Consider the following 83,535-nt stretch of genomic DNA (forward strand, 5'->3'; position numbering starts at 1 on the left):
ATAGAAAAAACCCTGGCAAACAACAAACAACCAGCATATAACTGCTGTATCATCCGTTAAAATTTGCCAATCAAATATTGGCATCAACAAACAGACACGCTATTGAGATATCAAGCAACACGCGCACTCGGTGCTCCAAGCCGCTAGGCTCTTTGCTCCGGGGCAACCCTTATAACTTAGGGGTTCCGGTTCTCCTTGTCAACTCGGTGCGATGTGACTCGCGCCGCGCCGGATTTCGGAGAGATCCGTTGTGCCTGCTCGGACCGGGTTTCGCGTTCCAACCTCTCGGCTGTCCCGCTGTCCCGTTCGGCTGGGCACGAGGAAGAACATTACGCAGATCGCCAGGTGCCGTCAAGCCAGAACGGCCTTCGCGGCGGTGGTCTGCGCCACACTGGCCGGTAACTTACAAAGACGCTGGTCAGAGGCTTGATCGGTCGGCAGGTGGGTTCCCGAGCCCGGGTCACCGAGCGCGAAGTGCCCGATCAGGAGTGACGCACGACGCCCCGGTGCAGCGCGACGATGCCTCCGGTGAGGTTCCGGTACTGCGCCCGCTCGAGGCCGCTCTCGAGGAACCAACCCCTCAGCTCCTCCTGGTCCGGCCACTCCAGGATCGACTCGGCGAGGTAGTCATACGCGTCACCGCTGGTGGTCAGCCGCCGCGCGACCGTGGGAAGCGCGCGCAGCAGGTACCTCTCGTACGCCGTGCGGAAGACACGGGAGCTCGGGGTCGAGAACTCGCACACCACGACCGTGCCTCCCCCGCGCACCACGCGCACCATCTCCGCGAGCGCGGCGCGCGGGTGCTGGACGTTGCGCAGGCCGAAGGAGATCACCGCCGCGTCGAACGCGTCGGTCGCGAACGGGAGGCGCTGGGCGTCGGCCCCGACGAAGGGCACGGGCTCCCCCCGGCGCCGCCCCTCGCGCATCATCCCCAAGGAGAAGTCGGCCGCGACCACGCGCGCACCGGACCGTGCGATCGCCGAGGACGAGGTCCCGGTGCCCGCCGCGAGGTCGAGCACGGTGCCGCCCTGAGGGATCTCGAGCGCGTCGACCATCGCTTCGCGCCACATCCGCACCTGCCCGAGTCCCACCACGTCGTTGATGAGGTCGTAGCGCTTGGCGATGCTGTCGAACATCCCCGCGACGTCGTACGGCTGCTTCTCCAGATCGGCACGGCTCATGATCCGATCCTGCCATGTACCCGGACGGGACAGGGCGTGGTGCGTCGATACCCGGGACCGGGCGCGGGGGCCGGACGACCGGGCCGGGCGCGGAGAGTCCAGTCGCAGAGCGCACCGGCACAGCAGGGATCCGCGCCGGCGCGGACCGGTCTCGGCCGACGCCCGCGCCCCTGGCAGGATGGTCCCGCCCGCCGGGTCCCCGGCGGCACCGGCCCACCCATCTCGAGGAGCAGCTGATGTCCGATGCCCGCACCCTCCGTGCCGAGACCATCCGCGGTCTGTCCATCCCCCGGGAGTTCCTGCCCGCCGATGGTCGCTTCGGCTCCGGTCCCTCCCGGATCCGGGACGAGCAGGTCGATGTGCTGCGTTCCGTCTCCCGCGAGGTGCTGGGCACCTCGCACCGCCAGGCACCGGTCAAGCAGCTCGTCGGGCGTATCCGCGCCGGCCTGCGCGAGCTCTTCTCCCTCCCCGAGGGGTATGAGGTGGTCCTCGGGAACGGGGGCTCCACAGCGTTCTGGGACATCGCGGCCTTCGGGCTGATCGAGTCCCGCTCCCAGCACCTGGTGCTGGGCGAGTTCTCCCAGAAGTTCGCCTCCGAGGTCGCCGGCGCCCCCCACCTGGCCGAGCCCGAGCTGATCCGCGCCGACCCCGGTGCCCTGCCGGAAGCGGCGGCTCGCGACGATGTCGATGCCTACGCGTGGCCCCACAACGAGACGTCGACCGGAGTGATGGCTCCCGTGCGCCGCCCGGCCGGCGCCGGAGCGGACCAGCTCGTGATGATCGATGCGACGTCGGCCGCCGGCGGGGTGATGGTCGACATCGCCGAGACCGACGCCTACTACTTCGCGCCGCAGAAGGCCTTCGCCTCCGACGGCGGGCTGTGGCTCGCGCTGCTCTCCCCCGCGGCGCTCGAGCGGGCCCAGCGCCTCGAGGCCGATGCCAACCGCTGGATCCCGTCGTTCCTCTCACTGACGGCAGCCATCGACAACTCTCGCAAGGACCAGACCCTCAACACGCCGGCCGTGGCCACCCTCGTGATGCTCGCCGAGCAGATCGACTGGCTCCTGGCCAAGGGCGGCCTGGCCTGGGCCGATGAGCGGACCCGGACCACCAGCGGGATGCTGCACGACTGGGCGGCGCGCCGCGGTGAGATCACACCGTTCGTCGGTGAGGCACATGCACGGTCGCAGGTGGTGACCACTCTGGACGTGGACGAGGCGATCGATGCCACGGCGATCACCGCCGTGCTGAGGGCCCACGGGGTCGTGGACATCGAGCCGTACCGCAAGCTGGGCCGCAACCAGCTGCGCATCGCCACGTTCCCGGCGGTGGCACCGGATGATGTGGCCTCGCTGATCTCCGTGCTGGATCACGTGCTGGGTCGCTCCGCCTGACGCGGCGCCGGATCCCGGAGCGGTCAGTCCCGACGTTCGATGAGGGTCCGGCGCAGCAGCTCGGCCGCCTCGCGCAACGTGTCCCGCTCCTCGGGGCCGGCCTCCTGGATGCGGGAGCGGAGCCACTCGTCGCGTTCGGCGCGGCCGCGCAGGACCACCTGCTCGCCGGCGTCGGTGAGCGTCACGCGTACCTGGCGTCCATCCCCGGGGTGGGCAGCTCTGGTCACCATCCCCGCTTCCTCGAGCCGACCGAGGATCCTGGTCATCACCGGCGGCGTGACGTGCTCGAAGTCTGCGAGCGCCCCGGGCGTCGACTGCCCGGTGCGCTGGAGATAGGCCAGGACCGAGTACTGCGAAGCGGAGACGTCCTCGGAGGCGGTGTGCGAGCGGAGGATGCGGGAGGAGACCAGGAGGACGCGTCGCAGTTCGGCGGCCAGCTCCGCGACGTCGCCGCCAGAAACATCGCCGACAGAGCCCTCGCCGCCAGAAACGTCGCCCGTAGCGCCATCCGCCCGCCCCGCGCCGTCAGCGCCCACGGCACCGTCGACGCCCTCCGGCCCGTCCGCGCCCGCTGGAGGGCGGCCCGGTCCGGTCGGATCCTGGTCGTCGTCGGCCATCACAGCAGCAGGCTCTCGATCGCTCCGCGGAGGAAGTACACGACGAAGAGCACAGCGATGAGGTACATGAGCCAGTGCACCTCGCGTCCCTTGCCCCGCACCACGCGGATCAGGACGTACATGATGAAGCCCGCGCCCATGCCGACGGTGATCGAATAGGCGAAGGGCATCAGGATGATGGTCAGGAACGCCGGCAGCGCGATCTCGACGTCGGTGAAGTCGATGTCGGTGATCTGGGTCATCATCAGGAAGCCGACCGTGACCAGAGCCGGGGTGGCTGCCTCGTACGGCACCAGGGCGACCAGGGGCGACAGGAACGTCGTCAGCAGGAAGGCGATCCCGACGACCACGGCGCTGAGACCCGTCCGGGCGCCCTCGGCCACGCCGGAGGTCGACTCCACGAAGCTCGTGTTCGAGGAGACGCCCCCGACGCCGCCGGCGATCGCCCCGACGGAGTCGACCACCAGGATGCGCTGGGAGCGCGGGATGTCGCCGCGTTCGTCGACCAGGTCCGCCCCGGAGGCGACGCCCACCATCGTGCCCATGGTGTCGAAGAAGTCCGCCAGCAGCAGGGAGAAGACGATGACGAGGGCGCCGATGCCGCCCGCGGCGGTGATGCCACCGATGGGGTCGACCGTGAACAGGGTCGCGAAATCCGGAGCCTGGATCGGGAAGTCGGTCAGGGTGGGCACGTTCATCGCCCAGCCGCCGGGGTTGCCGTTGCCGGATTCATCGGCCGGAGCCCACGCGCCGAGACCCAGCACCTGTTCGATGAGGATCGCCAGCACGGTCGCGGAGACGATCGCGATCAGGATGGCACCGGGGACCTTGCGGACCCACAGGATCAGCATGAGCAGCAGACCGGCGACGAACACGAAGGTCGGCCAACCGGTGAGGGAGCCGTCGTTGCCGAGCTGGACCGGGGTGCTGGCCGCCGTGGTCACGAACTTGGCGTTGAACAGGCCCAGGAACGCGATGAACAGCCCGATGCCGACAGCGATCGCGGTCTTGAGGAAGGGTGGCACCGCGTCGAAGACGGCCTTGCGGAAGCCCGTGAGGACCAGGATCAGGATCACCACGCCCTCGAGCAGGACGAGGCCCATCGCGCCGCCCCAGGTCATTCCGGGCAGCGGCGCCACGGAGTAGGCGATGTAGGCGTTCAGGCCGAGCCCTGTCGCCAGGGCCAGGGGGAACTTCGCCCAGGCGCCCATGAAGATGCTCAGCAACCCGGCGATGAGCGCGGTGCCGGCGGCGACGGCGGGCAGATTCGGCTCCGTCCCCCCGCCGAGATACTGGCCGGTCGAGTCCGGCACCGTGCCGATGATCAGCGGGTTCAGCACCACGATGTAGCACATCGAGAAGAAGGTGACCAACCCGCCGCGGATCTCGCGGGGCACGGTCGAGCCGCGCTCGGAGATCTGGAAAAACCGGTCGAGACCGGAGCGCGGCGCCACGGCCGTCGAGGAGGGGGACGAGGAGGGGTCAGCCTGCTGCATGCAGTGATCGTATCCGGCCGCACACAGCCCCGTCGTGCGCAGCCGGTCCGCTCAGCTGTGACGTCGGTCGGACCCCGCGGCGGAGTGCTCACTCTCCAGCGCGCGGGCATACCGGTAGTAGTCGGCCAGCTCCAGGCGCGAGGCTGCGGCTTCGTCCACGACGACGACCACATCCGGGTGCAGCTGCAGGCAGGTCGCCGGCCACCGGGCGCTGATCGCGCCCTCGGCGAGCTGTGCGACGGCTTCGGCCTTGCCCTCGCCGGTGGCGCTCAGCACGATGCGGCGTGCCTCGCGGATGGTGCCGAGCCCCTGGCTGAGGGCGCGCACGGGGACGTCCTGGACGTCGTCGAAGAACCGGGCGTTGTCGGAGATCGTCCGGCGTGTCAGTCCGATCACGCGGGTGCGGGAGGCCAGGGAGCTGCCGGGCTCGTTGAACGCGATGTGCCCGTTGGATCCGATCCCGAGGATCTGCAGGTCCACGCCGCCGGCCTCGGCGATGCGCCGGTCGTACTGCGCTGCTTCGGCGACGGGGTCGGCGGCGGAGCCATCGGGAGAATGCACGGCGGCGTCGTCGATGTCGATGTGGGAGGTGAAGTTCTCCCGGATGAACCGGTGATAGCTCTGCTCGTGGTCCGGGGGCAGTCCGACGTACTCGTCGAGCAGGAACGCGCGGGTGCCGGCGAAGGAGAGTCCCTCCTCGCGGTGGCGGCGGATCAGCTCGGTGTACGCCGGGACCGGCGTGGAACCGGTCGCGAGGCCGAGCACGGCGCCGGTCCGCCCCGGAGAGGCCGGGGCAGTGCCCTCCCCCGGCCGCGGTACGGGATACTGCGCGTCCCGGGCTCCGCGCACCGTCTGTTCGAAGACGTCGGCGACGACCTGCGCGCCCGCCTCGGCGTCCGCCACGATGTGGATATCCATCGGGATCTTCCCTCCTGCTCGTCGAGCGCCCGGCCTGCCACGCCGTTCCGCATGGCCGTTCACGCTCACTTCGTGATGTAAATGAGCATACTCGGTCACCGGAGTGATGGCTGTGGGTGGGCGCGGCTCGCCCGCAACGTCACACGATGCCGACATACGACAAGGCACCGCCGCGCTGTGCGCGACGGTGCCTCGTCATGGGTGGGAGAACGCGATGCTCAGGCGGCGTCCCCTGGTCGGCTCACTTCTTCTTGCCGGTGTTCGCGGCGTACTCGAACGCCGCGCGCGGGGTCGAGGTCTGCGGAATGCCGACGATGTCGCGACGGGAGAGCAGGTTGGTCGCCCAGCCCGCGACGACGGCCGCCTTCCGGCCCATGGTCGGCATCGCGTAGAGGTGGTAGGAGCGAGCCAGGGCCCAGGCCGGCAGGCCACGGACGTCCAGCTCCTTGTCCGCCAGGTTGAGCCGGCAGACTCCCTTGTACATACCGAGGGTCGCCATGACGCCGAGGTTCTTGTGGTAGTAGTCCACCAGCGGCCGCCCCTGCACGGAGCGCGCGATGTTGTCGGCCACACGCTTGCCCTGACGGGTGGCGTGCTGCGCGTTGGGCGGGCAGAACTTGCCCTCGCCGGAGGCCAGATCCGGCACGGCCGCGCAGTCGCCGGCGGAGAACACATTGTCCAGCGGACCGTCGGTGCCGTTGACGCGGAGATCGGCGAGGGCCTCGAGCTTGCCCATCATGGGGCCGCGCTCGGTGATGACAGGCAGATCCGAGACGTCCGAATCGGACAGCACCGGGGCCGGCTTGACGCCGGCGTTCCACACCAGCAGGTCGGACTCGAACTCGTCGCCGTCGCTGGTCTTGATCACGCCGTCCTCGGCGGAGTTCAAGAAGGTCTCCAGCTTGACCTCGATGCCGCGCTCGCGCAGCTGGTTCAGCACGTAGGCGCGCTGATCCTCGGAGAGCTCGGGGAAGACGAACGGAGCGGCGTCGATCAGCACGAAGCGGATGTCCGAGGCGTGGAGGTCGGGGTAGTAGCGCAGGGCGTCGCGGACCATGTCCTCGGTCTCGGCGATCGCCTCGCCGCCGGCGAATCCGCCACCGATGAAGGTGAAGGTCAGCAGCCGCTTGCGGATCTTGGGATCCTTGGTCGACGCCGCCTCGGCGAGGTTGGCGAGGATCCGGTCGCGCACCGCGACGGCCTCCTCGATCCACTTGAAGCCGATGGCGTTCTCCGCCAGGCCCGGGATGGGCAGCAGGCGCGGGACGGCGCCGAGGCCGACGACCAGGTAGTCGTAGGTGATCTCGAGCTGCACGTCCTCCTCGGTGTTGACCACCACCGTGCTCTCCGCGCTGCGGATGCTGGTCACCGAACCGGTGACGACCTTCGTCCCCGGGAGCATCTTGCGCAGGGGCGCGAGAGCGTTGCGGGGATCGATGCTGCCGGCACCGACCTCGGGGAGGAAGGGCGCGTAGGTCATGTACGGGCGCGGGTCGACGACGGTGATCGCGACCTCGGAGCCGAGGGTCTTGCGCAGCTCGGACGCGGTCGTCTGGCCGACGGACCCGCCGCCGAGGATCAGGACATGGGGCTTGCCGCCGAAAGTGGTGTTCATGGGCACAGCCTATGACCGTCGCGGCCGTCACACAAAAACGGTCCGCCCCGCGTGACGCGGCGGTGGACTCAGCGGGCGCGGTCGAGCAGGTCCAGCGCCATGCCGTCGAGGATGTCGTGCTCGCTGGTGCGGGTCTCGGTGACGCCCGAGGCGTCGGCCACGCGGCGCATGATCCGCGACCAGATCAGCGCTCCGGCGCCGATCACGTCGATGCGTCCGGGGTGGATCGTGGTGTGCCGGGAACGCTGCGCGCGGCTCTGGGAAAGCAGGTCGCGGCAGATCCGCTCGACGTCCGGGATCTGCAGGGTCGCACCGTGGGTGACGTCGGGCCGGTATTCCGTCAGTCCCTCGGCGACGGCGGTGAGGGTGGTGATCGTGCCGGCGACGCCGACGAGGGCGGCCGCGCGGTCCAGGGGCACCTCTCGCGCCGCGTCCTCGAGGAGGAGGTCGATGTCCGCGGTGGCGGCCGCGATCTCCGCCTCGGTGGGCGGGTCGGTGGCGAGGTGACGTTCGGTCAGGCGCACGGAGCCGATGTCCATGCTGATGCGATGGGTCGGGGTCTCGGTGCCCAGCACCAGCTCGGTGGACCCGCCGCCGATGTCCACCACCAGCCGTGGCCCCTCGGGCAGGGCCTCGACCGTGCTGACGGCGCCGCGGAAGGAGAGCGCGGCCTCCTCGTCGCCCGTGATCACCTCGGGGCTCACCCCGAGGATCGCGCGGATGCCGTCGATGAACACGTCACGGTTGGAGGCGTCCCGGGTGGCCGATGTCGCCACGAAGCGCACGTTCTCGGGGGCGACTCCGTGGTGCTCGATCAGCTGCTGGTACCGCGTCGCGGCGTCCAGCGTGCGCTCGACGGCCACGGGGTCGAGGCTGCCGGTCCGGTCCACGCCGAGTCCGAGTCGCACCATCGCGAGCCGGCGCTCGACGTCCACGAGGCCGGGGCCGTCGTTCTCGCGCCGCGCGATGAGCAGACGGATGGAATTGGTGCCGCAGTCGATGGCGGCGACGGGGACGGTCATCGCTGCTCCTGGGAGTCGTGTGGGTCGGGATCATGCGGGTCGGGGTCCTGCGCGTCGAGGTCGTGCGCGCACCGGCACATCAGCTCGGGAGCCGCACCGCGGATCCGTCCGAGTGCCTCGTCGGCGACGGGATTGACCCCGGTGCCCTCTGCGAGGGCCTGCGCGGCCAGGGCGTGAAGGCACTTCACCCGGGTGGGCATGCCCCCGGCGCTGACGTGGCGGACCTCCTCGGCCTCGCCCAATTCCTGGCGTCGGGCGAGATAGCGCTCGTGGGCCAGTCGATAGCCCTCCGCGAGCGACTCGTCGGTGGCGAGCCGGTCGGTCAGCTCGGCCATCACCCCGGTCGATTCGAGGCGGGAGAGTTCGAGCGTGAGCCACGGCAGGGTGAGGTACAGGGAGGTGGGGAACGGGGTGCCGTCCTCCAGCCGGGGCGCTGTGCGGACCACTGCAGGACGCCCGCAGCCGCAGCGTCTGGCGATGGAGACCACACCTCGCATCTCCCGTCCCAGCTGGTCCCGCATCACCTCGAGGTCATGGGCGGTGGCCGGGGACTCGAAGGGCAGGGGCGGAAGGGATGTCACTGGTCGGGGTCCTCGGGGGGCTCGTCGGCGGCGTCCTCGTCGGTGGAGCCGGGTTCGTCGGGGATGTCCTCGGCAGTGACGCGGCTGGATCCCTCCACGCTCTCCCAGAGCGTGGAGAACCATTCGCCCTCCCGGGCCTTCTCGGCCGCCTGCTCGGCCTCGGTCAGCGGGACGTCCCGGCCGGAGGTGTCGGTGAGCAGGTACTGCGTCTCGCCGGGCATCGCGAACAGCAGGCGTTCGCGGGCGCGCGCGGCGACGTAGGCAGGATCCTCCCAGCGGTCGACCTGGGTGCGCAGGTCCTCGACCTCCTCCTCCTGCCGCTGGACCTGTGCCCGCAGCTCGGAGAGCTGCTGACGCTGGGCGACGTAGGAGTTCACGGTGGGCACGAGCGCTGCGAGGGCGATGACGACCAGCGCGACCAGCGCGAGGGTGCGGCGGGTGATGACGACCCCGGGACCGTCCTCCTCCGGGCCGCGCGGAGCGGTGCTGCGGGGACGGGAGGCCGCGGCAGGGCCGCGGTTGCGGGAGCCGGGGGCACCCTTCGCGGCGGGGCGCCCGGTCGTCCGCGTCGTGGGGCGACGGGCCCCGGACGCAGAGACCGGGCGCCGCGCTGATCGCGGGGCGCCCGGTCGTCTGTTGCTCATGCGCACGAGGTTACAACCTCGAGAGGGATCTCAGATCGAGAAACGCGGGAAGGCGGAGGCACCCGCGTAGCGCGCGGCCTCGTCCAGCTCCTCCTCGATGCGCAGCAGCTGGTTGTACTTCGCCACGCGCTCCCCGCGGGCGGGGGCACCGGACTTGATCTGGCCGCAGTTGGTGGCCACGGCGAGATCGGCGATGGTGGTGTCCTCGGTCTCACCGGAGCGGTGGGACATCATGGCCTTGAAGCCCGCGCGGTGGGCGAGGTCCACGGCGTCGAGGGTCTCCGAGAGGGAGCCGATCTGGTTGACCTTGACCAGCAGGGCGTTGGCGGAGCCCTCCTCGATGCCGCGGCCGAGTCGCTCGGGGTTGGTGACGAAGAGGTCGTCGCCCACGAGCTGGACCTTGGCGCCGACGCGGTCGGTCATGGCCTTCCAGCCCTCCCAGTCGTCCTCGTCCAGCGGGTCCTCGATGGAGACCAGCGGGTAGGACTCGACGAGCTCGGCGTAGTAGTCGATCAGCTCGGTGGAGGACTTCGAGGTGCCCTCGAAGGTGTAGGAGCCGTCGGCGAAGAACTCGGAGGCGGCGACGTCCAGCGCCAGGGCCACGTCCTTGCCGGCCTCGTAGCCGGCCTTGCCGATCGCTTCGACGATCAGATCCAGCGCGGCGCGGTTGGAGTCGAGGTTCGGGGCGAAGCCGCCCTCGTCGCCGAGACCGGTGGCCAGCCCGCGGTCCTTGAGCACGGACTTCAGGGCGTGGTACACCTCGGCGCCGACCCGGAGGGCCTCGGAGAAGCTCTCCGCGCCGATGGGGGCGATCATGAACTCCTGGATGTCGACGTTCGAATCCGCGTGGGATCCGCCGTTGAGGATGTTCATCATCGGCACCGGCAGGATGTGGGCGTTCGCACCGCCGACGTACTGGTACAGCGGCACCCCGGCGGAGTCCGCGGCGGCGCGCGCCACGGCCAGGGACACGCCGAGGATGGCATTGGCTCCCAGGGCGCCCTTGTTGTCCGTGCCGTCGGTCTCGTTCATCACGGCGTCGATCGCACGCTGCTCCTGGACGTCCATGCCCAGGATCTTGGGCTGGATGTCGGCGATGACGGCCGCGACGGCCTGCTCGACGCCCTTGCCCAGGTAGCGGTCCTTGTCGCCGTCACGGCGCTCGACGGCCTCGAAGGCACCGGTCGACGCGCCGGAGGGCACCTCGGCGCGGGCGAAGGTGCCGTCGTCGAGGAGGATCTCCACCTCGACGGTGGGGTTTCCTCGGGAATCGAGGATCTCGCGGGCGTGAACGGCATCGATCAGAGCTGCCATGGGCTGTTCCTTCCTTCGGGTGAAGATCCGTCACGGCCGGTCGGCGCTGACCGTCCTCGGACAGTCTAGGCCGTGTGGTGCGCGCCGCCCGCCGCGGGGTCCTGGCGCGTGGGCTCACCGGCTGCGGCCATGCGGGTCAGCAGCGCCCGCAGCGCGGTCTCGGGGTCGTCATCGCGCGCCTCAGCGGTGACCACGAGGTCCAGCAGGGAGCGCCCGAGGTTCCCTCCCCACTGCCCGGAGTCCTCGGCCGCCGCCGCACCGTCGGCAGCCTCGAGCAGCTCGTCCAGCCGCCCGGCCGAGCGTGCCCGATGGACCACTTTGGCGGCGCTCTGCAGTGCGGGCAGCTGGGCGGGGATGCCCTCGAACCAGCCCTTCTCGCCCTGACCGGAGGCCCGTCGCTCCGCGGCTTTGGCGGCATGCCACTGGGCGATGATCTCCTCGACGTCGCCGGGGTCCTCGAGCGTCTCGGTGCGGTTCTCACCGAAGACGTGCGGGTTGCGCCGCTCCATCTTGGCGACGAAGGCACGTGCCACGTCATCGATGTCCCAGGCCGGGTCGGACTCCTGCCCCACACGGGCGTGGAAGAGGATCTGGAACAGCAGGTCGCCGAGCTCGTCGGCCAGCGCGCCGGGTCCATGGGCCGACGGGTCGTCGATCACCTCGAGGACCTCGTAGGTCTCCTCCAGCAGGTATCGCGCGAGCGACGCGTGGGTCTGCTGGTGCGTCCAGGCATCCCCGTCGGCCGCGCGGAGGGCCTCCATCACCTCGACCGCTCGCAGCAGCTCACTGCCGCGAGCGGGAGCAGGGTCCGCCTCACGTGGGTCGTTCACGAGGGCGAGGCTACCGGGGCGGGCACGAGCGTGCCCAGCACCTCGCGCGCCCAGTCCAGCAGCTCGTGGTCACGCAGCTCCGTCCCCCCGAAGCGGGAGGTGGTGGGCCGCGGCACCAGCACCTGGCGGGTGGTGGGTTTCAGCAGCGTGCCCGGGTAGAGGCGCTTCATGCGCATCGCCGCGGAGTCCGGCACCTCGAGGTGGGCGAAGCGGATCATCTTGCCCTGGGCCTGGACCTCGTCGATGCCGGCGGCGCGCGCATCGATGCGGAAGCGCGCGACGTCCAGCAGCACCTCGACCGGCGCCGGCGGGGGGCCGTAGCGGTCGGTGAGCTCGGAACGGATCTGCTCGATCTCGGAGAGCTCCCGCACCGCGGAGAGCTTCGAGTACGCCTCCAGCCGGAGCCGCTCGGAGCCGATGTAGTCGTGCGGGACGTGCGCGTCCAGCGGCAGCTCGACGCGGATCTCCTTCTCCGGCGCAGCCCCTTCCCCGCGGAAGGCCGCGACCGCCTCACCCACCATCCGCACGTACAGGTCGAACCCGACGCCGGCGATGTGGCCGGACTGCTCGCCGCCCAGCAGGTTGCCGGCGCCGCGGATCTCGAGGTCCTTCATCGCCACCTGCATGCCGGCCCCGAGGTCGGTGTTGGTCGCCAGGGTGGTCAGCCGGTCATGGGCGGTCTCGGTCAGGGGCTTCGCGCCGTTGTAGAGGAAGTAGGAGTAGGCGCGCTCGCTGGAGCGGCCCACACGCCCGCGCAGCTGATGGAGCTGGGAGAGACCGAACTTGTCGGCGTTCTCCACGATCAGGGTGTTGGCGTTGGAGATGTCCAGGCCGGTCTCGACGATGGTGGTGCACACCAGCACGTCGAAGTCGCGCTCCCAGAAGTCGATGATGACGCGCTCCAGCTGGGCCTCGTTCATCTTGCCGTGGGCCACCTGGACCCGGGCGTCGGGCACCAGCTCGCGCAGATGGTTCGCGACCCGATCGATGTCCTCGACCCGGTTGTGGACGTAGAAGACCTGGCCCTCGCGCAGCAGCTCGCGGCGGATTGCCGCCGTGAGCTGCTTGTCGTCCTGGACCCCGACGTAGGTGAGCACCGGGTGGCGCTCCTCCGGCGGCGTGGCCAGGATCGACATCTCCCGGATCCCGGTCACGGCCATCTCCAGTGTGCGCGGGATCGGGGTGGCGGACATCGCCAGCACGTCCACGTTGGTGCGCAGCGCCTTCAGCGTCTCCTTGTGCTCGACCCCGAAGCGCTGCTCCTCGTCGACGATCAGCAGCCCCAGGTCCTTGAACCGGACGTTGCCGGTCAGCAGCCGGTGGGTGCCGATGACCACGTCCACGCTGCCGTCGGCGATGCCCTCGACGGTGCGCTCGGAATCCGCGGCGCTCTGGAAGCGCGAGAGGCCCCGCACGGTGACGGGGAAGCCGGCGTAGCGCTCGGTGAAGGTGTCCAGATGCTGCTGGGCCAGCAGCGTGGTGGGGGCGAGGACGGCGACCTGCTTGCCGTCCTGGACGGCCTTGAAGGCGGCGCGCACCGCGATCTCCGTCTTGCCGTAGCCGACGTCGCCGAGGATCAATCGGTCCATGGGGACCGGCTTCTCCATGTCCGCCTTGACGTCCTCGATGGTCGAGAGCTGGTCCGGGGTCTCGATGAACTCGAAGGAATCCTCGAGCTCGCGCTGCCACGGAGTGTCCGGCCCGAAGGCGTGGCCGGGCGCGGACTGCCGGGCCGAGTACAGCCGCACCAGCTCATCGGCGATCTCGCGGATGGCCTTGCGGGCACGGGACTTGGTCTTGGCCCAGTCCGAGCCGCCCATCTTGTTGACGGCCGGCTCCTCGCCGCCGACGTACTTGGTGACCTGGTCGATCTGGTCGCTGGGGACGTAGAGGCGGTCCCCGGGCTGGCCCTTCTTCGAGGCCGCGTACTCGATGACCAGGTACTCGCGGGTGGTGCGCTTGGCGCCGGTGCCGACGGTGCGGCTGGTCATCTCCACGAAGCGCCCGACGCCGTGGTGAGAGTGGACGACGTGGTCGCCGGGGCGCAGCTGCAGGGGGTCGACGACGTTGCGCCGGCGCGAGGGCATCCGGCGCTCCTCGGCGCGGCGGGCACCGGATTTGCCGGTCAGGTCCCGCTCGGAGGCGAGGATCACGCGGGCGTCCTCGTCGATCAGGCCCTCCGGGAACGGGCCGACGGTGACCACGGCCTCGCCCGGAGCCACGGGCCCCTCCAGCTCTGGCGTGAACACGGCGGGCATGCCCTCGCCGCGGAGGTTCTCGGTGACGTGCCGGGCACCACCGGCACCGACCATGGTGGCCAGCACCGACCAGCCGTCCTGGCGGCGCTTCTCCAGATCCTTCGCGGCGTCACCGGGTTTGCCCGAATAGCCCGGGTGGGTGCGTGAGGAGGTGGTGAGGTCGACGTCGGCATCCAGTCCGAAGGGAGCCAGGGTGAACCAGGGGCGGCCACCCTCGCGGGCATGCCGCTCGGCCTCGGCCAGCGGCACGAAGCTCGCCTCGCCCACGTCGATCGGCAGCCCGCCGCCGGCGGCGGCGCTGGACCAGGCGGCGGCGAGGAACTCATCGGTGGTGGCCACCAGCTCCTCCGCGCGGGCGCGGGACTTCTCCGGGTCCAGGACCAGGAAGCGTGAGCCCTCGGGGAGGGTGTCGGTGACCTGCTCCATCCCGTCGACCAGGACCGGGCTGAGGGATTCCATGCCGTCGGCGGCGATCCCGTCGGCGATCCGCAGCAGCAGGTCGCGTGCGCCGGGCAGCTCGTCGGCCATGGTCCGGGCGCGCTCTCGCACGGCAGGGGTCAGGGGGATCTCTCTGCAGGGCGGGGCGTCGAGCCCTCGCGGCGCCGGGTCGAGGGAGCGCTGGTCGGCGACCGAGAAGTAGCGCACCTCATCGACGTCGTCACCGAAGAGGTCCACGCGCACGGGATGCGGCTCGGTGGGCGGGAACACGTCGAGGATGCCGCCGCGCACTGCGAACTCGCCGCGCTTCTCCACCATGTCCACCCGGACGTAGGCGGCGTCGACCAGGTCCCGTTCGAGATCCTCGAGCGGGTACGTGTCGCCGACGGCCGCGCGCACCGGTGCCAGGTCGCCGAGCCCGGTGGCGATGGGCTGGAGCAGGGAGCGCACCGGCATCATCAGCACATGCACCGGATCCTCGGACTCCGGATGGGCGATGCGCCGCAGCGTCGCCAGCCGCTTGGCGACGGTGTCGGCTCGCGGGGAGAGCCGCTCGTGAGGGAGCGTCTCCCAGGCCGGGAGCTCGGCGAGGTGCTCGGTGCCGACCAGAGCCGACAGTGCCGAGCGGACATCCTCGGCGGCGCGGGTGGTGGGGGTCACCACGACCAGGGGGTGCTCGGCGCTCGCGCGGCGCGCGAGATCGGCGACGACGAAGGGGAACAGGGCGGTGGCCGCGACGATGCTGCCGCCCTCGCCGGTGCCCGATCCGTCCTCGACGAGGGTGCGGACCGCGGTGAGGTCTCGGCCCTCGGAGAGCTGGTCGAGCAGCGGAGACAGCGGTGCCCGGGTGGAGGTGGCGGGTGCGTGGGTGGTGGTGCTCATCGAGGTGTCACGCCTTCGGGGAGTGGAATCGCTGCTGGGCCGTGGTCAGGCCCTCGAGGACGACGGACTCGACCGCGTCGGCGGCGTCGGCGATCACGAGGTCGAGGCGCTTGCGCTCGGCGGCGGTGAAGGGCGCCAGCACATGGTCGGCGGTGTCGCGGGACCCGGTGGGGCGGCCGACGCCGACCCGGATACGCAGGTAGTCCTTGGTCCCGAGCGCCCTGGTGATGTCGCGCAGGCCGTTGTGGCCGCCCTCGCCGCCTCCGAGCTTGAGGCGGACGGCCTCGAACGGGATGTCGACCTCGTCGTGGACGACGACGATCCGCTCCGGCGGGATGTCGTAGTAGGAGGCGAGCGCCTTGACGGGCCCGCCGGAGACGTTCATGTAGGTGGTGGTCTTGGCGAGGATCGCGCGCTCGCCCGAGCCCGGCACACCGAGCCGGCCCTCGAGCACGACGGCCTGGGCCCGGCGAGCGGCGGCGAAGCGGCCACCGGCGGCACCGGCGATGTGGTCGAGGACCATGTGCCCGATGTTGTGGCGCGTCGCAGCGTATTTGGCGCCGGGGTTGCCGAGGCCGACCACCAGATGAGGTCCCACTCGACGATCGCTCACGGTCATGGACGGCTCCTCGATGCAGCGTCGGCGCCGTCCGGGCGCTGCTGCCCGGCACGGCCTGGGCCCCCGGCGTGGCGGGCGGCCCCGGATACCGTACCGGGGCGCCGCGCAGTGCGCGACGCCCCGGGGCGGTGCATGTGAGCAATCGAGCGGATAGCCGGTGACGAAGACCCGGCAGGGCCGCTCGGGGAGGTCACTCCTGCTCGGAAGACTCCTCGTCGCCTTCGGCCGGGTCCTCGCCGCTCTCGGCGTCGGCCTCGGTCTCCTCGTCCTCGGAGGCCTCGCCACGGGGCTCGGAGACGCTGAGCACGAGCAGCTCCGCGTCGGAGACCAGCTCGGCGCCCTCGGGCAGCGTGACGTCACCGGCGAAGAGCTGGTAACCGTCCTCGGTGCCGTCCACGTCGATGTCGATCTGCTCGGGGACGTTGAGCGCGTCGACCGAGAGGGTGATGGCCTGCAGATCGACGAAGGCGACCGCCGGGGAGACCGGCTCGCCGTGGACCACGACGGGGATGTCGACGTCGACCTTCTCGCCCTTGCGGACGGTGATCAGGTCCAGGTGGGTCAGCGTGCGCTTGAGCGGGTGGCGCTGGATCTCCTTGATCAGCGCCAGGTGCTGGGCGCCGTCCCCCAGGACGAGCTCGAGCAGCGCATTGGGGTTACGGGCGGCCAGCGCGGTCTCGTGGCCCGGCAGCGACAGGTGGATCGGTGCCTCGCCGTGTCCGTACAGGACAGCGGGGACGCGATCGGTGGCGCGGATGCGGCGGGCTGCGCCCTTGCCGAAGTCCTCGCGCAGTTCGACGTTCAGCTTCTCAGCCATGGGATGCTCCTCGTGGGTGCGGATGCGGGCGATGAGCGACGCCACGGGGCACGGGAGCACCGCTCCCGGACATCCGCACCGCGTCGATCACGGAGGGGGCAGCGCCCACTCCCTCGCCGAAGTGACGCGGTGAGATTAGCACGCCGCGGCCCCTGTGGCGCCGCCGGCGTGAGGAGCCTCGCGCCGCTCGGACTCGACCACTCCGTCCGATCTCCTACCGCTCGCAAGCTCGCAGTACGTCGATCAGACCCGACCACACCATCCGATCTCCTACCGCTCGCAAGCTCGCAGTACGTCGATCAGACTTCACCATCGAACAGGCTGGTGACGGAGCCGTCGTCGAAGACGGCCCGGATGGCCCGGGCGATCAGCGGCGCGATGGAGAGCTCCGTGAGCCGGTCGAACTTCTTGTCCGCCGGGATCGGGAGCGTGTTGGTGCACACCACCTCACGCACGGAGCTGGACTTGAGGCGTTCGGTGGCGGGGTCGGAGAGGATCGGGTGGGTGGTGGCGATGATCACCGAGGAGGCGCCGTTGGCCACCAGGGCGTCGGCCGCCTGCACGATCGTGCCCGCCGTGTCGACCATGTCGTCGACGAGGATGCAGGTCTTGCCGGTCACGTCACCGATCACGCGCTTGGCGACGGCCTGGTTGGGCCGGTTGGCATCGCGCGACTTGTGGATGAAGGCCAGGTTGACCCCGCCGAGCTTCTTGGCCCATTGCTCCGCGACGCGGATCCGGCCCGCATCCGGGGAGACCACGGCGATGTCCTCGTCGCCGTAGCTGCGCAGGATGTAGTCGGCCAGGATCGGCAGCGCCATCAGGTGGTCCAGCGGCCGGTTGAAGTAGCCCTGCACCTGCGGGGCGTGGAGATCCACGGAGATCATCCGGTCGATGCCGGCGGTCTCGTACATGTCCGCCACCAGGCGCGCGGAGATCGGCTCGCGGCCGCGGTGCTTCTTGTCCTGGCGGGCGTAGGGGAAGCTCGGGGCGATGGCCGTGATCCGCTTGGCCGACGCCCGCTTGAGGGCGTCGATCATGATCAGGTGCTCCATCAGCCAGGTGTTGATGGGCGCGGGGTGGGACTGCAGCACGAACACGTCGGTCCCTCGAACGGACTCCCCGTAGCGCACATAGATCTCGCCGTTGGCGAAGTCCCAGGCGTCCATCGGGAGCACCTCGACGCCGAGCTCCTCGGAGACCTCCTGGGCGAGGACCGGGTGGGACCGGCCCGAGGCCAGCACCAGCCGCTTCTCCCCCGTGGTGACGATTCCGCTCATCGCTGCTCGTGCTCCTGGTTCTCCTCGGCGGCAGGTCCTGCAGGCGTCTCGGTGGCGGGGCTGTCCTCGGTCCCGAGCGCGGCCCGGGCCGCTGCCTCGGCCGCGGTCCCCGCACGGCGTCGCAGAGTCCATCCTTCCATGTTCCGCTGCGCGACGGCGTTGACGGCCAGAGCACCCGGCGGCACATCCTTGCGCACCGTGGTGCCCGCGCCGGTGGCTGCCCCGTCACCGATGGTCACCGGGGCGACCAGGATGTTGTCGGAGCCCACCCGGACGTGCTTGCCCACGGTGGTGCGGTTCTTGGTCACCCCGTCGTAGTTCGCGAAGATCGTGGCGGCCCCGATGTTGGTGCCCTCCCCGATCTCGGCGTCGCCCACGTAGCTGAGGTGGGGAACCTTGGCACCCTCGCCGATCTGGGCGTTCTTGGTCTCGACGAACCCGCCGATCTTCCCGTCGGCCCCGAGGACGGTGCCTGCCCGCAGATAGGAGAAGGGGCCGACGCTGGCGCCGGCCCCGATCTGGGCGAGGACGGCGTGGGAGCGCAGCACTTCGGCGCCGGAGCCGACCTCGGTGTCGCGCAGGGTGGTGTCCGGGCCGATCACGGCGTCCTCGCCGATGTCGGTGGCACCGTGCAGCTGCACTCCGGGCCGGATCACCGCGTCCTGCGCGATGGTGACATCCGCGTCGATCCAGGTGGTGGCGGGGTCGACGATGGTGACGCCGGCGCGCATGTGGCGCTCGAGGATGCGGCGGTTCATCTCGGCGCCGAGCTGTGCGAGCTGGACGCGGTCGTTGACGCCTTCGACCATCGTGACGTCCGCGGTGACCACGGCGCGGACCGCGCGGCCGTCAGCACGGGCGATGGCCAGCACATCGGTCAGGTACATCTCACCCTGGGCGTTGTCGGTGCCGAGGCGGCCCAGAGCATCGCGCAGCACGGCCAGGTCGAACGCGTAGATCCCGGAGTTGATCTCGTCGATCCCCCGCTGCGCGTCGGTGGCGTCCTTGTGCTCGACGATGCCCAGCACCTCGGTGCCGTCCTCGCTGCGCAGGATGCGACCGTAGCCGGTCGGGTCCGGCACCCGCGCGGTGAGCACGCTGACCGCGGCCCCGGCGTCCTCGTGCGCGGCGACGAGCTCCCGCAGGGCGGCCGGATCCAGCAGGGGGACGTCCCCGTAGGTGACCAGCACGGTGCCCTCGGTGGCCGCGACCTGGCCGAGACCGCACTGGACCGCGCGGCCCGTGCCCGGGATCTCGTCCTGGTCGGCGACCGTGACCTCGGGCGCATGCTCGGCGAGGTGCTCGGCGACGAGGTCGCGCTCGTGGCGCAGCACGGCGACCAGTTCCGAGGGGCTGGTGCCCTCGGCAGCGGTGAGCGCATGGACGAGGAGGGACCTGCCCCCGATCTCGTGGAGCACCTTCGGCGTCCGGGACTTCATGCGGGTCCCGGCGCCTGCGGCCAGAACGATGACAGCGGCGGGGGCAGGCGTCTCGGCTTTGTCCACGTCAGCGGCTCCTCGGATCGACGGGTGGTGTGGTGCGACAGCGCCGCAGCAGCAGCGGTGGGCGTTCCGCCATCAGGACTCGAACCTGAAACTTCAGAACCAAAATCTGAGGTGTTGCCGATTACACCATGGCGGAGCAGTCTCCGATGCCGCCGACCGCCCGGGGTCGAGGACCCGCGTGGCGGCGGGCGCAGCGGACTGCGGGCACGGGAGGCGGCGTCGCGGACGCGGGCCGATCCTATCGCCCGCGCGGCCGCGCGACGGACCACCGGGCCGCTGTGGAAGACTGCCCGCCATGGCGGAGAACGGTGCCCCGCGCGGGCGGCCCACCCGGATGACCGGCAGGCAGCGCCGTGAGCAGCTGCTCGCGGTCGGCCGGAGCGTTTTCGCCGAGCGCGGCTTCGACATGGCCAGCGTGGAGGAGATCGCCGCCCGGGCGAAGGTCTCCAAACCGATCGTGTACGAGCACTTCGGCGGCAAGGAGGGCCTGTACGCGGTGGTCGTCGATCGCGAGGTCAGTACGCTGCTCGCCGATCTGGAGCGCTCGCTGCGCGATCAGCGCGCCCACCCCCGCCTGCTGATGGAGCGGGCCGCGATGGCGTTCCTGTCCTACATCGACGAGAACGAGGACGGCTTCCGCATCCTGGTGCGCGACTCCCCCGTCAGCCAGGCCGGCGGGACCTTCTCCTCCCTGCTGACAGACGTGTCACAGCGCGTCGAGGAGATCCTGGCCGCCCAGCTGGCCCTGCACTCCTATCCCTCCCGGGACGCGACCATGTACGCCCAGATGCTGGTGGGGATGGTGGCCTACACGGGCCAGTGGTGGCTGGAGACCCGCGAGCCGGCCAAGGAGATCGTGGCCGCCCGCATGGTGAACCTCTCCTGGTTCGGACTGGCCGCCCTGCAGCGGGAGCCCGGCCTGCGTGGCGGCGACCGCCCCTGACCCGGTTCCGCGACCGTGGGCGCGTGCGTGACCGACGGGGGCCGGGGAGCAGCGGGACACGGGATCGGCGAGAGCGCGTGGATCGACGGGCGCGCGGCCGTGGGACGCGCCACCCGCGACGGTCCGGGCCCGCCCGGGCCGCGGGGCCGCCGCCTAGACTCGGCCCATGTCCACCTCGCCCTCCTCCCGTGGCGCCGCCACCGCGCACCATGACGAGGTCGACCGGATCGTCGAGGGCTGGCGGCAGGCGCGCGGAGACCTCGACATCGAGCCGCTGGCCGTCTTCTCCCGCATCTCACGCCTGGCCCGATACCTGGAGACCGCGCGCCGCGAGTCCTTCGCGGCCGCCGGTCTCGAAGGCTGGGAGTTCGACATGCTCTCGGCGCTGCGTCGCAGCGGGGACGATGCTCTGTCCCCCGGCGCGCTGATGCATCAGACGCTGGTCACCAGCGGCACGATGACCGCACGGATCGACAAGCTGGTCGCCCGCGGACTCGTCCGCAAGAACCGCAGCCCGCACGATGGCCGGGCGGTGGAGGTGCGTCTGCAGCCCGACGGGGTGGCCCGCGTGGACGCCGCCATGGAGTCCCTGCTGGCTGCCGAGCGCGAACTGCTGCGGCCCCTGACGGCCGACGGAAGATCCGCCCTCGCGGACACGCTGCGCTCGCTGCTGCTGACCTTCGAGGTGGACGACCCGCTGGAGGGCTGAATCCTCCGGGTCCTCCGGCCGCCGTGCCCGGCGCCGCTGCCCCGCCGTCATCTCCACTGCTCACGCGTTCCCGTCTTCGCAAAGGACCTCCCCTGCATGGCCCATCTCCTCGGCACCCAGTCCCTGCACGTCGCCCTGCCCGACCGCGTCCTGCTCGAGAACGTCACGGTCGGGATCGACGAGGGTGACCGCATCGGTGTGGTCGGTCGCAACGGTGACGGCAAGTCCACGCTGCTGCGACTGCTCGCACGGCTCCAGGAGCCGGACTCCGGCCGGGTCACCGTGCGCGGCGGCACCCGCGTGGGGGTGCTGAGCCAGCAGGACGAGGCGACGCTGGAGACCACCGTGCGCCACCGCGTGGTCGGCGACCGGCCCGAGTACGAATGGGCCTCCGATCCGCGGATCCGCGACGTCCTGGCCGGCCTGCTGGACGAGATCGACCTGGAGGCGCACCTGGCGGATCTCTCCGGCGGCCAGCTGCGGCGCGTGCACCTGGCCGAGCTGCTGGTCGGCGACTGGGATGTGCTGCTGCTGGATGAGCCGACCAACCACCTCGACGTCGAGGGCATCGCCTGGCTCGCCGAGCATCTGCGCCGTCGCTGGAGCGCCAAGGACGGCGGCCTCGTGGTCATCACCCACGACCGCTGGTTCCTCGACGCGGTCTGCACGCGCATGTGGGAGGTCCACGACGGCGTCGTCGATCCCTTCGAAGGCGGATACGCCGCCTACATCCTTCAGCGGGTCGAGCGCGACCGGCAGGCCGCGGCCATCGAGTCCAAGCGCCAGAACCTCATGCGCAAGGAGCTCGCCTGGCTGCAGCGGGGCGCCCCTGCCCGCACCTCGAAGCCGAAGTTCCGTGTCGACGCCGCCCACGAGCTGGTCGCCGATGAACCGCCGGTGCGCGACACCGTGGAGCTGACACAGCTGGCGACCTCCCGACTGGGCCGAGACATCATCGACCTGATCGACGTCGACGCCGGCTACGGGGACGTGCGTGTGCTGCACGACGTCACCCTGCACATCGGCCCGGCGGACCGGATCGGCGTGCTGGGCCCCAACGGCGCCGGCAAGTCGACCCTGCTGAAGCTCATCACGGGTGACCTCGAGCCGCAGGCGGGTCGCGTCAAGCGCGGCAAGACGGTCACGGTGCGCCAGGTCTCCCAGCGGATCGAGGGGCTCCAGGAGGACCAGGACTCGCGGATCAGCGACGTGGTGGGCCGCTACCGCAGCTCGTACCGCACCGGGAAGGACGAGGTCTCCCCCGGCCAGCTGCTGGAGCGGCTCGGGTTCACCGCGGCCCACCAGAAGGTTCGCGTCGGCGCCCTCTCCGGCGGTCAGCAGCGTCGCTTGAACCTGCTGCTGACGCTGCTGGAGGAGCCGAACGTCCTGGTGCTCGACGAGCCCACCAACGACATGGACACCGACATGCTGACGGCGATGGAGGATCTGCTGGACACCTGGCCGGGTCCGTTGATCGTGGTCTCGCACGACCGGTACCTGCTCGAGCGCGTCACCGAGATGCAGTACGCGGTCCTGGACGGTCAGGTCCGGCACGTGCCCGGCGGGGTCGATCAGTACATCCAGCTGCGCACGGCAGCGGAGCAGGCGGGCGCGGCGAGCGCCGGTGGCAGCGGCAGGAACGCCGGAGCGGGTACGCCCGCGGGAACTGCCCGGAGCTCGACGGAGGGCAGGGGCACGGGCGTCTCCGCGCCGCGCTCTGCCGCGGTCTCGGGAGCCGAGGCGCACGCGGCCCAGAAGGAGCTCGCGTCCGTGGAGCGCCGGATGGAGAAGCTCACCGGTCAGACCCAGAGGCTGCACGAGCGCCTGGCGGCTCACGATCAGTCGGACTACGTCGGGCTGCAGTCGATCGCCGAGGAGCTGCGCATGGTCGAGGCCGAGCTGGAGACGCTCGAGGAACGCTGGCTGGAGCTCTCCGAGCTGGTGGGCTGACCCTCTTTCTCAGCTCCCCGCGAGCACGCTCGGCTCAGCTCTCCTCGAGCACGCTCGCTCCGGGCGCCGAGCCTCTGGCCACCAGGCATGACTCGACCACCCCGTCGGCGGTGAGGAGCGAGGCCACCGAGTGCGCCTGATCCTCGTCCGCCACCAGCACGGCGACCGTCGGCCCGGAGCCGGAGACCAGGGCTCCCAGCGCGCCGGCCTGCTCCGCATGCTCGACCAGAGGCTCCAGCCCGGGATGCAGGGCGAACGCGGCAGGCTGCAGGTCGTTGTGCAGGGTCTGCCCCAGCAGCTGCGCGTCACCGCTGCTCAACGCCTGCAGCTGGCGCTCGTCGAGCTCCGGATGCTCCGCCAGGGCGCGGCCGCGCGCCAAGGCCAGCTCATCATGGCGACGGTAGACCTCCGGTGTCGAGAGGTGCCCGCCCGGGACCGCCAGCAGCCAGGTCCAGTCGCCATGGGTGAGGACCGTCGTGAGGTCGCCTCCGTTCCCGCGGCCCAGCGCGGTGTGACCGAGCATGGCGAACGGCACGTCGGCACCCAGCCGCGAGCCGAGCTGCCGCAGCCGCTCGCTGCCGAGCCCGAGGCCCCACAGACGGTCCAGAGCCACCAGGACGGCGGCGGCGTCGGCCGATCCCCCGCCCATGCCGCCGGCGACGGGCACCTGCTTGCGGATGTGCAGCGCGGCTCCCTCGTCCAGGTCGTACTCGCTGCGCAGCAGCTCAGCGGCGCGGAGGGCGAGATTGCTCGAATCCAGCGGGACCTCCCCGGGAACCTCGGCGTCGACCTCGAGGCGCAGGTCGGGGCTGCGGGTGACGGTGACCGTCTCGTACAGATCGACGGCCTGGAACAGCGTCGCCAGACGGTGGTACCCACGGTCGTCGAGCGCTCCCACGGCGAGCGAGAGGTTGATCTTTCCCGGTGCGCGCACGACAACCCGATCCCATCCGGCACTCATCACGCCGCCTCCTCACTCGCGCGGGCGATCGCCCGGAACTCGTCGATGCCGAGGGTCTCGCCGCGCGCGCCGGGGTCGATGCCGGCGGCGCGCAGGATCTGTTCGGAGCGCGCCGGGCCGCCGGCCCAGCCGGCGAGCGCGGCGCGAAGGGTCTTGCGTCGCTGCGCGAACGCGGCATCGACGATGGCGAAGACCCGGTCCCGTTCGGCCGCGGTCCCCAGCGGATGGTCATGACGCACGAGCTCGACCAGCGCCGAATCGACGTTGGGCACCGGCCAGAAGACCTGCCGGGAGATCCTGCCGGCGTGCACGGCGCGGCCGTACCAGGCGGTCTTCACGCTCGGACCTCCGTAGACGCGTGAGCCCGGGCCGGCGGTGAGGCGGTCGACGACCTCGGACTGGACCATCACCAGTGCCGTGCGGAGGGAGTCGAAGCGCTCGAAGGCCGTGAGCAGGATGGGCGTGGCCACGTTGTAGGGCAGATTCGCGACCAGTGTGCTCGGCGTTCCGGTGCGCGGCAGGGAGGGCAGCTCCGTGACCCGCAGGGCGTCGGCGTGCACGAGCCGGTACCGCTCCTCGTCGACTCCTCGGGCTCGCAGCGTCAGCGGCAGCAGCTCGGCGAGGCCGCGATCGAGCTCGATGGCGACGACGTCGGCCCCGGACTCCAGCAGCCCCAGGGTCAGCGACCCCAGGCCCGGCCCCACCTCGAGCACGGCCTGCCCGGCTCCGGTGCCGGCGCGCGCGACGATGGTGCGGACCGTGTTGGGGTCCATCACGAAGTTCTGACCGCGCTGCTTGGACGGACGGATACCGGCCGCCTCGGCCAGCTCGCGGATGTCCCGACCGGTCAGCAGCAGGTCCCCGCCGGCGCCATTCGCGGGGGCGCCGTCGGCGGAGCGGGCGGCGTCGTCAGCGGCAACGGCACCGTCGGCCGGCTCGCCGACGGGCTCGTGCGCGCTGCGAGGCGCTCGGGTGCTCATGCCGCCGTGGCTTCCGGCCACCGGTAGACCTGCTCGGTGGTGGAGCGGATCGCGCGGCACGTCTGCTCCAGATCGGTCCCGGTGACCTCCGCGATGGTGCCCATCGTGAACGGGATCAGATAGGAGGAGTTCGGGCGGCCGCGGTACGGCACCGGCGTCAGGAAGGGCGCATCGGTCTCGACCATCACCCGGCCCAGCCCCACCTCGGCCAGGGCCTCCCGCAGGTCACCCGCATTCTTGAAGGTGACGTTGCCGGCGAAGGACAGGTAGTAGCCGCGGTCCACGCACGCGCGGGCGAACTCGGCATCGCCCGAGAAGCAGTGGAAGACGGTGCGCTCGGGGGCGCCGTCGGCCTCGAGGACCTCGAGCACATCGCGGTGGGCGTCGCGATCGTGGATCTGCAGGGGAAGGTCCAGCTCCTTGGCCAGGGCGATGTGGGCGCGGAAGGCCTCGATCTGGGCCGTGCGGGCGGCCTCGTCCGTGCGCGAGGTGCGGAACCAGTCCAGTCCCGTCTCCCCCACCACCACCATCCCGGGCCCGCGCAGCAGCTCGGCGACCTCGGCGATGGCCGCATCGAGCGAGATCGTCGGCTCCCCGTCGTGGTCGCGGCCGCGCGCGTGCAGAGCTGCTTCGTTGGGGTGGACGGCGACTCCGCCGCGCAGCGAGGCCGGGCAGGACTCGGAGGCCAGCAGGGCCGCCGTCCAGCGCACCGCCTCGAGATCGGAGCCGATCGTGATCTGGGCGTCGATGCCGGCGGCCGCGGCGCGCTGGACGTGGTCGGCCACCCTCAGCTCCTGGTCGCCGTCGGCGAAGTCGAGATGGCAGTGGTTGTCGATCACCGGGAACGGCAGCGGCTCCGGGGCGGGCGGCCAGGAGCGGTCGCGAGACCTTCCGCGCGGGTCGATCTGCTCCCGGCTGCGCACCGGTGCGGAGGCGCCCGGCTCAGCTGCGGCCGGCGCCGATGCGCCCGGTACGGCGGCGGCCCCTGAGCCGGAGGCTCGACCGGTCTCGTTCTCGTGCGGTGACGACATGGGACCATCGTAGGAGGATCTTCCACGGCACCGAGCCACTCCTGCAGTGCTCGTCCGCCGGCCGGTTCCGTCGTCATCCGGTTCCGTCTCCGTCGGCCGGTCCGCTCGTCGCACGATGGGCCCACCCGGACGTTCGCGGTGGGCAAGGTCACGACATCGGGTCAGCTCCGGGGGAGGCGCGAGAGCGGCCGATATGGCAAGATGGGCGGTCGTTGCGCGTCCTGTCGTGCACCCGAGCGCCCCGACTCATCTGGACCGGGTTCGGGTCGCTGCTCGGGAAGGATGCCAGCGCACGATCATCCTCCAGACCGTCAAGGAGCGTTCCCATGGCAGTGCCCAAGTTCAAGATGTCCCGCTCTCGTACGCGGTCCCGTCGCTCGCAGTGGAAGGCGCACAACGCCGACCTCGTGCAGGTGAACGTCCGCGGCCGCAGCGCCGCTGTGCCGCGCCGGCTGGCCAAGGCCTACCAGCGCGGTCTGCTCCAGATCGACGACTGATCCGGTCGGGCCCGTGGCCCGATCCATCCAGTCCGCACGAAGCCCCCGGTACCTGATGGTGCCGGGGGCTTCGTCGCGTCCGCAGGACCGCCAGGAGGCCAAGGACGTCCGAGAAGCAGTCAGCCCTTGCCGCGCGGCGCGTGAGTGTCCTTGCGTCGCAGCGCCTGGTCGTAGAGCTCGCTGGCCGTGATGCCCGGGGCGCTCCTGGCGGCGGCCTTCGCGGCATCCTTGAGCCGCTCCCCCGCCGCGGCCCGGGCCAGGACGTCCTCGACCAGATCCTCCGCGCTGGCCGCGACCGGCTCGGCCCCGGCCACCACGATCACGACCTCGCCGAGCACCTCGGTGGCCTCCGCCCAGGCGACCAGCTCGCCCAGGGTGCCGCGCTGGATCTCCTCGTAGGTCTTGGTCAGCTCCCGCGCGACGGCACCGCGGCGCTCGAGGCCGAACGCCTCCGCCATCGCGGCGAGCGTCACGGCGGTGCGACGTGGTGACTCGAAGAACACCATGGTCCGCTGCTCGGTGGCCAGAGGTTCCAGAGCGCTCGCGCGACGGCCCTCGCGACGCGGCGGGAATCCCTCGAAGGTGAACCGGTCCGGTGCGATCCCGGACGCCGCCAGCGCGGTCAGCACGGCCGACGGGCCCGGGATGACCGTGACCGTGTACCCGGCCTCGGTCGCGGCACGCACGGCACGGAATCCGGGATCGGAGACGACGGGCATGCCGGCGTCCGTGACGATCAGGACGCGCTCACCCTCGCCGAGGGACTCGAGCAGGACGTCGGTGCGCTCGGCCTCATTGTGCTCGTGGTACGAGAGGATGCGCCCCTGCGCGGTCACCTCCAGCGCGCTGAGGAGACGCGCCAGACGCCGCGTGTCCTCCGCCGCGATGACGTCGGCCTCCCCCAGCGCCCGCATCAGGCGCACGGACGCGTCCAGCGGATTGCCGATCGGCGTGGCGGCGAGGGTGAGGACTCCGGGTTCGAGCATCCGGCCATGCTAGCCAGCCGGCGCCCCGTGCGTCCCCGGGACGGGGCAGGGGCGATGACCTAGCATGTGCGGGTGCACACGGAGGAGGAGGCGACTCATCGCGCCGATGTCGATGAGGAGCCCGGTGCACTGCTGAGCTCCTACCGGCGCCGCCTGAAGACCTTCGACCTGCCGCTGTCCCGCCTCGCCTGGGCCGGTGCCATGGCGCTGTTCGGTCTGGCGCTCGTGCTGCGGCTATGGGGCCTCGGCTCGATCGGGGAGCTCATCTTCGACGAGACCTACTACGTCAAGGATGGCTACGCCCTCACCCACGAGGGCGTGGAGATGTCGTGGCCGGACGAGCACGACTCCGTGTTCGAGGCCGGTGATGTGGACACCTATGAGGACACCGGGTCGTACGTGGTCCACCCCCCGCTGGGCAAATGGCTGATCGGCGGCGGGATGACGCTGCTGGGCGCTGACAACGCCTGGGGCTGGAGGATCTCCTCCGCGATGCTGGGCGCAGTGGCCGTGCTGATGCTCGCCCGCATCGGGCGCCGGCTTTTCCGCTCGACCACCGTCGGCCTGATCGCGGGCCTGCTGCTCGCGGTGGACGGGATGCATCTGGTCCATTCGCGCACCAGCCTGCTGGACCCCTTCGTCATGTTCTTCGCCCTGGCCGCTTTCGGGGCGCTGCTGATCGACCGTGACCGCTTCCGCGAGCACCTGGCGCTGCAGGCCGTGAAGCTCCATGGCGCCGCCGAGGCCGAGCCGCGCCTCGGCGTCTCCGGCGGATGGCGGCCGTGGCGCCTGTTCGCCGGGGCACTGCTGGGCATGGCCTGTTCGGTGAAATGGTCCGGCATCTACTTCGTGGCCGTGTTCGGGATCATGACCGTGCTGTGGGACTGGTGGGCCCGCCGCAGCGTCGGCCAGCGCCGATGGCTGCTCGGCGGCCTCGTCAAGGACGCGATCCCGGCGTTCTTCGCGACCGTGGGCACGGCCCTGGTGGTCTACCTCGCCTCCTGGGCGGGCTGGTTCGCCTCCGCCATCGGGTACAACCGGCACCTCGCGGCGGAGCAGGGCGCGGCGACCGGGTTCGGGCCGCTCGATTCGCTGATCTCGCTGTGGCTCTATCACCGCCAGGCCTACGACTTCCACATCGGACTGGACTCCGAGCATCCCTATCAGGCCAACCCGTTGGGCTGGCCTCTGATGCTGCGGCCGACGAACTTCTACTACCGCTCCTACGAGTACAGGGAGAACGGCTGCGAGGTCGCCGAGTGCGCCTCGCACATCCTGGACGTGGGCAACCCGTTGATCTGGTGGCTGGGCAGTCTCGCAGTGCTGGTGACCCTGGTGATCGCGATCCTGCGACGCGACGGGCGTGCGTGGGCTGCTCTGGCCGGCATCGCGGCCGGCTACCTGCCGTGGCTGCTGTATCTAAACCGCACCATCTTCACCTTCTATGCGGTCGTCTTCGAACCCTGGCTGCTGCTGTGCCTGGCGTACGTGCTGGGCCTCGTCATCGGCCCGCCCGGCGCCGACGCGGAGAGACGCCTGGCCGGAGGTCTTTTCGCCGGCTCGCTGCTGGTGCTGATCGTGCTCGTCTCCGCCTTCTTCTGGCCCATCTGGACCGGTCAGGTGATCGATCTGGAGCAATGGCGCTACCGCATGTGGCTGCCTGGCTGGACCTGATCATCTCGGGACCGTCGAGGATGTGACCACGGTTACGATTGCCGCATGGCTCCGGACTCCTCAGCCCTGCGCGACCTCGCCCGCGATCTCGGTGTCGGCACCGACTACTCGGGCTGGGACGGCACTCGTCGAGCCGTCGCCGATTCCACCCTGCATGCCGTGCTGGCCGCCCTCGGGACACCCGTGGAGACCGAGGAGGACATCGCCCGCGTCCGGGCCGAGCGGGAGCTGGCCCCCTGGACCCGCACCCTTCCCCCGGTGACCGTGCTGCGGCAGGACCGCTCCACCACCGTCCCGGTCCACGTCGACCACGGCACGCCGGTCACCACGCACCTGCTGCTGGAGGACGGCGGCCGCCGCGACCTGGCACAGGTGGAGGACTTCACGGCTCCCGTGGAAGTCGACGGGCGCCTCCGAGGCCGGGCCGGCTTCTCCCTCCCGGAAGGTCTGCCTCTGGGCTGGCACCGTCTGGTCGCGGACACGGCGAGCGGCACCGAGGAGGCCGACGTCGTCGTGACGCCGGCACGGCTCACGACTCACGAGCAGTTCCTCTCCCGCCGCGGGTTCGGCCTCCAGGCCCAGCTGTACTCCGTGCGCTCGCCGCGGTCGTGGGGCATCGGCGATCTCGCGGACATGCGGGACCTGGCCGCCATCACCGGCGCCCGTCACAGCGCGGACTTCCTGCTGGTCAATCCGCTGCACGCCTCCTACCCGACGCCGCCGATGGAGCCCTCGCCGTATCTGCCGGTCACCCGCCGCTTCACCAGCGCGCTCTACCTGCGCCCGGAGGACGTGCCCGAGTACCGAGAGCTGACGGACATCGCGCGGCAGCGGCTGGCGGTGCTGAAGCGGGAGGTCGACGGATGGAACGCCCGCACGGACCGGCTCGAGCGCGACGACGTGCTCCGCGCGAAGCTGGACGCGCTCGAGGAGCTGTTCGCCGTTCCACTGACCCCGGCTCGCCGAGCCCTGCTGGAGGCCTACCGCGAGCGGGAGGGACAGGGCCTCGAGGACTTCGCCACCTGGATGGCGATCGCCGAACGGGCACGCACGTCCCCCGAGGGCGCCGGGTCGGATCTGCTGGAGCACCTCGACGAGGCCGCCATTCAGCAGTCGCGCCACGACCTGGCCGACCGCATCGAGTTCCACATCTGGACGCAGTGGCTGCTGGACGAGCAGATGCGCGGGGCCCAGGCCGCGGCGCGCGAGGCCGGCATGCGCATCGGGATCATGCACGACCTGGCCGTCGGTGTGGAGCAGGTCGGCGCCGACTCCTGGCGCCTGCGCGGGGTCCTCGCCGACGGCGTCACGGTCGGCGCTCCGGCGGACCAGTACAACCAGCAGGGGCAGAACTGGCACCAGCCGCCGTGGCACCCGCAGCGGCTCCGTGATGCCTCGTACCGGCCCTGGCGCGACATGCTGCGCACCCTGATGCGTCACGCCGGGGCGCTGCGCATCGACCATGTGCTGGGGCTGTTCCGGCTGTGGTGGATCCCCGAGGGCGTGGAGGCCGCCGAGGGCGCCTACGTCTCCTACGACCACGAGGCGATGATCGGGATCCTGGCCCTGGAGGCGGAGCGCTCCGGGACCGTGGTGGTCGGCGAGGACCTCGGCACCTTCGAGCCATGGGTGCGCGACTTCCTCGTCGGACGCGGAATCCTGGGCACCTCGATCGTCTGGTTCGAGTACGACGAGGAGGGGCGGCCGCTGCGGGCGGAGGATTACCGCACCCTGTGCATGGCCTCGGTGGGCACCCACGATCTGCCGCCGACGGCCGGGTACCTCGCCGGCGACCACGTCGAGCTGCGCCACCAGCTGGGACTGCTCGAGCGGGAGCTGGAGGCGGAGCAGCTCGAGGACGCCGCCGGGCGCGAGCAGGTCCTCGACGTGCTGCGGGCCGAAGGGCTGCTGGAGGAGACCGCCCCCGGTCAGGACGCGGTCGAGGACACCGTGATCGCCCTGCACCGGCACCTGGCGTCGACGCCGTCGGTTCTGCTCGGGGTGTCGTTGGTGGACTGCGTCGGTGAGCGGAGGATCCAGAACCAGCCGGGCACGGATGAGGAGTACCCCAATTGGCGGATCCCCCTGGCCGATGCCGCGGGGGAACCTGTGGGAGTCGACGACATCGCGACCGATGAGCGCAGCGCGCGCCTGCTGGCGGCGGTGCGCGAGGGCATCAGGCCGCGGTGACCTGGGCCCAGTTCGGGCGTTCGGCCAGGAAGTCCCGCGCAGCGCTCTGAGCGCCCTCGAGGGTGTGGTGGGCGCCCCAGCCGCACTGGACCTCGTTGGCGGCAGGCACCTCGTCGGCCTCGACGAGATCTCGCAGCGTCGCCTCGAGCAGCGGGGCGAAGTCCTCCGGGGTGTGGTCGCCGACCAGCAGCACGTAGAAGCCGGTGCGGCAGCCCATCGGCGAGACGTCCAGGACGTCACGGGAGTGGTTGCGCATGTGCTCGGCCATCATGTGCTCGAGGGAGTGGACGGTCTCCGAGTCGAGGTGGGCGACGTTGGGCTGGGTGAAGCGCACGTCGAACTTGGTCAGCACGTCGCCGGCGGGCAGCTCCTTGCGATCCGCGATCCGGATGTAGGGGGCCGCGACGGTGCGATGGTCGAGGTTGAAGCTCTCGACGTTCATCCGAGGCTGCTGAGGCTGCTGGGTCTGCGGGCTCTGGGGGGTCTGGTCCGTCATCGGGACTCCTTCGCGGGGTGCGGGTCGATGGCCGCGTCAGCGGCCGGGTCGGGTGGTGCGGTTCGACCGGGCGGGGCGCCCGGACCGGGAGCTGCCGGCGGCGCGCGCGCCGCTGGAGCGGCCACCGCCGCTGGACCGGCCGCGCTCGCCGGAGCGTTTGCCGTCGCCGGAGCTCTTGGGGTCGATGGAGCGTTTGCTGTCGGCGGCATCGCTGCCCCGACCGGAGCGCGGGGTGCGACCACGGACGACGCCGACGAACTCCTGACGCAGTTCGTCGTCGCGCGCCCGGGGCCAGACCAGAGCGATCCGGGTCGGTTCGGCGTCGGCCAGCGGGCGGTGGGCGGCGTCCTTGCGGTGGTGGAGCCGAGCCAGGGACAGGGGCATGCGGGTGTACCCGATGCCGGTGGCGACGACGGCGACGCGGTCTGCGGCGTCGTCGGGATCCTGCGGGAGGATCTCCGTCTCGTCGGCCAGGTCGGCTTCGTGGACCTCGTCCAGGAGGCTGAGGACGTTCTCGGTCCCGACGACGACCGCCGGGCGCTCCTCCCACAACGCGACGACGTGGAGATCGTCGGCCGGGATCGGCAGCCGGACGAAGCACATGTCGACCTCTCCGCCCTGCAGAGCCTCGTGCTGGCGGGAGAACGGGACCGGGGCGAGGTCGAGCCAGGCCTCGCGGCGCGCGGACTTCCACCGGCGCAGGAACCGGTCGGGCTCGACACCGGGCACGTAGCCGACGCGCAGGGTGCGGGTTTCCATGGGCCCAGCCTACGGCGCACCGGCGGCGAGCGGCACGATGTCACCGGCGCCGCGGAGATGGTCAGAGCGCGGCGGCCTCGGGAAGCGCGGTGCCCAGGAGATCGACCAAGGTATCGGCGCTGACCTCGCGCAGCGCCGTCGAACTCGTCTCGTCCTGCGGGGTGTCCATCACGAACACGGCGTCGGAGGTGGCCATGATCGAGACCTGGACCGAGTCCGGCCCTCGGTCGGCGGTCGTCAGGACGCTCAGCGCGCGCGTGTCCTGGAGGCGTCGCGCGATGTCGCTGTCGGTGCCCTCGAAGTCGGAGAGCGTGCCGTCGATCGGTTCGCCGTCCTCGTCACCGGCGACCGAGTTCTGGTCGACGTAACGGGCCAGCCGGGCAGGGAGCGCCTCCCGGGTGGGAACACTGAAGTGATGGAAGCCGTCGACGGTGACGAACTCCTCGAGCACCCCGTCGTGAGGGAACACGTAGACGATGATCTCCGTGGTCTGGTCGGCCACGCGACGCGTGAGATTGACCAGGGCCAGGGGCGCGGAACGCAATGTCAGGAGCCCGGCGAGCGTGCGATCGAGCTGTGCCGTGCGTTCGGCCGGCGCCTCGGTGGCGAGATCCTCCCCCTCGTTCTCCCGGCCCTCGTCGGTGAACTGGACGAGGCCGCGGGCGGTCAAGGACCTCAGCGCCACGGCGGCGGCCGGATCACGATCGAGCCCGGAGGCGTCCAGGAAGGGCGTCCCCGCGGGGTCGAGGGCCTGGTTCCCCCTGAGCGCGATCAGCTCCTCGTCGGTGAGCACGGCGAGGACCTCTGCCTTGCTGCTCGCGGCGGCGAGGATCTCGTATGCCCCGGCGGCATCGCGTTCGGTACGGAGGGTCTGCTGGGTCATGCTTCTCATCCTAAGGTCGCTGCGGCAGGGTCAGAGGCCCACCAGGCCACCGAGCGAGTCGAGACCGTCGCTGACCGTATCGCCGACGGCCTCGGCCGCATTGCCCACGGCGTCACTGACGGTCGAGGCCGTATTGCTGACCGTCTCTCCGACGGTCTCGGCGGCGTTGCCCACGGCATCGCTGACGGTTGATGCGGCGTTGCTGACCGCCCCGACCGTGGCCTCGGCGGCGTTGCCCACCGCGTTGGTGATCCCGTCCCAGTTCTCGTACACGGTCTTGCCGAGATCCATCCCGATCGAGACCACTCCGGCGGCCGCGCCGATCGCCCCCACCACGGGGGCGGCAGGGCCTGTCAGCGGGGCGATCGCCAGCAGCGTGCCTCCGGCCGCTCCGATCCCACCGCTGACCTGGTCGTACGTGTTGTCCGCCGTGAATGCCTGATGGATCCCGACGCCGATGTCGACGAACGGCAGGGCTTTGCCGAGCATCCTGCCGCCGGTCTTGAGGAACGGAGCGACATCATCGAGCTTGTTGAGGTACTTCCCCGGTTCGAAGTTCCCGATCGACGACGGCAGCCCCAGTTTGCCGAGCACGTTCTCGGCGGCCTTCTGCCACCCCTTGCCACTCGAGAACAGTTCATCGAGGTACGCGCCGCGCCACAGCTTCTGCAGGCCGCGTTGCGCCAGCTCCGCATATTCGCCGGCGGCGGACGGGATGCGACCCAGGAAATCCGAGAGCTGCTTGAGCTTGAGGTACATGGACTGACCGTCCTTGACCAGGTCCTTGATGAACCCGATCGGACTGAACCCGTCCTCTCCTCCCCCGCCGCCCGAGCCGGCGCCTGAGCCCCCGGCGCCGCCGGCACCCGAGGCAGCGTCCTGCTCCTCGGCGTGCGCCTCGAGGTCCCGCGCGCGCTGGGAGAGTTCGGTGTGGCGCAGGTCGAACAGCGTGGCCACGCTGCCGGTCCAGTTCTGGCGGAAGGCATCCGCGTCGGGCCCCTGCCAGATGCTCTCGTCGAGAACCATGGGCTCGAGCGTCTCGCGCAGCTCGCTCAGCCGCTGCGCCTGCTGTGTGACCCGTTGTGCGTGGTCGCGCAGTTGGCCGGTGTCGGCTCCGAAGAACCCACTCATTCGTCGCCTCCGTCGTCAGCTGGCCGGGCACGGTGCTCGGTCGCCCGGGTCATCATCATGGCCACGACGCTACCGCCCGCAGCGGCGGCTGCCCATGGGGAGGACTCCCCATGCCCGGACGCCGCGCCCCTACGATGAGTGCATGACACCGACCCGTGCCTCGATGAGCTACGCGACCGCCTTGAACCGGAACGAGCTGTTCGAGAGCCCGGGGCTGCGCCGCGATATCCCGGCCGTCCTGGCCCCCGACGAGGAGGTGCTGCTGGTGCTGCCGGGTGTGGGTGGGGATTTTCCGGATGTCATGATCGCCACGGATCGACGATTCCTGCTGGCATCGGTCGCGGGCCCGCTGAAGAAGGCCAAGGTCAAGCGCGAAGTTCCGGCCCGAGGCATCACCGGCGTCGAGTACCGTCCGGGAGTGTTCTCCCGCGTCCGCGTCCGGGTGGCCGATGGACGTGATGTGCGGATGATGCCCCACCGCAAGGCGGACGCCGAGCGGTTCGCGACAGAATTCGCCCACGTGATCCGCACCGGGCGCCTGCCGTCGTGAGTATGTCCCCGTCGGGAGGATCCCCGGGGCACGACGCCCTGCCCCGTCGGCACCGTCAGATCGAGCGTTCGGTGCGCGCCAGTATCCGTAGCAGATCGGGCGTGAACCGTTCAGAGCGGCCGAGGTTGACCAGGTGGGTGCCGTAGCCCAGCACCTCGAGCCGTCCCCGCGGGGCGGCGTCGGCGAAGGCACGTTCGTGCAGACGGAACTGGTCGACGCGAGGGTTCAGGATGGTCACCGGCACCGAGATGCTGCTCAGTGCCCCGAGCAGGTCCAGTGAGGCGACCGCGCTCATCGCCGGCGGCACCACGTCGGTGCCCGCCCTGCCACCTCGCACGTAGGCGCGGGCGCCCGCGCGGCCGAGGACCGCGGCCAGCGCCGGCGGCGGTCCTCCCGAGCCTCGCTCCCGAGTCCCCGGCAGAAGGTCGGTCGCCGTGATGGCCAGGCCGTACAGCCACGCTGTGCGCGCGGTGGGCTGGGCCGAGGCCCCGACGACGAGCGAGGCCAGCAGTTCGCGGTCCTCGATCTCAGCGGCGGCGTGGATCGCGAGCATTCCGCCGAGCGAGGAGCCGACAAGGTGCACTGATCGCCTCTCGGGCCCGGCCGCTGTCTCGATCGCCTCGGTGATGGCCGCGAGCGCGGTGGCCAGTGTGAAGGGCTCGCCGCAGCGGGTTCCATGGCCGGGCAGATCCGGCGTGATCACCCGGTGCCCGGCGGCGCGCAGCGACGGCACCTGCCGGTCCCACTGGCTGGCGGAGGTGCGGGCGCCGTGGACCAGGACGACCGGCCGGGGCGCAGCCCTCACGCCGACACCGTGTGCCCGGCGCAGCGACGCAGCACCTTCGCGAAGCGCTTGGGGCGCGAGAGGTTGGCGATGTGCCCGGCGTCGTGGAGGATCACCAGCTCGCCCTTCTGCGCTGCATCGAGGAAGAGTGCTTCGTGGCGGCGGAACGGGTCGTGCTCCCCGTTGACGAAGGTCAGGGGCACCTCGATCGCGGCGACGTCGGCGAGCAGGTCGAGGGAGCCGATGGCCCGCACCACGGTGCGCACCACCCCGCGGGCGCGGCCGCCCCCGTAGTACCGGCGCGCGGCCTTGCGGGTGTGGCGCCGGGCGAAGGATCTCTGCACCCGCGTGTCGGAATCCCCGGGCAGCCAGTCCTTCATCGACATCCACAGCCCGTACAGCCGCGCCATCGTGGGGCCGGGGACGATGGTGCAGTCCGCGGCGACCACACCGGCCAGCCGCCCGGGGTTCCGCGCCGCCCAATGCAGGGTGAGATAGCCGCCGAGGGAGAGCCCGACCAGCAGCGGTGGCTCCCCGCAGGCGCTGACCGCCTCCTCGATGGTCTCCATCGCGGCCTCGAGCGTGAACTTCTCGCCGTGACGGTCGCCGTGGCCGGGCAGGTCCGGAGCGAACACTTCGAACCCACGCTCGCGGAGGCGGCGGGTCTGGCCCTTCCACATGGTGCGGGAGGAGCGCACGGCATGGATCAGCACGATGCTGGTGGTCATCGTGGTCCCTCCTGTGCGCCGCGCGGCCTGCCGCTCCCCGACGGGAGACTACCCGGTCCGGCGGCCGTCGGGAGCGCGCTCCGTACCCACGGCTACCCTGGGCGCATGCCGAGCTACCGCATGCATCTGCCGATCGGTGAGCTGCTGCCCGGGGCCTCCCCCGGCGACGTCACGGAGCAGGCGAAGCTGGCGCTGGGCACGCTCCACGCGGTGGAGAAGACGGACGTCGAGGCTCCCCTGGTGGGTGGGCGACGGGTGGGTCGCGTGGTGCTGCGGTTCGCGGTCGATGCCAGCAGCAGGCCGGAGGAGGACGCAGCGGCCCGGCACGCCCTGACCGTGGTCATCGACCACCTCGAGCGCAGCGTCGGCCGCATCGCGCCGCAGAGCGCCATCGTGCTCACTCGCGGGGGCGCGGGTCGGTTCCCGGCGATCGGGCCGGGCTGAACCGGATCGGCAGCGTTCTCATCCCTCCGCGGCGTCGTGGCCCGGCGTCGCGTCACCTCGGATCGTCAGCTGCAGGAACACCAGGTCGAGCCAGCGGCCGAACTTGACGCCCACCTCCGGCATCCTGGCCACCTCGACGAAGCCGAGCTTCTCGTGCAGGCGGATGGATCCCGCGTTCCCGGCCTCGATCCCGGCGACCATGACGTGGATCCCCTGCTGCTGCGCCCTGTCCATCAGTTCCAGCATCAGCGACCTGCCCACGCCGTTGCCCTGCTGACCATCCCTGACGTAGACGGAGTTCTCGACCGTGTGGCGGAAGCCGTCGCGTGCCCGCCAGGTTCCATACGAGGCGTAGCCCAGGACCGAGCCATGCTCATCGACCGCGACCAGGACCGGGAAACCGGCCTGCCGCCGCTGGGTGAGCCAGGCGGCGCGGTCGGCGAGGTCGACGGGGTGGTCGTCCCACACCGCTGTCGTGTGCCGCACGGCGTCGTTGTGGATCTCGGTGATCGTCTCCAGGTGCGTGCTGTCCGCGTCTCGGATCTCCACTGCGGCGTCCTCTCCTCGGCTGCCGGTTCCGGTCCGTGTCGGCGATGGTGGTCGGAGGACGCTCATGACGGCGGCCGCCCGTCCGGGCCCGGACGCCACATGTCGAAGCGCAGATCCTCGTCGATCGCGAAGTACGTGCTGGGACCGCCGCCGCGCACCACCGGTTCGGCCTTCGCGGTCTGGTAGATGCCGCCTGCCAGCAGCGCCTCGGCGATGTGCACGCCGACCACCTCACCGAAGACCACCCGATTCTCGGTGGCGGCACCGCTGGCCGCCTGCAGGATGACGATCTGCGTGAGGCGGCACTCGAAAACCGTACGGGATTCGGCCACGTGGGGGACGCTGACCACGCGCGAGGGTGCGGGGGTGAGACCGGCGAGCTCGAACTCGTCGACCTCCGGCGGCGCGGGAGCCGAGGTCACGTTCATGGCCTCGGCGAGCTCCCGGCTGACCAGGTTCCAGCAGAACTCGCCGGTGGCCTCGATGTTCGTGAGCGTGTCCTTGGTCCCGCTGCTCGAGAAGCCGATGATCGGCGGGGTGTAGCAGAACGCGTTGAAGAAGCTGTATGGCGCGAGGTTGAGGACCCCGTCGGCCGAACGGCTCGAGATCCACCCGATCGGCCGCGGCGCGATGATGGCGTTGAACGGGGAATGCGGGAGCCCGGTCCCGGAGGCCGGCTCGTAGAAGTGCTGCTTCGGGGCGGCCGTGGGCGTCACCGGAGAGTCCCGGAATCTCGGCGCTGCTCCACGGCTGCTCCCTTCCTCGAGAAAGACACTGAGCCACGTCATCGACGATGGCGATGACGTGGCTCAGGGCATTCGGTGGAGCTAGGGGGATTCGAACCCCCGACCTTCTCATTGCGAACGAGACGCGCTACCAACTGCGCCATAGCCCCATGTCGCGTGGCGACCACGACAGATTAGCACTGAGCTGGCCGAGGCGCCGACTCGTCGCGGGACCCTTGACGAGGATCACAGATCCTCCGCCCCGACCATCGGACCTCACCGAGCGGCGAGGCGGGCGTCCTGGACCTGCTGCATCAGCTCGTCGAGCACGTCGATCCGCTCGGGCCCGGTGCACGCGACGTAGGTGGGCTGGAGGTGGTCCGGACGGGCCGCGTCGCCGGTGCCGGGCCAGGTGCGCACCGAGCCGCCTGCGCGGCGCAGGATGTGGAAGCCGGCTGCGATGTCCCAGGAGTTGATGGTGCCCAGCGCGGTGGCGTCGGCCCACCCCGCCGCGACGTAGGCCAGCTCGATCGCTGCCGAGCCGAGATGACGGACGGCCGAGACGTCGAGGGCCATGCGGACGTTCGCCTGCGCGGCCAGCTCCGGCAGTTCCTCGGTGACCCGGTGACCGGGGAACCCGGAGAGCACCAGGGCATCCGCTGCGGGGCGCGTGGAACGCGGCTGGATCGGGACCCCGTCGAGCAGGGCGGGCCCGTCGGCCGCGGAGAAGACCGTCCCGAGGATCGGCAGGTCGATGACGCCGGCGACGAGCTCGTCGTCCACGGCGACGCCGATCGAGATGCAGAACAGCGGCAGTCCGGCGGCGAAGTTGCTGGTGCCGTCGATGGGGTCGACGTAGAAGGTCACGACCGGCCCCTCCGCGGGAGCGTCCTCGACGGGCCGCTCTCCGCCCTCCTCGCCGACGATGCGGCAGGTCGGCAGCAGTCGCCGCAGCTCGGAGACGACGATGTCCTCGCTGGCGCGGTCGTGCACGGTGACGATGTCGTGGCTGGAGGTCTTGTACTCCCGCGCCAGGTGGTTGCGGTCCAGCGAGCGGATGTAATCGGCCGCGAGCGTCGCCGCGGAGCTGGCGATCTCCAGCAGCTGCGAGGGCGCGGGGACGGGCTCTGACGGGGTGCGGGGCGCGGAGGAGATGCTCATCGCGACCAGAATATGTCGCTCCGGACCCGGCGCGCCGCCCCCGTCAGGGGGTGGGACCGTCACGCTCGTCCGCGGCCCCGAGACGTGTGGGCCCGGGGTCGCGCCGGCCGGCGGCAGGAGTCGTATCGATGCGCGGGGCCTGCGAGGTCAGGCGCCGCGGCGCCGTGCGAGGACCTCGTCGAGGCGGAGGTCGAGCGCCGGTGCGAACTCCTCATCGGCCGCTTCGAGCTCCTCGACATCGGCATTCTCGAGCGGCACCGAAGTGGCCTGCATGCTCTGACGGTGAGCGGCATGCCGGGTGGCGAGATCCTCGACCTCGCCGTGCAGGGCGTAGGTGGGGCGCGGGACCGGGCGCGGCGTCCACTCCCCTGCGGCGGCGACATGGTGGGCGGCGCGCTCGGCCACGGCTTCGAGGGGTTCGCGCCGAGCCGGCGCGTCCTGGTCCGGCTGCGAGGTCTCCGGCTTCGTCGGCGAGCTCGTGCCGGCCTCGGCGGCGCGGCGGGCGTTCTCCTGCTCGGCCCGCTGCCGGCGGGCGAGGGTCGCGGCGCGGGTGAGGCGGGCCCTGCGCTCCAGCTCGGCGCGGCGGAGTCCGACCAGATAGGCGGCGAGGCCGATCACGGCGATGGCGGGCACCCACCACGGGGCGACCTGCACGGCCGCGAGAGCGGTCAGGGCCAGTGATCCCAGCAGCAGGACGGTCAGCACGGTCCGCTGGACGCGGCGCGAGCGCGCACGCTCCTCGAGGTGGTCGATGCGGATACCGGGCACGGCGTCGAACCGGGGACGGCTGGTGGGATCGGCAGGGCGCAGGAGCAGACGGTCCTGGGACATGGGGGCATTCACCTCACGGGACGAACGGCGGGAGTGGACGGCTGCGGACAGATCCCGCGCCTCCGAGGTCATCTCGGTGAGTTCAGCTGCGCGGGCGCGCCCCATCACGTCGCGACGGCTCGCGGTGCGCGGGAGGGCATAGGCCACCCACAGCAGCAGCAGCAGGCCGAAGAGCACGGCCCCGAGGTTGATGGACTCCACACCGACACAGTAATGACACCGATGTGATTTCCCTGGTCACGTGGCGGGCGTGTCGCGGGGGAACTCTCTGTGAAGTCGGGCGAGGACCCCACGGCCCTGATCGTCCGTGGCGACTTCATCGGCGGTGAGCGCGAAGACGAGGTGATCCCGCCAGGCCCCGTCGACGTGGATCGCGGAACGGCGCAGCCCTTCCGATCGCAGGTGGAGCTTCTCCACCACGCGCAGGCTCGCCGCGTTGTCGGGCCGCACCGTGACCTCGATACGGTGCAGACCCAGCTCGGCGAAGAGATGGTCGATCACCAGGGCGGCCGCGCGCGGGACCATCCCGTGGCCGGCCTGACCGCGGTCGATCCAATAGCCCAGCACTGCCGAGCGCAGGGCGCCGTACTGGATGGGGCCGGCCGTGATCTGCCCGGCCAGCCGGCCGCGGACGGTGATCGCCAGGGGCAGATGAACCCCCAGCCTGGCCTGCTGCTCGTTCCAGCGGCGCACCGTGGAGAACGGCAGCTGCCGGGCGTCGCGCTCGGGATCGGTGGCGTCCCAGGGGCGCAGCCAGTCGCTGTTGCGCTGACGCAGCCGCTCGAAATCGGAACGGTCGCGCCGCCGCAGGGGGCGCAGCGTCAGCTCCCCATCGCGCAGGGTCAGCGGCCAGACATGAACCATCGCGTCATCGTAGACGCGGCGATGCCTCCGTGCGCAGGTGGTTCACGGAGCCCGTGGAGTCCTGTGGGACTCTGGTGCCATGGGCGCGGACACGGACCCGGACGCGATCATCCGGCGCAAGCGCGAGCTGCGCAGCACGCTGCGAGCCCGCCGCTGGCAGCGCTATGGCGGTGACTCCGGTGCCCGGCGCCGGGAACAGGAGGCGGGACGGCTGCTCGAGCACGCCGCTCCCCTCGTCTCCCGTCTCGAGGCGCAGGCGGCCCACGGCGGCGCCCCACTGGTCGCCGCATACCACCCCACGCCGACCGAGGCCGACGTGATGCCGCTGGCGGGGGCACTCGCCGCCGCGGGCGCCGAGCTGATCTTCCCCGCGGCCGCCGGTCGCGAGCTCGAATGGGTGAGGTGGGACGGCCGCTCCGGCTTCGTCGACTCCCCCGGTCGCGGCTTCGGGAAGGAGCCCACCGGTGCCCGGCTCGGACCGGGGGCCCTGGCGGGCGCGGCCCTCGTGCTGCTCCCGGCCGTGGCGGTGGACCGATCCGGGACCCGGATCGGTCACGGCGCCGGGTACTACGACCGCGCGCTGACCGCCGTCCGCGAGGACACACCGGTGGTGGCCGTCGTCCACCCCGACGAGCTGCTGGAGGCCGGGACCCTGCCGCGCGCCGCCCACGACGTCCCTGTGCCCGCGGTGCTCACGGCCGACGGTCTCGTCTGGCTGGTCACGAACGACGCGTCCTGAGCACCTCGGGCACGTCGGCGGCCGTAGAATCATTCCGGCCGCGTCGCCCGCGGCCGCGTTGCGACGAACATCCCGGAGGATTCCGCGTGCCTACCTATGTCTACGCCTGCAAGAGCTGCGGGCATCGCTTCGAGAAGTACCAGAGCTTCAGCGAGTCCTCGCTGGTAACCTGCCCCGAGTGCACGCAGGATGCGCTGCGCAAGGTCTTCGACTCGGTGGGCATCGTCTTCAAGGGCTCCGGCTTCTACTCCACCGACTCCGCGAAGTCGGAGACGGCCTCGGTCGAGTCCGGCAAGGGCGGGTCCGCTTCCGGATCGGCGTCGACCGAGTCGGGCGCGAGCGGTTCCGGGGATTCCGGGGCCGGCAGCTCCGGCGACTCCGGCACCTCGGCCTCCACGCCGGCTGCCGCCTCGGCTGCGCCGGCATCCTGACGGTCTGGCGTGCTGACGTCCTGACGGGGCTCCGCCCCTCCGAAGGGGCCTCCATGCCCTGATGTGCTCGCGGACGGTTCGACGGCGCGCGATGGTTCCTCCCCAGCGCGCCGTCGTCCACCGTGAAAGGCCGGCCTCGGATCGGACTCCGGTTCCGGCCTAGCGTCGAGGCCATGCTCACACGGTTCCGCGCTCATCTGCCCGCTTGGCGACGTGCACTGCGCAGGCGCCGCCGCACCCTGATGGTGCTCGCCGTCGCTCTGCTGGCCGCCACCTCGGTGCCCACCCTGCTGCCGCCCGCCTCCCAGGGGACACCGGTGGTGATCGCCGGCGCGGACCTCCCCGCGGGCACGGTCCTGGAACCAGGACACCTGCGCACCGTGCGCGTCGCCGCCGAACTCGTCCCCGACGGAACCGCGCAGTCCCCCGCGGAGGTGCTCGGCCAGGAGACCGCTCTCGCCGTCCCCTCGGGGACTCCGATCCTGTCCGGGCTGCTGGACGGGGGCGCCGCGGCGATCCCGGAGGGTTCCTCCCTGCTGGCGGTTCCGGTTCCCGCTGTGCTGACGCCCCATCTCGGTCCTGGGTCCGAGATCGAGGTGCTCACCTCGTCTCCCGTGACCGCCGGCACGACAGCCACACCGGCCCGCGTCGTCGAGCTCTCCGAGGACGGGGAGGGAGAGGCTGCCGTGCTCGATGCGGGGTCAGCGGGGCAGGCGTACGTGCTCGTCGCCGTCGACCGGAGCCGAACCGCCGAGCTCGCGCGCGCGATCGGCGAGGGAGCGGTGACGATCTCGATCATCGGCTAGAGTCCCGATGAGTCCGCTCTGTCGACTCTCCCCGTCCCACTCCTCAGTAAGGATGACCCATGAAGGGCTTCAAGGACTTCATCATGCAGGGCAACGTCATCGATCTCGCGGTCGGTGTCGTGATCGGCGGTGCGTTCACCGCCCTGATCGGTGCGTTCGTGGAATACCTGATCCAGCCCGTGATCAACGTGTTCGGCGGCAGCGGGAACACCAACGGTCTCGCCTGGCAGATCACCAACGAGGCGACGGTGGTCAACTTCGGCGCCATCATCTCCGCGATCATCGCCTTCCTGATCACCGCAGCCGTGGTGTACTTCGTCTTCGTCCTGCCCATGACGCAGGCCCGCAAGTTCGACCGCAAGCGCCGCGGCCTCCCGGTGGAGGAGGAGACCACCGCGCCGGAGGACGTCCAGCTGCTGACCGAGATCCGCGACCTGCTCCAGGCCCAGGCCGGCGGCACCGCCCGGCCCGGCACCACCCCGCCCCAGATCTGAGGACCTCGCACCCCTGAGTAAGAACACCGGTGCTGCGGCACCACACTCCCGTGACGCGGGGCGGACCCGAGCGGCCCCGCCCCGCGTCGATCATGTGGATCCCCCCGCGCGGGGAACCGAGCCGGACTCCTCCTGCGAATCCCTGCCGGATCCCGCCATCGACATGGTGACCGGGTGGTTCAGCCGTGAGGGGCGCGACCTCCCGTGGCGCCACGAGCACGTCTCGGCGTGGGCCATCCTCGTCTCCGAGGTGATGCTCCAGCAGACCCCGGTGGTGCGTGTGCTCCCCCGCTGGCGCGACTGGATCGAGCAGTGGCCCACTCCGGCCGACCTCGCCGATGCGCCGACGGCCGAGGTGCTGCAGCGCTGGGACCGGCTCGGGTATCCGCGGCGAGCCCTGCGCCTGCAGGAATGCGCGCGGGCGATCGTGCGAGAGCACGGCGGAGAGGTCCCGCGCGGAGAGGATGCTCTGCGCGCACTGCCCGGCATCGGTGAGTACACCGCCGCCGCGATCACCGCCTTCGCCCATCATGAGCGGGCCGTGGTGGTCGATACCAACATCCGGCGGGTGCTGGCGCGCGCGGTCCAGGGCAAGGCTCTGCCGGCACCGTCGTACAGCGCTGCCGAACGCGCGCTCGCGACGCGCACCCTCCCCCTCGAGCGTCGACGGTCCGTGCAGTGGAACCGAGCGGTCATGGAACTCGGGGCGCTGGTGTGCACTGCCCGTTCCCCGCGCTGCGAGCAGTGTCCGCTGGCCGGGGCCGGATGCGCGTGGTTCGCCGCAGGCCGGCCCGCCACCGAGGACGGCGCGCGGCGCCGGCAGGCCTTCGAGGGCACCGACCGGCAGATGCGAGGCCAGATCATGGCCGTGCTGAGGCGAGACGGCGACGCGACACGGTCCACTTTGCTGGCTCTGGATACCGCCGACGCCGCACGGGTCGAACGCTGCGCGAACTCCCTGGTGGCCGACGGGCTCGCCGTGCGTCAGCAGGACGGGCTGCGCCTGCCCTGACGTGCAGCTGTCGGCATCTGCCCAGCCGACTACTCGGGCCTGGCCCGCCCGTCCAGCTGCTTGATCATGCGCGTATTGCCGAGCGTGTTCGGCTTGACCCGCGCGAGGTCCAGGAACTCGGCGATGCCTTCGTCGGGCGAGCGCAGGAGCTGGTTGTAGATCTCCGGGTCGACGTCCTCGGACATCACCTCGAAGCCGTGCCGGGAGAAGAACTCCACCTCGAAGGTCAGGCAGAACACGCGGCTCAGCCCCAGCTCCGTCGCCCGCTCCAGCAGTGCGAGCAGCATCCGATGGCCCAGCCCGGTGCCGCGCTGATCATCACGCACCGCGAGGGTGCGGACCTCGGCGAGGTCCTCCCACATGACGTGCAACGCGCCGCACCCGACGACATCGCCCTCCTCGTCGACGGCGACCAGGAACTCCTGGACCGCTTCGTAGTAGGAGACCAGGTCCTTGCCGAGCAGGATGCCCGTATGCGTCATCGGTTCGACGAGGCGGTTGATGCCCCGCACGTCCGCAGGAAGCGCGGGCCGGATACTGACGCTCACGACGGTCTGTCCTCTTCTCGGGCGGGAACTCTGGCGGGGTCCTCGGATCCCGGGGAGTCGCGGGAAGCTCCGGGGTCGCGCGGATCTGCGGAGCCGAGGGCATCCGGTGAGTCGCTGGGAGCTGCGTTGTCGCCGGGGTCCGGTGAGTCCGTGAGGGCTGGGGAGTCGCGGCGATCGGTGGCCTGCTCGGGATCGGTGTCCTCGTCCGTCCCCGCGGCGTCACCGGAGTCGTCGTCCTCCCCGACCCGGTCACGCACGGCATCACCGCGACGTTCCGCGCGTCGGTCCAGCACCCGGTGAACCGTGTTGATCGCTCGCTCCACGACCAGGGCGAGCACCCCGGCGGCCACCAGGGCCACGGTGATCGCCATCAGATGATTGTCCTCGAACCACGAGCCGGCCACCACGCCGATCGCACAGGAGTAGACCGCCCACACGAACGTGGACAGCAGTGAGCGCGGCCAGAACTTGCGGTGGGGGTAGTGCACCGCCCCGGCCACCAGGTTCACGGCGGTGCGGCCGAAGGGGATGTAGCGGGCGGTCATGAGGAACAGCAGAGCGCGCCGCTGCAGGCCGCGGTCGGCGGCGTCCACCGCGCGTCGGCCCTTGCCCTCGCGCAGGAACCTGAAGCGCTCCCAGCCGACCTTGTTCCCAAGCAGGTACCCCAGGTTGTCGCCGCTCCAGGCACCGAGCCAGGCGGCCAAGCCGATGAGGATGATCGAGGGCCTGCCCGAGCTCGCCCACAGCGAGGACAGCGTCACGATGGTCGATTCGCTGGGCACGGTCGGGAAGAACCCGTCGAGGGCGGCGAAGGCGTAGACGACCAGGTGGACCCACCACGCGTCCGCGACGGCGAGGATCCATTCCTCGATCTGCCCCGACAGGGACAGCAGCCAGTCGATGAATCCGCCCATGCGTCCTCTCCGTCCGCTGCCTCTGCTGGGGGCCCGGCGTCACCGCGCGGGCTCGTCGCCGCACGGGATGGGGCGAACCGCTCCCGATCGGCCGGAGATACGGCGGAGCGGGAGCGGTTCGTGAGCGGCCGGCCTCATGGAGGCCGGCCGACGTCGAGGGGCCGGCCCCGCCGCTGGGCGGGGCCGGCCCGATCAGGAGGCGCTGGCCTCCGCGTTGTCGTCCTCAGGGGCGCCCGCATTGTCGGGGCGGGCCAGATCCTCGGCCCTGGCCTGGGTCATCGACTCCACATCGATGTCCTCCGTGATCGGCTCCAGGGTGCCGTCGGCTCCGCGGCGGTTGAAGGTCAGCTCGCCGAGCAGCCCCTCGCCTTCGGAGTCGACCACGATCGTGTCGCCGACGTGGACCTGCCCGAAGAGGATCTTCTCCGAGAGGGCATCCTCGATGTCTCGCTGGATCGTCCGGCGCAGCGGCCGGGCACCGAGGACCGGGTCGTAGCCCTTGTCCGCGAGCAGCTTCTTGGCTCCCTCGGTGAGCTCGATCGTCATGTCCTTCTCGGCCAGGCGAGCCTCCAGCTTGGCGATCATCAGATCGACGATCTGGACGATCTCGTCCGGGGACAGCTGCGGGAAGACCACGACGTCGTCGACACGGTTGAGGAACTCCGGCTTGAAGTGCTGCTTGAGCTCCTCGTGGACCTTCGACTTCATCCGGTCGTAGTCGGTGTTCAGATCGCCGCCGGCGCTGAAGCCCATGGACACGCCCTTGGCGATGTCCCGGGTCCCGAGGTTGGTGGTCATGATGATCACGGTGTTCTTGAAGTCGACGATGCGACCCTGGGAATCCGTGAGGCGACCGTCCTCGAGGATCTGCAGCAGCGAGTTGAAGATGTCCACGTGGGCCTTCTCCACCTCGTCGAACAGCACCACGGAGAACGGCTTGCGGCGCACCTTCTCGGTGAGCTGACCGCCCTCGTCGTAGCCGACGTAGCCGGGGGGCGAGCCGAACAGGCGCGAGGCGGTGTGCTTCTCGCCGAACTCCGACATGTCCAGCTGGATGAGGGCGTCGTCGTCGCCGAAGAGGAACTCGGCGAGCGCCTTGGCCAGCTCCGTCTTGCCGACGCCCGTGGGGCCGGCGAAGATGAACGAGCCGCCGGGGCGCTTGGGATCCTTGAGCCCGGCACGGGTACGACGGATCGCCTGGGACATGGCCTTGATGGCCTCGTCCTGACCGATGACCCGCTTGTGCAGCTCGTCCTCCATGTGGAGCAGCCTGGAGGACTCCTCCTCGGTGAGCTTCACGATCGGGATGCCGGTCGCGGCCGCCAGCACCTCGGCGATGACCTCCTCGCCGACGGTGGTGACGACGTCGGACTCACCGTGGCGCCATGCCTGTTCCTTCTCGTCGCGCTCGGACTTCAGCTGCTGCTCGGTGTCCCGGAGGGAGGCGGCGAGCTCGAAGTCCTGCTCGTCGATCGCCTCCTCCTTCTTCTTACGGGTCTCCTCGATCTTCGCGTCGAACTCCTTGAGCTCGGGCGGCGCGGTCAGGCGACGGATCCGCAGGCGGGCACCGGCCTCGTCGATCAGGTCGATCGCCTTGTCCGGCAGGAACCGGTCGTTGACGTACCGGTCGGCGAGATTGGCGGCGGCCACCAGAGCGGCATCGGTGATCGTCACCTTGTGGTGTGCCTCGTAGCGGTCGCGCAGGCCCTTGAGGATCTCCACCGTGAGCGCGACCGAGGGCTGATCCACCTGGATCGGCTGGAAGCGGCGCTCGAGCGCGGCGTCCTTCTCGATGTGCTTGCGATACTCCTCCAGGGTGGTCGCCCCGATGGTCTGCAGCTCGCCACGGGCGAGCATGGGCTTGAGGATGCTGGCGGCGTCTATCGCGCCCTCGGCGGCACCTGCTCCCACGAGGGTGTGGATCTCGTCGATGAACAGGATGATGTCGCCGCGGGTGCGGATCTCCTTGAGCACCTTCTTCAGGCGCTCCTCGAAGTCACCGCGGTACCTCGAGCCCGCGACCAGCGAGCCGAGGTCGAGGGTGTAGAGCTGCTTGTCCTTGAGCGTCTCGGGGACGTCGCCGGCGACGATCGCCTCGGCCAGCCCCTCGACGACGGCGGTCTTGCCGACGCCGGGCTCGCCGATCAGCACGGGGTTGTTCTTGGTGCGGCGCGAGAGCACCTGCATGACCCGCTCGGCCTCCTTGTCCCGGCCGATGACCGGGTCGAGGTTGCCGTCGCGCGCGGCCTGGGTGAGGTTGCGGCCGAACTGGTCCAGCACGAGCGACCCGGAGGGCTGGCCCTCGGAGGGGCCGCCGGCGGTGGCCGGCTCCTTGCCCTGGTAGCCGGACAGGCGCTCGATGACCTCCTGGCGCACGGCCGACGGTTCGGCCTTGAGGCGGGAGAGCACCTTGACGGCGGTGCCCTCGCCCTCGCGCAGCAGGCCGAGCAGGATGTGCTCGGTGCCGATGTAGTTGTGGCCCAGCTGCAGCGCCTCGCGGAGGCTCAGCTCGAGCACCTTCTTCGCGCGGGGCGTGAAGGGGATGTGCCCGCTGGGGGTCTGGTTGCCTTCCCCGATGATGTCGCGAACCTGCTCGCGCACGGCATCGAGGGTCACGCCGAGGGCCTCGAGCGCCTTGGCGCCCACTCCCTCGGCTTCGTGGATGAGTCCCAGCAGGATGTGCTCGGTGCCGATGTAGTTGTGGTTCAGCAGCCGGGCCTCGTCCTGTGCCAGGACGACGACGCGACGGGCGCGATCGGTGAAGCGTTCGAACATGGTCCTCCCCCGTCCGGTGGTGGTGTTGCATCGAGACTACGCGCGTTCGCCGCGGATTCCCCGCCTGTTCGCCGCGGGCGTGATGCGGGAGGGGCCCGATCGCCTGCGGAGCGGGAACGGCACAGTCCGACCCCGTGGTCGGATGAGCCGTCCTGGGAGGATGCCGGCCCGTAGCATGATCATCCGACCTGTCCGTCCTCATCGTCAGGAGCACGCCATGGGAGCCATCGTCGGCGGAATCATCCTCTTCATCCTCGGCGCGATCGCGAGATTCGCTCTGGAGTTCGACCTGCCGGGCCTGGACTCGGCGATGCTCGGCACGATCCTCATGGTAGGCGGCGCCGTGCTGTTCGTCGTCGGCCTGCTGCTGATGCTGCGCTCGCGCAAGACCGTGGTCAACACCGAGAGCGGGCCGGGACGCACCGTCTCCGAGCGCCGGGATCCCCCGCCCACCGCCTGAGCCACCCTGAGGTGCTCCGCGCCGGCGACTGCTCCGCACTCGCGATCAGCGCCTCGGCTAGCATCAGGATCACCGTGACCGGCACGAACACCGACCGGTCCGAGCGAGGAGTGGAGCGCTATGGCGGCACCGCATGCCGTGACGGACCGGGCTATCGATGCGATCAAGCAGATGATCATCGAGGGCGAGCTGGGCCCGGCCGATCGCCTGCCGCCCGAGAAGGAGCTGGCCGAGCGGATCGGGGTGAGCCGCAACTCCCTGCGCGAGGCGGTGAAAGCCCTCTCGGTGATCCGGGTGCTGGACGTGCGTCAGGGCGACGGCACCTACGTCAGCTCGCTGGCCCCGAACCTGCTGGTCGAGTCGCTGGGTTTCGTCCTGGATCTGCACCAGGGCTCCGCGGAGGGCAAGATCCTCGAAGTGCGGCGCCTGCTGGAGCCGACTGCGGTGGAGCAGGCGTGCCCGCATCTCAGTGAGCACGACGTCGAACGGCTCGAACAGCTGATGGTCGACCTCTCCGAGCAGTCCTCGGTCCAGGAGCTCGTCCAGGCGGACATCGACTTCCATCAGCTCATCGCCAGCCGCTGCCCCAACGCTTACCTGTCCTCCATGCTGGAGGGGCTCGCGAGCGCCACCGCGCGGGCCCGGGTCTGGCGCGGCCTGACCGAGGATTCGGCCGTCGAGCGCACCCTCGCCGAGCATCGCCGGATCCTCGATGCGCTGAAGGCCGGCCGCGGAGATCTGGCACGCGTCCATGCCGCGGCCCACATCGCCGGGGTCGAGAGCTGGATCCTCAAAGGCGCAGCGCTCGACTGACTCGACGGGGACGCCCCGATCCACCGGAGCGCCGCCGGCCGCATCCCGGCAGGCCTGTTCGCGACGTCAGACGTCGTGACCAGGACGGATGCTCAGATCTCCCAGACCTCTCAGACCTCGCAGACCTTTCAGGGCCGTGCGTGCTCCAGCCGCCGGTAGACGCGAGCGGCGGTTCCGCTCCGGATCTCCTGGCGCTGGTCCGCTCCGAGCTCTGCGATCAGAGCCAGCAGGTCCGCCGTGCCCGATCCCAGGTCGAAGGCGGCCGGTGCGATCGGCCAGTCGCTGCCGAACATCAGTCGCTGCGGCCCGAACGCCTCCACGGCGGTCTCGACGGCCCAGCGCAGCTGCCGGGGCCGGCGCGATCCGGTCCCGCTGGTGGACAGTCCCGACAGCTTCGCCACGGCCGACGGGTGGGCGGCCAGATCGCGCAGGCCGCTTTCCCACTGCCCCATCGCCCGGTGGTCGCCGAGAGGAGGCTTGCCCAGGTGGTCGAGGACCACCGTCAGCCCGTCGACCTCCCCCACCACACGGGCGGCCTGGTCCAGGTGCCGCGGGAAGGCATCGGGGATGTCCAGCGGCAGCCCGCGCCCCGCGAGCAGAGCCAGGCTCTCGCGCACCTCGGGACGGTCGAGGAACCCGGGGTCGGGATCGTCATGGACCAGGTGCCGCACCCCGACGATCCGGTCCATCGCCTCCGCGTCGGCGAGCAGCTCCGCGGTCCGCGACGGATCCGCCAGCGGCAGCCAGGCCACGACGTCGGCCCGGACCACGGGACTGGGATCCTGCTCAATCCGGGCCGCTGCCCTCTGCAGGGCGCAGGTGTCGGCGAGGGTGTCGTCGGCCTGGACCAGGACGACACGGTCCACGCCGAGCCGGGCGTGCTGCGGGGCGGCCTCCTCCCAGCGGGCATCGCGGCGCAAGGGTTCCGGCGCGGTGTCCAGCCAGCCGTACCCTCCCCTCGAGAGGTCCCACAGGTGCAGGTGGGCATCGGTGATCCCCTCAGCCATCGATCGCCTGCCAGAGCTCCTCGGGGATCTCGCGCGCCATCCGCTCGAGGTTCTGCCGCACCTGGTCTCCGGTGCGCATCCCCAGGACGACAGAGCTGATCGCCGGGTGGCGCAGCGGATACCGCAGGGCGAGGTCGGGCAGTTCGACCCCGTGCCTCCGCGCCAGGGCGGCCAGCTGACGGGCTCGCTCGAGGAGCTCGACGGGGGCGCCGGCGTATTCGTACCGGGCATCCTCCGCCACCTGGGGCCGCGAGAGGATGCCCGAATTGAACACGGACACGGCGACCACCTCGACGCCGTGCTCGAGGCACGCGGGCAGCAGTTCGCGCGCGGCGGGCTGTTCGAGCAGGGTGTAGCGGCCGGACAGCATGATCACGTCGACCATGCCGGTGCGCACGGCACGCGTCAGCACATCGACGTCCTTCGAGCCGACGCCCACCTGAGTGACCAGTCCCTCCTCGCGCATGGCGACCAGGGTGGGCAGGGCGTCGGCGAAGGCCTGCTCGGTGGGACCTTCCTCGGGGTCATGGAGATAGAGGATGTCCACCGCGTCCAGGCCGAGTCGTTCCACGGAGTCGGCGTGGCTGCGCCGGATGCCGGTCTCGCTCATGTCCCAGCGGCGCACGTGGTGGTCGGGGACGGCGAACCCGTGGGCGCTGTCGTCCCCGGTGCCGGGCCCCGGCTCGAGCAGCCGCCCGACCTTCGTCGAGAGCAGGTATTCCTCGCGCGGGTACTCCGCGAGCAGCGCGCCCAGTCGCCGTTCCGAGGTGCCCAGGCCGTAGTGGGGCGCGGTGTCGAACAGGCGGATGCCGCCGTCCCACGCCGCCTGCACGGCACCGGCGGCTTCCTCGTCGCTGGTCTCCCGGTAGAGGTTGCCGAGCTGGGCGGCGCCGAAGCCGAGGGCGGGGAGCCGGGGCGCGCTCACGGCCGCGTCCCCGTGCCGGGCAGGGACCACACGTGCTCGATGCCCGTGTCGTCCCCCGCGTAGGAATCGGCGACCTCGAGGAACTGGTTGATGTGCTCCTGCCAGCGTTGGTTGGCGGGAGAGGCCGCCAGCATCTGGCGCATCGCGCGGTAGTCCTCCACCTCGACGAGGTGGAAGAGGTCGCGGCCGTCGCGCCAGATGCGCCAGGAGTGCACTCCGGCTCGGCGCAGCACCGGGTCGAGGTCCTCGGGGATCTCCTGATGCTCGCGGACGTAGTCCGCCTCGTGGCCGGGTGCGATACGGGTGTGCAGGGCGATGGTCTCCATCTCGCTCACTCCTTCGCGCTGTCCGCCCGGGCCGGCGACTCCTCGAGCCACAGCTCGACGACGGGCACCAGCACGTCGGGGCGCCGGATCGGCAGGGTCAGCGTCGCGACGTCCTCGCCGATCCCGCCGATCGTGGTGTTCCACGCGGCCTGGCCCGGGTCGATCGTGCTCACGGCCACCTCGGACCCGTCGTGCAGGAACCGTGCGAATCGCACCCGGCCGGCCAGCCCCCGCAGATGCACGTGCTGCATGGGCCACACGGCCAGATGGACGTAGAGTCGATCCCCGCGCTGGGTCAGGAACGCGCCCGGCGGCGCCTCGATCCCCTCGGCCGGGCCCGCGCCATGGATGGAGTCGGCATGCACGTCCATCCAGTCCGCCAGCCCCGCGAGGATCTCGCGGTCCGGCGGGGAGACGGCGCCGCGCCCGTCCGGGCCGACGTTCAACAGCAGATTGCCGCCCTTGGCGACGGAATCGACCAGCATCCGCACCAGCAGGTCCGGGCTCTTGTGATCGAGGTTGTCGCGGTCGTAGCCCCAGCTGCCGTTGGTGGTCTGGCAGGCCTCCCAGCGCACCGGGCTGCCGTCGGCCCCGGTCATCGGGGCGACCGGCTGATACTGCTCGGGGGTGACGAGGTCGCCGGGGATGCCGAGGCGGTCGTTGACCACGCACGTCGGCTGGAGCTCGCGGACCATCCCCAGCAGCGTGTCGGCGTCCCAGTCCTCGGGTCCCTTGCCGTGGGGGCCGGGGTCGGTGAAGTCGAAGAAGAGGTAGTCGATGGTCCCGTAGTTCGTCAGCAGCTCCCGGACCTGGGCGTGGAGGTACTCGCGATACCCAGCCATATTGCGCTCGGCATTCAGTGCGTCGACGTCGGGCCGATCCCGCAGCGGATGGTTGTGGTCGATGGTGAAGTCCGGGTGGGCCCAGTCCAGCAGCGAATAGTAGAAGCCGACGTGGAGGCCTTCGGCGCGCATCGCGTCGACGAACTCGCGCACCAGGTCGCGCCCGCAGACGGCCGGGGCGGAGTAGTCGGTGTGCTGGGAGTCGAACAGGCAGAATCCCTCGTGGTGCTTGGTGGTCAGGACCGCATACCGCATGCCTGCCTGCCGGGCGCGCCCGGCGAGCTCGGCCGCGTCGAACCGGTCGGGGTCGAAGACCTCCGCGTAGCGTCCGTAGTCCTCGAGGGTGCGCTTCTCGCGGGTCATCGACCATTCGTGGCGCGCGGGGACGGCATACAGCCCGAAGTGGACGAAGAGACCGAAGCGCGCCTGGTCGAACCAGCCGTGGGGGTCCGCGTCGGCCTGCGGCGAGGCGGATGGGTCAGGCGTGGGCGACATGGGCGGGATCCTTCCAGACGGGGCCGTCCGGGAACAGGTGCTCGCGGACGGAGGACTCGTGCATGCGGGCTCCGGAGCCGGCGGCGTCGGGGGCGCGATACGAGCCGTCCTCGATCCTGACCGGGTCCTCGAAATGTTCGTGCAGGTGGTGGACGTACTCGATGACGCGGTCCGGGCGCTCCCCCGCGACAGCCGCTGCGTCGAAGAAGGCGTAGTGCTGGACGAGCTCGCACAGGCCGACGCCACCGCCGTGCGGGCAGACGGGGACACCGAACTTCGCGGCCAGCAGCAGGATCGCCACGTTCTCGTTGACTCCTCCGACACGCGCGGCATCGAGCTGGAGGACATCGACAGCGCCCGCCTGCAGCAGCTGTTTGGCGATGATCCGGTTGTGCATCTGTTCGCCGGTGGCGACCTTCACAGGCGACACCGCCCGACGGATCGCGGCATGGGCCAGCACATCATCAGGGCTGGTGGGCTCCTCGATCCAGGCCGGTCCCTCCGGCGCCAGGCGCTGCAGCCAGGCCACCGCCTCCTCGACGTCCCAGCGCTGGTTGGCATCCAGGGCGATCGGATACCCCGGCCCCAGTTCCTCGCGAGCGATCCTGAGCCGGCGGGCATCGTCCTCCACGTCGCCGCCGACCTTCAGCTTGACCATGCCGAAGCCCTCAGCACGCGCCTCCCGCAGCAGGCGCACGAGCTTCTCGTCGCTGTAGCCGAGCCACCCCGGAGAGGTGGTGTACGCAGGGATGCCGACCGCCCGGAGAGCGGCGATCCGCGCGGTCTTGCCCGGCTGCGCGCGACGAAGCAGCTCCAGCGCCTCCTGGCGGGTCAGGGCATCGGAGAGGTAACGGAAGTCGACGAGATCCACGATCTCCTCCGGCGAGAGCTGCGCCAGCAGCAGCCACAGCGGTACGCCCTCGCGCCGGGCCCGCAGATCCCACGCAGCGTTGACCACGGCACCGATCGCCATGTGCATGACGCCCTTCTCCGGGCCGAGCCAGCGCAGCTGGGAGTCGCCGACGAGCTCGCGGGAGAAGCCGCCGAGGTCCGACAGGAGAGCCTCGACGTCGCGCCCGACGACATGATCCGCCAGGGCCCGGATAGCGGCGCACTGGACGTCGTTGCCGCGTCCGATCGTGAACACGAGGGCGTAGCCGGCATTCCCATCGCTGGTCACCAGCTCCAGGTATGCCGCCGAGTAGTCCGGGTCCGGGTTCATGGCGTCGGAGCCGTCGAGGTCGCGCGACGTGGGGAAGCGGACGTCGTGGACCTGCAGCTCGGTGATGGTGGGCATCGTCTACCTCGAATCACGCCGTGGGAAATTGACCCACTCCTCCGATGTTTGAGGCGACGGTACGGATTGCGGGCGCGATCCACAAGCCGGACACCTCGGTGGTGGACGCTTTTCTGCGTGCCGCCGTGCAGAGAACGCCCGACAGCCATCCGATCTCTCCACACCGTGTGGCCGCCCTCCACGCCTCCGGAGATCCGATGATCACGCGAACTCCTGGACCGACCCGTCCGGATGCGCACGGGCGTCGCCAGGCCCGTCAGCTCGACATCGCTCCGAGGCAGAGCACGCGGCTCCGCCGGTCCATCACGACCAAGAGATGAGCGGCGTGTCACACGGAGCGATAGCCTGCACCGCATGACCGTTTCCCGAACCCCGTCGGACCGTGCCGGGACCCCGGCCTGGGCCACGCGATTGATCGAGGCGATCGAGCGCATCTACCTGGTGCTGCGCGTGAACCTGGTGTGGATCGCCCTGAGCCTGGCCGGTCTCGTCGTCCTCGGTGTGGCCCCGGCCAGCGTGGCCGCCTCCGATGCCTTCATCGCCGCTCGCCACGGGGCGAAGGTCCGCGTCCTGGCCACGATGTGGCCGAGCTTCCGTGAGCATCTGGTCACCGCCAACGTGCGCATGCTTCCGCTGATGGTGGTCCAGGCCGGCTCGGTGGCGATGCTCTGGATCGTGGCCGGAGGTGCGGTGGAGACGCCGATGATGAGCGCCGGGCTCGGGAGTCTCGCCGCGGTCAGCGCCGCCTGGTCCACGGCGAGTGTCGCCACGATCATGTCCACGCCGCGGGTGCGCCGGCAGGATCCCTTCGTGGCGTGGCGGCTGGCGCTGCTGCTGCCCGGAGCGATGCCGGTGCGGGTAATCGGCCTGACCCTCGGCCTCATCGTCTGGATGGTGCTGTGCTCCCTGGTATGGCCGGTGGCCGTGCTACTGGGAGCCGCGGCGGCGATCGACCTTGCCACGAGCCTGCTGAGCCGGAAGGTCGAGCTGCTGCTCGAGGAGATCGAGAACAACCGCGCCGCCGCATCGTGACGTCTCCGCCCTCGAGGCGGAGCGCTGTGGATGCGTTCGCGTCCTACCCCGCCGCGCGGGATACCCTGGCGGTACGGCCGCCCGGTGTCGCGCGAGTGATCGCGCCGCACGCCGTCGGGCGGCCCCGTGCGAGCTGGAACGGAGAGACATGGCTGACCTGGATGTGACCCGTGCGGACGTGGTGCTGATCGGCGGTGGCGTCGCCAGTGCCACCCTCGCCGCGATGCTCACCGAGCTGGAGCCCGAGTGGGACCTCGTGGTCCTCGAGAAGCTGGACACCCTCGGGGCGGAGTCCAGCGACGCCTGGAACAACGCCGGCACCGGCCACAGTGCGCTCTGCGAGCTGAACTACACCCCGCAGGACGTGGACGGCTCGGTCAGCCCGGCCAAGGCGATCTCCATCAACGAGCAGTTCCAGGTCTCCCGCCAGTTCTGGGCCCACCTGGTCGAGAACGACCGTATCGGCGACCCGTCGGACTTCATCCACTCCGTGCCGCACATGAGCTTCGTGCACGGTCTCGACAATGTCGACTATCTCCGCCGCCGCCACGAGGCCCTGGTCGCCAGCCCCCTGTTCGACCGCATGGAGTTCACCACCGAGCACGCCCAGCTGGCCGAGTGGGCACCACTGGTCTCGCAGGGCCGCCCGGTCACCGAGACCATCGCCGCGACCTACTCCCCCGACGGCACCGACGTCGACTTCGGCGCCCTGAGCCGTCAGCTGCTGGACTTCGCCGGACGCGTCGGCACCACCGTCTCGACCGGTTCCGAGGTCATCGACCTGCGCCGGTTGGGTGAGGACTGGGGCGTCATGGTCCGCGATACGGCCGACGGGACGATCCGCGTGGTGCGCGCACCCCGCGTCTTCGTCGGCGCCGGCGGCAACGCGCTGCCGCTGCTGCAGAAGTCCGGGATCGACGAGATCCGCGGCTTCGGCGGGTTCCCCATCTCCGGGCAGTGGCTGCGCTGCACCGATCCCGAGATCATCGACCGTCACGAGGCCAAGGTGTACGGCAAGGCCGCCGTCGGCGCCCCGCCGATGAGCGTCCCCCACCTCGATACCCGGTACGTCGCAGGGCAGCGCTCACTGATGTTCGGTCCCTACGCCGGCTGGTCCCCGAAGTTCCTGAAGTCCGGCCGGTACACGGACCTGTTCGCGTCGATCAAGCCCTCCAACGTCACGCAGATGATGGCGGTGGCCCCGCCGAACCTGGATCTGATGATGTACCTCGCCTCCCAGCTCGTGGCCACCCGTCACCAGCGGTTCGAGGCGCTGCGGGAGTACATGCCCTCGGCGCGGGAGTCGGACTGGGAGGAGGTCACCGCCGGACAGCGGGTCCAGGTGATCGCACCGGACCGCGACAAGCACGGCGTCCTCCAGTTCGGCACTCAGCTGATCACCGCCGCCGACGGGTCCATCGGCGGCATGCTCGGCGCGTCCCCGGGGGCGTCGACCGCCACCAGCATCATGCTGAACGTCCTCGAGCGCATGTACCCCGACCGCATCGACGCCTGGCGCCCGACCATCACCCAGATGGTCCCGAGCTGGGGCACGAAACTCTCGGACGACCCCGAGACGGCGCACCGGACGTTGGAGCGCACGGCGGCCTCCCTGGGCCTCGAGCACCCCTGACAGCGGCGCCGGGGACCGGCCCGATGAACCCCGGGACGGCCGCCGGCACCGCAGATGCACGAACACGACGCACGAACCCACCATTCGAGAACCCACGAACTCCGAAGGCGCGAACCCGCGGTCCGACGGGCGCGAGACGACGAAGGAAGAAGGACGCCGGATGCGCATATCACTCATGACCACGTGCCTGGTGGATGTGATGACCCCCGACGTCGCCCGCTCCACCGTGCTCCTGCTCGAACGGCTGGGGCACGAGGTGGTCTTCGACAAGCGCCAGACCTGCTGCGGCCAGATGCACACCAACTCCGGGTACTACTCGGAGGCGGCGCCGGTGGTGCGCAGCTTCGTGGACACCTTCGAACCCGCCCTGGACTCCATCGACGCGATCGTGATGCCGTCCGGCTCCTGCGCGGGCTGCGTGCGCGAGCAGCACCAGCTGGTCGCCCAGCACGAGGAGGACGACGAGCTCGAACAGCGCGTCCAGGCCGTGGCGGCGAAGACCTATGAGCTCTCCCAGCTGCTGGTGGACGTGCTCAAGGTGACCGACGTCGGCGCCTACTTCCCCCACAGCGTCACCTACCACCCCACCTGCCACTCGATGCGCTTCCTCAAGGTGGGCCCGCGCCCGCTGAAGCTGCTGCGCGCGGTCGAGGGCATCGAGGTGAAGAACCTTCCCGAGTCCGACACCTGCTGCGGCTTCGGCGGCACCTTCTCGGTGAAGAACGACGCCACCTCCGACGCGATGGTCACCGACAAGGCCGCCAATGTCGTCTCCACGGGTGCGGAGTACGTCGTCGCGGGGGACGCCTCCTGCCTGATGAACATCGGCGGCAAGCTCCGCCGCACCGACGCCGCGCCACGGGCGATCCACCTCGCACAGATCCTCGCCTCCACCCGGGAGGATCCCTTCATCCCGTCCGAGACCATTCTGGGGAGGGCTTCATGAGCACCGTCGACCTGGGGATTCCGTCCGTCCGCCCGCAGCACGCCTCACCGTCCTCGAACCTGCGCGGTGATCGCTCCTTCCCTGCCGCGGCCCGGGACGACCTCGCCGATGAGACCCTGCGGGGGAACCTCCGCCACGCCACCTCCACCATCACCACCAAGCGCGCCGCGGCGGTGCGGGAGGTGCGCGACTGGCAGAAGCTGCGGGACGCCGGCAGCGCCCTGAAGTGGCAGGTCACCGACCATCTCCCGGAGCTTCTCGAGCAGCTCGAGGAGTCCGTGACCGCTGCGGGCGGGGTGGTCCATTGGGCCCGCGACGCCGACGAGGCCGGAGAGATCGTCACCTCTCTCGCCCTCGAGCGCGGCGCCGAGGAGGTGCTCAAGGTCAAGTCGATGGCCACCCAGGAGATCGGCCTGAATGAGACCCTCGAGCACGCCGGGATCCGCGCCATCGAATCCGATCTCGCCGAGCTCATCGTGCAGCTGGCCGGTGACACCCCCAGTCACATCCTGGTCCCGGCGATCCACCGCAACCGCGCACAGATCCGCGAGATCTTCCTCGAGGCGATGCCGGACCTGGAGGAGTCCATCACCGACGACCCGGCCGAGCTGGCCGAGGCATCCCGCCGCTTCCTGCGGGAGAAGTTCCTGGACATGCCCGGCTCGGTGGCGATCTCCGGCGCGAACTTCGCCGTCGCCGAGACCGGCACCATGGTCGTCGTCGAGTCCGAGGGCAACGGGCGCATGTGCCTGACCCTGCCCAAGACCCTCATCTCCGTGGTGGGCATCGAGAAGATCGTGCCCACCTTCGAGGACCTCGAGGTGTTCCTGCAGCTGCTGCCCCGATCCTCCACCGGGGAACGGATGAACCCGTACACGACCCTGTTCACCGGGGTCACCGAGGGGGACGGACCCGAGGAGTTCCACCTGGTGCTGCTGGACAACGGCCGCAGCGCCGTGCTCGAGGACCCGGAGGGCCGCAGCGCCCTGCACTGCATCCGCTGCTCCGCATGCTTGAACGTGTGCCCCGTCTACGCCCGCTCGGGCGGCCACGCCTACGGGTCGACGTACCCCGGTCCGATCGGGGCGATCCTCTCGCCGCAGATGACCGGGATGGGCGACGCGGACGATCCCAGCACCTCGCTCCCCTACGCCTCGAGCCTCTGCGGGGCCTGCTACGACGTGTGCCCCGTCAAGATCGACATCCCCAAGATCCTCGTGCATCTGCGGGCGGAGGACGTCGACCAGCGCCGCGATACGAAGGGCCAGTTCCGGGGCACCTGGGACGTGGCGATGAAGGGAGCCGGTGCCCTGATGTCCTCCCCGCGGGCGTACGACGCCGCCGTGCGCTCGGCCGGACCGCTGACCAAGCTGATGCCCGGCGCCAACATCGGCAAGCTGCCCGGCATCGTTCCCTTGATGCCGGGCTGGACCGATCACCGCGACCTGCCCAAGCCCGGGAAGTCCTTCCGCAGCTGGTGGGACGAGCACCAGAAGGAGACGGCGTCACGGACGGCCGATGGAGCTGCCGGCGACGGAGACGCCGAGGAACCCGGCGGAGCCGGGCAGACATCGCAGACCGGCACCGAGGGCGAGGAGCGAGCATGAACGCCTGGGCCGACGAGCGTCCCGTGCGCACGCGCGGGATGAGCGCCAAGGAGGAGATCCTGGCCCGGGTCCGCTCCGCCCTGGCGGTCCCCCGCCGGGACGAGGTCACCGATGCCGAGGACGTCCCTCGCGCGTATCAGCGCGCCGATGACAAGCAGGAGGTCTCCACCGACCCGGCCAAGATCCGCGACGTGCTGGTCCAGCGCCTCGAGGACTACACCGCGATCGTCCACCGCACGACGGCAGCCGGGGCGCCCGCCGTCATCGCCGAGGCCGTCGGCGAGGCCAGGCAGGTCATCGCACCGCCCGGGGTACCGGAGAGCTGGACCCGGGAGCTGGGCACTGCGGTCCTCCTCGACGACGGCAGCGCCTCGCCGCACGAGCTCGACGCGATCGACGCCGTGCTCACCGGTTGCCACACGGCGATCGCCCTGACCGGCACGATCGTGCTGCGCGCCGACGAGCTCGGCGGGCGCCGCGCGGTCACGCTGATCCCCGACCACCATGTCGTGGTGGTCGAGGCGGAGCAGGTGGTGCTCGGAGTGCCCAAGGGCATCGAACGCATGAACACCGATCCGCGTGCCGCCTGGACCATGGTCTCCGGCCCCAGTGCCACCAGCGACATCGAGCTGGACCGGGTCGAAGGCGTCCATGGCCCCCGCCGCCTCGAGGTCGTCCTCATCGAACCGGAACCAGAACCAGAGCCCGAGAACGAGACCGAGACCGAGTCCCGGAACGATCAGGAGAAGACAGCATGAGCGATCCCGTGGCCGAGACCACCGCCGGCACCGGCATCCCCCCGCAGAATGCGCCCCGCGACCGCGGCGACCTCTTCACCCTCAGCGCCGGCACCTACCAGGCGCAGGTCTCCACGGTGGGAGCGATCGTCGAGTCGCTGAGCATCGCGGGACGCGACCTCCTGGTGCGCAACCCCGAGCAGGGGCCGATGCAGCACTTCCGGGGCGGGATCGTCGCCCCCTGGCCGAACCGGATCGGGGACGGGAAGTACACCTGGGACGGCCAGGAGATCCAGGCCGCCCTCACCGAGCCCGAACGCGGCAACGCCCTGCACGGACTGATCGCCTTCCACCCCTTCACTGCCGCGACCGTCGCGGAGGACGAGGTCATCCTGCGCGGCGAGCTGTTCCCGTCCACGGGCTATCCGTTCCATCTGCTGCTGACCGTCCGCCACGCACTCGACGCCGAGACGGGACTGACCACCACCGTGACCGCACGCAACATCGGCCACGCCGATGCTCCGTACGGGGTATGCCCGCACCCCTATCTCGTCGCCGGCCCGGAGCCGCTGGATACGTGGTCGCTGCACTTCGAGGCGGCGACCGTTCTCACCGTCACCGAGGACCGGCTGCTGCCCACCGGTACGGCGCCCGTCGCCGACGGCAGCGAATTCGACTTCCGCGCTCCGCGGGTCATCGGCGACCTGTTCATCGACCATGCCTTCACCGACCTCGGCCGCGACGCCGACGGCCGGCTGCGCGTCAGCGTCTCCGCGCCCGGCGGAACCGGCGTCGAGCTGACGGCGGGCGAGGAGTGCGGTTGGCTGCAGGTGCACACCGCCGATCGTCCGGAACCGGAGAACAACCGGGTCGGGCTCGCGGTCGAGCCGATGACCTGCCCGCCCGACGCATTCCGCAGCGGCGTCGACGTGGTGCGTCTGAGTCCGGACCAGGAGTTCTCGGCCTCGTGGTCGATTCGGGGCTGGTGAGTACGCCCGGTCGGGACAGGCACATGCTGCGGCGAGCATGAGAAGGACCCGTCGCCCTGAGGGCGACGGGTCCTTCTCTCACCGGGCCCGAGTGACCCGGGCGGGTGCCGTATCAGTTGGCGTGGGCATCCTCGTACGCCTTGCGGATGGTGCCCGAGATGCGGCCGCGATCCGGGACCTCGTAGCCGGCCTCGCGGGCCCACTGGCGGATCCGCGAGGAATCGTTCGAGCTGCTGGAGCGGGAGGAGCTCGAACCGCCCCGGGTGCGACGGCCGCCGACGCGACGGGCCTTCTCGACCCAGGTGCCGAGCTCGTCGCGGAACGTGCGGGCGTTCTGCTCGGACAGGTCGATCTCGTAGGCGACGCCGTCGAGGGCGAAGCTCACCGTCTCGCTCGCGGTCGCTCCATCGACATCATCGACGAGCTCGACATAGGTCTTCCTTGCCATGGGGGTCTCCCTTGTTGGTCGGGTCTGCTTCATTTGCGACCTCGGGATGATGTCGCACGCTGGTTCCAGTATCCAGTCCGCGCGCCCATATATCAATCCGATCACGGAGATTTGTGGACAACGGTGACGCTATTCATCCCCGCGGTGGAGTTCGCGGTAATCCTGTTCCGCCCGGCGCTCGGCCTCGCGTTCGCGTCGATCGGCCCGCATAATCGCCCGCAGCGCGAACCAGAAGAGCAGCCCCGCACCGATCGGCGGCAGCAGCGAACCGGCTTCGTACCAGAATCCGCCGTCCATCTCAGGCCTCCGGTTTCACGAGCGGGAACAGGATGGTCTCCCGGATGCCGAGCCCCGTCAGGGCCATGAGCAGGCGATCGAGGCCCATACCCATTCCGCCCGTCGGCGGCAGCGCGTATTCCATCGCTTCCAGGAAGTCCTCGTCCAGGCGCATCGCCTCGTCGTCGCCCTGGGCGGCGAGCGCGGCCTGCTGGGCGAACCGTTCGCGCTGGATCACCGGGTCGACGAGCTCGGAGTACCCGGTGCCCAGCTCGAAGCCGCGCACGTACAGGTCCCACTTCTCGACCACGCCGGGCGTCGTGCGGTGCTCGCGCACCAGCGGGCTGGTCTCGACCGGGAAATCACGGACGAAGGTCGGCTCGTGGAGATGGTCGCCCACGCGGTGCTCGAAGAGTTCCTCGACCAGCTTGCCGTGCCCGAACTTGGGATGATCGAGATCGAGATCGAGGGACCGTGCGATCCCGCGGAGCCGTTCCGTGTCCGTCTCGGGGGTGATCTCCTCGCCGAGGGATTCCGAGAGCGAGCCGTACACGGTGATCTTCGCCCATTCTCCGGAGAAGTCGTACTCGGTGCCGTCGGCGAGAGTGACGACCTGAGAGCCGGTGGCTCGTTCAGCGGCTTCCTGGACAAGTGTCCGGGTGAGGTCCCCGATGGAGTCGTAATCCCCGTACGCCTGGTACGCCTCGAGCATCGCGAACTCGGGCGAATGGGTGGAATCTGCCCCTTCATTGCGGAAGTTGCGATTGATCTCGAAGACCCGCTCGAGGCCGCCGACGGCCGCGCGCTTGAGATACAGCTCCGGGGCGATCCGCAGATAGAGATCCAGATCGAACGCGTTCATGTGGGTGACGAACGGCCGCGCCGCGGCGCCGGAGGGGATCACCTGCAGCATGGGCGTCTCGATCTCCACGAAGTCGCGCTCGTGGAACGAGGTGCGCAGCGAGTGCATCACCTCGGCGCGGCGACGCACGGTGTCCCGTGCCTGCTGGCGCACGATGAGGTCGACGTAGCGCCGACGCACCCGCTGCTCCTCGGAGGGCTCCGCGTGCAGCACCGGCAGGGGCCGCACAGCCTTGGCCGCCATCTGCCAGCTGTCCGCGAACACGCTGAGCTCACCGCGGCGGGAGGCGCCCACCCGGCCGTGGAAGAAGACGTGGTCGCCGAGGTCCACGTCGGCCTTCAGATCGGCCAGACGCTGCTCGCCGAGCACCGCGAGGGAGGCCATGATCTGCAATCGCTGCCCGGCGCCGTCCTGGATGGTGACGAAGGCGAGCTTGCCGGTGTTGCGCTGGAACACGACGCGGCCGGCGACACCGACGACGTCCTCGGTCTCCTGTCCGGCCTCCAGATGGCCGTACTCCTCGCGGACGGCGGCGATCGTGGCGGTCACCGGCACTCCGACCGGGTAGGCGTCCTCCCCGCGCGCCAGCAGGCGCTCCCGCTTGGATTTGCGGACCGCTACCTGGTCGGAGTGGTCCGTCGCATCGAGGGCAGGGGGATTCTCGCTCATGAGGGCGATTCTCTCATCACTGCCCGAGGATGTGCCCGCCTCGTCAGGGTGCTGTCGCGACCACCACAGCGGCGTCCAGCAGCCGCGTGCCCTCGACCCGTGCGGCCACCACCACGAGGACGTCGCCGCGGTGGTCCGGGCCGATCTCCTCGAGCGTGGCGGGATCCAGGGCGAGCGCGTAGGCCCAGTCGACCTCTGCGCGAGCGAGGGCCTCCCCCAGCGCGCGGCGGATCCCCGCGACCGATCCGCCTGCCGCGTCCGCGGCGGCGACGGTGCGGGAGAGCGCCAGCGCCCGGTCGCGCCCGGCATCGGAGAGGTAGGCGTTGCGGCTGGAGCGGGCCAGTCCGGAGGGTTCCCGCTGGATCTCGACGGGCTCGATCCGCACCCGGAGGTCGAGATCGGCGACCAGGCGCTGGATGATCGCGAGCTGCTGGGCGTCCTTGCGGCCGAACACCGAGACGTGCGGGTCGGTCAGCTGCAGCAGCTTGGCGACGACGGTGACGACGCCGTCGAAGTGGCCGGGCCGGGCCGCGCCCTCGAGGATGGTGCCGGCGCGCCCCGCGGTCACCGAGACCGTCGGCGGCAGGACCGGGTACATCTCCTGCACGCTCGGGGCGAAGACGAGATCGACGAGCCCGTCCACGACGGCGAGGTCGGCGTCGAGATCCCGCGGGTAGGCCTCGTAGTCCTCCCCCGGGCCGAACTGGAGAGGGTTGACGAAGTCCGTGAGGATCACGTGGTCGGCGACCTCACGGGCACGGGAGACCAGGGCGAGATGGCCCTCGTGCAGCGCGCCCATGGTCAGCACCGCCGCGACCGTTCCCCCCATCGCCGCGCGTCGCGTACGGAGTTCGGCCTTGGTGGTGACCAGCGCCGTGGTGGGAGGTGTCTGCGAACTCATGCCGTCTCCTGTGTCATGCCGTGTGCTGTGTCCTGTCTCGAGCACGTGCCCGCCGTGCGCGGCGACATGCCCTCTCCTGCCTCGAGGGATCCCCCGATCTGCGGAGCCCTGGCCCCGTGGCGTCTCGGGACGCGTCGGGACCGCGGCTCACGCATCATCGGCGGGCCCGTGATCCTCGAGCAGCTCGCGCACCTGCTGCCGGGTCCGGCCCGGGAGCCCCGCCCGGGCCAGAGCCGCGACCGCGAGGGCGCGGTAGGTCGCTCCGACGTCACCACGCCGGCTCGTGACGCCCGAGGTGTCCGCCCCGCCGGAGGACCGGTCGACGTCGTCGAGCGCTCCCAGGTGCGCGGCCACCGTCCCGGTATCGCCCCGCATCACCGGGCCCGTCAGGGCCTTGGCGCCGCGGCGCAGGGATTCGTCGAGGGCGGCCTCCAGCAGCGGTCGCAGATAGGCGCCCGGGTTCTCGATCCCGAGGCCGGCGAGGATCTCCCGGGCCTGGTCGACGAGCACCACGAGATGGTTCGAGGCGTGGGCGAGGGAGGCGTGATAGAGCGGGCGATCGCCCTCCTTGAGCACCACGGCCTCTCCCCCGAGCTCGACCACGAGCGCCCCGGCCACCGGCAGGAACGTCGGCGCGGCGGTGATGGCCATGGGGCAGCCGACCAGTCGCGACAGATCCGCCGAGGTACCGGTGAAGGTCATGGCGGGGTGGATGGCCAGCGTGGCGCTGCCGGCGTCGGCCAGCGGGGCGAGGACGCCGGTGCCGTACCGACCGGAGGTGTGCACCACCAGCTGTCCGCCGGGCGCGAGACCGGTGGAGGCGATGCCGGCGGCGAGCGGGCCCAGCTGGTCGTCGGGGACGGCCAGCAGCAGCATCTCGCTGCGTTCGACGATGGCGGGAACGTCCAGCAGCGGCACGCCGGGCAGCAGGTCCTCGGCGCGCGTGCGGGAGGCGTCGGAGACGGCGTAGGCGCCCGTGATGGCGTGGCCCTCGGCACGCAGCGCGGCGCCCATCACGGCTCCCACCCGTCCGGCGCCGATCACGCCGATGCCGAGCCGGGGTGCGCTCATCGTTCCTCCTGAGGCAACGGGGACGACGCAGCGGACGGCGCCGAGGTCTCCGCCGACGGGACCGTCGAGCTCGCGGCGGCCATCCCGAGCGCCGGCCGGGGCCAGTGCTCGCGGTCGCGGTACCGGCGCAGGGTCGCGGCATCGCGGGCGAGCACGCTGTGCAGCGCGAGCGCGTCTCGGCGCGAGAGGGCGCCGAGGGTCAGGGTGCTGCCGGCGATGCCGACCTTGAGGTCGAGGACTCCGAGCCGGCGTCCGATCGGACCGTCGTGGAGGGAGAGCTCCTGGATCCGTTCGCGGGGCACGATCTCGAGCTTCTTGGTCAGGATGCCGCTGCGGTGGACGAGCGCCCCCGGCAGCAGCACGCTGACACTGGTGCGGCGGTCGATCCAGTACAGCCCGACCGGGGTGCGCATCCCCTCGATGCTCCGGGCCGGGGCCGTGAGCAGGCGCTCGAGGACGGCGAGATCGTCGGCGGTTCCCAGCGGCGCGGCCAGGTGGCCCAGGGTGGCCTGGAGCTCCTCGCGGGTGCCGACGGGCAGCGCGCTCTGGGCGCCGTTGACGTCGTCGTCCTCGATGCCGGCGACGGTCACGGACACAGCCGTCCAGTCGGGCCCGCGCCACAGCAGCGGCCGGCGCAGTTCGAATCGCTGGATCCGCCCGGAGGCGATGTTGTCCGTCCGCGTGTTCGCCAGGCCGCGCCGCATCCGCAGCCCGCGGTCGGTGATGCGGGAGACGAATCCCCAGCCGGATTCGATGCGGCCGAACACGTACCGGGGCACGGCGATGAAGGCCGGGGCCAGAGGGATGAGCACGGCCGGGGACACTCCTTCCTGCCAGATCACCATGATGGCCGCGAGGCTGACGCCGACGAGGGTCATCACGGCGCCGATGAGGAAGCCGAGGTCGCGCAGCAGGGAGCGCACCAGGCGCCCCGTGGGGATCTGCGCGATCAGCTCGCCGTCGGTGACACCGTCGTAGAGCACCCGCTGCAGCCGTCCCCCGGCCGCAGCGGCGTCACCGGTGGCTGTGCTGCCGTGCTCGCCGGTGCCGTCGCCGGATGCTGTTCCCACGGGCTCCCCGGCACCCTCGATCACGTCAGCGGGCGTCCCGGGCGCGCGATGGTCCCCGTCTCGGACCTCCTGCGCGGAGGCGCCCTCGACGGTCCCTGCCGTCCCGGCCGGCCCCGGCGCACCGGAGGCGACGCCCAGGATCCGTGTGCGCAGCTCCTCGGCATCGGCGGATCGCACGTATTCGATGTCGAGGTAGGACTCTCCCCCGCCGGCCACCTCGATGCGCACCTTGGCCAGTCCCAGCAGACGGGCCAGCAGCGGCCGCTCGACGGAGACCGACTCGATGCGGGCCCGTGGGGCGTACTCCCGCGAACGGCTGATCAGCCCCTTGTGCAGCGAGACACCGTCCTCGTCGACGGCGTAGGTGGTGAACCACCACACCAGGGCGGACAGGACGATCGAGATCACGATCACCCCGGCGAGCACGGCCAGGCCGATGAGGGCTCGGGTCAGGGTGAAGTCGTCGATGAGGCGGGCGACGTTCTGCGCCGAGACCACGGCGACCAGCCCGATGATGATCTTCCATCCGGTGACCAGAGGCGTGATCGGGTGGGTACGGCGACGCTCGGCGGCCGGTGCGGCGGCGTCGGGGGCGGTCGGCTCCGTCTCGCTCACAGCGCCGCCATGTTCTCGATGCCGCGGTCGGTCAGCAGCTCCCGCAGTCGCTCCGCCTCCTCCTTCGGCAGGCCGGGCAGCGTGACGCTGGAGGCCCCGGCCGCCGTGGTCACGGTCAGCTTGGCGAGGCCGTAGCGGCGGTCCACCGGGCCCTCGTCGATCTTCACCGACTGCACCCGGCCGTAGGGGATGGTCTGGACCGAGCGGAACATGACGCCCGCGGCGATGGTGAGGTCCTCCTCCGCGTCCAGGTATCCGATGGCCCGGACCCGGCGTGGAGTGAGAATCAGGCTCTGGAGGAGCAGGATCAGGGGCACGACTCCGAGGGCGGCGATCCACCACCAGCCCGTCAGCACCGTGCCGACGATCGCCGCGGCGATCATCAGCAGCCAGATGACGTAGCCGACGATGCCGGCGACGTAGCGCGCCCGGATCAGCTTCTCGGAGACAGGGCGCAGGGCCCCGGCCCCGAGCAGGCCGTCGGGCTCGTCGGGGATCGCCGGCCGGTCGGCACTCGCGGGGCCGGCGGGGATCGCGGGCTCGGCGGGGACGTCCGGCGACACGGCGTCACGGCCTCCGTGCGCTGCCGGGGCGGGTGATGCCGGAGCGGTGCCGGGCCCGGATTCCTCGGATGGGAAGGTCATGGGATCCATCGTGTCACCTCAGGGTCCTTTCGGCGCTCCGACGCGGGTGGGAGATCGGACCGTCGATGGTCGGGAGTCGTCCGGGTCGGACACCGTCCAGGGCGGGCCCTCGGCGCCGTCGGCATCACCCGGGGCCCGATGGGCTCAGTGTCCTGCTTCGGCGCCCGCCGCGCTGTCGCCGTCCTCCGGGGGCAGCTGGCCCCAGCGCTCGACGATCACTCCCAGCACGCCGAGCACGATCCCGGCCACGGCGGCCGCAGCGGTGGGCAGGATGGCTGCGAGCGGATCGCCCGTGCCGGTGATGATCAGGAAGAGCGCCTGACCGGTGAAGATCCCCCCGACCACGGCGCCGGTGTAGGCGCAGGCCCGGGCCAGGAGCACGGTGCGGAAGGCGGTGGGCAGGTCGATCTGGAATCGGCGTGGAGCCAGGGTGGGATGCAGCCGGCGCTCCTCGCTCTCGAGCATGTAGCGGCGCAGCGGGATCCCGTAGACCAGCAGCACGGTCGACAGCGCCACCAGGACCAGCGTGGTCAGCCAGCCGGCGATCGGGAGCGAGTGGCCGCGGCTGGCGAGGGTCTCCAGCATCTGGGCGCCGAAGCCTGCGCCGACGACGAAGATCAGCACCAGGACCGGGATGTTCAGCGGCCTCACGGACGATCGAATCCCGTCACGGCAGGGCCCGGCCGCAGACCGTCGCGGTCCCCGGCCCGGGCCAGGAGGTCCGCGATCCGGCCGTGGCCGGGCAGCTCGGCGGCGGGCCGGGCGGCGTGCCAGGGGGCGAGCACGAAGGCGCGCGCGTGGGCGCGCGGGTGCGGCAGGCTGAGCTCGGCGTCGTCGAGGCGATGGTCGCCATAGGTGATCAGGTCGACGTCCAGGGTGCGCGGACCCCACCGGACCGCCCGCTGGCGATGGGCGTCCTGCTCGGCCCGGCGTGCCGCTTCGAGCAGATCGAAGGGCCCCAGCACGGTGCTCACCCCGACAGCCGTGTTCAGGTAGGCGCCCTGGCCGTCGGGTCCGCCGACGGGGTCCGTCTCCAGCACGGGCCCGGTCCACTCCACCTCGATCCCCTCGGCCTCGGCGAGCACCGACAGGGCGCGCTCGAGATGAGCGGCCCGGTCGCCGAGGTTGGAACCCAGGGCGAGCACTGCCTCGATGGGCGCGGCGTCGCGCTCGATGCTCACGGCCACGTCGCCGACGGGCAGGCCGACGGGAGCCGAGGGCTTGTGCACGGTCACGGCCACCCGGCGCACCCACGGTGCCCCCTCGCCGGTGAGGATCCGATCGGCGATGCGCTCGGCGAGGGTCTCTATCAGCTTGTGGGCGCCGGTGCTGATCTCCTCATGGACGGCCAGGGCGATCCCCGCGTAGTTCACGGTGCGGGCGAGGTCGTCGGCGCGGCCTGCCGGGGCGGTGGAGAGATGGAGGGTCACATCCGCCACGAACTGCTGTCCGAGCTCCGTCTCCGCGGCGAGCACGCCGTGCCGCCCCCACGCTCGGATTCCCGTGACCTCGATGCGGTCCAGTCGTCCCGGCGCGCGCCGGGGCGCCCTCGTGACGTCCGGTGCACCGGGCGCGCGCGGCACGGGGGACTCGGGGGTCATCGGCCGGCGCTCCGGCGCAGACGGTCGCCGACGCGGACGGCGGCGAGGTTGGGCGGGACGTCGTGGACCCGGACGGCCCAGGCCCCGTGCTCCGCGCTGTAGGCGCTGATGGCGGCGGTGGCGGCGTCACGGTCGACGCCGAGGGAGCTGACGAATCGTTTGCGCGAGGCACCGATGAGCAGCGGCAGCCGGTGGGAGGCGATGTGCTCCCACCTCGCCAGCACCTCCCAGTTCTGCTCGCCCGTCTTGGCGAAGCCGAGGCCGGGATCGGCCACCAGGAACCGGTCCTCGACCCCCGCGGCCCGCAGTGCGTCCAGACGGTCCTCGAGCTCCGCGGCGCTGTCGCGGGCCACATCCTCGTACTCGGTCAGCTCGGTCATCACGTCGCTGTGCCCTCGCCAGTGCATGGCCACGAACACCGGTGGAGTGCCGAGCCGGGTCCGCAGCCGGGCCGCCTCCGCGCCCATGTCGACGTCGGCGCGGCCGGCGGAGACGTCGTTGACGATCAGGGCGCCGGCCTCGATGCTCGCGGCCGCCACGGAGGCGCGCATGGTGTCCACGCTGACGACGATGCCCTCGCGGGCCAGCTCGCTCACCACGGGCAGCACGCGCCGCAGCTCCTCGTCCTCCTCGACCCGGGGCGCCCCCGGGCGGGTGGATTCACCGCCGACGTCGATGATGGAGGCTCCCTGCGCTGCGAGCAGCCGCCCGTGGGCGATCGCGTCGGGAGCGCTGTCGTGCTCGCCCCCGTCGGAGAAGGAGTCCGGAGTGACGTTCAGAACGCCCATCACCAGGGTGTCGTCACCCGTGAGGCGCTCAGGAAGGCCGTCGGGCCGCAGTCGGCCGCTGCGCGGTCGGGTCCGGGTGCTCATGAGTCAGCTCCGGTTGATGAGGCTCATGGCCTCGGCGCGGGTGCTGGGGCTGTCACGGAGCATGCCGCGCACGGCGCTGGTCACGGTACGGGCACCCTCGGCGCGCACACCGCGCATGGACATGCACATGTGCTCCGCCTCGATCACCACGATCGCGCCGCCCGCGCCGAGCTCGTCCATCAGCGCGTCGGCGATCTGGAAGGTGAGCCGCTCCTGGACCTGGGGGCGACGGGCATACACGTCCACCAGCCGGGCGAGCTTGCTCAGTCCGGTGACCACGGCCCCGTCCGGGATGTAGCCGACGTGGGCGACGCCGACGAACGGCAGCAGATGGTGCTCGCACATCGAGTGGAAGCCGATGTCGCGCACCAGCACCAGCTCCTGGTGCTGGATGTCGAACGTGGTCGCCAGCGGCTCGTGGGGGTCGCGGTCGAGGCCGTCGAAGACCTCCTCGTACATGCGCGCGACCCGGGCGGGGGTGTCCTGCAGACCGGCCCGGTCGGGATCCTCGCCGATGGCCGCGAGGATCTCGCGGACCGCCGCCTGGAGGCGGGCATGGTCGACCGCCATCTCAGCCCCTCGTCTCGTTCCCGTCACCGTAGCCGTGGCCCTCGCCGTAGCGGTAGCCCTCGCCGGTCCCGCCGGGGGCCTCACGATGCGGTGCGCCGGGGATCTCCGGGCCGTCGCCGCCGGGGTGCGGCAGTTCGGGCGGATTGGGCTGGAGCGGCTCGCCGGCGTCGGAGTCCTCCGCGCCCGTGGCGGTGGTGCTCGCCCCGACCCGGGGCGCCTCGAGGGACGGCCGGTCGTCGCTGGACTGCCAGACCTCGCGCAGCGGCCGCTTCTTGACCTGGGCGAAGATCTCGGCCAGCTCCTGCTCGCCCAGGGTCTCCTTCTCGAGCAGCTCGGCCACCAGCCGGTCGAGGACGTGCCGGTTGTCGACGATCACCGCCCAGGCCTCGTCCAGGGCGTTGTCCAGCAGCGCCCGGACCTCCTGATCGATGAGGCGCGCGGTGTCGGCGCTGAAGCGCGGAGCCTGACCCTGCTGCATGCCGACGAAGACCTCGTCCTGCTCGCCGGCCAGGGCCACCTGCCCCACCGACCGGCTCATGCCGAGCTGCATGACCATGGTCCGGGCGATCTTGGTGGCGTTGTCGAGGTCCGAGCCGGGTCCGGTGGTGACGTCGTGGAAGATGCTCTCCTCCACGGCGTATCCGCCCATCGCATAGGCGAGGCGGTCCAGCAGCTCGTTGCGGGACTGGTAGTTGCGGTCCTGGGTGGGCACGACCATGGTGTAGCCGCCGGCCCGGCCGCGCGGCAGGATGGTCACCTTGGTGACCGGCGCCGAGTTGTTCATCGCCGCGGCGACCAGGGCGTGGCCGCCCTCGTGATACGCGGTCATCTGCCGCTCACGGTCGTTCATGACCTTCGAGTAGCGCTGCGGGCCCATCGAGACGCGATCGACCGCCTCGTCCAGGGCTCGGTTGTCGATGATCTGGTTGCCGCTGCGGGCAGTCAGCAGCGCCGCCTCGTTGAGCACGTTGGCCAGGTCTGCGCCGGACATGCCGATGGTGCGCTTGGCGATGGCCTCGAGGTCGACGTCGTGCGCCAACGGCTTCCCCTTGGCGTGCACACCGAGGATGTGCAGGCGGCCCTTCATGTCGGGCGCCTCCACAGCGATCTGACGATCGAAGCGGCCCGGACGCAGCAGGGCCGGATCCAGGATGTCCACACGGTTGGTGGCGGCGATGAGGATGACGTTCTGGTTCTCGTCGAACCCGTCCATCTCCACCAGCATCTGGTTCAGGGTCTGCTCGCGCTCGTCGTGGCCGCCGCCCATGCCGGCGCCACGATGGCGCCCCACGGCATCGATCTCGTCGACGAAGATGATCGCGGGGGCGTTCTCCTTCGCCGTCGAGAACAGGTCGCGCACACGGCTGGCGCCGACGCCGACGAACATCTCCACGAAGTCCGAGCCGGAGATCGAGTAGAACGGGACGCTGGCCTCGCCGGCCACGGCCCGGGCCAGCAGCGTCTTGCCGGTGCCGGGCGGGCCGTACAGCAGCACGCCCTTGGGGATCTTGGCCCCCACCGCCTGGTACTTGTCGGGTTCGACGAGGAACTGCTTGATCTCGTCGAGCTCCTCGACCGCCTCCTCGGCGCCAGCGACGTCCGCGAAGGTGACCTTGGGGGATTCCTTCGAGAACAGCTTGGCCTTGGACTTGCCGAACTGCATGGCCCGGCCGCCGCCGCCCTGGGCGTTCATGATCAGGAACCAGAACAGCCCGATGAAGATCAGCAGCGGGAGGAAGGACAGCAGCAGCGTCGACCACCAGGAGCTGCTGGCGATCTCGTCGGTGTAGCCCTGCTCGGGTGCGGCGTCCTCGACCGCCTGCACGACGGCGTCGCCGCGGGCGTCGACGTAGCTGAACCGGACCTGGGTGCCCTTGTTCTCCTCGCCGTCGACGAAGTCCTCGGTCAGCACCAGGTCGACCCGCTGCTGGTTGCCGTCGATGATCTTGGCCTGCTCGACGGTGCCTCCCTCGAGCAGCTCGAGCCCCTGCTCGGTGTCGATCTGCTGATAGCCGTCGCGCCCGAAGAGCGAGAACAGCACCATGCCCAGCAGCAGCGCGACGATGATCCAGATCGCGACCCCGGTGAAGGGCCTGCGCTTCTTGTTCTTGGTGGCCGAATCCGCCATGTCAGTCCTCGTAGACCGAGCGCTTGAGCACGCCCACGTAAGGGAGGTTCCGGTAGACCTCCGCGTAATCGAGTCCGTAGCCGACGACGAACTCGTTGGGGATCTCGAACCCGACGTACCGGACGTCGATCTCCACCCGCGCGGCGTCCGGCTTGCGCAGCAGGGTGCAGATCTCGACGCTCCGGGGGCCGCGCGAACGCAGGTTGGACAGCAGCCACTTCAGCGTCAGGCCCGAATCGATGATGTCCTCGACGATGAGCACGTTGCGACCGGAGATGTCGGCGGAGAGGTCCTTGAGGATCCGCACGACGCCGGAGGACTTGGTGCCCGAGCCGTAGGAGGAGACCGCCATCCAGTCCATCTCCACGGTGAGATCGATCGAGCGCGCGAGATCTGCCATGACCATCACCGCGCCTTTGAGCACGCCCACGAGGATCGGTGGTTCCTCCGCGTAGTCCGCGGCGATCTGCTCTCCGATCTCGGCGAGCCGGTCGCGGATCTGCTGCTCGTCCAGCAGCACCCGGTCGACATCAGGGTGGTGGTGCGTCAAGGGCACGCGGGTCTCCTCCGTGGATGTGGTAGGTCGCCCGTCGGGGCTCACGGATCCGAACGGCGCCACACCAGCAGGCCGTCGCGACGAGCGACTTCGATCCTACCCGGTACGGGTACAGCCGCCTGACCGTGCCATGAGACCACCAGGGCGTCGATGGCGAGCACCTGGCGCCGCAGCAGGGACTTCGTCGGCCCGGGAGCTCCGGGCGGGCGCGCTGCGCTCTGGGCGGAACGTGACCCATCGCGCAGGACGCGGGTCCGCAGCGGGGCCGCGGTCGCAGCCAGGGCGTGGACGTCGAGCAGGAGCAGGTCACCCTCCTCGCGGGCCGGGGAGCCGTCCCGGCGCAGCGAGTCGAGCAGTTCCGCGGCCTCGGCGTCGAGATGGTCGGCGTCGGGGCGCACGAGGTCGGCGCTGCGGGCGAGGTTCTCGTCGATCTGCTCGCCGAGGATCTCCCGCAGCAGGGGCAGCGCTCGATGGCGGACCCGTGCGCGCAGCATCGACTCGTCCGCATTCATCGGGTCCTGCCACCACTGGAGATCGTGGAGACGGCAGATCTCCTCGGTGTCCGCGCGGCGCAGCGCGGTGGTCTCGCCGCGGCCGGTGCCGAGGAAAGGCCGCAGCAGGCCGTCGCGGGAGCGCGGGATGCCGGCCAGCGCTCTCGGACCGGCGCCGCGCGCCAGGGCCATCAGCACCTGCTCCGCCTGGTCGTCGAGCGTGTGTCCGAGCAGGAGCGCGAGACCTCCGCGATCCTCGAGGAGGGCCTCCAGGGCGGCGCGGCGAGCGTCCCGGGCGGCGTTCTCGAGACCTCCGGCAGCGTCGGTGGGCACCTGGGCCTGGAGCACGTGGGCGGTGGCGCCGAGTCGCTCGGCCTGGGTGCGGGCGCGCTCGGCGACGCGGCCGGATTCCGCCTGGAGGCCGTGGTCGACGATCGCCGCCTCCGTCTCCAGACCCATCCGCGAGCCCACCCACACCGTGGTGGCCAGCAGCGCGAGGGAGTCGGCTCCGCCGCTGAGGCCCACCACCAGACGAGGAGAGAGGCGGCCGGCCGCGGTGTCGTCGGCGAGCTGCTCGAGCCGGGAGGTCAGGGCCGCCCGCACGGCGGTGCGGGCGCGGGCGACGACGGGCGGGGGTCCCGGCATCAGTCGGCCCGAACCATCTCGGCGGCGATGTCGTCGACCGCCGCCCGGGCCGCAGCGGCATCGGCGCCGTCGAAGCCGTGCACGACGATGGAGTAGCCGGCGGCGCGCCCGTCCGGCAGCGCGACCACGCCGGCGAGCGTCGCCGCTCCCCCGAGATAGCCGGTCTTGCCACGCACGAGGCCGTCGGCGTCGCGTGCCGAGTCCGCGTCGAACCGGTCGGCGAGGGTGCCGCTGAGCCCGGCGATCGGCACGTCGAACAGCAGCTGCTCCAGGGTCGGGACGTCCCCGGAGGCGGTCTCGCCGAGCACCGCCGCGAGCAGGGCGGGCGGAACCCGGTTCTGCCGCGAGAGCCCCGATCCGTCGCGGATGTCCAGTGCATCCAGGTCCTCGTCGGGCACGCCGAGCTCGGCGGCGAGATCACGGATCTCCGCCTCCACGGCGGCGGCGGCGCCCTCGGGGGTGGTCTCCTCGCCGCGCGCGTCCGCGACCAGGTGGGCCAGCAGCTCAGCAGTGGTGTTGTCGGAGATCTGCAGCGTGTGACGGACGATCTGCGACAACGGCTCGGAGTGGATCTCGACCGACGGGGCGTCCGCGGGAGCGTCGGCCGCGGTGATCTCGCCGTCCACCTCGATGCCCTCCTCGCCCAGCAGCTCCGAGAACCGCAGCGCGGCGTCGCCCGCCGGGTCGGTGGACTTGGGACCGTACTGCTCCCCGTCGAGCCACCCCTCGTCCAGGGCGAGGGTGGCCGTCGGCGTCACCCAGCCGCCGGAGGGGCCGTTGTTCCCCCAGGCCGGGTTCCGACCGCCGGTGAGGTAGTTGTCGTCGAGGTTCACGGTGACCTGCTCGGTGCCCTGCTCGCGGGCGAGCGCCGCGGCCTGACCGGCCAGGTCGCGCAGGTCCGCGTCCGTGAGAGTCATGTCACCGCCGCCCTGGAGGGTGATCGTCCCCTCGGTCACGACTGCCCGAGTGGTCAGCACCTCGTCGCCGTCGTACACCCGCAGCACCGCGGCCGCGGTGAGGAGCTTGAGGGTGGACGCGGGGATCCGGGCCGTGTCGGCGTCGCGCGCGGCGATGGTCTCGCCGGTCTCCGCGTCGGTCACGCTGAAGGCCAGCCCGCCTGCCACGACGGGGTCCTCGGCATGGGCGGACATGCGCTGTTCCAGGTCGGCCGCCGCTTCCGGGTCGGGAGAGGGGGCGACGGCAGGGCTCGGCGCGCCCGCGGAGACGCGCTCCCAGTCCTCCGCCTGCGCGGCAGGCCCGGTCCCGGGGCCCTCCTGCGACGTCTCGAGGGTCAGCACGCCCGGGAAGGCGTCGGTCAGATCACCGAGAAGGTAGAAGCTCCCGGGGACGGCGGCGCACAGCACCATCGCCGTCGCGCGCCAGACTCGCTCGGATACTCTCGCCACCATGGTCACCACGATATGGTGTCCAGGTCAGAACCAGTGCCCCCAGGGCCGGAGCAACGGAGCGGCTGTCGTGGAATTCGACGTGACCATCGAGATCCCTCGCGGGAACCGGAACAAGTACGAAGTGGACCACCACAATGGGCGTATCCGTCTGGATCGGATGCTGTTCACCGCCACCCGGTATCCCGACGATTACGGCTTCATCGAGGGAACCCTCGGTGAGGACGGCGACCCGCTGGACTGTCTGGTCCTGCTCGAGGAGCCGACCTTCCCCGGGTGCCTGATCCGCTGCCGCGCGCTGGGCATGTTCCGCATGCGCGACGAGGCCGGCGGCGATGACAAAATCATCGCCGTGCCCGTCGGCGACCGCCGTCAGGTGCGGCGCCAGGAGCTGACCGACGTCTCGGAGTTCCACCGGCTGGAGATCCAGCACTTCTTCGAGGTCTACAAGGACCTCGAGCCCGGCAAGAGCGTCGAGGGCGCCCACTGGGAGGGGCGCAGCGACGCCGAGGCGGAGATCCGCCAGTCCTACCAGCGGGCCGCCGGCACCGAGCACGCCAACGAGTTCACCCGCGAGGTCTGAGCGCGTTCGGGGCCGCGGCCCCGCCGGAGGCACCCCGCCGAGCGGGGGCCCCGCTCAGCGGTCGAGCTCGGGCCGGTCGCCGGCGAGCTCGCCATCGATGGTGGGTGCCTGGGAGAAGATCTCGAGCATCGCCTCGACGACGGAGCGGGAGACCGCGTTGGCCCCGAAGCCGCCGATGATCGCGCCGACGCCGAACGGGAGCAGACGACCCAGCCACAGGCCGCCGGCCCGGGCCATCACGCGCCGGCGCACGTAGCGGGAGAGCTGGCGGCTGATCAGGCCCGGCAGGAACCCGCCGCCCCCGCCGAGGACCGCATTCCACTGCAGGCCCTGCTTGCCCATGGCCTTCGCGATGATCTCCGTGCCCCGCTCGCCGCTGAGCACGCCCATCAGCACCAGGCGGCGGGTGTGCTTGTCGGACATGTCCACGTCGTAGATGTCGGCGGCGGCCAGGGTCAGGAACGCGCAGCTCTCCGCGAAGGAGACCCCCTCGCCGACGGTCAGCCCGACGGCGGCGGCGGTCCCGAGGCCGGGCAGAGCCGCGATGCCGCCGATGCCGGCACCGGTGGCCGTCGTCAGCCCGGTGAAGCGCCGGGTGACCATCTCCATCAGCTGGCGGCGCGTCGCCTCGGGGTGCTTGGCGCGCAGACGCTCGACGTAGCTGTGGGCGAACGGCGACTGGACCTTCAGGGCGGCATCGATCAGCGAGAGCCAGCGCTCGTCGAGCTGCTCGACGAACTCACCGCTGTCGTCCTGCTCGGGATTCGGGGTGGTCGGGTCGCTGCCGGGCATCATCGGCTCCGTTCCTGGGGGTCCTGGACAGCAATAAGCTACCGTCCTCAGCCGGACGGCGCCCACATCCCGCGCGGGCTCCGAGGCGACCCGGGCTCCGAGTGCGCCGCGCCGCAGCGCCTCGACGACTCGGCGATCAGGCCGGGCCCGGGTCGTCAGGCCCGGTCCGCGATGACCTCGCCCTCGCCGAGCTGAGTGATCTCGCCGCTCAGCCCGAGCCGACGGACAGCGTCGGGCATGTCGGTGTAGTGGGCGGTGTAGCGGGCCGAGATGAACGAGCGCGGGACCATCTTGTCGTGGCACAGAATCCCGGCCAGATGGTCGGTCTCGTGCTGCAGGATCCGGGCGGGCCAGCCCCCGTGCTCCTCGTCGATCTCACGCAGATCTCCTCCGGGCAGCAGCTCGGTGGCTCGTAGTCGGACCCGCCGCGCCCGGGGGACGATCGACTGCCAACCGTCCACCGAGAGGCATCCCTCCCAGGCGTAGACGCGCTGGGTGCCCAGCAGCTCCACCTGGGGGTCCAGCAGTGCGCGCAGCGGGAACGGACGTCGTTCGAGGGGATCCTCCCCGGCGGACGCCTCGCCGGGGGCCGCGTCCTCCGCGTCCGCTCCTGCGTCCACGTCGGCGTCCGTTCCCGCTCCGGCCCCGGCGTACCGGTCCTCGACCACGACGAGCGCCAGAGGCAGTCCGATCTGCGGGGCGGCCAGCCCGACGCCCGGGGCGCGGCGCATCGTGATCGTCATGGCCTCCGCGAGCTCCAGCAGCAGCCCGGCGGGGATCCGGTCGCCGGCGGCGACGGCGCGCCGGCGCAGGGCGGGGTGGCCGGACTGCACGATCCGCAGCGGGTCCTCCTCCGAGGGGCGACGCTCCAGGATCTTCCGGCTCAGCTCAGTGATATCCACGCATCCAGTATCGCCTGACCACAACCGGCCCCTCCCATCCCCGCCCATCCCCGCCGATCTCCGCCCGGCCCCGGCCGCCACTGCTCATCACCGCCTCGCCGCGCGCGGGAGACACCGCGCGGGAGACACACCGCACAGCTCGATGCACCACGAGGATGAGACGTGGGATACACTCTCGGAGCCGGTGCAAGGGAGCACCTCTCGCGAGAGCGACCAGGACCGGTGACAACACTTCACAACGGACCGTCCGGCACGTACCTGCCGGTGAAGGGACACACCATGGCAACTGTCACATTCGACAATGCGTCGCGCGTCTACCCGGGACAGGAGCGCGCAGCCGTCGACAACCTCGACATCCAGATCGGCGACGGCGAATTCCTCGTCCTCGTCGGCCCCTCGGGCTGCGGCAAGTCGACGTCGCTGCGCATGCTCGCCGGGCTCGAGGAGATCGACGCCGGCCGCATCCTGATCGGCGATCGCGACGTCACCGACGTCCCGCCGAAGGACCGCGACATCGCGATGGTGTTCCAGAACTACGCGCTGTACCCGCACATGTCGGTCGCCGACAACATGGGCTTCGCCCTGAAGATCGCCGGCAAGCCGAAGGCCGAGATCCGCCAGCGCGTCGAGGAGGCGGCCCAGCTCCTGGACCTCTCCGAGTACCTCGATCGCAAGCCGAAGGCGCTCTCCGGTGGTCAGCGTCAGCGTGTGGCGATGGGCCGTGCGATCGTCCGCCAGCCGCAGGTGTTCCTCATGGACGAGCCGCTGTCGAACCTCGACGCCAAGCTGCGCGTCTCCACCCGTACGCAGATCGCCTCGCTGCAGCGCCGCCTGGGCGTCACCACCGTCTACGTGACCCACGACCAGATCGAGGCCATGACGATGGGTGACCGCGTGGCCGTGCTCGACCGCGGCGTGCTCCAGCAGGTCGACTCCCCGCGCCGCATGTACGACCACCCCAACAACGTGTTCGTCGCGGGCTTCATCGGCTCCCCGGCCATGAACCTGATGGACGTCCCGCTCACCGACCAGGGTGTCCAGTTCGGCGGCACGGTGCTGCCGGTGGATCGCCAGACGCTCTCGGACACCGACGAGAAGTCGGTCACCGTCGGCGTCCGTCCCGAGGACGTCGAGCTGGTCCCGACGGACGAGGGCATCGCCATCGAGGTCGACGTGGTCGAGGAGCTCGGCGCCGACGCCTTCATCTACGGGCGCCGCGCCGGCAGCGAGGACACCTCCAAGCCGTTCATCGCACGCGTCGACGGGCGCCGTCCCCCGGCCAAGGGCGAGACGATCTTCTTCCGTCCCAAGCCCGATCACCTGCACCTCTTCGACGTGTCGAACGGTCAGCGACTGGGCGACTGATCCTCGCCAGCACGGCACATCGCGCGACGGGCGTCCGGCATCTGCCGGGCGCCCGTCGCCGTCCCATCGGCCGGGCGGCGCTCGCCGTCCCCGGATCGGTACGATTCCCTTCCGGCCGGGGGCGACCTGCACGGAGAGTTCGCCGGCACGGTGCGCGCGAGGTGTGACGAAGTGCGCCCGGCTGGGCAGACGGTCCGCGATCGGGAGAGAATGGAGCCATGGCACCTCTGGAGATCACCGCATCGCGCGCAGATCCGGCCCTGCTGGACCTGCCGTGGGAGCAGCCGCTGGAGGACTGGCCCGAGGACATCCTCGCCGCTCTCCCCCGCGGTCTCTCCCGGCATGTCGTGCGATTCGTCCGGGTCTCCGGGCGGGTTCTCGCGCTCAAGGAGATCACCCACGACCTCGCCTCCCGCGAGTACGACATGCTGCGCGTCCTGGGCCGCATCGGAGTGCCCTCCGTCGTCCCCTTCGCCGTGATCTCGGGGCGCACCACGCCCACCGGGGAGCCGCTGGACGCGGTGCTGATCACCCGCCACCTCCAGTTCTCCCTGCCCTACCGCGCGGTGTTCAGCCAGGTCTCGCGCGAGGACACCACCGATCGGCTGCTCGACGCGCTCGCCGTGCTGCTGGTGCGCCTGCATCTGGAGGGCTTCTACTGGGGCGACGTCTCCTTGTCCAACACGCTGTTCCGCCGCGATGCAGGGGCCTTCGCCGCCTACATCGTCGACGTCGAGACGGGGTCGCTCCACGAGACCCTCTCCGACGGGCAGCGCAGCTACGACCTCGATCTGGCACGCACCAACATCATCGGCGAGCTGATGGACCTCCAGGCGGGCGAGATGTTCGATGCCGAGGCCGATCCGATCGCCATCGGCGATGAGCTCCTGCGGCGATACGACAGCCTGTGGTCGGCGCTGACGGCCCGGGAACGGTTCTCGGCCGACGAACGCTGGCGCGTCTCGGCCCGCATCGAGAAGCTCAACCAGCTGGGTTTCGACGTGGGAGAGCTCGAGATCACCACGGACCTGGACGGGACCACCCTGTCGATCCAGCCGAAGGTCGTCGACGCCGGCCACCACTCGCGCCGGCTGATGCGACTGACCGGCATCGACGCCCAGGAGAACCAGGCTCGACGCCTGCTCAACGACCTGGACCAGTACCGGGCGGCCACCGAGCAGCAGGCCGAGGAGGAGGAGTTCGTCGCGCACGAGTGGCTGCAGCAGCAGTACGAGCCCGTCGTCCGCGCGATCCCGCGTTCCATGCGCTCCAAGCTCGAGCCCCCGGAGTTCTTCCACGAGGTGCTCGAGCACAAGTGGTTCCTGTCGGAGAAGGCCGGCACGGACGTCAGTCTCGACGAGACCGTGCGGGACTACATCCTCACCGTGCTCATCCACCGTCCCGATGAGAAGTCGCTGGTGACGACCGAGACCTCGGCCCTGCCGATCTTCGACAGCTGAGAGGCCGAGCAGCAGCATGGCAGGTCCTTCCCCGCTGGCGAACCTCTCGCTGCGCGCTCAGCTGCGCGTGGACCGGCTTCCGCTCCGCCTCGCCCAGATGATGCTGGGACTGACGGGCTTCGGCCTCTCCCTGGCCATGCTGCTGCGCTCGGGACTCGGCGGGGCGCCATGGGACGTGCTGCACACCGCGCTCGCCGAGCGGGCCGGACTCAGCGTCGGCACGGTGAGCATCACGGTGAGCTTCCTGCTGCTGCTGGCATGGATCCCGCTGCGCGAGCAGCCGGGGATCGGCACCATCGCCAACTCCATCTGGGTGGGCGTGAGCCTCGACCTCGGGATGGCGATCCTGCCCCGGCCTCCACCCTGCCCATCGCTGTGCTGATGATGGTCGCCGGCGTGGTGATCAACGGCGTCAGCGGCGCCGTCTACATCGGCGCGCAGCTGGGCCCGGGCCCGCGTGACGGAGTGATGACGGGACTGGGCCGGCGTCTGCGCCGCCCAGTCGGCCCCGTCCGGATCGCGCTGGAGGCGTCCGTGCTGGCCGCCGGCTGGGCGCTCGGCGGTCCCGTGGGCGTCGGAACCCTCGCCTACGCGATCGGGCTCGGCCCGGTCATCCAGCTGGTCCTTCCCCGCGTGATCATGCCCGTACGCACCGCGGGACCGGCGTCCCCGTCCGCGGCGCCGGAGACGGGAGAGCCCGTCGGCCCGACGCCGCCGGCCGGCCCTGCCTGACCGTCTCAGCTCACGCGCGGCCCTGTGCCTCCCGGACTCCGGAGATCTCGTACAGCGCGATCGCTGCGGCGACCGACGCGTTCAGCGACTCCGTGCCCCCGCCCATGGGGATCGAGACCACCTGATCGCTGGTCTCCCGGGCGAGACGGGAGAGCCCCTTGCCCTCGGCCCCGACGACCAGCGCCGCCGGCTGCGTGCCGAGCTCGAGCTGCCGCGTGGTGACGTCCCCACCGGCATCGAGGCCGAGCACGAACACGCCCTGCTCCTTGAGCGAGGAGAGGGTGCGGTTGAGGTTGGTGACCTGGGCGACGCGCACGCGCCCGGCGGCGCCGGCGGCCACCTTCCACACGCTCGCGGTCATGGAGGCGCTGCGCCGCTCGGGCAGGATCACGCCGTGGACGCCGAAGGCATCCGCGGAGCGGAGGATCGCGCCGAGGTTGCGGGGGTCCGTGATGCCGTCCAGCGCCACCAGCAGCGGCGGTTCGAACGCCTCGGCGGCGATCTGCAGCAGCTCCTCCACGTCGGCGTACTCGTACGGCGGGATCGTCAGGGCGACGCCCTGGTGCACGGCGTTGTCACTCATCCGATCCAGATCGGTCCGGGACGCCTCGGCGACCGGAAGGCCCTGGGCCGCGGCCAGGCGCATGATCTCGCGCACCCGCTCATCCGTCTCGAGACGCACCATCACGGTCAGCTGCGTCGCGGGCACGTTCTCCTGCAGCGCCTCCAGCACGGCATTGCGGCCCACCACCTGGTCGCTGCCGGGGCGGTTCTTCGCGCCCTTGCCTCCTGCACCGCCGCGCCGGCTCGA

The 83,535-nt window shown here is 70.9% G+C and carries 83 protein-coding genes and 2 tRNA genes; 27 read left to right on the top strand and 58 right to left on the bottom strand.

Annotated elements, in window-relative coordinates; all coding sequences use genetic code 11:
* Window positions 1-482: 482 nt before the first annotated feature.
* Window positions 483-1,181: a ubiquinone/menaquinone biosynthesis methyltransferase gene (locus tag AC5020_RS10365; protein ID WP_464988221.1), complete on the bottom strand. Its 699-nt coding sequence runs from the start codon at window positions 1,179-1,181 to the stop codon at window positions 483-485.
* Between the two features lie 236 nt (window positions 1,182-1,417).
* Here AC5020_RS10365 and serC point away from each other — a divergent pair, with 236 nt between their 5' ends.
* Window positions 1,418-2,575: a phosphoserine transaminase gene (serC, locus tag AC5020_RS10370; RefSeq protein ID WP_464988222.1), complete on the top strand. Its 1,158-nt coding sequence runs from the start codon at window positions 1,418-1,420 to the stop codon at window positions 2,573-2,575.
* Window positions 2,576-2,598: 23 nt separating this feature from the next.
* Here serC and AC5020_RS10375 read toward each other — a convergent pair whose 3' ends face one another.
* The 15 genes from AC5020_RS10375 to AC5020_RS10445 form a co-directional block, all read right to left on the bottom strand.
* On the bottom strand, window positions 2,599-3,192 hold the full coding sequence (locus AC5020_RS10375) for a MarR family winged helix-turn-helix transcriptional regulator (protein WP_464988223.1): 594 nt from the start codon (window positions 3,190-3,192) through the stop codon (window positions 2,599-2,601).
* Window positions 3,192-4,688 carry an NCS2 family permease gene (locus tag AC5020_RS10380; protein ID WP_377794216.1) on the bottom strand — a complete coding sequence of 499 codons (1,497 nt, stop codon included), beginning with the start codon at window positions 4,686-4,688 and terminating at the stop codon, window positions 3,192-3,194. Before AC5020_RS10380 ends, AC5020_RS10375 begins: the two co-directional genes overlap by 1 nt.
* Window positions 4,689-4,739: 51 nt before the next feature.
* Window positions 4,740-5,606, bottom strand: a complete 867-nt coding sequence (gene nagB / locus AC5020_RS10385) for a glucosamine-6-phosphate deaminase (protein ID WP_464988224.1) — start codon at window positions 5,604-5,606, stop codon at window positions 4,740-4,742.
* 241 nt (window positions 5,607-5,847) lie between these two features.
* The gene (locus AC5020_RS10390) at window positions 5,848-7,221 is read right to left on the bottom strand and encodes an NAD(P)/FAD-dependent oxidoreductase (RefSeq protein ID WP_464988225.1); all 1,374 of its coding nucleotides are present in this window, start codon (window positions 7,219-7,221) and stop codon (window positions 5,848-5,850) included.
* A gap of 68 nt (window positions 7,222-7,289) precedes the next feature.
* Window positions 7,290-8,243: a Ppx/GppA phosphatase family protein gene (locus AC5020_RS10395; protein ID WP_464988226.1), complete on the bottom strand. Its 954-nt coding sequence runs from the start codon at window positions 8,241-8,243 to the stop codon at window positions 7,290-7,292.
* Window positions 8,240-8,824, bottom strand: coding sequence for a DUF501 domain-containing protein (locus AC5020_RS10400; protein ID WP_494564419.1), 585 nt, complete (start codon window positions 8,822-8,824; stop codon window positions 8,240-8,242). Before AC5020_RS10400 ends, AC5020_RS10395 begins: the two co-directional genes overlap by 4 nt.
* Entirely contained in the window at window positions 8,821-9,468 is a 648-nt protein-coding gene (locus tag AC5020_RS10405) for an FtsB family cell division protein (RefSeq protein ID WP_464988227.1), read from the bottom strand. Before AC5020_RS10405 ends, AC5020_RS10400 begins: the two co-directional genes overlap by 4 nt.
* A gap of 30 nt (window positions 9,469-9,498) precedes the next feature.
* Entirely contained in the window at window positions 9,499-10,782 is a 1,284-nt protein-coding gene (gene eno, locus AC5020_RS10410; protein ID WP_377019575.1) for a phosphopyruvate hydratase, read from the bottom strand.
* Window positions 10,783-10,847: 65 nt separating this feature from the next.
* Window positions 10,848-11,612: a MazG nucleotide pyrophosphohydrolase domain-containing protein gene (locus AC5020_RS10415; RefSeq protein ID WP_377019577.1), complete on the bottom strand. Its 765-nt coding sequence runs from the start codon at window positions 11,610-11,612 to the stop codon at window positions 10,848-10,850.
* Entirely contained in the window at window positions 11,609-15,190 is a 3,582-nt protein-coding gene (gene mfd, locus AC5020_RS10420; protein ID WP_464988228.1) for a transcription-repair coupling factor, read from the bottom strand. The genes AC5020_RS10415 and mfd overlap by 4 nt, the downstream gene beginning before the upstream one ends.
* A gap of 7 nt (window positions 15,191-15,197) precedes the next feature.
* Window positions 15,198-15,809, bottom strand: a complete 612-nt coding sequence (gene pth / locus AC5020_RS10425) for an aminoacyl-tRNA hydrolase (protein ID WP_464988229.1) — start codon at window positions 15,807-15,809, stop codon at window positions 15,198-15,200.
* Window positions 15,810-15,999: 190 nt separating this feature from the next.
* A complete protein-coding gene (locus AC5020_RS10430) occupies window positions 16,000-16,626 on the bottom strand; it encodes a 50S ribosomal protein L25/general stress protein Ctc (protein WP_464988230.1) in 627 nt (208 codons plus the stop codon).
* A gap of 299 nt (window positions 16,627-16,925) precedes the next feature.
* Complete coding sequence (locus tag AC5020_RS10435) at window positions 16,926-17,906, bottom strand: ribose-phosphate diphosphokinase (protein ID WP_377019581.1); 981 nt, start codon at window positions 17,904-17,906, stop codon at window positions 16,926-16,928.
* Complete coding sequence (gene glmU, locus AC5020_RS10440) at window positions 17,903-19,411, bottom strand: bifunctional UDP-N-acetylglucosamine diphosphorylase/glucosamine-1-phosphate N-acetyltransferase GlmU (RefSeq protein WP_377019582.1); 1,509 nt, start codon at window positions 19,409-19,411, stop codon at window positions 17,903-17,905. The genes AC5020_RS10435 and glmU overlap by 4 nt, the downstream gene beginning before the upstream one ends.
* A 64-nt stretch (window positions 19,412-19,475) precedes the next feature.
* A tRNA-Gln gene (locus tag AC5020_RS10445) sits at window positions 19,476-19,547 on the bottom strand.
* Between the two features lie 159 nt (window positions 19,548-19,706).
* Here AC5020_RS10445 and AC5020_RS10450 point away from each other — a divergent pair.
* From AC5020_RS10450 to AC5020_RS10460, 3 genes are all read left to right on the top strand, one after another.
* Window positions 19,707-20,354 (top strand): TetR/AcrR family transcriptional regulator, encoded by a 648-nt coding sequence (locus AC5020_RS10450; RefSeq protein WP_377019583.1) that lies wholly within the window; start codon window positions 19,707-19,709, stop codon window positions 20,352-20,354.
* Window positions 20,355-20,520: 166 nt separating this feature from the next.
* Window positions 20,521-21,063, top strand: a complete 543-nt coding sequence (locus AC5020_RS10455) for a MarR family winged helix-turn-helix transcriptional regulator (protein WP_464988231.1) — start codon at window positions 20,521-20,523, stop codon at window positions 21,061-21,063.
* Between the two features lie 96 nt (window positions 21,064-21,159).
* Entirely contained in the window at window positions 21,160-23,013 is a 1,854-nt protein-coding gene (locus AC5020_RS10460) for an ABC-F family ATP-binding cassette domain-containing protein (RefSeq protein WP_464988232.1), read from the top strand.
* Between the two features lie 34 nt (window positions 23,014-23,047).
* Here the strand turns inward: AC5020_RS10460 and AC5020_RS10465 are convergent, their stop codons facing one another.
* The 3 genes from AC5020_RS10465 to AC5020_RS10475 are packed head-to-tail and all read right to left on the bottom strand — an operon-like array spanning window position 23,048 to window position 25,985.
* Window positions 23,048-23,974 (bottom strand): 4-(cytidine 5'-diphospho)-2-C-methyl-D-erythritol kinase, encoded by a 927-nt coding sequence (locus AC5020_RS10465; protein WP_464988233.1) that lies wholly within the window; start codon window positions 23,972-23,974, stop codon window positions 23,048-23,050.
* Window positions 23,974-24,954, bottom strand: a complete 981-nt coding sequence (gene rsmA / locus AC5020_RS10470) for a 16S rRNA (adenine(1518)-N(6)/adenine(1519)-N(6))-dimethyltransferase RsmA (RefSeq protein WP_464988234.1) — start codon at window positions 24,952-24,954, stop codon at window positions 23,974-23,976. Before rsmA ends, AC5020_RS10465 begins: the two co-directional genes overlap by 1 nt.
* Window positions 24,951-25,985 carry a TatD family hydrolase gene (locus tag AC5020_RS10475; RefSeq protein WP_464988235.1) on the bottom strand — a complete coding sequence of 345 codons (1,035 nt, stop codon included), beginning with the start codon at window positions 25,983-25,985 and terminating at the stop codon, window positions 24,951-24,953. Before AC5020_RS10475 ends, rsmA begins: the two co-directional genes overlap by 4 nt.
* Before the next feature lie 326 nt (window positions 25,986-26,311).
* Between AC5020_RS10475 and rpmF the strand changes: the two genes are divergently transcribed.
* Window positions 26,312-26,482: a 50S ribosomal protein L32 gene (gene rpmF, locus AC5020_RS10480; protein WP_377019591.1), complete on the top strand. Its 171-nt coding sequence runs from the start codon at window positions 26,312-26,314 to the stop codon at window positions 26,480-26,482.
* A gap of 119 nt (window positions 26,483-26,601) precedes the next feature.
* On the opposite strand, the gene rsmI is transcribed toward rpmF, so the two are convergent.
* Entirely contained in the window at window positions 26,602-27,468 is an 867-nt protein-coding gene (gene rsmI, locus AC5020_RS10485; RefSeq protein ID WP_464988236.1) for a 16S rRNA (cytidine(1402)-2'-O)-methyltransferase, read from the bottom strand.
* Window positions 27,469-27,540: 72 nt separating this feature from the next.
* Here rsmI and AC5020_RS10490 point away from each other — a divergent pair, with 72 nt between their 5' ends.
* Both AC5020_RS10490 and malQ read left to right on the top strand, forming a co-directional pair.
* The gene (locus AC5020_RS10490; RefSeq protein WP_464988237.1) at window positions 27,541-29,142 is read left to right on the top strand and encodes a dolichyl-phosphate-mannose--protein mannosyltransferase; all 1,602 of its coding nucleotides are present in this window, start codon (window positions 27,541-27,543) and stop codon (window positions 29,140-29,142) included.
* A gap of 45 nt (window positions 29,143-29,187) precedes the next feature.
* Window positions 29,188-31,332 carry a 4-alpha-glucanotransferase gene (malQ, locus tag AC5020_RS10495; protein ID WP_464988238.1) on the top strand — a complete coding sequence of 715 codons (2,145 nt, stop codon included), beginning with the start codon at window positions 29,188-29,190 and terminating at the stop codon, window positions 31,330-31,332.
* Here the strand turns inward: malQ and AC5020_RS10500 are convergent.
* The 4 genes from AC5020_RS10500 to AC5020_RS10515 all read right to left on the bottom strand — a co-directional run bounded on the left by AC5020_RS10500 (window position 31,319) and on the right by AC5020_RS10515 (window position 34,601).
* The gene (locus AC5020_RS10500) at window positions 31,319-31,828 is read right to left on the bottom strand and encodes an S-ribosylhomocysteine lyase (protein ID WP_464988239.1); all 510 of its coding nucleotides are present in this window, start codon (window positions 31,826-31,828) and stop codon (window positions 31,319-31,321) included. The genes malQ and AC5020_RS10500 overlap by 14 nt on opposite strands.
* Window positions 31,829-31,864: 36 nt before the next feature.
* A complete protein-coding gene (locus AC5020_RS10505; protein ID WP_464988240.1) occupies window positions 31,865-32,587 on the bottom strand; it encodes a LysR substrate-binding domain-containing protein in 723 nt (240 codons plus the stop codon).
* A 61-nt stretch (window positions 32,588-32,648) separates the two neighbouring features.
* The gene (locus tag AC5020_RS10510) at window positions 32,649-33,470 is read right to left on the bottom strand and encodes a hypothetical protein (protein ID WP_464988241.1); all 822 of its coding nucleotides are present in this window, start codon (window positions 33,468-33,470) and stop codon (window positions 32,649-32,651) included.
* Between the two features lie 30 nt (window positions 33,471-33,500).
* A complete protein-coding gene (locus AC5020_RS10515) occupies window positions 33,501-34,601 on the bottom strand; it encodes a hypothetical protein (RefSeq protein ID WP_464988242.1) in 1,101 nt (366 codons plus the stop codon).
* A 142-nt stretch (window positions 34,602-34,743) separates the two neighbouring features.
* Here AC5020_RS10515 and AC5020_RS10520 point away from each other — a divergent pair, with 142 nt between their 5' ends.
* Window positions 34,744-35,151, top strand: coding sequence for a hypothetical protein (locus AC5020_RS10520; protein WP_464988243.1), 408 nt, complete (start codon window positions 34,744-34,746; stop codon window positions 35,149-35,151).
* Between the two features lie 55 nt (window positions 35,152-35,206).
* Here AC5020_RS10520 and AC5020_RS10525 read toward each other — a convergent pair whose 3' ends face one another.
* Together AC5020_RS10525 and AC5020_RS10530 are read right to left on the bottom strand one after the other, a co-directional pair.
* The gene (locus AC5020_RS10525) at window positions 35,207-35,956 is read right to left on the bottom strand and encodes an alpha/beta fold hydrolase (RefSeq protein ID WP_464988244.1); all 750 of its coding nucleotides are present in this window, start codon (window positions 35,954-35,956) and stop codon (window positions 35,207-35,209) included.
* Window positions 35,953-36,663 (bottom strand): alpha/beta fold hydrolase, encoded by a 711-nt coding sequence (locus tag AC5020_RS10530; RefSeq protein ID WP_464988245.1) that lies wholly within the window; start codon window positions 36,661-36,663, stop codon window positions 35,953-35,955. Before AC5020_RS10530 ends, AC5020_RS10525 begins: the two co-directional genes overlap by 4 nt.
* A 105-nt stretch (window positions 36,664-36,768) precedes the next feature.
* On the opposite strand from AC5020_RS10530, the gene AC5020_RS10535 reads away from it, so the two are divergent.
* The gene (locus AC5020_RS10535) at window positions 36,769-37,107 is read left to right on the top strand and encodes a hypothetical protein (protein WP_464988246.1); all 339 of its coding nucleotides are present in this window, start codon (window positions 36,769-36,771) and stop codon (window positions 37,105-37,107) included.
* Between the two features lie 18 nt (window positions 37,108-37,125).
* Here the strand turns inward: AC5020_RS10535 and AC5020_RS10540 are convergent, their stop codons facing one another.
* From AC5020_RS10540 to AC5020_RS10565, 6 genes are all read right to left on the bottom strand, one after another.
* Window positions 37,126-37,656: a GNAT family N-acetyltransferase gene (locus AC5020_RS10540; RefSeq protein ID WP_464988247.1), complete on the bottom strand. Its 531-nt coding sequence runs from the start codon at window positions 37,654-37,656 to the stop codon at window positions 37,126-37,128.
* A 62-nt stretch (window positions 37,657-37,718) separates the two neighbouring features.
* Window positions 37,719-38,372 carry a flavin reductase family protein gene (locus AC5020_RS10545; RefSeq protein WP_464988248.1) on the bottom strand — a complete coding sequence of 218 codons (654 nt, stop codon included), beginning with the start codon at window positions 38,370-38,372 and terminating at the stop codon, window positions 37,719-37,721.
* Window positions 38,373-38,478: 106 nt separating this feature from the next.
* Window positions 38,479-38,551, bottom strand: a tRNA-Ala gene (locus AC5020_RS10550).
* 106 nt (window positions 38,552-38,657) lie between these two features.
* Window positions 38,658-39,542 carry an inositol monophosphatase family protein gene (locus AC5020_RS10555; RefSeq protein ID WP_464988249.1) on the bottom strand — a complete coding sequence of 295 codons (885 nt, stop codon included), beginning with the start codon at window positions 39,540-39,542 and terminating at the stop codon, window positions 38,658-38,660.
* A gap of 147 nt (window positions 39,543-39,689) precedes the next feature.
* Entirely contained in the window at window positions 39,690-40,574 is an 885-nt protein-coding gene (locus tag AC5020_RS10560; protein WP_464988250.1) for a hypothetical protein, read from the bottom strand.
* 36 nt (window positions 40,575-40,610) lie between these two features.
* Window positions 40,611-41,237, bottom strand: a complete 627-nt coding sequence (locus AC5020_RS10565) for a GNAT family N-acetyltransferase (protein ID WP_377019264.1) — start codon at window positions 41,235-41,237, stop codon at window positions 40,611-40,613.
* Window positions 41,238-41,316: 79 nt separating this feature from the next.
* Between AC5020_RS10565 and AC5020_RS10570 the strand changes: the two genes are divergently transcribed.
* From AC5020_RS10570 to AC5020_RS10590, 5 genes are all read left to right on the top strand, one after another.
* The gene (locus AC5020_RS10570; RefSeq protein WP_464988251.1) at window positions 41,317-41,976 is read left to right on the top strand and encodes a 5-formyltetrahydrofolate cyclo-ligase; all 660 of its coding nucleotides are present in this window, start codon (window positions 41,317-41,319) and stop codon (window positions 41,974-41,976) included.
* 86 nt (window positions 41,977-42,062) lie between these two features.
* Window positions 42,063-42,407, top strand: coding sequence for an FmdB family zinc ribbon protein (locus AC5020_RS10575; RefSeq protein ID WP_377019262.1), 345 nt, complete (start codon window positions 42,063-42,065; stop codon window positions 42,405-42,407).
* 173 nt (window positions 42,408-42,580) lie between these two features.
* Window positions 42,581-43,213 (top strand): SAF domain-containing protein, encoded by a 633-nt coding sequence (locus AC5020_RS10580; protein ID WP_464988252.1) that lies wholly within the window; start codon window positions 42,581-42,583, stop codon window positions 43,211-43,213.
* 59 nt (window positions 43,214-43,272) lie between these two features.
* Window positions 43,273-43,707: a large conductance mechanosensitive channel protein MscL gene (mscL, locus tag AC5020_RS10585; protein WP_377019259.1), complete on the top strand. Its 435-nt coding sequence runs from the start codon at window positions 43,273-43,275 to the stop codon at window positions 43,705-43,707.
* A 163-nt stretch (window positions 43,708-43,870) separates the two neighbouring features.
* Window positions 43,871-44,719, top strand: coding sequence for an HhH-GPD family protein (locus tag AC5020_RS10590; RefSeq protein WP_377019272.1), 849 nt, complete (start codon window positions 43,871-43,873; stop codon window positions 44,717-44,719).
* A gap of 29 nt (window positions 44,720-44,748) precedes the next feature.
* Here AC5020_RS10590 and AC5020_RS10595 read toward each other — a convergent pair whose 3' ends face one another.
* The 3 genes from AC5020_RS10595 to AC5020_RS10605 all read right to left on the bottom strand — a co-directional run bounded on the left by AC5020_RS10595 (window position 44,749) and on the right by AC5020_RS10605 (window position 48,956).
* The gene (locus tag AC5020_RS10595) at window positions 44,749-45,267 is read right to left on the bottom strand and encodes an amino-acid N-acetyltransferase (RefSeq protein ID WP_377019258.1); all 519 of its coding nucleotides are present in this window, start codon (window positions 45,265-45,267) and stop codon (window positions 44,749-44,751) included.
* On the bottom strand, window positions 45,264-46,181 hold the full coding sequence (locus AC5020_RS10600) for a DedA family protein (protein ID WP_377019257.1): 918 nt from the start codon (window positions 46,179-46,181) through the stop codon (window positions 45,264-45,266). Before AC5020_RS10600 ends, AC5020_RS10595 begins: the two co-directional genes overlap by 4 nt.
* Window positions 46,182-46,373: 192 nt before the next feature.
* Window positions 46,374-48,956: an ATP-dependent Clp protease ATP-binding subunit gene (locus tag AC5020_RS10605; RefSeq protein WP_464988254.1), complete on the bottom strand. Its 2,583-nt coding sequence runs from the start codon at window positions 48,954-48,956 to the stop codon at window positions 46,374-46,376.
* 217 nt (window positions 48,957-49,173) lie between these two features.
* On the opposite strand from AC5020_RS10605, the gene AC5020_RS10610 reads away from it, so the two are divergent.
* Together AC5020_RS10610 and AC5020_RS10615 are read left to right on the top strand one after the other, a co-directional pair.
* Window positions 49,174-49,416, top strand: a complete 243-nt coding sequence (locus tag AC5020_RS10610; RefSeq protein WP_377019255.1) for a DUF6458 family protein — start codon at window positions 49,174-49,176, stop codon at window positions 49,414-49,416.
* Between the two features lie 120 nt (window positions 49,417-49,536).
* On the top strand, window positions 49,537-50,229 hold the full coding sequence (locus AC5020_RS10615; RefSeq protein ID WP_377019254.1) for a FadR/GntR family transcriptional regulator: 693 nt from the start codon (window positions 49,537-49,539) through the stop codon (window positions 50,227-50,229).
* A gap of 128 nt (window positions 50,230-50,357) precedes the next feature.
* On the opposite strand, the gene AC5020_RS10620 is transcribed toward AC5020_RS10615, so the two are convergent.
* From AC5020_RS10620 to AC5020_RS10640, 5 genes are read right to left on the bottom strand one after another with little or no spacing between them, the layout of a single operon-like run.
* On the bottom strand, window positions 50,358-51,236 hold the full coding sequence (locus tag AC5020_RS10620) for an amidohydrolase family protein (RefSeq protein WP_464988255.1): 879 nt from the start codon (window positions 51,234-51,236) through the stop codon (window positions 50,358-50,360).
* Window positions 51,229-52,161, bottom strand: coding sequence for an aldo/keto reductase (locus tag AC5020_RS10625; RefSeq protein ID WP_464988256.1), 933 nt, complete (start codon window positions 52,159-52,161; stop codon window positions 51,229-51,231). Before AC5020_RS10625 ends, AC5020_RS10620 begins: the two co-directional genes overlap by 8 nt.
* On the bottom strand, window positions 52,158-52,487 hold the full coding sequence (locus AC5020_RS10630) for an L-rhamnose mutarotase (protein WP_464988257.1): 330 nt from the start codon (window positions 52,485-52,487) through the stop codon (window positions 52,158-52,160). Before AC5020_RS10630 ends, AC5020_RS10625 begins: the two co-directional genes overlap by 4 nt.
* A gap of 5 nt (window positions 52,488-52,492) precedes the next feature.
* Entirely contained in the window at window positions 52,493-53,824 is a 1,332-nt protein-coding gene (locus AC5020_RS10635; RefSeq protein ID WP_464988258.1) for an alpha-L-fucosidase, read from the bottom strand.
* On the bottom strand, window positions 53,808-55,121 hold the full coding sequence (locus tag AC5020_RS10640) for an enolase C-terminal domain-like protein (RefSeq protein WP_464988259.1): 1,314 nt from the start codon (window positions 55,119-55,121) through the stop codon (window positions 53,808-53,810). The genes AC5020_RS10635 and AC5020_RS10640 overlap by 17 nt, the downstream gene beginning before the upstream one ends.
* Before the next feature lie 354 nt (window positions 55,122-55,475).
* Here AC5020_RS10640 and AC5020_RS10645 point away from each other — a divergent pair, with 354 nt between their 5' ends.
* The 6 genes from AC5020_RS10645 (at window position 55,476) to AC5020_RS10670 (ending at window position 62,065) form a co-directional block, all read left to right on the top strand.
* Complete coding sequence (locus AC5020_RS10645; protein WP_464988260.1) at window positions 55,476-56,153, top strand: DUF624 domain-containing protein; 678 nt, start codon at window positions 55,476-55,478, stop codon at window positions 56,151-56,153.
* 148 nt (window positions 56,154-56,301) lie between these two features.
* The gene (locus tag AC5020_RS10650) at window positions 56,302-57,786 is read left to right on the top strand and encodes a malate:quinone oxidoreductase (protein WP_377019239.1); all 1,485 of its coding nucleotides are present in this window, start codon (window positions 56,302-56,304) and stop codon (window positions 57,784-57,786) included.
* A gap of 160 nt (window positions 57,787-57,946) precedes the next feature.
* Window positions 57,947-58,732 carry a (Fe-S)-binding protein gene (locus tag AC5020_RS10655; protein WP_377019238.1) on the top strand — a complete coding sequence of 262 codons (786 nt, stop codon included), beginning with the start codon at window positions 57,947-57,949 and terminating at the stop codon, window positions 58,730-58,732.
* The gene (locus AC5020_RS10660) at window positions 58,729-60,339 is read left to right on the top strand and encodes a lactate utilization protein B (protein WP_464988261.1); all 1,611 of its coding nucleotides are present in this window, start codon (window positions 58,729-58,731) and stop codon (window positions 60,337-60,339) included. The genes AC5020_RS10655 and AC5020_RS10660 overlap by 4 nt, the downstream gene beginning before the upstream one ends.
* On the top strand, window positions 60,336-61,097 hold the full coding sequence (locus AC5020_RS10665) for a LutC/YkgG family protein (RefSeq protein ID WP_464988262.1): 762 nt from the start codon (window positions 60,336-60,338) through the stop codon (window positions 61,095-61,097). Before AC5020_RS10660 ends, AC5020_RS10665 begins: the two co-directional genes overlap by 4 nt.
* Window positions 61,094-62,065 carry an aldose 1-epimerase family protein gene (locus AC5020_RS10670; RefSeq protein WP_464988263.1) on the top strand — a complete coding sequence of 324 codons (972 nt, stop codon included), beginning with the start codon at window positions 61,094-61,096 and terminating at the stop codon, window positions 62,063-62,065. The genes AC5020_RS10665 and AC5020_RS10670 overlap by 4 nt, the downstream gene beginning before the upstream one ends.
* A gap of 112 nt (window positions 62,066-62,177) precedes the next feature.
* On the opposite strand, the gene AC5020_RS10675 is transcribed toward AC5020_RS10670, so the two are convergent.
* The 15 genes from AC5020_RS10675 to AC5020_RS10745 all read right to left on the bottom strand — a co-directional run bounded on the left by AC5020_RS10675 (window position 62,178) and on the right by AC5020_RS10745 (window position 76,893).
* Window positions 62,178-62,513, bottom strand: coding sequence for a histone-like nucleoid-structuring protein Lsr2 (locus AC5020_RS10675; protein ID WP_464988264.1), 336 nt, complete (start codon window positions 62,511-62,513; stop codon window positions 62,178-62,180).
* Between the two features lie 129 nt (window positions 62,514-62,642).
* Window positions 62,643-62,810, bottom strand: coding sequence for a hypothetical protein (locus AC5020_RS10680; RefSeq protein WP_377019232.1), 168 nt, complete (start codon window positions 62,808-62,810; stop codon window positions 62,643-62,645).
* Between the two features lies 1 nt (window position 62,811).
* Window positions 62,812-64,320 (bottom strand): lysine--tRNA ligase, encoded by a 1,509-nt coding sequence (gene lysS / locus AC5020_RS10685; protein ID WP_377019230.1) that lies wholly within the window; start codon window positions 64,318-64,320, stop codon window positions 62,812-62,814.
* Window positions 64,321-64,363: 43 nt separating this feature from the next.
* Window positions 64,364-65,221, bottom strand: a complete 858-nt coding sequence (gene panC / locus AC5020_RS10690; RefSeq protein WP_464988265.1) for a pantoate--beta-alanine ligase — start codon at window positions 65,219-65,221, stop codon at window positions 64,364-64,366.
* Window positions 65,222-65,368: 147 nt separating this feature from the next.
* Window positions 65,369-66,292: a Rossmann-like and DUF2520 domain-containing protein gene (locus AC5020_RS10695; protein WP_464988266.1), complete on the bottom strand. Its 924-nt coding sequence runs from the start codon at window positions 66,290-66,292 to the stop codon at window positions 65,369-65,371.
* The gene (locus AC5020_RS10700; protein ID WP_464988267.1) at window positions 66,289-67,977 is read right to left on the bottom strand and encodes a PH domain-containing protein; all 1,689 of its coding nucleotides are present in this window, start codon (window positions 67,975-67,977) and stop codon (window positions 66,289-66,291) included. The genes AC5020_RS10695 and AC5020_RS10700 overlap by 4 nt, the downstream gene beginning before the upstream one ends.
* Entirely contained in the window at window positions 67,974-68,621 is a 648-nt protein-coding gene (locus tag AC5020_RS10705; protein ID WP_464988268.1) for a PH domain-containing protein, read from the bottom strand. Before AC5020_RS10705 ends, AC5020_RS10700 begins: the two co-directional genes overlap by 4 nt.
* Window positions 68,622-68,765: 144 nt before the next feature.
* Window positions 68,766-69,272 carry a DUF3180 domain-containing protein gene (locus tag AC5020_RS10710; protein ID WP_377019224.1) on the bottom strand — a complete coding sequence of 169 codons (507 nt, stop codon included), beginning with the start codon at window positions 69,270-69,272 and terminating at the stop codon, window positions 68,766-68,768.
* Window positions 69,269-70,222, bottom strand: a complete 954-nt coding sequence (gene folK / locus AC5020_RS10715; protein ID WP_464988269.1) for a 2-amino-4-hydroxy-6-hydroxymethyldihydropteridine diphosphokinase — start codon at window positions 70,220-70,222, stop codon at window positions 69,269-69,271. Before folK ends, AC5020_RS10710 begins: the two co-directional genes overlap by 4 nt.
* Window positions 70,219-71,094, bottom strand: a complete 876-nt coding sequence (gene folP, locus AC5020_RS10720; RefSeq protein ID WP_377019221.1) for a dihydropteroate synthase — start codon at window positions 71,092-71,094, stop codon at window positions 70,219-70,221. The genes folK and folP overlap by 4 nt, the downstream gene beginning before the upstream one ends.
* A gap of 3 nt (window positions 71,095-71,097) precedes the next feature.
* Complete coding sequence (gene folE / locus AC5020_RS10725) at window positions 71,098-71,664, bottom strand: GTP cyclohydrolase I FolE (RefSeq protein WP_377019220.1); 567 nt, start codon at window positions 71,662-71,664, stop codon at window positions 71,098-71,100.
* Between the two features lies 1 nt (window position 71,665).
* Window positions 71,666-73,792, bottom strand: a complete 2,127-nt coding sequence (gene ftsH, locus AC5020_RS10730) for an ATP-dependent zinc metalloprotease FtsH (protein WP_464988270.1) — start codon at window positions 73,790-73,792, stop codon at window positions 71,666-71,668.
* 1 nt (window position 73,793) lies between these two features.
* Complete coding sequence (gene hpt, locus AC5020_RS10735; protein WP_377019218.1) at window positions 73,794-74,348, bottom strand: hypoxanthine phosphoribosyltransferase; 555 nt, start codon at window positions 74,346-74,348, stop codon at window positions 73,794-73,796.
* 41 nt (window positions 74,349-74,389) lie between these two features.
* On the bottom strand, window positions 74,390-75,484 hold the full coding sequence (gene tilS, locus AC5020_RS10740; RefSeq protein WP_464988271.1) for a tRNA lysidine(34) synthetase TilS: 1,095 nt from the start codon (window positions 75,482-75,484) through the stop codon (window positions 74,390-74,392).
* Window positions 75,484-76,893: a D-alanyl-D-alanine carboxypeptidase/D-alanyl-D-alanine-endopeptidase gene (locus AC5020_RS10745; protein WP_464988272.1), complete on the bottom strand. Its 1,410-nt coding sequence runs from the start codon at window positions 76,891-76,893 to the stop codon at window positions 75,484-75,486. The genes tilS and AC5020_RS10745 overlap by 1 nt, the downstream gene beginning before the upstream one ends.
* A 67-nt stretch (window positions 76,894-76,960) precedes the next feature.
* On the opposite strand from AC5020_RS10745, the gene AC5020_RS10750 reads away from it, so the two are divergent.
* A complete protein-coding gene (locus AC5020_RS10750) occupies window positions 76,961-77,473 on the top strand; it encodes an inorganic diphosphatase (RefSeq protein WP_377019215.1) in 513 nt (170 codons plus the stop codon).
* A 54-nt stretch (window positions 77,474-77,527) separates the two neighbouring features.
* Here AC5020_RS10750 and AC5020_RS10755 read toward each other — a convergent pair whose 3' ends face one another.
* Both AC5020_RS10755 and AC5020_RS10760 read right to left on the bottom strand, forming a co-directional pair.
* The gene (locus AC5020_RS10755; protein WP_464988273.1) at window positions 77,528-78,268 is read right to left on the bottom strand and encodes a hypothetical protein; all 741 of its coding nucleotides are present in this window, start codon (window positions 78,266-78,268) and stop codon (window positions 77,528-77,530) included.
* A gap of 152 nt (window positions 78,269-78,420) precedes the next feature.
* The gene (locus AC5020_RS10760) at window positions 78,421-79,167 is read right to left on the bottom strand and encodes a peptide deformylase (protein WP_377794261.1); all 747 of its coding nucleotides are present in this window, start codon (window positions 79,165-79,167) and stop codon (window positions 78,421-78,423) included.
* Between the two features lie 279 nt (window positions 79,168-79,446).
* Here AC5020_RS10760 and AC5020_RS10765 point away from each other — a divergent pair, with 279 nt between their 5' ends.
* The 4 genes from AC5020_RS10765 (at window position 79,447) to AC5020_RS10780 (ending at window position 82,724) form a co-directional block, all read left to right on the top strand.
* Window positions 79,447-80,532: an ABC transporter ATP-binding protein gene (locus AC5020_RS10765; RefSeq protein WP_464988274.1), complete on the top strand. Its 1,086-nt coding sequence runs from the start codon at window positions 79,447-79,449 to the stop codon at window positions 80,530-80,532.
* Window positions 80,533-80,750: 218 nt separating this feature from the next.
* Complete coding sequence (locus AC5020_RS10770) at window positions 80,751-81,992, top strand: DUF4032 domain-containing protein (RefSeq protein WP_377019211.1); 1,242 nt, start codon at window positions 80,751-80,753, stop codon at window positions 81,990-81,992.
* Between the two features lie 16 nt (window positions 81,993-82,008).
* Window positions 82,009-82,374: a YczE/YyaS/YitT family protein gene (locus AC5020_RS10775; RefSeq protein ID WP_464988275.1), complete on the top strand. Its 366-nt coding sequence runs from the start codon at window positions 82,009-82,011 to the stop codon at window positions 82,372-82,374.
* Window positions 82,374-82,724 (top strand): YczE/YyaS/YitT family protein, encoded by a 351-nt coding sequence (locus AC5020_RS10780; RefSeq protein WP_464988280.1) that lies wholly within the window; start codon window positions 82,374-82,376, stop codon window positions 82,722-82,724. The genes AC5020_RS10775 and AC5020_RS10780 overlap by 1 nt, the downstream gene beginning before the upstream one ends.
* A 10-nt stretch (window positions 82,725-82,734) precedes the next feature.
* On the opposite strand, the gene rlmB is transcribed toward AC5020_RS10780, so the two are convergent.
* On the bottom strand, window positions 82,735-83,535 hold an 801-nt coding region (rlmB, locus tag AC5020_RS10785), incomplete at its 5' end, for a 23S rRNA (guanosine(2251)-2'-O)-methyltransferase RlmB (protein ID WP_464988276.1).

The sequence above is a fragment of the Brachybacterium sp. SYSU DS0246 genome, assembly GCF_059391765.1.

Excerpts from the sequence above, each read along its gene's own strand:
- AC5020_RS10365 (WP_464988221.1), bottom strand. The coding sequence starts at position 1,181 with ATGAGCCGTGCCGATCTGGAGAAGCAGCCGTACGACGTCGCGGGGATG.
- serC (WP_464988222.1), top strand. The coding sequence starts at position 1,418 with ATGTCCGATGCCCGCACCCTCCGTGCCGAGACCATCCGCGGTCTGTCC.
- AC5020_RS10375 (WP_464988223.1), bottom strand. The coding sequence starts at position 3,192 with ATGGCCGACGACGACCAGGATCCGACCGGACCGGGCCGCCCTCCAGCG.
- AC5020_RS10380 (WP_377794216.1), bottom strand. The coding sequence starts at position 4,688 with ATGCAGCAGGCTGACCCCTCCTCGTCCCCCTCCTCGACGGCCGTGGCG.
- nagB (WP_464988224.1), bottom strand. The coding sequence starts at position 5,606 with ATGGATATCCACATCGTGGCGGACGCCGAGGCGGGCGCGCAGGTCGTC.
- AC5020_RS10390 (WP_464988225.1), bottom strand. The coding sequence starts at position 7,221 with ATGAACACCACTTTCGGCGGCAAGCCCCATGTCCTGATCCTCGGCGGC.
- AC5020_RS10395 (WP_464988226.1), bottom strand. The coding sequence starts at position 8,243 with ATGACCGTCCCCGTCGCCGCCATCGACTGCGGCACCAATTCCATCCGT.
- AC5020_RS10405 (WP_464988227.1), bottom strand. The coding sequence starts at position 9,468 with ATGAGCAACAGACGACCGGGCGCCCCGCGATCAGCGCGGCGCCCGGTC.
- eno (WP_377019575.1), bottom strand. The coding sequence starts at position 10,782 with ATGGCAGCTCTGATCGATGCCGTTCACGCCCGCGAGATCCTCGATTCC.
- mfd (WP_464988228.1), bottom strand. The coding sequence starts at position 15,190 with ATGAGCACCACCACCCACGCACCCGCCACCTCCACCCGGGCACCGCTG.
- pth (WP_464988229.1), bottom strand. The coding sequence starts at position 15,809 with ATGACCGTGAGCGATCGTCGAGTGGGACCTCATCTGGTGGTCGGCCTC.
- AC5020_RS10430 (WP_464988230.1), bottom strand. The coding sequence starts at position 16,626 with ATGGCTGAGAAGCTGAACGTCGAACTGCGCGAGGACTTCGGCAAGGGC.
- AC5020_RS10435 (WP_377019581.1), bottom strand. The coding sequence starts at position 17,906 with ATGAGCGGAATCGTCACCACGGGGGAGAAGCGGCTGGTGCTGGCCTCG.
- AC5020_RS10450 (WP_377019583.1), top strand. The coding sequence starts at position 19,707 with ATGGCGGAGAACGGTGCCCCGCGCGGGCGGCCCACCCGGATGACCGGC.
- AC5020_RS10455 (WP_464988231.1), top strand. The coding sequence starts at position 20,521 with ATGTCCACCTCGCCCTCCTCCCGTGGCGCCGCCACCGCGCACCATGAC.
- AC5020_RS10460 (WP_464988232.1), top strand. The coding sequence starts at position 21,160 with ATGGCCCATCTCCTCGGCACCCAGTCCCTGCACGTCGCCCTGCCCGAC.
- AC5020_RS10465 (WP_464988233.1), bottom strand. The coding sequence starts at position 23,974 with ATGAGTGCCGGATGGGATCGGGTTGTCGTGCGCGCACCGGGAAAGATC.
- rsmA (WP_464988234.1), bottom strand. The coding sequence starts at position 24,954 with ATGAGCACCCGAGCGCCTCGCAGCGCGCACGAGCCCGTCGGCGAGCCG.
- AC5020_RS10475 (WP_464988235.1), bottom strand. The coding sequence starts at position 25,985 with ATGTCGTCACCGCACGAGAACGAGACCGGTCGAGCCTCCGGCTCAGGG.
- rpmF (WP_377019591.1), top strand. The coding sequence starts at position 26,312 with ATGGCAGTGCCCAAGTTCAAGATGTCCCGCTCTCGTACGCGGTCCCGT.
- rsmI (WP_464988236.1), bottom strand. The coding sequence starts at position 27,468 with ATGCTCGAACCCGGAGTCCTCACCCTCGCCGCCACGCCGATCGGCAAT.
- malQ (WP_464988238.1), top strand. The coding sequence starts at position 29,188 with ATGGCTCCGGACTCCTCAGCCCTGCGCGACCTCGCCCGCGATCTCGGT.
- AC5020_RS10500 (WP_464988239.1), bottom strand. The coding sequence starts at position 31,828 with ATGACGGACCAGACCCCCCAGAGCCCGCAGACCCAGCAGCCTCAGCAG.
- AC5020_RS10505 (WP_464988240.1), bottom strand. The coding sequence starts at position 32,587 with ATGGAAACCCGCACCCTGCGCGTCGGCTACGTGCCCGGTGTCGAGCCC.
- AC5020_RS10510 (WP_464988241.1), bottom strand. The coding sequence starts at position 33,470 with ATGACCCAGCAGACCCTCCGTACCGAACGCGATGCCGCCGGGGCATAC.
- AC5020_RS10515 (WP_464988242.1), bottom strand. The coding sequence starts at position 34,601 with ATGAGTGGGTTCTTCGGAGCCGACACCGGCCAACTGCGCGACCACGCA.
- AC5020_RS10520 (WP_464988243.1), top strand. The coding sequence starts at position 34,744 with ATGACACCGACCCGTGCCTCGATGAGCTACGCGACCGCCTTGAACCGG.
- AC5020_RS10530 (WP_464988245.1), bottom strand. The coding sequence starts at position 36,663 with ATGACCACCAGCATCGTGCTGATCCATGCCGTGCGCTCCTCCCGCACC.
- AC5020_RS10535 (WP_464988246.1), top strand. The coding sequence starts at position 36,769 with ATGCCGAGCTACCGCATGCATCTGCCGATCGGTGAGCTGCTGCCCGGG.
- AC5020_RS10555 (WP_464988249.1), bottom strand. The coding sequence starts at position 39,542 with ATGAGCATCTCCTCCGCGCCCCGCACCCCGTCAGAGCCCGTCCCCGCG.
- AC5020_RS10565 (WP_377019264.1), bottom strand. The coding sequence starts at position 41,237 with ATGGTTCATGTCTGGCCGCTGACCCTGCGCGATGGGGAGCTGACGCTG.
- AC5020_RS10570 (WP_464988251.1), top strand. The coding sequence starts at position 41,317 with ATGGGCGCGGACACGGACCCGGACGCGATCATCCGGCGCAAGCGCGAG.
- AC5020_RS10580 (WP_464988252.1), top strand. The coding sequence starts at position 42,581 with ATGCTCACACGGTTCCGCGCTCATCTGCCCGCTTGGCGACGTGCACTG.
- mscL (WP_377019259.1), top strand. The coding sequence starts at position 43,273 with ATGAAGGGCTTCAAGGACTTCATCATGCAGGGCAACGTCATCGATCTC.
- AC5020_RS10590 (WP_377019272.1), top strand. The coding sequence starts at position 43,871 with ATGGTGACCGGGTGGTTCAGCCGTGAGGGGCGCGACCTCCCGTGGCGC.
- AC5020_RS10600 (WP_377019257.1), bottom strand. The coding sequence starts at position 46,181 with ATGGGCGGATTCATCGACTGGCTGCTGTCCCTGTCGGGGCAGATCGAG.
- AC5020_RS10605 (WP_464988254.1), bottom strand. The coding sequence starts at position 48,956 with ATGTTCGAACGCTTCACCGATCGCGCCCGTCGCGTCGTCGTCCTGGCA.
- AC5020_RS10610 (WP_377019255.1), top strand. The coding sequence starts at position 49,174 with ATGGGAGCCATCGTCGGCGGAATCATCCTCTTCATCCTCGGCGCGATC.
- AC5020_RS10615 (WP_377019254.1), top strand. The coding sequence starts at position 49,537 with ATGGCGGCACCGCATGCCGTGACGGACCGGGCTATCGATGCGATCAAG.
- AC5020_RS10620 (WP_464988255.1), bottom strand. The coding sequence starts at position 51,236 with ATGGCTGAGGGGATCACCGATGCCCACCTGCACCTGTGGGACCTCTCG.
- AC5020_RS10630 (WP_464988257.1), bottom strand. The coding sequence starts at position 52,487 with ATGGAGACCATCGCCCTGCACACCCGTATCGCACCCGGCCACGAGGCG.
- AC5020_RS10635 (WP_464988258.1), bottom strand. The coding sequence starts at position 53,824 with ATGTCGCCCACGCCTGACCCATCCGCCTCGCCGCAGGCCGACGCGGAC.
- AC5020_RS10640 (WP_464988259.1), bottom strand. The coding sequence starts at position 55,121 with ATGCCCACCATCACCGAGCTGCAGGTCCACGACGTCCGCTTCCCCACG.
- AC5020_RS10645 (WP_464988260.1), top strand. The coding sequence starts at position 55,476 with ATGACCGTTTCCCGAACCCCGTCGGACCGTGCCGGGACCCCGGCCTGG.
- AC5020_RS10650 (WP_377019239.1), top strand. The coding sequence starts at position 56,302 with ATGGCTGACCTGGATGTGACCCGTGCGGACGTGGTGCTGATCGGCGGT.
- AC5020_RS10655 (WP_377019238.1), top strand. The coding sequence starts at position 57,947 with ATGCGCATATCACTCATGACCACGTGCCTGGTGGATGTGATGACCCCC.
- AC5020_RS10660 (WP_464988261.1), top strand. The coding sequence starts at position 58,729 with ATGAGCACCGTCGACCTGGGGATTCCGTCCGTCCGCCCGCAGCACGCC.
- AC5020_RS10665 (WP_464988262.1), top strand. The coding sequence starts at position 60,336 with ATGAACGCCTGGGCCGACGAGCGTCCCGTGCGCACGCGCGGGATGAGC.
- AC5020_RS10670 (WP_464988263.1), top strand. The coding sequence starts at position 61,094 with ATGAGCGATCCCGTGGCCGAGACCACCGCCGGCACCGGCATCCCCCCG.
- AC5020_RS10675 (WP_464988264.1), bottom strand. The coding sequence starts at position 62,513 with ATGGCAAGGAAGACCTATGTCGAGCTCGTCGATGATGTCGATGGAGCG.
- AC5020_RS10680 (WP_377019232.1), bottom strand. The coding sequence starts at position 62,810 with ATGGACGGCGGATTCTGGTACGAAGCCGGTTCGCTGCTGCCGCCGATC.
- lysS (WP_377019230.1), bottom strand. The coding sequence starts at position 64,320 with ATGAGCGAGAATCCCCCTGCCCTCGATGCGACGGACCACTCCGACCAG.
- panC (WP_464988265.1), bottom strand. The coding sequence starts at position 65,221 with ATGAGTTCGCAGACACCTCCCACCACGGCGCTGGTCACCACCAAGGCC.
- AC5020_RS10695 (WP_464988266.1), bottom strand. The coding sequence starts at position 66,292 with ATGAGCGCACCCCGGCTCGGCATCGGCGTGATCGGCGCCGGACGGGTG.
- AC5020_RS10705 (WP_464988268.1), bottom strand. The coding sequence starts at position 68,621 with ATGACCTTCCCATCCGAGGAATCCGGGCCCGGCACCGCTCCGGCATCA.
- folK (WP_464988269.1), bottom strand. The coding sequence starts at position 70,222 with ATGACCCCCGAGTCCCCCGTGCCGCGCGCGCCCGGTGCACCGGACGTC.
- folP (WP_377019221.1), bottom strand. The coding sequence starts at position 71,094 with ATGAGCACCCGGACCCGACCGCGCAGCGGCCGACTGCGGCCCGACGGC.
- folE (WP_377019220.1), bottom strand. The coding sequence starts at position 71,664 with ATGGCGGTCGACCATGCCCGCCTCCAGGCGGCGGTCCGCGAGATCCTC.
- ftsH (WP_464988270.1), bottom strand. The coding sequence starts at position 73,792 with ATGGCGGATTCGGCCACCAAGAACAAGAAGCGCAGGCCCTTCACCGGG.
- tilS (WP_464988271.1), bottom strand. The coding sequence starts at position 75,484 with ATGCCGGGACCCCCGCCCGTCGTCGCCCGCGCCCGCACCGCCGTGCGG.
- AC5020_RS10745 (WP_464988272.1), bottom strand. The coding sequence starts at position 76,893 with ATGGTGGCGAGAGTATCCGAGCGAGTCTGGCGCGCGACGGCGATGGTG.
- AC5020_RS10755 (WP_464988273.1), bottom strand. The coding sequence starts at position 78,268 with ATGATGCCCGGCAGCGACCCGACCACCCCGAATCCCGAGCAGGACGAC.
- AC5020_RS10765 (WP_464988274.1), top strand. The coding sequence starts at position 79,447 with ATGGCAACTGTCACATTCGACAATGCGTCGCGCGTCTACCCGGGACAG.
- AC5020_RS10770 (WP_377019211.1), top strand. The coding sequence starts at position 80,751 with ATGGCACCTCTGGAGATCACCGCATCGCGCGCAGATCCGGCCCTGCTG.
- AC5020_RS10775 (WP_464988275.1), top strand. The coding sequence starts at position 82,009 with ATGGCAGGTCCTTCCCCGCTGGCGAACCTCTCGCTGCGCGCTCAGCTG.
- AC5020_RS10780 (WP_464988280.1), top strand. The coding sequence starts at position 82,374 with ATGATGGTCGCCGGCGTGGTGATCAACGGCGTCAGCGGCGCCGTCTAC.